The sequence below is a fragment of the Billgrantia lactosivorans genome (genome assembly GCF_003254665.1).
GTDB classification, from domain to species: domain Bacteria; phylum Pseudomonadota; class Gammaproteobacteria; order Pseudomonadales; family Halomonadaceae; genus Halomonas; species Halomonas lactosivorans.
Genome location: NZ_QHGY01000001.1, coordinates 461,374 through 572,154, shown reverse-complemented (window position 1 = coordinate 572,154; position 110,781 = coordinate 461,374). Strand labels below are relative to the sequence as shown.

Annotated in this window: 110 protein-coding genes and 2 tRNA genes (1 of these 112 only partly in view); 72 read left to right on the top strand and 40 right to left on the bottom strand. The window is 66.6% G+C overall.

What is annotated here, in order from left to right; all coding sequences use genetic code 11:
• From DIS04_RS02545 to DIS04_RS02520, 6 genes are all read left to right on the top strand, one after another.
• A protein-coding gene (locus DIS04_RS02545; RefSeq protein ID WP_111412144.1) for a coiled-coil domain-containing protein crosses the window boundary here: on the top strand, positions 1–212 show its 3' end. Its footprint begins 4,702 nt before the window's first position; 212 of the gene's 4,914 nt are visible here — the last part of the coding sequence; its start codon lies beyond the left edge, outside the window; it ends in the stop codon at positions 210–212.
• Positions 213–215: 3 nt separating this feature from the next.
• The gene (locus DIS04_RS02540) at positions 216–1,325 is read left to right on the top strand and encodes a Wadjet anti-phage system protein JetD domain-containing protein (protein ID WP_111412143.1); all 1,110 of its coding nucleotides are present in this window, start codon (positions 216–218) and stop codon (positions 1,323–1,325) included.
• A gap of 76 nt (positions 1,326–1,401) precedes the next feature.
• Positions 1,402–1,641, top strand: a complete 240-nt coding sequence (locus DIS04_RS20700) for a L,D-transpeptidase family protein (RefSeq protein ID WP_340148163.1) — start codon at positions 1,402–1,404, stop codon at positions 1,639–1,641.
• A gap of 185 nt (positions 1,642–1,826) precedes the next feature.
• Positions 1,827–2,261 carry an antitoxin Xre/MbcA/ParS toxin-binding domain-containing protein gene (locus DIS04_RS02530; protein ID WP_111412142.1) on the top strand — a complete coding sequence of 145 codons (435 nt, stop codon included), beginning with the start codon at positions 1,827–1,829 and terminating at the stop codon, positions 2,259–2,261.
• Positions 2,258–2,716 (top strand): RES family NAD+ phosphorylase, encoded by a 459-nt coding sequence (locus DIS04_RS02525; protein WP_111412141.1) that lies wholly within the window; start codon positions 2,258–2,260, stop codon positions 2,714–2,716. Before DIS04_RS02530 ends, DIS04_RS02525 begins: the two co-directional genes overlap by 4 nt.
• A gap of 70 nt (positions 2,717–2,786) precedes the next feature.
• Entirely contained in the window at positions 2,787–3,092 is a 306-nt protein-coding gene (locus DIS04_RS02520) for an MTH1187 family thiamine-binding protein (protein WP_111412140.1), read from the top strand.
• Between the two features lie 21 nt (positions 3,093–3,113).
• Here DIS04_RS02520 and DIS04_RS02515 read toward each other — a convergent pair whose 3' ends face one another.
• Entirely contained in the window at positions 3,114–4,046 is a 933-nt protein-coding gene (locus DIS04_RS02515) for a LysR family transcriptional regulator ArgP (RefSeq protein WP_111412139.1), read from the bottom strand.
• A 95-nt stretch (positions 4,047–4,141) separates the two neighbouring features.
• Here DIS04_RS02515 and DIS04_RS02510 point away from each other — a divergent pair, with 95 nt between their 5' ends.
• The 4 genes from DIS04_RS02510 to DIS04_RS02495 all read left to right on the top strand — a co-directional run bounded on the left by DIS04_RS02510 (position 4,142) and on the right by DIS04_RS02495 (position 8,357).
• Positions 4,142–4,750 carry a LysE/ArgO family amino acid transporter gene (locus DIS04_RS02510; RefSeq protein ID WP_111412138.1) on the top strand — a complete coding sequence of 203 codons (609 nt, stop codon included), beginning with the start codon at positions 4,142–4,144 and terminating at the stop codon, positions 4,748–4,750.
• Between the two features lie 249 nt (positions 4,751–4,999).
• Positions 5,000–6,091: a 4-hydroxyphenylpyruvate dioxygenase gene (gene hppD, locus DIS04_RS02505; RefSeq protein WP_111412137.1), complete on the top strand. Its 1,092-nt coding sequence runs from the start codon at positions 5,000–5,002 to the stop codon at positions 6,089–6,091.
• Between the two features lie 296 nt (positions 6,092–6,387).
• Positions 6,388–7,848, top strand: coding sequence for a sodium-dependent transporter (locus DIS04_RS02500; RefSeq protein WP_111412136.1), 1,461 nt, complete (start codon positions 6,388–6,390; stop codon positions 7,846–7,848).
• A gap of 74 nt (positions 7,849–7,922) precedes the next feature.
• A complete protein-coding gene (locus DIS04_RS02495) occupies positions 7,923–8,357 on the top strand; it encodes a septal ring lytic transglycosylase RlpA family protein (RefSeq protein WP_245904459.1) in 435 nt (144 codons plus the stop codon).
• 9 nt (positions 8,358–8,366) lie between these two features.
• On the opposite strand, the gene DIS04_RS02490 is transcribed toward DIS04_RS02495, so the two are convergent.
• The 4 genes from DIS04_RS02490 to DIS04_RS02475 are packed head-to-tail and all read right to left on the bottom strand — an operon-like array spanning position 8,367 to position 12,068.
• Positions 8,367–9,440 carry an ABC transporter substrate-binding protein gene (locus tag DIS04_RS02490; protein WP_111412134.1) on the bottom strand — a complete coding sequence of 358 codons (1,074 nt, stop codon included), beginning with the start codon at positions 9,438–9,440 and terminating at the stop codon, positions 8,367–8,369.
• Complete coding sequence (locus DIS04_RS02485) at positions 9,437–10,810, bottom strand: sensor histidine kinase (protein WP_111412133.1); 1,374 nt, start codon at positions 10,808–10,810, stop codon at positions 9,437–9,439. The genes DIS04_RS02490 and DIS04_RS02485 overlap by 4 nt, the downstream gene beginning before the upstream one ends.
• Positions 10,807–11,469, bottom strand: coding sequence for a response regulator transcription factor (locus DIS04_RS02480; protein WP_111412132.1), 663 nt, complete (start codon positions 11,467–11,469; stop codon positions 10,807–10,809). Before DIS04_RS02480 ends, DIS04_RS02485 begins: the two co-directional genes overlap by 4 nt.
• Positions 11,466–12,068, bottom strand: coding sequence for an IclR family transcriptional regulator (locus DIS04_RS02475; protein WP_111412131.1), 603 nt, complete (start codon positions 12,066–12,068; stop codon positions 11,466–11,468). The genes DIS04_RS02480 and DIS04_RS02475 overlap by 4 nt, the downstream gene beginning before the upstream one ends.
• 189 nt (positions 12,069–12,257) lie before the next feature.
• On the opposite strand from DIS04_RS02475, the gene DIS04_RS02470 reads away from it, so the two are divergent.
• The 17 genes from DIS04_RS02470 to DIS04_RS02390 all read left to right on the top strand — a co-directional run bounded on the left by DIS04_RS02470 (position 12,258) and on the right by DIS04_RS02390 (position 28,173).
• Positions 12,258–13,238 carry a Bug family tripartite tricarboxylate transporter substrate binding protein gene (locus tag DIS04_RS02470; RefSeq protein WP_111412130.1) on the top strand — a complete coding sequence of 327 codons (981 nt, stop codon included), beginning with the start codon at positions 12,258–12,260 and terminating at the stop codon, positions 13,236–13,238.
• Positions 13,239–13,351: 113 nt separating this feature from the next.
• Positions 13,352–13,837 carry a tripartite tricarboxylate transporter TctB family protein gene (locus DIS04_RS02465; protein WP_111412129.1) on the top strand — a complete coding sequence of 162 codons (486 nt, stop codon included), beginning with the start codon at positions 13,352–13,354 and terminating at the stop codon, positions 13,835–13,837.
• Between the two features lie 37 nt (positions 13,838–13,874).
• Positions 13,875–15,374, top strand: coding sequence for a tripartite tricarboxylate transporter permease (locus tag DIS04_RS02460; protein WP_111412128.1), 1,500 nt, complete (start codon positions 13,875–13,877; stop codon positions 15,372–15,374).
• A gap of 322 nt (positions 15,375–15,696) precedes the next feature.
• Positions 15,697–17,028, top strand: a complete 1,332-nt coding sequence (gene urtA / locus DIS04_RS02455) for an urea ABC transporter substrate-binding protein (RefSeq protein ID WP_111412127.1) — start codon at positions 15,697–15,699, stop codon at positions 17,026–17,028.
• Between the two features lie 70 nt (positions 17,029–17,098).
• Entirely contained in the window at positions 17,099–18,799 is a 1,701-nt protein-coding gene (gene urtB / locus DIS04_RS02450) for an urea ABC transporter permease subunit UrtB (protein ID WP_245904458.1), read from the top strand.
• Positions 18,800–18,802: 3 nt separating this feature from the next.
• Positions 18,803–19,945 (top strand): urea ABC transporter permease subunit UrtC, encoded by a 1,143-nt coding sequence (gene urtC / locus DIS04_RS02445; protein WP_111412126.1) that lies wholly within the window; start codon positions 18,803–18,805, stop codon positions 19,943–19,945.
• The gene (gene urtD, locus DIS04_RS02440) at positions 19,942–20,781 is read left to right on the top strand and encodes an urea ABC transporter ATP-binding protein UrtD (RefSeq protein ID WP_111412125.1); all 840 of its coding nucleotides are present in this window, start codon (positions 19,942–19,944) and stop codon (positions 20,779–20,781) included. The genes urtC and urtD overlap by 4 nt, the downstream gene beginning before the upstream one ends.
• Positions 20,781–21,479, top strand: a complete 699-nt coding sequence (urtE, locus tag DIS04_RS02435) for an urea ABC transporter ATP-binding subunit UrtE (protein ID WP_111412124.1) — start codon at positions 20,781–20,783, stop codon at positions 21,477–21,479. The genes urtD and urtE overlap by 1 nt, the downstream gene beginning before the upstream one ends.
• 221 nt (positions 21,480–21,700) lie before the next feature.
• Entirely contained in the window at positions 21,701–22,624 is a 924-nt protein-coding gene (locus DIS04_RS02430; protein ID WP_111412123.1) for an urease accessory protein UreD, read from the top strand.
• 17 nt (positions 22,625–22,641) lie between these two features.
• Positions 22,642–22,944, top strand: coding sequence for an urease subunit gamma (ureA, locus tag DIS04_RS02425; protein WP_111412122.1), 303 nt, complete (start codon positions 22,642–22,644; stop codon positions 22,942–22,944).
• A 149-nt stretch (positions 22,945–23,093) separates the two neighbouring features.
• A complete protein-coding gene (locus tag DIS04_RS02420) occupies positions 23,094–23,414 on the top strand; it encodes an urease subunit beta (protein WP_111412121.1) in 321 nt (106 codons plus the stop codon).
• Entirely contained in the window at positions 23,411–25,156 is a 1,746-nt protein-coding gene (gene ureC, locus DIS04_RS02415; RefSeq protein WP_111412120.1) for an urease subunit alpha, read from the top strand. Before DIS04_RS02420 ends, ureC begins: the two co-directional genes overlap by 4 nt.
• 162 nt (positions 25,157–25,318) lie before the next feature.
• Positions 25,319–25,849 carry an urease accessory protein UreE gene (gene ureE / locus DIS04_RS02410; protein ID WP_111412119.1) on the top strand — a complete coding sequence of 177 codons (531 nt, stop codon included), beginning with the start codon at positions 25,319–25,321 and terminating at the stop codon, positions 25,847–25,849.
• Positions 25,839–26,543 (top strand): urease accessory protein UreF, encoded by a 705-nt coding sequence (locus tag DIS04_RS02405; RefSeq protein WP_111412745.1) that lies wholly within the window; start codon positions 25,839–25,841, stop codon positions 26,541–26,543. The genes ureE and DIS04_RS02405 overlap by 11 nt, the downstream gene beginning before the upstream one ends.
• 9 nt (positions 26,544–26,552) lie before the next feature.
• Positions 26,553–27,191: an urease accessory protein UreG gene (gene ureG, locus DIS04_RS02400; RefSeq protein WP_111412118.1), complete on the top strand. Its 639-nt coding sequence runs from the start codon at positions 26,553–26,555 to the stop codon at positions 27,189–27,191.
• 46 nt (positions 27,192–27,237) lie between these two features.
• A complete protein-coding gene (locus DIS04_RS02395) occupies positions 27,238–27,840 on the top strand; it encodes a HupE/UreJ family protein (protein WP_111412117.1) in 603 nt (200 codons plus the stop codon).
• A gap of 114 nt (positions 27,841–27,954) precedes the next feature.
• Entirely contained in the window at positions 27,955–28,173 is a 219-nt protein-coding gene (locus tag DIS04_RS02390; protein ID WP_111412116.1) for a lipopolysaccharide assembly protein LapA domain-containing protein, read from the top strand.
• Positions 28,174–28,181: 8 nt separating this feature from the next.
• Here the strand turns inward: DIS04_RS02390 and DIS04_RS02385 are convergent, their stop codons facing one another.
• Positions 28,182–29,105 (bottom strand): YihY/virulence factor BrkB family protein, encoded by a 924-nt coding sequence (locus DIS04_RS02385; protein WP_111412115.1) that lies wholly within the window; start codon positions 29,103–29,105, stop codon positions 28,182–28,184.
• A gap of 410 nt (positions 29,106–29,515) precedes the next feature.
• Here DIS04_RS02385 and DIS04_RS02380 point away from each other — a divergent pair, with 410 nt between their 5' ends.
• The 4 genes from DIS04_RS02380 (at position 29,516) to dcd (ending at position 33,025) form a co-directional block, all read left to right on the top strand.
• Positions 29,516–30,115 carry a hypothetical protein gene (locus DIS04_RS02380; protein WP_111412114.1) on the top strand — a complete coding sequence of 200 codons (600 nt, stop codon included), beginning with the start codon at positions 29,516–29,518 and terminating at the stop codon, positions 30,113–30,115.
• Between the two features lie 175 nt (positions 30,116–30,290).
• Positions 30,291–31,394: a coiled-coil domain-containing protein gene (locus tag DIS04_RS02375; protein ID WP_111412113.1), complete on the top strand. Its 1,104-nt coding sequence runs from the start codon at positions 30,291–30,293 to the stop codon at positions 31,392–31,394.
• A 156-nt stretch (positions 31,395–31,550) separates the two neighbouring features.
• Positions 31,551–32,354, top strand: coding sequence for an iron-sulfur cluster carrier protein ApbC (gene apbC / locus DIS04_RS02370; RefSeq protein WP_179951224.1), 804 nt, complete (start codon positions 31,551–31,553; stop codon positions 32,352–32,354).
• Between the two features lie 104 nt (positions 32,355–32,458).
• Positions 32,459–33,025 (top strand): dCTP deaminase, encoded by a 567-nt coding sequence (dcd, locus tag DIS04_RS02365; protein ID WP_111412111.1) that lies wholly within the window; start codon positions 32,459–32,461, stop codon positions 33,023–33,025.
• Between the two features lie 3 nt (positions 33,026–33,028).
• Here the strand turns inward: dcd and purN are convergent, their stop codons facing one another.
• Both purN and purM read right to left on the bottom strand, forming a co-directional pair.
• Positions 33,029–33,757: a phosphoribosylglycinamide formyltransferase gene (gene purN, locus DIS04_RS02360; RefSeq protein WP_111412110.1), complete on the bottom strand. Its 729-nt coding sequence runs from the start codon at positions 33,755–33,757 to the stop codon at positions 33,029–33,031.
• Positions 33,754–34,830, bottom strand: a complete 1,077-nt coding sequence (gene purM / locus DIS04_RS02355) for a phosphoribosylformylglycinamidine cyclo-ligase (protein ID WP_111412109.1) — start codon at positions 34,828–34,830, stop codon at positions 33,754–33,756. The genes purN and purM overlap by 4 nt, the downstream gene beginning before the upstream one ends.
• Before the next feature lie 156 nt (positions 34,831–34,986).
• Here purM and DIS04_RS02350 point away from each other — a divergent pair, with 156 nt between their 5' ends.
• Positions 34,987–36,063 (top strand): AI-2E family transporter, encoded by a 1,077-nt coding sequence (locus DIS04_RS02350; RefSeq protein WP_111412108.1) that lies wholly within the window; start codon positions 34,987–34,989, stop codon positions 36,061–36,063.
• The gene (gene hda / locus DIS04_RS02345) at positions 36,060–36,761 is read left to right on the top strand and encodes a DnaA regulatory inactivator Hda (RefSeq protein WP_111412107.1); all 702 of its coding nucleotides are present in this window, start codon (positions 36,060–36,062) and stop codon (positions 36,759–36,761) included. The genes DIS04_RS02350 and hda overlap by 4 nt, the downstream gene beginning before the upstream one ends.
• Before the next feature lie 6 nt (positions 36,762–36,767).
• Here the strand turns inward: hda and DIS04_RS02340 are convergent, their stop codons facing one another.
• The 3 genes from DIS04_RS02340 to DIS04_RS02330 form a co-directional block, all read right to left on the bottom strand.
• Positions 36,768–37,319 (bottom strand): carboxypeptidase-like regulatory domain-containing protein, encoded by a 552-nt coding sequence (locus DIS04_RS02340; protein WP_111412106.1) that lies wholly within the window; start codon positions 37,317–37,319, stop codon positions 36,768–36,770.
• A gap of 137 nt (positions 37,320–37,456) precedes the next feature.
• A complete protein-coding gene (locus DIS04_RS02335) occupies positions 37,457–37,819 on the bottom strand; it encodes a phasin family protein (RefSeq protein ID WP_111412105.1) in 363 nt (120 codons plus the stop codon).
• A gap of 111 nt (positions 37,820–37,930) precedes the next feature.
• Positions 37,931–38,932, bottom strand: coding sequence for a sensor domain-containing diguanylate cyclase (locus DIS04_RS02330; protein WP_111412104.1), 1,002 nt, complete (start codon positions 38,930–38,932; stop codon positions 37,931–37,933).
• Positions 38,933–39,162: 230 nt separating this feature from the next.
• On the opposite strand from DIS04_RS02330, the gene DIS04_RS02325 reads away from it, so the two are divergent.
• Positions 39,163–39,912 (top strand): helix-turn-helix domain-containing protein, encoded by a 750-nt coding sequence (locus DIS04_RS02325; RefSeq protein ID WP_111412103.1) that lies wholly within the window; start codon positions 39,163–39,165, stop codon positions 39,910–39,912.
• Between the two features lie 10 nt (positions 39,913–39,922).
• Here the strand turns inward: DIS04_RS02325 and DIS04_RS02320 are convergent, their stop codons facing one another.
• Positions 39,923–40,408, bottom strand: a complete 486-nt coding sequence (locus tag DIS04_RS02320) for a hypothetical protein (RefSeq protein ID WP_245904457.1) — start codon at positions 40,406–40,408, stop codon at positions 39,923–39,925.
• A 279-nt stretch (positions 40,409–40,687) separates the two neighbouring features.
• On the opposite strand from DIS04_RS02320, the gene DIS04_RS02315 reads away from it, so the two are divergent.
• Positions 40,688–42,067, top strand: coding sequence for a class II fumarate hydratase (locus tag DIS04_RS02315; RefSeq protein WP_111412101.1), 1,380 nt, complete (start codon positions 40,688–40,690; stop codon positions 42,065–42,067).
• A 9-nt stretch (positions 42,068–42,076) separates the two neighbouring features.
• On the opposite strand, the gene DIS04_RS02310 is transcribed toward DIS04_RS02315, so the two are convergent.
• The 3 genes from DIS04_RS02310 to DIS04_RS02300 all read right to left on the bottom strand — a co-directional run bounded on the left by DIS04_RS02310 (position 42,077) and on the right by DIS04_RS02300 (position 45,636).
• Positions 42,077–43,147, bottom strand: coding sequence for an endonuclease/exonuclease/phosphatase family protein (locus tag DIS04_RS02310; protein ID WP_111412100.1), 1,071 nt, complete (start codon positions 43,145–43,147; stop codon positions 42,077–42,079).
• A 68-nt stretch (positions 43,148–43,215) separates the two neighbouring features.
• A complete protein-coding gene (gene glpD, locus DIS04_RS02305) occupies positions 43,216–44,718 on the bottom strand; it encodes a glycerol-3-phosphate dehydrogenase (RefSeq protein ID WP_111412099.1) in 1,503 nt (500 codons plus the stop codon).
• A gap of 159 nt (positions 44,719–44,877) precedes the next feature.
• Positions 44,878–45,636 (bottom strand): DeoR/GlpR family transcriptional regulator, encoded by a 759-nt coding sequence (locus DIS04_RS02300; RefSeq protein ID WP_111412098.1) that lies wholly within the window; start codon positions 45,634–45,636, stop codon positions 44,878–44,880.
• Between the two features lie 150 nt (positions 45,637–45,786).
• On the opposite strand from DIS04_RS02300, the gene glpK reads away from it, so the two are divergent.
• From glpK to DIS04_RS02285, 3 genes are all read left to right on the top strand, one after another.
• Entirely contained in the window at positions 45,787–47,274 is a 1,488-nt protein-coding gene (gene glpK / locus DIS04_RS02295) for a glycerol kinase GlpK (protein WP_111412097.1), read from the top strand.
• A gap of 115 nt (positions 47,275–47,389) precedes the next feature.
• Positions 47,390–47,466 (top strand) — tRNA-Val (locus DIS04_RS02290).
• Between the two features lie 18 nt (positions 47,467–47,484).
• A tRNA-Val gene (locus DIS04_RS02285) sits at positions 47,485–47,561 on the top strand.
• Between the two features lie 61 nt (positions 47,562–47,622).
• Here the strand turns inward: DIS04_RS02285 and DIS04_RS02280 are convergent.
• Entirely contained in the window at positions 47,623–48,141 is a 519-nt protein-coding gene (locus DIS04_RS02280) for a GAF domain-containing protein (RefSeq protein ID WP_111412096.1), read from the bottom strand.
• Positions 48,142–48,227: 86 nt separating this feature from the next.
• Between DIS04_RS02280 and DIS04_RS02275 the strand changes: the two genes are divergently transcribed.
• Positions 48,228–48,527 (top strand): MTH1187 family thiamine-binding protein, encoded by a 300-nt coding sequence (locus DIS04_RS02275; RefSeq protein ID WP_111412095.1) that lies wholly within the window; start codon positions 48,228–48,230, stop codon positions 48,525–48,527.
• A gap of 78 nt (positions 48,528–48,605) precedes the next feature.
• Here the strand turns inward: DIS04_RS02275 and DIS04_RS02270 are convergent, their stop codons facing one another.
• Genes DIS04_RS02270 through DIS04_RS02260 form a run of 3 tightly spaced genes read right to left on the bottom strand, consistent with a single transcriptional unit; the run spans position 48,606 to position 51,181 of the window.
• Positions 48,606–49,430: a MetQ/NlpA family ABC transporter substrate-binding protein gene (locus DIS04_RS02270; protein WP_111412094.1), complete on the bottom strand. Its 825-nt coding sequence runs from the start codon at positions 49,428–49,430 to the stop codon at positions 48,606–48,608.
• 25 nt (positions 49,431–49,455) lie between these two features.
• Positions 49,456–50,109, bottom strand: coding sequence for a methionine ABC transporter permease (locus DIS04_RS02265; RefSeq protein WP_111412093.1), 654 nt, complete (start codon positions 50,107–50,109; stop codon positions 49,456–49,458).
• Entirely contained in the window at positions 50,090–51,181 is a 1,092-nt protein-coding gene (locus DIS04_RS02260; protein WP_111412092.1) for a methionine ABC transporter ATP-binding protein, read from the bottom strand. The genes DIS04_RS02265 and DIS04_RS02260 overlap by 20 nt, the downstream gene beginning before the upstream one ends.
• 433 nt (positions 51,182–51,614) lie before the next feature.
• Here DIS04_RS02260 and DIS04_RS02255 point away from each other — a divergent pair, with 433 nt between their 5' ends.
• From DIS04_RS02255 to DIS04_RS02225, 7 genes are all read left to right on the top strand, one after another.
• Positions 51,615–52,244 (top strand): riboflavin synthase subunit alpha, encoded by a 630-nt coding sequence (locus DIS04_RS02255; protein ID WP_111412091.1) that lies wholly within the window; start codon positions 51,615–51,617, stop codon positions 52,242–52,244.
• 211 nt (positions 52,245–52,455) lie between these two features.
• On the top strand, positions 52,456–53,748 hold the full coding sequence (locus DIS04_RS02250) for a solute carrier family 23 protein (RefSeq protein WP_111412744.1): 1,293 nt from the start codon (positions 52,456–52,458) through the stop codon (positions 53,746–53,748).
• Positions 53,749–53,770: 22 nt separating this feature from the next.
• The gene (locus tag DIS04_RS02245) at positions 53,771–54,316 is read left to right on the top strand and encodes an adenine phosphoribosyltransferase (RefSeq protein WP_111412090.1); all 546 of its coding nucleotides are present in this window, start codon (positions 53,771–53,773) and stop codon (positions 54,314–54,316) included.
• 7 nt (positions 54,317–54,323) lie between these two features.
• The gene (gpt, locus tag DIS04_RS02240) at positions 54,324–54,803 is read left to right on the top strand and encodes a xanthine phosphoribosyltransferase (protein ID WP_111412089.1); all 480 of its coding nucleotides are present in this window, start codon (positions 54,324–54,326) and stop codon (positions 54,801–54,803) included.
• Positions 54,804–54,818: 15 nt separating this feature from the next.
• On the top strand, positions 54,819–55,502 hold the full coding sequence (gene ung / locus DIS04_RS02235) for a uracil-DNA glycosylase (RefSeq protein ID WP_111412088.1): 684 nt from the start codon (positions 54,819–54,821) through the stop codon (positions 55,500–55,502).
• A gap of 117 nt (positions 55,503–55,619) precedes the next feature.
• Positions 55,620–56,249, top strand: a complete 630-nt coding sequence (gene upp, locus DIS04_RS02230; RefSeq protein ID WP_111412087.1) for a uracil phosphoribosyltransferase — start codon at positions 55,620–55,622, stop codon at positions 56,247–56,249.
• Between the two features lie 106 nt (positions 56,250–56,355).
• Positions 56,356–57,597 carry a uracil-xanthine permease family protein gene (locus tag DIS04_RS02225; protein ID WP_111412086.1) on the top strand — a complete coding sequence of 414 codons (1,242 nt, stop codon included), beginning with the start codon at positions 56,356–56,358 and terminating at the stop codon, positions 57,595–57,597.
• A gap of 63 nt (positions 57,598–57,660) precedes the next feature.
• On the opposite strand, the gene DIS04_RS02220 is transcribed toward DIS04_RS02225, so the two are convergent.
• A complete protein-coding gene (locus DIS04_RS02220; RefSeq protein WP_111412085.1) occupies positions 57,661–58,242 on the bottom strand; it encodes a cupin domain-containing protein in 582 nt (193 codons plus the stop codon).
• 140 nt (positions 58,243–58,382) lie between these two features.
• Between DIS04_RS02220 and mobA the strand changes: the two genes are divergently transcribed.
• The 6 genes from mobA to DIS04_RS02190 all read left to right on the top strand — a co-directional run bounded on the left by mobA (position 58,383) and on the right by DIS04_RS02190 (position 62,372).
• Positions 58,383–59,012 (top strand): molybdenum cofactor guanylyltransferase MobA, encoded by a 630-nt coding sequence (gene mobA, locus DIS04_RS02215; RefSeq protein ID WP_111412084.1) that lies wholly within the window; start codon positions 58,383–58,385, stop codon positions 59,010–59,012.
• On the top strand, positions 59,012–59,596 hold the full coding sequence (mobB, locus tag DIS04_RS02210) for a molybdopterin-guanine dinucleotide biosynthesis protein B (protein ID WP_111412083.1): 585 nt from the start codon (positions 59,012–59,014) through the stop codon (positions 59,594–59,596). Before mobA ends, mobB begins: the two co-directional genes overlap by 1 nt.
• Positions 59,597–59,648: 52 nt before the next feature.
• The gene (gene moaC, locus DIS04_RS02205) at positions 59,649–60,458 is read left to right on the top strand and encodes a cyclic pyranopterin monophosphate synthase MoaC (RefSeq protein WP_111412082.1); all 810 of its coding nucleotides are present in this window, start codon (positions 59,649–59,651) and stop codon (positions 60,456–60,458) included.
• A gap of 5 nt (positions 60,459–60,463) precedes the next feature.
• Positions 60,464–60,922 (top strand): molybdopterin synthase catalytic subunit MoaE, encoded by a 459-nt coding sequence (gene moaE / locus DIS04_RS02200; RefSeq protein ID WP_111412081.1) that lies wholly within the window; start codon positions 60,464–60,466, stop codon positions 60,920–60,922.
• Positions 60,915–61,928, top strand: coding sequence for a GTP 3',8-cyclase MoaA (gene moaA / locus DIS04_RS02195; protein WP_245904456.1), 1,014 nt, complete (start codon positions 60,915–60,917; stop codon positions 61,926–61,928). The genes moaE and moaA overlap by 8 nt, the downstream gene beginning before the upstream one ends.
• Before the next feature lie 153 nt (positions 61,929–62,081).
• Complete coding sequence (locus tag DIS04_RS02190) at positions 62,082–62,372, top strand: H-NS family histone-like protein (protein ID WP_111412080.1); 291 nt, start codon at positions 62,082–62,084, stop codon at positions 62,370–62,372.
• A 120-nt stretch (positions 62,373–62,492) separates the two neighbouring features.
• Here the strand turns inward: DIS04_RS02190 and DIS04_RS02185 are convergent, their stop codons facing one another.
• Entirely contained in the window at positions 62,493–64,076 is a 1,584-nt protein-coding gene (locus tag DIS04_RS02185; RefSeq protein WP_111412079.1) for a ribonuclease J, read from the bottom strand.
• Positions 64,077–64,320: 244 nt separating this feature from the next.
• On the opposite strand from DIS04_RS02185, the gene purU reads away from it, so the two are divergent.
• Both purU and DIS04_RS02175 read left to right on the top strand, forming a co-directional pair.
• Positions 64,321–65,175, top strand: a complete 855-nt coding sequence (gene purU, locus DIS04_RS02180) for a formyltetrahydrofolate deformylase (protein WP_111412078.1) — start codon at positions 64,321–64,323, stop codon at positions 65,173–65,175.
• A 20-nt stretch (positions 65,176–65,195) separates the two neighbouring features.
• Complete coding sequence (locus DIS04_RS02175) at positions 65,196–65,867, top strand: energy-coupling factor ABC transporter permease (protein WP_111412077.1); 672 nt, start codon at positions 65,196–65,198, stop codon at positions 65,865–65,867.
• Positions 65,868–65,869: 2 nt separating this feature from the next.
• Here DIS04_RS02175 and dinB read toward each other — a convergent pair whose 3' ends face one another.
• Both dinB and lexA read right to left on the bottom strand, forming a co-directional pair.
• Positions 65,870–66,919, bottom strand: coding sequence for a DNA polymerase IV (dinB, locus tag DIS04_RS02170; protein WP_111412076.1), 1,050 nt, complete (start codon positions 66,917–66,919; stop codon positions 65,870–65,872).
• 16 nt (positions 66,920–66,935) lie between these two features.
• On the bottom strand, positions 66,936–67,583 hold the full coding sequence (gene lexA / locus DIS04_RS02165) for a transcriptional repressor LexA (protein ID WP_111412075.1): 648 nt from the start codon (positions 67,581–67,583) through the stop codon (positions 66,936–66,938).
• Between the two features lie 198 nt (positions 67,584–67,781).
• Between lexA and DIS04_RS02160 the strand changes: the two genes are divergently transcribed.
• The 4 genes from DIS04_RS02160 to DIS04_RS02145 all read left to right on the top strand — a co-directional run bounded on the left by DIS04_RS02160 (position 67,782) and on the right by DIS04_RS02145 (position 70,724).
• Positions 67,782–68,450, top strand: a complete 669-nt coding sequence (locus DIS04_RS02160) for a TetR/AcrR family transcriptional regulator (protein ID WP_111412074.1) — start codon at positions 67,782–67,784, stop codon at positions 68,448–68,450.
• Between the two features lies 1 nt (position 68,451).
• Positions 68,452–68,970 carry a L,D-transpeptidase gene (locus DIS04_RS02155; RefSeq protein WP_111412073.1) on the top strand — a complete coding sequence of 173 codons (519 nt, stop codon included), beginning with the start codon at positions 68,452–68,454 and terminating at the stop codon, positions 68,968–68,970.
• A gap of 111 nt (positions 68,971–69,081) precedes the next feature.
• Positions 69,082–70,095: a beta-N-acetylhexosaminidase gene (nagZ, locus tag DIS04_RS02150; RefSeq protein ID WP_111412072.1), complete on the top strand. Its 1,014-nt coding sequence runs from the start codon at positions 69,082–69,084 to the stop codon at positions 70,093–70,095.
• 50 nt (positions 70,096–70,145) lie between these two features.
• A complete protein-coding gene (locus DIS04_RS02145; protein WP_111412071.1) occupies positions 70,146–70,724 on the top strand; it encodes a hypoxanthine-guanine phosphoribosyltransferase in 579 nt (192 codons plus the stop codon).
• Between the two features lie 141 nt (positions 70,725–70,865).
• Here the strand turns inward: DIS04_RS02145 and aptA are convergent, their stop codons facing one another.
• Entirely contained in the window at positions 70,866–72,206 is a 1,341-nt protein-coding gene (aptA, locus tag DIS04_RS02140) for an omega-aminotransferase AptA (RefSeq protein ID WP_111412070.1), read from the bottom strand.
• A 167-nt stretch (positions 72,207–72,373) separates the two neighbouring features.
• Between aptA and DIS04_RS02135 the strand changes: the two genes are divergently transcribed.
• Complete coding sequence (locus DIS04_RS02135; RefSeq protein ID WP_111412069.1) at positions 72,374–73,294, top strand: LysR family transcriptional regulator; 921 nt, start codon at positions 72,374–72,376, stop codon at positions 73,292–73,294.
• Positions 73,295–73,362: 68 nt separating this feature from the next.
• Here DIS04_RS02135 and nhaC read toward each other — a convergent pair whose 3' ends face one another.
• On the bottom strand, positions 73,363–74,886 hold the full coding sequence (gene nhaC / locus DIS04_RS02130; RefSeq protein WP_111412068.1) for a Na+/H+ antiporter NhaC: 1,524 nt from the start codon (positions 74,884–74,886) through the stop codon (positions 73,363–73,365).
• A gap of 269 nt (positions 74,887–75,155) precedes the next feature.
• Between nhaC and DIS04_RS02125 the strand changes: the two genes are divergently transcribed.
• A complete protein-coding gene (locus DIS04_RS02125) occupies positions 75,156–75,638 on the top strand; it encodes an Lrp/AsnC family transcriptional regulator (protein ID WP_111412067.1) in 483 nt (160 codons plus the stop codon).
• A gap of 181 nt (positions 75,639–75,819) precedes the next feature.
• Here the strand turns inward: DIS04_RS02125 and DIS04_RS02120 are convergent, their stop codons facing one another.
• Both DIS04_RS02120 and DIS04_RS02115 read right to left on the bottom strand, forming a co-directional pair.
• Positions 75,820–77,523: an AMP-binding protein gene (locus tag DIS04_RS02120; RefSeq protein ID WP_111412066.1), complete on the bottom strand. Its 1,704-nt coding sequence runs from the start codon at positions 77,521–77,523 to the stop codon at positions 75,820–75,822.
• A 115-nt stretch (positions 77,524–77,638) separates the two neighbouring features.
• On the bottom strand, positions 77,639–78,082 hold the full coding sequence (locus tag DIS04_RS02115; protein WP_111412065.1) for a MerR family transcriptional regulator: 444 nt from the start codon (positions 78,080–78,082) through the stop codon (positions 77,639–77,641).
• Between the two features lie 225 nt (positions 78,083–78,307).
• Here DIS04_RS02115 and DIS04_RS02110 point away from each other — a divergent pair, with 225 nt between their 5' ends.
• The 6 genes from DIS04_RS02110 to DIS04_RS02085 all read left to right on the top strand — a co-directional run bounded on the left by DIS04_RS02110 (position 78,308) and on the right by DIS04_RS02085 (position 85,724).
• Entirely contained in the window at positions 78,308–79,480 is a 1,173-nt protein-coding gene (locus DIS04_RS02110) for an acyl-CoA dehydrogenase family protein (RefSeq protein ID WP_111412064.1), read from the top strand.
• Positions 79,481–79,493: 13 nt separating this feature from the next.
• On the top strand, positions 79,494–80,648 hold the full coding sequence (locus DIS04_RS02105; RefSeq protein ID WP_111412063.1) for an enoyl-CoA hydratase/isomerase family protein: 1,155 nt from the start codon (positions 79,494–79,496) through the stop codon (positions 80,646–80,648).
• Between the two features lie 77 nt (positions 80,649–80,725).
• Complete coding sequence (mmsB, locus tag DIS04_RS02100) at positions 80,726–81,622, top strand: 3-hydroxyisobutyrate dehydrogenase (RefSeq protein ID WP_111412062.1); 897 nt, start codon at positions 80,726–80,728, stop codon at positions 81,620–81,622.
• A gap of 71 nt (positions 81,623–81,693) precedes the next feature.
• Entirely contained in the window at positions 81,694–83,085 is a 1,392-nt protein-coding gene (locus DIS04_RS02095) for an MATE family efflux transporter (RefSeq protein ID WP_245904455.1), read from the top strand.
• Between the two features lie 83 nt (positions 83,086–83,168).
• Positions 83,169–84,350, top strand: a complete 1,182-nt coding sequence (locus tag DIS04_RS02090) for an acyl-CoA dehydrogenase (RefSeq protein WP_111412060.1) — start codon at positions 83,169–83,171, stop codon at positions 84,348–84,350.
• A gap of 168 nt (positions 84,351–84,518) precedes the next feature.
• On the top strand, positions 84,519–85,724 hold the full coding sequence (locus DIS04_RS02085) for a CaiB/BaiF CoA transferase family protein (RefSeq protein WP_111412059.1): 1,206 nt from the start codon (positions 84,519–84,521) through the stop codon (positions 85,722–85,724).
• On the opposite strand, the gene DIS04_RS02080 is transcribed toward DIS04_RS02085, so the two are convergent.
• Together DIS04_RS02080 and ppsR are read right to left on the bottom strand one after the other, a co-directional pair.
• On the bottom strand, positions 85,721–86,530 hold the full coding sequence (locus DIS04_RS02080) for a DUF3750 domain-containing protein (protein ID WP_111412058.1): 810 nt from the start codon (positions 86,528–86,530) through the stop codon (positions 85,721–85,723). The genes DIS04_RS02085 and DIS04_RS02080 overlap by 4 nt on opposite strands.
• A 15-nt stretch (positions 86,531–86,545) precedes the next feature.
• Positions 86,546–87,379 (bottom strand): posphoenolpyruvate synthetase regulatory kinase/phosphorylase PpsR, encoded by an 834-nt coding sequence (gene ppsR, locus DIS04_RS02075; RefSeq protein WP_111412742.1) that lies wholly within the window; start codon positions 87,377–87,379, stop codon positions 86,546–86,548.
• Between the two features lie 247 nt (positions 87,380–87,626).
• On the opposite strand from ppsR, the gene ppsA reads away from it, so the two are divergent.
• On the top strand, positions 87,627–89,999 hold the full coding sequence (gene ppsA / locus DIS04_RS02070) for a phosphoenolpyruvate synthase (protein WP_111412057.1): 2,373 nt from the start codon (positions 87,627–87,629) through the stop codon (positions 89,997–89,999).
• Between the two features lie 106 nt (positions 90,000–90,105).
• On the top strand, positions 90,106–91,935 hold the full coding sequence (gene ggt / locus DIS04_RS02065; protein ID WP_111412056.1) for a gamma-glutamyltransferase: 1,830 nt from the start codon (positions 90,106–90,108) through the stop codon (positions 91,933–91,935).
• 34 nt (positions 91,936–91,969) lie between these two features.
• Here ggt and DIS04_RS02060 read toward each other — a convergent pair whose 3' ends face one another.
• The 4 genes from DIS04_RS02060 to acnB form a co-directional block, all read right to left on the bottom strand.
• Positions 91,970–93,841, bottom strand: a complete 1,872-nt coding sequence (locus DIS04_RS02060) for a glycerophosphodiester phosphodiesterase family protein (protein ID WP_111412055.1) — start codon at positions 93,839–93,841, stop codon at positions 91,970–91,972.
• A gap of 88 nt (positions 93,842–93,929) precedes the next feature.
• Positions 93,930–94,418 carry a ribonuclease E activity regulator RraA gene (gene rraA / locus DIS04_RS02055; RefSeq protein WP_111412054.1) on the bottom strand — a complete coding sequence of 163 codons (489 nt, stop codon included), beginning with the start codon at positions 94,416–94,418 and terminating at the stop codon, positions 93,930–93,932.
• Positions 94,419–94,557: 139 nt separating this feature from the next.
• Complete coding sequence (locus DIS04_RS02050) at positions 94,558–95,166, bottom strand: porin family protein (protein ID WP_111412053.1); 609 nt, start codon at positions 95,164–95,166, stop codon at positions 94,558–94,560.
• 336 nt (positions 95,167–95,502) lie between these two features.
• Complete coding sequence (gene acnB / locus DIS04_RS02045; protein WP_111412052.1) at positions 95,503–98,106, bottom strand: bifunctional aconitate hydratase 2/2-methylisocitrate dehydratase; 2,604 nt, start codon at positions 98,104–98,106, stop codon at positions 95,503–95,505.
• A gap of 254 nt (positions 98,107–98,360) precedes the next feature.
• On the opposite strand from acnB, the gene DIS04_RS02040 reads away from it, so the two are divergent.
• The 3 genes from DIS04_RS02040 to DIS04_RS02030 are packed head-to-tail and all read left to right on the top strand — an operon-like array spanning position 98,361 to position 103,447.
• Entirely contained in the window at positions 98,361–98,813 is a 453-nt protein-coding gene (locus DIS04_RS02040) for a DUF1289 domain-containing protein (protein WP_111412051.1), read from the top strand.
• Positions 98,814–98,843: 30 nt separating this feature from the next.
• Complete coding sequence (locus tag DIS04_RS02035) at positions 98,844–99,479, top strand: MiaE family protein (RefSeq protein ID WP_111412050.1); 636 nt, start codon at positions 98,844–98,846, stop codon at positions 99,477–99,479.
• A 29-nt stretch (positions 99,480–99,508) separates the two neighbouring features.
• Positions 99,509–103,447: an ATP-binding protein gene (locus tag DIS04_RS02030; protein WP_111412049.1), complete on the top strand. Its 3,939-nt coding sequence runs from the start codon at positions 99,509–99,511 to the stop codon at positions 103,445–103,447.
• Between the two features lie 5 nt (positions 103,448–103,452).
• On the opposite strand, the gene DIS04_RS02025 is transcribed toward DIS04_RS02030, so the two are convergent.
• The 4 genes from DIS04_RS02025 to queC are packed head-to-tail and all read right to left on the bottom strand — an operon-like array spanning position 103,453 to position 105,960.
• A complete protein-coding gene (locus tag DIS04_RS02025; RefSeq protein WP_111412048.1) occupies positions 103,453–103,761 on the bottom strand; it encodes a YkgJ family cysteine cluster protein in 309 nt (102 codons plus the stop codon).
• Positions 103,758–104,603 (bottom strand): 6-carboxytetrahydropterin synthase, encoded by an 846-nt coding sequence (locus tag DIS04_RS02020; RefSeq protein WP_111412047.1) that lies wholly within the window; start codon positions 104,601–104,603, stop codon positions 103,758–103,760. Before DIS04_RS02020 ends, DIS04_RS02025 begins: the two co-directional genes overlap by 4 nt.
• Positions 104,603–105,247, bottom strand: a complete 645-nt coding sequence (gene queE / locus DIS04_RS02015) for a 7-carboxy-7-deazaguanine synthase (RefSeq protein ID WP_111412046.1) — start codon at positions 105,245–105,247, stop codon at positions 104,603–104,605. The genes DIS04_RS02020 and queE overlap by 1 nt, the downstream gene beginning before the upstream one ends.
• Entirely contained in the window at positions 105,247–105,960 is a 714-nt protein-coding gene (gene queC, locus DIS04_RS02010) for a 7-cyano-7-deazaguanine synthase QueC (protein ID WP_111412045.1), read from the bottom strand. Before queC ends, queE begins: the two co-directional genes overlap by 1 nt.
• 334 nt (positions 105,961–106,294) lie before the next feature.
• On the opposite strand from queC, the gene trhP reads away from it, so the two are divergent.
• Positions 106,295–107,710, top strand: a complete 1,416-nt coding sequence (gene trhP, locus DIS04_RS02005) for a prephenate-dependent tRNA uridine(34) hydroxylase TrhP (protein ID WP_111412044.1) — start codon at positions 106,295–106,297, stop codon at positions 107,708–107,710.
• A gap of 5 nt (positions 107,711–107,715) precedes the next feature.
• Here the strand turns inward: trhP and DIS04_RS02000 are convergent, their stop codons facing one another.
• The 3 genes from DIS04_RS02000 to DIS04_RS01990 form a co-directional block, all read right to left on the bottom strand.
• Positions 107,716–109,206, bottom strand: coding sequence for a sensor domain-containing diguanylate cyclase (locus tag DIS04_RS02000; RefSeq protein WP_162623004.1), 1,491 nt, complete (start codon positions 109,204–109,206; stop codon positions 107,716–107,718).
• Positions 109,207–109,350: 144 nt separating this feature from the next.
• A complete protein-coding gene (locus tag DIS04_RS01995; protein WP_111412042.1) occupies positions 109,351–109,587 on the bottom strand; it encodes a DUF2789 domain-containing protein in 237 nt (78 codons plus the stop codon).
• A gap of 102 nt (positions 109,588–109,689) precedes the next feature.
• Positions 109,690–110,742, bottom strand: coding sequence for an asparaginase (locus DIS04_RS01990; RefSeq protein ID WP_111412041.1), 1,053 nt, complete (start codon positions 110,740–110,742; stop codon positions 109,690–109,692).
• Between the last annotated feature and the right edge of the window lie 39 nt (positions 110,743–110,781).

Below are 110,781 nucleotides of genomic sequence, written 5' to 3'. Positions count from 1 at the left end.
TGATCGGCCTGATCCACAACCCCAACTACGAGAACGACCCCGACATCTTCCCCACCTACCTGGTGGGCAGCGTGATCGGCGGCGCCCAGGGGCAGGGCGGCCACGTGATGGTGCGCGACGGCCGCATCGCCGCGCCGGAATCGCTGGGCCGCAGCGCCGGCGAGGCCAGCCTGTTCGGCATTCACGTCAGCGAGCCGGCGACTCAGGAGTAAGCGATGCGCGATGCCACTCTTATACTGGGCGAGTCGGCCAGGGAGTCCCTGGCCTGGCTCGAAGAAGAGTGGCAGCGCGTCTACTCACGAGCCGGAAAAGGTAAAGGGTGGCGCTCATTTACCCTGATCAGGCTACTTCAGCAAAAGGGCATCTGCCAGACGGAACTGCACGCCTGGCAGGTACTGGAGGAGTTGGGGCGAGCCGAGCTCATCGCTCTTCCGGCGGGTGTCCTGCTCTCGCCTCGTGCGAAGTTGCCGGTGAAAGTCGAGTTGTCGGTTGCGCGCAGGGAAGCCCTGATGTCGGCGTCTCCCGCATTGGACCCTCGGCTTGGTTTGGAGTCTGGGCAGCACTCGGTGTGGCGGCGGGCGCAGGAAGGGCCGCTCGGTGACTGGAGCATCGAGGATCAACTGGCCTTGGCCGATGGCCTCAGGCGGTTGGCCGACGATCTGCCGGGCGCTTATCAACTGAGCCCCTACGTAGCCAGCGCGCGCTACCTGCTGGGAAGCAGCAAGCTGCTCGAGACGCTGCCCACCGAGCTGGTACGCTCGTTCGGTATCGAGCCGGACAGCTTCCAGGCGGCCGAGACCTGGCTGCTGGCCAGCGTGCCCGAGCAGCCCGAGGGACTCTTGCTGATCGAGAACGCGCAGAGTTTCAGTCAGGCCTGCCGCGTGGGGTGTGGCAAGCGCCTGGCCTTGATCTGCACGTTCGGTTACGGCCTCTCACTGGCTAACGCCTTGAATAATAATGAAGACAGGGTGCAGTTGGTCGGTCAGGGAACGGCCGGTGTCACCCTGGCTGACCTGCTGCGCCTACCTTGCCCCACTTACTGGGGCGATCTCGACCCTGAAGGGCTGCGTATCTATCGGCGATTGCGTCACTTCCTGCCTGAGCTGGCGCTTTCCGCACTGTTCGGTCCCATGCTCGCTGCCCTGGAATCGGGTACTTGTCATCCCCTCGATGCCTTGACGGGAAAGGCAGGGCAGCGCACCGCTGGAGATTGGCAACATGGGCTCGATCAGGAGTGGCTCGCTGACGACGAGGTTCAGGCATTGGCTGGCAAAGCGCTTGCACCATCAGTGCAGGGCGAACTCATGGAGCGCATCTCACAGTAAACCGATGGCATCCCTTGCACCTTCTGGCAATAATTGATGTCCGGGCTCCTCTTATGTAGGGAGCAACCCACGTTCGATTGGACACCTCTCACTGCATGTCTCCTATCCCAATGAACATGACCGAGCGGTAGCGCGCGAGCTTGATGTCGACCCCGGCGGCAACATCATGATTCACGGCATACTCAACGGCTGGGGTTGGCTGGGAAGGCTGCACCGCTACTGGGATTGGACGGATGGCTGCATAGCGGTTACCAATCAGGAGATGCGGGAAATATGGTCACTCGTCCCCAATGGTACTCCGATAAGCATAAAGTGAAGCGCTCCGGCAACTGGAAGAGCTCTTGGTTCGAATTCTAAGGAGACGCTGAACAAATCGGCGAGCGAGATGAAGAGGCTAGGTTCGTTCCCGACGAACCAACGCACTTCCACATCCCGGCAGTTCGCCTGCATAGGCATTTTGCCGTACACTGAAGGCACATTGCCGCATCGGGAGGGCTGATCATGCAGGCGCTGACAAAAGAACGCGAGCACGAGCGCGACATTGAAGAGGAGGTCCTGGAACTCCTTGGAGGGCACGAAGGTGACACTCTGGACGCGCTGATCCGGTCTGGCATCCCTCTCTCGGTTCTGGATAAGCTTGCCCAACATGGCATCGATGCCGGCCGGCTGGGCATCATCAACCCTCGTACACTGCGTCACCGCCGGCAGAAGTCTGAACCGTTGAACAGCGATGAAGGCGATCGGCTTTATCGCGTGAGCCGCATCGTCGTGCTGGCTGAGGATGTTTTCGGTAACCAGGAAAAAGCGGCCACCTGGCTGAACAAGCCGCGCAGAGCCCTTGGCGGGCGAAATGCTTTCGAGGCCGCCAAGACGACCCCTGGCTACCTGGCAGTAGAGGAGCTACTGGAGCAGCTGCGCCATGGGTACGTCGCATGACCAAGGAAAGTCTCTGGCGGATCTCACAGTTTCAGGATCTCTCGGGTGTTGGCGGTACCAAGGTGGCTGGGCGTTGGCACAACAAGGGCAGACCCATCGTCTACCTCGGCGATTGCCCGGCCATCTGCCTGCTGGAAATCCTGGTGCATATGGAAGGGGAGCCAGACGAACTTCCCGAGGCATTCACCCTGCTACGAGTGGAGCTTCCTTCCGAGGCCGTGAGTCGCGCACCCACGGTCGACCTGGATGCGACATGGCGTGATGACCTGAACATCACACGGCGCCTTGGGGACGCTTGGCTTGAAGCGGGAGAGTCGCTTCTGCTGCGAGTGCCCTCCGCCATCGTTCCCCACAACATGAACTTTCTCCTCAACCCTCTTCATCCAGATGCAAGCAAGGCAGCATTGACTAGTGAGTCATTCCCGGCTGACCGACGGCTTTATCCTCAGGTTTGACGGCGATTGGCGTGCTCTGCGTTACCATGGATGTCGTTTTGTCTGATGCTGTCGAAGGGGGGTAACCATCATGCACGTCATCATCGATCTCTGCGTCGTCCCGCTGGGGGTGGGGGTATCGGTCTCGCCGCAGATCGCCGCCTGCCAGCGGGTGATCGAGGCCTCGGGCCTCGAGTACCGGATGCACGCCTACGGAACCAATATCGAGGGGCCATGGGACGAGGTGATGGCGGTGGTCAAGCGCTGCCACGAGGTGGTCCACGAGATGGGCGCGCCGCGCATTACCACCACCATCAAGCTGGGCACGCGCACCGACCGCGAACAGTCCATGGCCGACAAGGTCACGAGCGTGCAGGACAAACTGCGCAACACTTGATCCGCCGCAGCGCAACGCCGTTCAAGTCGGCAGCGGCGCCAGCCAGGCATCGCCCAGGCGCAGCAGGTGGTCGGTGAGGGCGTCGAGCACCTTGCCGCCCTGGCGCCAGTGGTGCCAGTAGAGCGATACGTCGATGACACGGCCCGGCGAGAGATCGACCAGCCGGCCTTCGGCCAGGTGAGGGCCGGCGTCGATCTCCAGCAGGCGTCCTTCGCTCAATTCCCTCTCGGCCTGGCGCTCCGGCACCATGCCATAGCCGAGCCCGGCTAGCGCCAGGCCGACGAAGCCTTCCGAGGAAGGGCAGAGGTGGTGGGGGAAGGGCGGTTCGACCCCGTGCATGGCCAGGTAGCGATGTTGCAGCCGATCGTCGGGACCGAAGACGATGGCCGGTGCCCGGCGCAGCGCCTCCGGCGTCACGCCCTCGGCAAAATGACGTGCCACGAAGGCGGGGCTGGCCAGGGCGCGATAGCGCATGCTGCCCAGCGGATAACTGCGTGCGCCCTGAACCGGCGTCGGCGAGTCGCAGATGCAGCCGGCCACGTCACCGTCGCGCATGCGCTTGAGCGCCACCTCCTGATCCTCCACCACCAGCTCGAACAGTACGGTGTGGCGTTCGCAGAAGCGGCCGATCGCCTCCGGCCACCACGTCGCCAGGCTATCGGCGTTGATCGCCAGGCGCAGGCGCTGCTCGCCGCTGCCCAGTGCCGGGATGTCGTCCAGCAGGTCGCTCTCGAGCAGGCGAACCTGCTGGGCGTGGTTGAGCAGCTTGCGCCCCAGCGGCGTGGGCGTAAGACGTGGGCTACGCACCAGCACCGGCTGGCCCAGGCGCGCCTCGAGCAGCTTGATGCGTTGGGATACCGCCGATTGTGTCAGGCCCAGATGGCGAGCGGCGCGCTCGAAGCCGCCCTGATCGGTGACCGCCACCAGCGCTTCGAGCAGCTTGTAATCGAGCATTAGCTTAGCTTATCCCCTAGTCGATCAATTCATTTCTCTTATTGTTGCGCCGAGCTTAGCCTTGTCTGCATCGATTCGCCAAGGAGAAGTCCCCCATGTGGTTGTCCTGGTTCAATGGGCTGCTGGTTTGCGCCGGTCTGATCGTCGCTATCGGTGCGCAGAACGCCTTCGTACTGCAGCAGGGGCTGCGGCGCCAGCATGCCTGGCTGGTGGCCGCGGTCTGTGCGCTGTGTGACTGGTTGCTAGTGGGGCTGGGGGTGCTGGGTCTGGGCGCGCTGATCGCCGAGCAAGGGACGCTGATGGAGGTGGCGCGATGGGCCGGCACTGCCTTTCTCGCCTGGCAATCGTGGCTGGCGCTGCGCCGGGCATCCACATGCAATGCACTGGTGGCCGAGGAGCGCGCCCAGGCGTCGTGGCGCGGCGCCCTGGCCGCGACCTTGGCCGTGACGCTGTTCAATCCCCAGGTCTATCTGGAAACCGTGGTGCTGCTTGGCGCCATCGGTGCGGTACAGCCAAGCCCGTGGGGCTTCTTCATCGGCGCGGCAATGGCCTCGTTCGGCTGGTTCTTCGGCCTGGTGGCGGCGGCGGGCTGGCTGGCGCCGCGGCTGGCGAGCGAGCGGGTGTGGCGCGCCATCGACCTGATGATTGCCGCTATTCTGGCCTGGGTGGCGTGGAGGTTGGCCAGTGGCGCCATGATGCCGTAATGGGGACGAGAGTCGTAAAGCATTCTTTACGCCGTGTCAGGGTTTTGAGCCACAACAAAGGCCGATCTTATGGAGTTCGAAGGGCTGTAAGGTTTTTCTTACGATAAGGGAGAGGGCGGAGCTCCGCCGCCCACGCTCCAGGCCGTAAAGGGGCGTTTCGAGGGGGAAGCGTGGGCACTAGGCTGGGGGCACCAGTTCGGCATCCATGACTGCACGAAATAACAACGGCAAATCCCCCTGGAGGTCAGCATGAACGCACCCGCCAAGACCGTGTCACCGATCAGCCAAGAGAACCCCATCGGTACCAACGGCTTCGAGTTCGTCGAGTACAGCGCACCCACGGCCGAGGGCATCGAGGCGCTGCGTGCCCTTTTCAGCCGCATGGGCTTCACCGAGACGCGCAGGCACCGCTCCAAGCAGGTGTTCCTGTTCCAGCAGGAGAACGTCAACTTCGTGCTCAACGCCGAGCCCGGCAGCCACGCCGCCAAGTTCGCCGAAGTGCACGGCCCCTGCGCCTGCGCCATGGCCTGGAAGGTGGCCGACGCCAAACAGGCCTTCGACTATGCCCTGGCCCACGGTGCCGAGGCGGTGGAGAACCCGGTGGGCCCTGGCGAGGTGGGCATCCCCGCAGTGCGTGGCATCGGCGGCTCGCTGCTCTACTTCGTCGACGAGAAGGTCGACAGCGACGGACGCACCATCTATGACATCGACTTCGAGCCGATCCCCGGCCGTTCGCGCAACGACAACAGCGTGGGGCTCAAGGTGCTCGACCACCTGACCCACAACGTCGACCGCGGCCAGATGGACAAGTGGGCGGACTTCTACACCGAGATCGCCAACTTCCGCGAGAACCGCTACTTCGACATCAAGGGCAAGAAGACCGGCCTGCACTCCCGTGCCATGACCGCGCCGTGCGGCAAGATGCACATCCCTATCAACGAGTCGGCCGACGACGCCTCGCAGATCGCCGAATTCCTGCGCGAGTACAACGGCGAGGGCATCCAGCACCTGGCCATGGCCACCGACGACATCTACGCCACGGTGCGGGCGCTGCGCGACAACGGCGTGACGTTCCTCTCCACGCCGGATACCTATTACGAGAAGGTCGACGCGCGCGTGCCCAACCACGAGGAGAACGTCGAGGAGCTGCGCGAGCTGAACCTGCTGATCGACGGCGGGCCCGATGAAGGGGTGCTGCTGCAGATCTTCACCGAGACCGTGATCGGCCCGATCTTCTTCGAGATCATCCAGCGCAAGGGCAACGACGGCTTCGGCGAGGGCAACTTCAAGGCCCTGTTCGAATCGATCGAGGAAGATCAGATGCGCCGCGGCGTACTCTAGGAAAGCATGATGTATTGCTGCGCTCGCGCACTTGATGAAAATAGCTGGCCGCCGGCGGTGCCGATGCGTCGGACCGTCGCTGTCCTCATGCAGCAGGCTACACTCCGGCAGCTCCGCTCCGGCGGCGGCCAGCCTATCTTCGCTCGCGACATAAATCATGGCTTTCCTACTGTCATGTAGGAACCATTAGAATAAAAAGTCGCTTCGCTCCCATTTTCCAGCAAATTCCTTCACAATACTCCTATTTTCCTGGGTATTGTGAAGGTGGATAACAATTCCATTCCTCTGGTGACCTAATGACGACCGAGCAACAACCTCGCGTCCAGTGGCTCAGCCGCTGGGGCTTCGTGCTGGCGGCGACGGGTTCCGCCGTCGGCCTGGGCAATATCTGGAAGTTCCCCTACATGACCGGCGAGCACGGCGGGGGCGCCTTCGTGCTGGTCTACCTGGTGTGCATCCTGGCGGTGGGTGTGCCGGTCATGATGACCGAGATCGCCTTCGGCCGGCGCGGCCGCGGCAGCCCCATCGATGCGGTGCGCCGCGTGGTCCGCGAATCTGGGCGCTCCTCGGCGTGGTCGCTGCTGGGCTGGATGGCGATGCTGTGCGGCTTCATGATCCTGTGCTTCTACGTGGTGGTGGCGGGCTGGTCGTTCGCCTACCTGGGGAAGATGCTGACCGGTGGCCTGGCCGGGTCGGGTGTCGATGACATGGCGGCGATCTTCGTCGCCAACAACGAGAACCCGTTCAACCTCGGCTTCTGGAGCACCCTGGTGACGCTCGCCACCATGCTGATCGTCGGCAAGGGCGTGCAGGCGGGCATCGAGAAGAGCGTGAGCTGGATGATGCCGGGCATGGTCATCATGCTGCTGATCCTGATCGGTTACGGCGTGTTCTCGGGCGGCTTCGGCGAGGCGTGGCGCTTTCTGTTCTCGTTCAACGCCGGCAGCCTCTCCAGCGAGGGCATGCTGGCCGCGCTGGGCCACGCCTTCTTCACTCTGTCGCTGGCTTCCGGTGCCATTCTCACCTACGGCAGCTACCTGCCGGCGGGCGCTTCCATCGCCCGTACCACCCTCGGCGTGGCGGCGGCCGATACGCTGGTGGCGTTGATGGCCGGCCTGGCGATCTTCCCGGTGATCTTCGCCAACGGCATGAGCCCCGAGGGGGGGCCGGGGTTGCTGTTCATGAGCCTGCCGCTGGCGTTCCAGGCGATGCCGCTGGGCACGCTGTTCGGCATCCTGTTCTTCGTCATGCTCTCGATGGCAGCGCTGACCTCGTCGATCTCCATGGTCGAGGCCACCGTCTCCTGGCTGGTCGACAACAAGGGCATCACCCGGCGCACCGCGGCGTGGGGTACCGGGATCGTGCTGTGGCTGGTGAGCACCCTGGCGATGCTGTCATTCAACGTCGGCGCCGACTGGACCCTGGCCGGCCGGCACTTCTTCGATTGGCTCGACTATCTCACCTCGCGCTGGATGATGCCGCTGGGCGGCCTGGGCATGGTGCTGCTGGCCGGCTTCGTGCTGAAGAGCGAGACTTTCCGCGAGGAGCTGGGCCTGGCACCGTCCTGGCACGCGCTGTGGCTGTTCATGGTGCGCTACGTGAGCCCGCTGGGCATCCTGGTGATATTCGTCGATGCGCTGGGCATCGCACGGCTCGAATTCGGCGTGCACTGGCCGTGGTTGCTGGGCGTGTTGGTCCTGGTCACCCTGATCGGCGAACTGGCCAGCCCGAGGCTGCGACGCACGCTGGCGGGCTGAACGCTTGCCTGCCGCAAGGCTTGGCGCTAATGTCGGGCCGGTCCGATGGGGACGCCTACATCGAGGTGACAGGGATGAGCGTTCGTTGCATGTTCGGTGCCGGAACTTCCGCCCCGCGCTCGGCGCGGGCAATGCTGGTCCTGCTGCTGCTCGCATTGACGGTTGGCTGTGCTGGACGCGACGGCCGGCAGGTCGAGCGTGCCTCGACGCCATCCGGCTGGCATGGCGAGCAGGGGCAGGCCTCGTTCTATGCCGACCGTTACCATGGCCGGCGCACCGCCAGTGGCGAAGCCCACGATCGCAACGCGCTCACGGCGGCGCACCGCAGCTTGCCATTCGGCACCCGGGTCCGGGTGACGCGGCTGGACAACGGCCGCGAGACGGTGGTGCGCATCAACGACCGTGGGCCCTTCGTACGCGGCCGTGTCATCGATCTCTCGCGTCGTGCGGCCGAAGAGCTCGGGATGCTCGGGCAGGGCGTGACGGAGGTGCGGCTGTCGCCTGAATGAAGCGACCTCCTAGCGCTGCGAAGGCACCTCGCGCTGGAACTCGCGTCGCCAGCGCGCCAGTAGGGCTTCGCGCTTGAGCCGGTCGAGCGTCGCCAACAGGCCCGGGCCGATCGCGATCGGGCGCAGCGCGTCACCGACTTCCTCGCGCAGGGCATCGGCGGTACCCGGGCCGGACAGGGTGGGGTGCATGGCGCCGAGATGGGTCTGCTCGGCAATTACCCGCTGGCCCTCTTCGCTGAGCAGGAATTCCATGAACAGCGCGCCCGCTTCAGGATGCGGCGCCTGGCGCGGGATGAAGGCAAGACGCTGGGTGACCAGCGCGTAGTCGTCGGGAACCACCATTATCAGGTCCGACTTGTCGGCCACCGCGTCGCGGACGTAGCTGCCGAGCAGGTTGTAGCCCAGCAGGTAGCGTCCCTGTTCGAGCCCTTCGAGCATCTCCCCGGTGGTGTCGACGAGCACCGTGCGTGCGCGTCCCAGGGCCGAGACCAGATCCCAGTAGCGCGGCGAGAGTCGCGACTCCTCGATGGCGTAGGTGTATCCGGCGCCGCTGCGTACCGGATCGTAGGTGACGATGCGGCCGGCCAACGCCTCGGCGTGATCGTCCAGCAGCGCGAGCAGGTCGCCGTGGCTGCGTACCTCGCCGAAGCGCTCGATCAGCTCGCGATGCACCACCATCACGATGGGCTCGAAGGTGAAGGCGAACAGCTCGCCGCGCCACTGCGCCCAGGCCGGCCAGCGTCGCGCGGCGTCGCTCTCGAGGGGCAGGGCGTGGCCGTCGTTGGCCAGGTGATACTGCCAGGGCATGGCGGAAGAGAGCACCACGTCGGCATCATCCGGGGCATCGAGGAAGCGCTGGTGCAGCTCGAGGGTCGTCAGGTTGCGGTAGGACAGCTCGAGCCGCGGGTGACGGCGATGGAACGCCTCGAGCAGCGGGCGTGCCTGCGGCAGGTCCAGGGCGGCGTGGATCACCAGCTGCTGAGGCGTCCCGGCCTCGGGGTCGGCAGGGTAGTGCAGGGTCTCCTCGGCCGTGGCGGCCAGGCTCCACAGGCCAAGCAGCAACCAGGACAGGGGCCGTATCATGGGTTCTCCTCGCTGAAGCGCAGGCGCACGACAAGGCCGTGACCGTTCGCTCCCTGGCTCAGCTCGAGCCGGGCGCCATGGGCGCGGGCGATGCTGTCGACGATGGCCAGGCCGAGCCCGGAGCCTTCGCCCCCCTCCTCGCCGCGGTGGAAGGGGCGCAGCACCAGCAGGCGGCGCGACTCGGGAATGCCGGGACCGTCGTCCTCGACTTCGAGGAGGGGTGGCCGCGCCTGGGTGCGCAACGTGATGTGCCGGCCGCCGTAGCGACAGGCGTTGTCGATCAGGTTGCTCAGCGCTTCCTGCAGCTGCCAGTCGATGCCCTGGGCCCGGACGGGGTGCGGGGCACACTCCACGCCGAGATCGATGCCGCGACGGTGACAGCTCGCCCAGTGGTCGCGCACCGCCTGGCGAGCGATATCGTTGAGGTCCAGTGGTGCCGGTTCGGGGCGGTACTCGGGGTTGTCGAGCCGCGTCAGCGAGAGCAGCTGCATGGCCAGCCGCGCGGTGCGCGCGCTGGTTGCCTGCATGGCGCTGAGGGCGTCGCGCCAGCGCGCCGGATCGTCCTGGCGCAGGGCCAGCTCGGCCCGCGCCGAGAGTCCCGCCAGCGGCGTGCGTAGCTGGTGCGAGGCGTCGCCGATGAAGCGCTCCTGATTGGCGCGTACCCGCCTCATGCGCGCCAGCAGTTCGTTGAGGGTCTCGCGCAGTTCGGCCAGTTCCCGCGGCAATGGCAGGTCGAGGGGGGCCAGGGTGCGCGGGTCACGAGCGCGAATGGCGCGCCGCAGCCGGGTGAGCGGTGCCAGGGCGGAGCGAATCGCCACCACCAGGACCGCGATGGCGACCAGGGCCATCGCCAGGATGTAGGCGAGATTGGCGCGCAGCAGTTCGTAGGTCAGCGTATCGCGCCCCTCGCGGCTATGGGCCACGCGAACCTCGAAGCGCTCCCGCAGGCGCCAGTCCTCCAGGCGTGAGCGGCGTACGCCCTGGCGCAGCGTCATGCCGTGCCAGTCGACATCGCGAAACAGCAGCGTATCGCCGGCTTCGGCATCGGCGCGTTCGTCGCCGGGGAGTTCGGCATTGCCGGTGATGAAGCGCCCTTCGCGGTCGACCAGGCTGTAGAACACGCGCTCATCGGCATCGGTGGCGAGCATGTCCAGCGCCGCCGGGGGGAGGTCGAGCCACAGTCGGTCGTCCTGCCACTGGACCTGCTCGGCGATCGCCAGGCTGGCCGCCTCGAGCAGCCGGTCGAAGGCGCGATCGGCGGTACGCCGCGCATCCACCCAGGCCTGGAGCACCATCAGGCCGCCCAGGGCCAGCAGCGGGATCAGCAGCCAGGCCAGCAGCCGGCGGTAGAGGCTGTCGCCGCGCTTCACGTCGCCTCCAGCAGGTAGCCGAGCCCACGCACCGTGCGCAGGGCGACGTCGCTACCGTCCAGCCGCTTGCGCAGCCGATGCACGTAGACCTCGATGGCGTTGTCGCCCATGGCTTCTCCCTGGAAGGCCTCTTCGGCGAGGCGTGCCTTGTCGACGGGCTGGCCGGCGTGGCGCATCAGGCAGCCGAGCAGGCGCTGCTCCCGGGGTGGCAGCGGCAAGGTCTCGCCGTCCAGCGTGAACCGCTGTGCCAGGCCGTCGAAGTGCAGGGCGCCGACGCGAAGCTCCTGGCCGCGCACGCGTCGTCTCAGCAGCGCGCGCACGCGGGCCTCGAGCTCCTCGAGCGAGAAGGGCTTGGCCAGGTAGTCGTCGGCGCCCAGGTCGAGGCCTCGCACGCGATCCTCCACCGCGCCACGGGCGGTGAGGATCAGCACCGGCGTGTCGCGGTCATGGCGGCGCAGCGTCTCCAGTACCTCGAGCCCGCCGGCACCGGGAAGGTTGAGGTCGAGCAGGATCAGCGCGTGATCGTGATGAGGGGACTCCAGGTGGCGGCGGGCGATCTCGCCGTCGGCCAGGTGCGTCACGCCGTAGCCCTCGAGCGCCAGGGCGTCCTGGAGGGTCTCGGCCAGCAGGTGATCGTCCTCGACGAGCAGCAGGTTCATGTCGTGGCCTCCGCCTCCCCCACGGCGGTCAACTCCTGTCGCGCCGCTTCGAGCGCGGCCTCGCTTCGCGCATCGAGGCGGCTCGACGGACCGGAGAGGCTCAACCAGCGCCTGGGCTCGCCGGGAACGCCGGGCAGGGCCTGCAACAGCATCTTGCCGCCAGGCAGCTCGGGACGGGGGTCGTCGGCAGTGGCCAGCGGCCACTGGCTACCCGGCCGCAGCTCGTGGCGCAACGCCACGCTGGGCATGGCCGATAGCCGGCATTCGACCTGGCGCCCGTGGTTCTCGAGCAGGGCAGCGGTCTCGCCGGTTGCGGCGGCCAGTCGCTCGAGCAGCGGCTGGATACGAGCGGTCAGCTGACGGCTTGGGGGGTGGCGCCGGGCTAGGCGAAGGGGAGCGCTGCCCAGGCTCCAGCGACCGTCGTGGGCGCGCTGCACGTAGTCATAGCGGGCCAGCGACCCCAGCAGGCGCAGCAGGGTGCTCTTGTAGAAGCCGGTTGCCTGGGCGAGTTCGGCGAGCGAAAGGGCTTCCCGATCGACATCGAACGCTTCCAGTACGGTGAGCGCCCGCTCGACGGCCTCGACGCGATCCTGGGCCATGCGTGATCTCCTGAGCCTGGATGCATGCAACTTTGGTCGCAATTGCGACCGCGTGCATTGACGCTGCCTGCCGGCGCGCCTAGTTTCTATTCTGAAGAACGTTGTTCTACCTTACAGAATTGTAAGGTAGCCAACGACACACCGCAACCCGCTTTTGCGCCATTCGCCAATATCGGAGGGACAACAACAATGTCCACCAAGACGCCGCTCAAACTTATCGCCGTCGCCGCTGTTACCTTGAGCGCCGGCAGCGCCATGGCCTTCGAGCCGTCCAAGTCCGTCGAGTTTATCGCTCCGGCCAACCCCGGCGGTGGCTGGGATACGCTCGTGCGCACCGTGTCCCGCGTGCTTCAGGAGGAAGAGCTGGCCGAGCAGAACTTCGCGCCCATCAACACCCCGGGCGGCGGCGGTGCCGTGGCGTGGGCGGAGGTCGCCAAGGACGAGGGTAACGATCACATGCTCTTCGCCACCAGTCCGCCCATCATCCTGGTCCCGCTGACCGGCTCGTCGCGCTATGACCACAGCGACTTCACCCCGGTGGCCCGGCTGAGCACCGACTACATCACCCTGCTGGTCGACGCCGACTCCGACTATGAAGACATCGACGACCTGATGGAGGCGATTCGCGAAAATCCCGGGCTCAGCATCGGCGGTGGCAGCGCCCCGGGTTCCATGGACCATATCGCCGTGGCCGGCCTGGCGGGCGAGGCCGGCATCGAGCCGGGCAGCATCAACTACGTGGCCTTCTCCGGTGGCGGCGAGGCCATGACGAACCTGATGGGTGGTCATATCGAGGCCGTGGTCAGCGGCGCGAGCGAGGCCGTGGGCCTGATCCAGGAGGAGGAGGGGGAACTGCGTGCCCTGGGCGTCTCCTCAACCGAGCGCCTCGGCGGCGAGCTTGCCAATGTGCCCACCTTCGAGGAACAGGGGCTGGACTATACCTTCGATATCTGGCGCGGCGTGATGGGCCCCCCGGGGATGTCCGACGAGGCCGTGGCCTACTACGAGTCGCTGTTCGAGGAGATGCTCGAGACCGACGGCTGGGCCGATGCCCGCGACCGCCTCGGCTGGATCGACGCCTATCAGGGCAGCGAGGAGTTCGGCGAATTCCTCGATGCCCAGGCCGATGAGTTCAGCGACATCCTGCGCGAACTCGGCATGGTCGAGTGAAACCCCGGCCCCGCGCCGCCGGATGGCGGCGTGGGGCTGCCACGCTCGACCCTGACGTCCGCCGCTTCCTTCATCCTCACGACTTGAGCGAAATGCGCTCAGGATTGATTCCCATGACCCGACTCAACGTCAATCAAGTGCTGGGCCTGGTGCTGGCGACCTTTGCGGTCCTGTACCTGGTACTGGCCTTCCAGATTCCCCAGTTCGCCTTGCCGCGGCCGATCGACTCCGACCACTTCCCCAAGGTGCTGGGCACCTCGCTGCTGGTGCTGTCGCTGATGCTGTTCTTGGAGAAGCCCCAGGCGCGCGACATTCCCGACCCGGTCCAATCCAGGGAGGAGGCCGCACTGCCCGCCTGGCAGCGGCCCTGGGCGCGCGTGATCATCACCTTCCTGGCCATCGCCGCCTATGCCGCGCTGCTGGTACCGCTGGGCTTCGTGCTCGCCTCCATGCTGTTGGCCGTGGGGCTGACCGTCTACTACGGCTACCGGCGTCACGGTATCACCCTGATTGCCACCCTGGGGGTGGTGCTGGGGCTCTACCTGATCATGACTCGAGTGATGGACGTCTATCTGCCCACCGGGCTGCTGCCGCTGTGAGGCGGCCACGTCATCTCCGTTCCCCAGCGAGGCTGCCATGGAATCCCTCAACAACCTGATCTACGGCTTCGGCATCGCGCTGAGCCCGATGAACATCCTCTACGTCTTCACCGGCGTGTTCGCCGGTACCATCATTGGCATGCTGCCGGGCCTGGGGCCGATCAGCGCCCTGGCGCTGATGATCCCCATCACCTTCGCCATGGATCCTTCTTCGGGCCTGATCCTGATGGCGGGTGTCTATTACGGCGCCATCTTCGGCGGCTCGACCTCCTCGATCCTGCTCAACGCCCCCGGGGTTGCCGGCACCGTGGCGACCTCATTCGACGGCTATCCGATGGCCAAGAAGGGCCAGGCCGGCAAGGCCCTGGCCATCGCCGCCTATTCCTCGTTCGTCGGTGGCACCCTGTCGGTGGTCGGTCTCATGCTGGTGGCGCCGCTGTTGTCCAAGGTCGCGGTGAGCTTCGGCCCCGCCGAGTACTTCTCGCTGATGGTGCTGGGCCTGACCGCCGTGGTCAGCCTCTCCGACAAGTCGCTGATCAAGGGGCTGATCGCCGCGGTGGTGGGCATCATGGTGTCGATCATCGGCATCGACCGCCAGACCGGCACCGAGCGCTTCACCTTCGGCTCGGCCCACCTGCTCGACGGGGTCGACTTCCTGGTCATGGCGCTGGGCATCTTCGCCCTGGCCGAGGTCTTCTACATGCTGCTGCGCGGCGGCGGCGGCAAGGAGCAGCCGCGCAACGCCATCGGCTCGCTGAAGCTCACCCGCGGCGAGGTCAAGGAGATCGCCGGGCCGATGACCCGGGGCTCGATCCTCGGATTCTTCACCGGGGTACTGCCCGGGGCCGGTGCGACCATCGGCTCGTTTCTCGGCTACAGCATGGAGAAGCGCCTGGCCAAGGACGGCGATACCTTCGGCCAGGGCAACATCAAGGGCGTTGCCGCGCCGGAGTCGGCCAACAATGCCGCCTGTACCGGCTCCTTCGTGCCGCTGCTGACCCTCGGCGTGCCCGGCTCCGGCACCACTGCGGTGCTGCTCGGTGCCCTGCTGGTGATGGGGGTGACCCCCGGGCCGGCGATGCTCCAGGATCGCCCGGACGTGTTCTGGGGCGTGATCGCCAGCATGTACATCGGCAACATCTTCCTGCTGGTACTGAACCTGCCGCTGATTCCGCTGATCGCCAAGATCCTCGACATGCCGCGCGCGCTGTTGCTGTCGATGATCCTGATCTTCTGCATGATCGGCGTCTACGGGCTCAACTTCAGCGTCATCGACCTCTACCTGCTGCTGGCGTTTGGCCTGTTGGGGCTGGCGATGCGGCTGTTCGGCTTCCCGGCGGCGCCAATGATCCTGGGCATGATCCTTGGCGGGGTGATGGAGGAGTCGATGCGCCGCGCCTTGCAGATTGCCGGCGGCGACTGGTCGGTGTTCGTCGACAAGCCGATCTCCCTCTGGCTGCTGGTGATCGCGGCGCTCTCGGTATTCCTGCCGCTGATCAAGAAAGCCATCAAGGGGCTGCGCCTCAGGCACGCGTGAGCCTAACCGGCGCCATACCCACGGGGGGAGCCAATCGGCTCCCCCCGTGCGTCGAGGGTCGCGTGCCTTATGCGGGTGCCTGGCGCTGGTGCAAGCACGCGCCGGGTTGCCTTGCCATGGTGCAACAGGCCCGTGGCGATGAACCAGATCGAGGCATCGGGGCGTGAATCGCCTCGTACGAGCCTCTGCACGCTTCTGAATTGCAATGAAAAGTTTCGATTGAACAGGTACTGGTACATCCCTTGCTCAGGCTTTGTGCTCGGTCCGGTGACGACGCTACCGCCGGCTGACGACATAACAACGCACACCGCAAGGAGATCCCATGTCCCCGTTCCGCTCGTCCCGAACCTCCCACTGGCTGGCTGCCTCCCTGCTTGGCCTGGCCGTCGTCACACCCGCGCTGGCCCAGGAAGAGCCCATCAAGGTGGGCATCCTGCACTCGCTGTCCGGCACCATGGCGATCAGCGAATCGACCCTCAAGGACACCGTCGAGATGCTGATCGAGCAGCAGAACGAGCAGGGCGGCCTGCTGGGGCGACAGCTCGAGGCGGTGGTGGTCGACCCGGCGTCCAACTGGCCGCTGTTCGCCGAGCGCGCCCGCGAACTGCTCGAGCAGGAAGAGGTCGACGTGGTCTTCGGCAACTGGACCTCGGTCTCGCGCAAGGCGGTGCTGCCGGTATTCGAGGAGCTCAACGGCCTGCTCTTCTATCCGGTGCAGTACGAGGGCGAGGAGTCCTCGGAGAACGTCTTCTACACCGGGGCGGCGCCCAATCAGCAGGCGATCCCGGCGGTGGAGTACCTGATCAACGAAGTGGGCGTGGAGCGCTTCGCCCTGCTCGGCACCGACTATGTCTATCCGCGTACCACCAACCGCATCCTCGAGGCCTTCCTCAAGGAGGAGCACGGCGTCGCCGACGAGGACATATTGATCGACTACACCCCCTTCGGTCACGCCGACTGGCAGAACATCGTTGCCGAGGTGCGCCGCTTCGGCAGCGAGGGCAAGAAGACGGCGGTGGTCTCGACCATCAATGGCGACGCCAACGTTCCGTTCTACCGCGAGCTGGCCAACCAGGGCATCGATGCCGCCGACATCCCGGTCATCGCCTTCTCGGTGGGCGAACAGGAACTCTCCGGCATCGACACCGGGCCGCTGGTCGGCCACCTGGCGGCGTGGAACTACTTCATGAGCGTCGATACCGACGCCAACTACGACTTCATCGACGCCTGGATCGACTATAACGGCGACGAGGAGGCCGTCACCAACGATCCCATGGAAGCGCACTACATCGGCTTCAACATGTGGGCGGAAGCCGTGCGCAAGGCGGGCACCACCGAGGTGGACGCGGTCAAGGACGCGATCATCGGGGTGACCGTGCCCAATCTCTCCGGCGGCTATGCAGCGATGATGCCCAATCACCACATCACCAAGCCGGTGCTGATCGGCGAGGTTCAGGACAACGGCCAGTTCGACATCGTCTGGCAGACTCCCTCGACCGTGGCCGGCGATGCCTGGTCCGACTATCTCTCGGGTTCGCGCGATCTGATCGCCGACTGGCAGGCGCCGATGCGCTGCGGCAACTTCAACGTGGCCAACGGTCGCTGTGGCGGCAGCACCGCCGCGGAAGAGGCCGAAGCGGCACTGGCCGAGTAAGTCCCACACCCGCCCCGCTGCGGTGCAGCGGGGAAGCACGCCTTCTCCACCGTCAGCAAGGACATTCGCCATGAGATATCCCCCCATGCGCGGGCCGACGTCGGCCCGAGCGAGGGCCGGAGCTGCCGCCGGGGGCGATCGTGCCTCCACCACCCGAGGCGCCTGGCTGCGGCTTCTCGTACTGGCCCTCGCGCTGGCACTCGGCCTCTCCGTGGCGACCCCCGGCGCCGCGCAGGATGGCGACCCCGGCGGCGAGGCGGCGGCAACGGCGCTGCTCGAGGCGCTCGATGTGTCCTCCTTTCCCGCCAAGGGCGAGGCCATCGAGGCGATCGTGCGCAGCGACGATCCGCGCGCCCGCGACTGGCTGCAGGCGCTGCTCGACGGCCGCCTGCAGCGTACCGACGAGGGCCGCTTCGTGGTGGTGCTCGACAATGCCGGCCGGGAGTGGCCGGTCGAGGACGCCCTGAACGGCGAGGCGCTGGGCGAGATGTCGCGCCGCGACCTGGACCGTATCGGCATCAACAACGCACTGCGCAGCCAGCTGCGCAGTGCGATTGCCGTTGTCGATCTCTATGCCGCCGACGTCGACCTGAGGCGCGCCTCGGCCGAGCGTCTGCTGGGCGAGGTCGACGGCGAGCTGGCCGAACCGCTGGTCGAGGTGATCGAAGCGGAACAGGATGCCCGGGTCCGCCAACGCCTGGTCCAGGCGCTGGCCATTCATCGGCTCGAACAGGGCGAGATCGAGGCGATAGCCGACCTGCGCGGCAGCCTGCATCCCCGCGTGCGGGTCGCTCTCAACCGCGCCATGAGCGGCGATGATCCGTTGGTGGCCGATGCCGCCCGCGAGGCGTTGAACAGTATCGAGCAGATGCTCAAGGTCAACCGCGCCGTGGAGACGCTCTACTTTGGCCTGTCGCTGGGGTCGGTGCTGGTGCTGGCCGCCATCGGCCTGGCCATCACCTTTGGTGTGATGGGCGTGATCAACATGGCCCATGGCGAGCTGATCATGCTCGGTGCCTACACTGCCTGGGCCATGCAGCAGCTACTGCCCGGCCAGCCGGGCCTGGCGCTGATGCTGGCGATTCCCGCTGGCTTCCTGGTGGCGGCACTGGTAGGGGTTGCCATCGAGCGCGGCGTGATCCAGTTCCTCAAGGGGCGCCCGCTGGAGACGCTGCTGGCTACCTTCGGCATCAGCCTGATTCTCCAGCAACTGGTGCGTACCGTGATCTCGCCGCTCAACCGTACTGTGGTCACGCCGGAGTGGATGAGCGGCTCCATTGCCATCAACGATGCGCTCTCTCTCACCCTTAATCGGATGTACGTACTCGGCTTCGCCCTGGTGGTGTTCGCCGTACTGATGCTGATCATGCGCCGCACCCGGCTAGGGCTCGAGGTGCGGGCGGTGACCCAGAACCGTGCCATGGCGCGCTCCATGGGCATTCGCGCCACCCGAGTCGACATCATGACCTTTGCCCTGGGCTCCGGGGTGGCGGGGCTGGCCGGCGTGGCCCTCAGCCAGCTCACCAACGTCGGCCCCAACCTGGGCCAGAACTACATCATCGACTCCTTCATGGTGGTGGTGTTCGGCGGTGTGGGCAACCTGTGGGGCACCTTGGTGGCGGGCCTCTCGCTGGGTGTGATCAATCAGGTGCTGGAGCCCTGGGCCGGTGCCGTGATGGCCAAGATCATCGTGCTGGTGTTCATCATCCTGTTCATTCAAAAGCGCCCCCGCGGACTCTTCCCGCAGAAGGGCCGGGCGGCGGAGGGCTGATCCATGGATTCATCTCGACTCTGGCTGCTGCGGCCGTTCGGTGAGCGCTCGACGCTGATCTTTCTCGGCGTGTTGCTTGCCGCCATGGCGTTGGTAACGCTGCTGCACGTGGCGGTACCGCCTGGTCACCCGCTCTACGTCAGTGCTTATACCGTTAACTTGTTCGGCAAGTACCTGAGCTATGCGCTGCTGGCGGTGGCGGTGGATCTGGTATGGGGCTATCTCGGTATCCTCAGCTTGGGCCATGGCGCCTTCTTCGCCCTGGGCGGCTATGCCATGGGCATGTACCTGATGCGCCAGATCGGTGACCGTGGCGTTTATGGCCACCCGGTGCTGCCCGACTTCATGGTGTTCCTCAACTGGGACAGCCTGCCGTGGTACTGGCATGGCTTCGACATGGCCGGGTTCGCCTTCCTGATGGTGCTGCTGGCACCAGGGGCACTGGCGCTGGTGTTCGGCTTCCTGGCGTTCCGCTCGCGGGTCACCGGGGTGTATCTGTCGATCATCACCCAGGCGCTCACCTTCGCCCTGATGCTGGCCTTCTTCCGCAACGAGATGGGCTTCGGCGGCAACAACGGGCTGACCGATTTCCGCGAGATCCTCGGCTTCAACCTGCGCAGCAGCGAGACCCGGCTGGGCCTCTTCCTGGCCACCGGCGTGGCCCTGGCGCTGGGTTACGTGCTGTGCCGGGCCATCGTTACCAGCAAGCTGGGCCGGGTGTGCGTGGCCACCCGCGACGCCGAGGCGCGCACGCGCTTCCTCGGCTATCGGGTCGAGCGCTTCCAACTGTTCGTGTTCACGGTCTCGGCCATGCTGGCGGGGCTCGCGGGCGCACTCTACGTGCCCCAGGTCGGCATCATCAACCCCAGCGAATTCTCGCCGCTGTTCTCCATCGAGATCGTGCTGTGGGTGGCGCTGGGCGGCCGCGCGACGCTCTATGGAGCGGTGATCGGGGCGATACTGGTCAATTACGCCAAGACGGTGTTCACCGGTGTCATGCCCGACGCCTGGCTGTTCGCCCTGGGCGGGCTCTTCGTGCTGGTCACGGTCTTCCTGCCCAAGGGGGTCGCCGGCCTGTTGGCACTGAGATACCGGCGTCGTGCCGTGGGCTCGGGTGCATTCTCCGGCAAGGAGGCATCGGCATGAGCATTTTGAGTTCATTGGCCAATCGTGACCGGGTCTTCGATTTCCTGGTGCCGGCCGAGTCGCCGGTCGACGTGCGCCACGGGCCGATTCTCTACCTCGAAGATGTCACGGTCAGCTTCGACGGCTTCAAGGCGATCAACGACCTGAACCTGACCATCGACGACGGCGAGCTGCGCTGCATCATCGGACCCAACGGCGCCGGCAAGACCACCATGATGGATATCATCACCGGCAAGACCCGACCCGACAGCGGCAAGGTATGGTTCGGCAGTCGCCACGACCTGCTGACCATGAACGAGCCGCAGATCGCCAGCCTCGGCATCGGCCGCAAGTTCCAGAAGCCCACGGTGTTCGAGGCGCTCACGGTATTCGAGAACCTGGAGCTGGCGATGGCCGCCGACAAGCGCATCCTGCCCACGCTGACGGCACGCATGAACGGCGAGATTCGCGACCGCATCGACGAGGTGCTGCTGACCATCGGCCTGGCCGAGCTGCGTGAGCGCCCGGCGGGCATCCTCTCCCACGGCCAGAAGCAGTGGCTGGAGATCGGCATGCTGCTGATGCAGCGGCCGCGGCTTCTGCTGGTGGACGAGCCGGTGGCCGGCATGACCGAGCAGGAGATGGAGCGCACCGCCGAATTGCTCACCGGCCTTGCCGGCAAGCAGTCGGTCGTGGTGGTGGAGCACGACATGGGCTTCGTGCGTTCCATCGCGCGCAAGGTGACGGTGCTGCATCAGGGTAGTGTGCTGGCGGAGGGCAGCATGGACCAGGTGTCGTGCGACCCGCGGGTGGTCGAGGTCTACCTGGGCGCCGAAGCCGAGGAGGAGGCGGTTTGATGCTCGAAATCGACAAACTCAATCAGTTCTATGGCGAGAGCCACACCCTGTGGGACCTCGACCTGAGCGTGCCGTCGGGCCAGTGCACCTGCGTGATGGGACGAAACGGGGTGGGCAAGACCACCCTGATGAAAGCGATCATGGGTGAGGTGGCGGTGGCCTCCGGCAGCATTCGCTATGCCGACGATGTCGAGTTGACCCGGCGGCGGGTGGAGGATCGTTCGCGGCTGGGGATCGGCTACGTGCCCCAGGGGCGGCAGATCTTTCCGCTGCTCACCGTGGAGGAGAACCTGCGTACCGGCCTGGCGGCTCGCGGCGACGGTCGGCGCACCATTCCGGAGCGCATCTTTGAACTCTTCCCGGTGCTCGATGAGATGAAGCAGCGCCGGGGTGGCGATCTCTCGGGCGGCCAGCAGCAGCAGCTGGCCATCGGTCGGGCGCTGGTGATCGAGCCACGCCTGCTGATCCTCGACGAGCCGGGGGAGGGGATCCAGCCCAATATCGTCACCCTGATCGGCGAGGTGATTCGCAAGCTGATCGCCGAGGATGGCCTGACGGTACTGCTGGTGGAGCAGAAACTGCCCTTCGCACGACGCTTTGCCGACCGCTTCGCGATCATGGATCGTGGCCGATCGGTGGCCAGGGGGGCGATCGGCGAACTGTCCGATGGGCTGATCAAGGAGCACCTGACGGTGTAGGGCGCGCAGGCGCCGCACCGGAAGGGTGCCGACAGGACCCGAGGTGCACAGGACAGGTGCGTACTCCCTGGTCGGAGGCACCAGAATGAGTCGGCGGGCCGTGATCACCGACTCGCCGATTTTTTGATAAGGCACTGTTTGCCAATGCCTGTGTGGGCGATTCACCAAGCTGGTACGGCTCTTGCTCAAGGATTGTTCAGACATGCTTCCACGAGCCGCCCATGACCTATTTCGAGTCAGCTTCTTTCGCGACAGCCACCCTCGATACGGCCGCCTTCGCCGAGCCGTCGCCGGATTCCGGCCATCGCTTCGACGTTGAGCGCCGCTGGGCGGCGTCGCTCGAACTCGGCTTCGGCGTGCGTGACGGTGCCACGCGCATGCAGCAGGCTCGCCACCGCGGCCCGCTGCGGGTACAGCGGCCCTTCTATCCGGAGGGCCGTCAAGGCGCCTGCCACGTCTACCTGCTGCATCCCCCGGGTGGTCTGGTCAGTGGCGATGCGCTGAGCATCTCGGCACGGGCCGAAGCGGGCGCGCGGGTACTGCTCACGACTCCGGCGGCCAACAAGCTCTACCGCGCCGACAGCCACGGCGTGGCCTGGTCGCAGCGGACCAGACTGTCGGTGGCTCCGGGGGGGCTGCTCGAATGGTTGCCCCAGGAGACCCTCGCCTTCGATGGCTCCCGTGGCGAGCAGGGCACCGAGATCAGCCTGGCCGGCGACGCTCGCTGCCTGGGCTGGGAAGTGCTGGCGCTGGGCCGCCCGGCGAGCAGGCTGCCCTACGTGTCGGGCCGCATCGAGCAGCGCTTTCGGCTGCTGCGCGACGGCCAGCCGCTGTGGCTGGAGCGCCAGCCGCTGGACCCGGCGCACCCGCGCTTCACCGGTCGCTGGGGGCAGGGCGGCGCCAGCGTTCAGGCCACCCTGTGGGCCGTGGGGCTTGGCGAGGAAATCGCCGCTATCGAGGCGCTGCGTGGGGCGATCCCGCCGAGCCCGCGCTGGGCGGTGACCGTTCGTCATGGCGTGCTGCTGCTGCGCTACCTGGGGCATGAGCGTAACGAAGCCTGGGAGATCTGCCGTCAGGCCTGGGCTTGCCTGAGGCCCCGGCTTGCCGGTGTGCCGGCCCATCCTCCCCGAATCTGGTTCACCTGACTTGCCAGGAGACACGCATGGAACTGACCCCGCGAGACAAGGACAAGCTGCTGTTGTTCTCCGCCGCGCAGCTGGCCGAGCGACGCCGGGCACGCGGCCTCAAGCTCAACTATCCCGAGGCCGTGGCGCTGATCAGCTTCGAGATCATGGAAGGGGCGAGAGACGGTCGCAGCGTGGCCGAGCTGATGAGCTACGGGCGCGCGATTCTCGGTCGCGACGAGGTCATGGAGGGAGTGGCCGAAATGGTGCACGAGGTGCAGGTGGAGGCCACCTTTCCCGATGGCACCAAGCTGGTCACGGTCCACACGCCCATCGTCTAGCGGAGGTCGAAATGGCTGCGCTCGGCCATACCGCGTTGAACATCGGCTCGCCGTGCTCATTGAGCACCCAGTCAACTCCGCTGGCTCGCCTCTGTTCGCCTTGTCTGGCCGTCGCTCGCTCATTTCCGCAACGTTGTTAAGGAGGCGTCATGATTCCTGGTGAGTACCAATTGCAGGACGGCGAGATCGAGCTCTGCGCCGGACGTGAGCGGATCACGATCGAGGTGGCCAATACCGGCGACCGGCCGATCCAGGTCGGCTCTCACTATCACTTCGCCGAAACCAATCCGGCGCTGGTCTTCGACCGCGCCAGGGCGCGTGGCTTTCGCCTCGATGTGGCGGCGGGCACGGCGATTCGCTTCGAGCCGGGCCAGACCCGTGAAGTCACGCTGATCGCCTATGCCGGCAGCCGACACATCTACGGTTTCCGCGGCGACGTGATGGGAAAGCTGGAAGGAGGTAGCGCATGAGCACCCGCTCTCATAACAGCTCTCCCAATACCTCTCCCAACAAGATCGGCCGGCAGACCTATGCCGACATGTTCGGCCCCACCGTGGGCGACCGGGTGCGCCTGGGCGACACCGAACTGTGGATCGAGGTGGAGCGCGACGCCACCCACTACGGCGAGGAGGTTAAATTCGGCGGCGGCAAGGTGATCCGCGACGGCATGGGCCAGAGTCAGCGCGCCGACAGCACGGTGATGGATACCGTGATCACCAATGCCCTGATCCTCGACTGGTGGGGCATCGTCAAGGCCGACGTGGGCATCCAGGCGGGACGCATCGCGGCCATCGGCAAGGCGGGTAACCCCGATACACAGCCCGACGTCGAGATCGTCATCGGCCCGGGCACCGAGGTGATCGCCGGCGAGGGCAAGATTCTCACCGCCGGCGGCATCGATGCCCACATCCACTTCATCTGCCCCCAGCAGGTGGAGGAGGCGCTGATGAGCGGCATCACCACCATGCTCGGCGGCGGCACGGGACCTGCCACCGGCAGCAACGCCACCACCTGCACGCCGGGCGCCTGGCACATCGGCAGGATGCTGCAGGCGGTGGACGCGCTGCCGATGAATATCGGCCTGCTCGGCAAGGGCAACGCCAGCCTGCCCGAGGCGTTGGAAGCCCAGCTCGAGGCGGGGGCCATGGGGCTCAAGCTGCACGAGGACTGGGGCACCACGCCGGCGTCGATCGACACCTGCCTGAGCGTGGCCGAGCGCTACGACGTGCAGATCGCCATCCACACCGACACGCTCAACGAATCGGGCTTCGTCGAGGACACCCTGGCCGCCTTCAAGGAGCGCGGCATCCACACCTACCACACCGAGGGCGCCGGGGGCGGCCACGCGCCGGATATCCTCACCGCCTGCTCGAAGCCCTACGTGCTGCCGTCCTCGACCAACCCGACGCGCCCCTACACGGTCAACACCATCGACGAGCACCTCGACATGCTGATGGTGTGCCACCACCTCGACCCCAATATTGCCGAGGACGTGGCCTTCGCCGATTCGCGCATTCGCCGCGAGACCATTGCCGCCGAGGACATCCTGCAGGACCTGGGGGTGATCTCGATGATCGCCTCGGACTCCCAGGCCATGGGCCGGGTCGGCGAGGTGGTGTGCCGCACCTGGCAGACCGCCCACAAGATGAAGGTCCAGCGCGGCCTGCTGCCGCAGGACGAGGCGCTCGGCGCCGACAACTTCCGCGCCCGGCGCTACATCGCCAAGTACACCATCAACCCGGCGATCACCCACGGCATCGGTCATGAGGTGGGTTCCATCGAGGTGGGCAAGTTGGCCGACCTGGTGCTGTGGAGTCCGGCCTTCTTCGGCGTGAAGCCGGCGCTGATCCTCAAGGCGGGGATGATCGCGGCGGCGCCCATGGGCGACCCCAACGCCTCGATCCCCACGCCGCAGCCGGTGCACTACCGCCCCATGTTCGGCGCCTTCGGCCGCGCGGCGAGCGCCACGCGGCTGACCTTCGTCAGCCAGGCGGCGCTGGACGCCGGCATCAGGGAGCGGCTGGGCCTGCAGAGCGGGCTGGCGGCATGCAGGAACGTGCGCGAGGTGCGCAAGAGCGACATGAAGCTCAACGATGCCTGCCCCGAGCTCAGCGTCGACCCGCAGACCTATGAGGTGCACTGCGACGGGGAGCTGCTGAGCTGTGAGCCGGCCACCGAGCTGCCATTGGCGCAGCGCTACCACCTGTTCTGAAGCCTTCGAGGATGGCGCCATGCTCGCAACCCCGCGCTCACCACGCCACGCGCCCGAAACCCTGGCATTCCGGTCGGACTCCTGCGGTCGCGCGAGGTGGTTCGGCGGGGTGCGGCCTGGCGCTGGCCTGGCCCAGGACCTGAATTCAACGAGGCAATAGCGATGCTGAAACTGATCGAACGCCTGGGCCCCATCGAGGGGCGCCAGGCCGGCGATACCCTGACCCTGGCCTATGAGCTGCGCATTCGCGGTCGGCTCAAGGCGGTGAGCGACGCCGGTCGCGAGCTGGGCCTGTTCCTCGACCGCGGCCCGGTGCTGCGCGACGGCGAGGGCCTGCGCGCCGAGGGTGGCGAGATCGTGCGGGTCAGGGCGGCCATCGAACCCGTCGTCACGGCCCGTGTGGCTACCGGTCTGCCGCTGGCGCGGCTCGCCTATCACCTGGGAAACCGTCATGTACAGCTGGCGCTGGGCGAGGACGCCAAGGGCGGCTACGTGCGCTTCCCGCCGGACCACGTTCTGGAAGAGCTGGCCGAGCTGCTGGGGGCGAGCCTGGAGCGGCACGAGGCGCCCTTCGACCCCGAGCCGGGCGCCTACCACCAGCTCGGCCATTCGCCTGCGCATGACCACGAGCATGACCGTGCGCACGGCCACGATCACAGTCACCACGGCCAAGGCCATCACCATGCCCATTGAGGCGACCCAGGGGATGGCGCAGGGCGACGACCTGGCGCTGCTGGGCTTGCTGCAGCTGGTCAGCCCGGCGCTGCCGATCGGGGCCTTCGCCTTCTCCCAGGGGCTCGAGAGCGCCTTCGAGCTGGGCTGGGTAAAAGACGAGACGAGCCTCGGCGACTGGCTTGCCGGCGTGCTCGAGGACGGCCCGACGCGCTGCGAGCTGCCGGCGCTGGCGCGCCTGCAGCAGGCCTGGACCGCCGGCGATGGTGCGGCGGTGGCTCAGTGGGACCGTTGGCTCGCCGCCAACCGCGAGACCGCCGAGCTGGCCGCCGAGGATACTCGCCTGGGCGCATCGCTGGCCCGGTTGCTGGGTAGCCTCGACCTGCTTCCCGCCGGCGAGTCCGCGCTGCCGATGGGGGCGGGCTACGTGACCGTCTTCGCCTGGGCCGCCCGAGTGCGCGGCGTCGCCCCGCGCCAGGCCATGCTCGGCTTCGCCTGGGCGTGGCTCGAGAACCAGCTGGCTGTGGCCTGCAAGGCCCTGCCGCTGGGGCATACCGCCGCCCAGCGCCTGGTCGAACGGCTGCGCCCGGCGCTGGTGGCCGCGGTGGATGAAGCGCTCGCGCTGGAAGACGACGAACTCGGCCCGGCGCTGCCTGGCCTGGCCCTGGCCAGCGCGCTGCACGAGACCCAGTATTCACGGCTTTTCAGGAGTTAGGAGAACGACATGACAGATTGCCTACGCGTCGGCGTCGGCGGCCCGGTGGGTTCCGGCAAGACGGCCCTGCTCAAGCAGCTCTGCCTGGCGCTGCGCGACCATTACGACATCGCCGTGGTCACCAACGATATCTATACCCGCGAGGATGCCGACTTCCTGCTGCGCCACGAGGCGCTGCCGGCCGACCGCATCCTCGGCGTGGAAACCGGCGGCTGCCCGCACACGGCGATCCGCGAGGACGCCTCGATGAACCTGGCCGCCATCGACGAGCTGCAGGGGCGCCACCCGGGCCTCGAGCTGGTGCTGGTGGAGTCGGGCGGCGACAACCTCTCGGCCACCTTCAGCCCCGAGCTCTCCGATCTCACCCTCTACGTGATCGACGTTTCCGCCGGCGACAAGATCCCGCGCAAGGGCGGGCCCGGCATCACCAAGTCGGACCTGCTGATCATCAACAAGATCGACATCGCCGAGCAGGTGCATGCCTCGCTCGAGGTGATGGAGCGCGACTCGAAGAAGATGCGCGGCGAGCGTCCGTTTGTCTTCACCAATCTCTACGACGGCGTCGGCCTCGAGGCGATCATCCGCTTCATTCTCGACCGCGGCATGCTACCGGAGCGCCGGCCCCAGGCCCAGCCGGCCAGCGCCTGAGCCCAACCCCAACCCCGTTTCCCTCATCGGCAAGGAGATCGCCAACATGACAACGACCGTACCGACATCCTCGCGACTGGCCCTTCTGACGGTGCCGGTGATGCTGCTGCTTTCCGGACTCGCCGTGGCCCACCCGGGGCATGCGCCTGACCATGGCGCCGGTCTTGTTGCCGGCCTGTCCCACCCGCTGCTGGGACTCGACCACCTGCTGGCGATGCTGGCCGTCGGGCTGTGGGGGTTGCGCCAGGGACACGCCTTCGGCCGCGTTGCGCCGATACTGGCCGCGGTCGGCATGCTGCTGGGGGCGGGCCTGGCCTGGGCCGGCGTGGCACTGCCGGGCGTGGAACTCGGCATCGCCCTGTCGGTGCTGCTGGCGGGAGTGCTGGTCGCCGCACTGGTCAGGGTCCCGGCCGGCATCGGGGCAGGCGTGCTGGTGCTGTTCATGCTCCTCCACGGCCAGGCCCACGGCAGCGAAATGCCCCCCGGGGCGTCGATGTTCGCCTACCTGGCCGGCTTCACCCTGGCCACGCTGGCGATCGGCTATGCGGGCCGGCAGGCGGGCCATTACCTCCTCGTGCGCGAGAAGCGCCTCGTGCGGGCGCTCGGCCTGATGATCGCCGCCGCCGGTGCGTTGTTCGCCATGGGCTGATTTCCCCTCTAGCTGACCCTGCGCCCGGTTTCGGTCGGGCGTGGCGTATTAGCAAAAGTTGACAAGGCCAGCCCCGCCACCCAGCTTGAAGGCATACGGTTTTGGGAGGGGTGCATGGATACGTTACTGCTGGCCGTCAAGATCCTGGTCACGCTGCTGGTCGCGATTCTCTTCGTGCAGAATATCGCGTTGGTGGAGGTGCGCTTCCTCACCTGGAGCATGCAGTTGCCGCTGGCGCTGCTGCTGCTGGTGATCTACGTGCTGGGCATGGTCAGCGGCAAGGCGTTGTTGCATTTGCTGAGTCGATTGCGCGGCCGAGGTTCCCGTCGCTGAGCGCCGCCTCAATCAACATGAGTCACCGCTTCACGCCGAGGGTCGACATACCACGGCAGGCCACGGCGGGCGTTGTACTCCAGCTCGGCGATCACCTGGGCGCCGAGCAGCACGATCATGGCGCCGACCTCGAGGGTGAGCAGGACCACGATCAGCGTGGCGAACGAGCCGTAGACGACGTTCACCAGCGAGACGTTGAGGAAATAGAACATCAGCAGGGAACGCACCCCTTCCCATAGCAGCGCCGCGACGAAACCGCCCACCAATGCTCTCTTCAGCGCGATTCGCACCACCGGCAGGACCTTGTAGATGGCGCTGAAGAGCAGGAAGACGCCGAGGAAGCTGAACAGGTTGAGCAGGGGGTCGGAGAGCCCGGCCAACGGCATGTCGCGCCCGGCTATCGCCTGCCACAGGCTGCCGATCGCCTCGGCCAGCGCCACCATCAGCGTCAGCGCCAGGAGCCCGGCGCCCAGTACCAGCATGAACAGGTAGGGCAAAAGCACCGAGACCCAGACGCTGCGCTTGGGGTGGACCTCCGGCGTATGGAAGATGATGGCCAGCGCATCTTCCAGCATGCGAAAGGCGAAGGAACTGAATACCAGCAGCACGAGAATGCCGAACAGCCCGATCACGTCGCGGGAGGCGAGCAGGGTGCGCACGGCTTCCATCAGCACCTCGGCATGGGCGGGCGCGAGATGGGCGGCCTGGACGCTGAGCACGTCTAGCAACACGACTTCATCGACGACCTGGGTCAACAGTACCGCAAGCAGGGCGAAGAGGGGCACGATGGAGAGCAGGATGTTGTAGCCCACACCGCCCGCCAGCAGAATGCCTCGGTTGCGCAGGAAGGCGGCCAGCACTCGCCATAGAAAAGCACCGCTGCGAGGGATCAGCACGACCATGGCCCACTGCGACCTGTGATCTCGAGACATGGCAAGGTCGCTCCTTGTGCCGTTATCGGGGTCCTGCCCGTTAAGGTATTCGCGCCGGTCGCTGGCGACAAGCATGCCGCTCCACTGGATGCCTGGCTCAGGTCCGCTACACTGGGGCTGACGGTGCCCGGTGGCTGGCGTGCCGTTCCTCCGAATCGAACAGCAAGGAGAGCTGTATGCGCAATATCATCTATATCATCGGCCTGATCGTGGTGGTGCTGTTTATCCTGTCGCTGCTCGGGTTGCGCTAGCCCGGCCGCACACGCCGGCAATCCGTATCGCCTGGCGTGCATGGGCGCACCCTGGCAGGGACGTGGTCGTCGAATGGCGGCGCACTCCTGTCGGGGCCTCGGAACGGCCACTCCACCGGACCTTCGACGGCTGCCTCAGTCAACCCGAACGAGGCGGACATGCGGCATCCTGGCTATCTGCGGTGCTGGTTGGTTACCCTCCTGTGCGCGCTGACGCTGACCGGCTGCGTCGGTCGTGTGCTGCCGCCAGAAGCCGATTCGATCGCCCGCCCCGTCGATGTCTACCTGCTCGATCATGGTCGTCACTCGAGCCTTGTGCTGCCGCGCGAGGAGGGGGGCGTCACTCGCTACAGCTATGGCGAATGGCGCTGGTACGTCGAAGGTCGACGCCATCTGGCGGCCGGCGCTGCCGCCATGCTGTGGCCGACGGCGTCCGGGTTGGGGCGCGCCGAGCATCCCGGGATTACGTCACCGCAACAGTTCCATCGGCTGGCCCCGGAGGGCCTCGTCAAGGCCTATCGGCTTCGCGTCGACGCGTGGCGCGTCCAGGCCCTGCGGCGACGTCTCGACGCGCACTTCGAGGACGCCGCGGTCGAGCCGGTGGCGAGTGAAGAGTTCGGGCTGGCCTTCGTCCCTTATCCGCGGAAATATTCCGCTGTCCACCAGTCGAACCTGGTCGTGGCACGTTGGCTGCGTGCCCTCGACGTCGAAGTCCGAGGGACACCCTGGCTTTCCCGTTGGCGCGTGGCTTCGCCTTGAGCATGGGCCGGCTTCGCGTGACATCGCCGGAGTCGCGAGCGGTAGTGGCGGATGGCTTCCTTTCGCCGGTGGCCATGGCTATGTATGCTGAGGAAGGAGCGGTTGTCAGCATTCCCGAGACACAGCTGTCGCCGGCCGGCGGCGGCAAATACGGACCATCTGGAGGGTCTAGCCAATGTCGGAGACACCCGAAAGCCCACTCTACAAGGACAGGCGCGTCATGGCCCTGGTCGCCGTGGCCGTACTCGCCATCATCTGGGCAATCATGGCTCACAACAGTGCCAGCGGACATCGAGAGCGCAGCCAAGCGCTGGAGGAGCAGCTGGAGACCGTCGAAGGTGAGCATCAGGAGCTGCTTGCGGAGCTCAACGAGCGCAATCAGGCCGGAGAAGATATCGAGACGCAGCAGCAGCGGCTGGCCGAGCTCGAGGAGGAGCGCCAATCGGTAGAGGCTGCCATGGGCGAGGAGCAGCAGGCCGCACGTGGCGAGATCGAGCGAATCGAGGAACAGGCCGCTGAGGCCCGGTCCCGCCTCGAAGCGCTGCAGGAGGAACTGGCGGCGCAGGAGAGCGAGCTGGAGGCGCGCCGCGGCGAGCAGGCCGAGGTGGAGGAGAGCCTCACCGCATTGCGCGAGGACTATGAGAGTGTGGACCAGGCGCGCGCCGATGCCGAAGCGGCACGTCAGGACGCCGAAAACGCGCGCCAGGAGGCGGAAGAGTCACGCCAGGCCGCCGAGGATGAGCGTCAGCAGGCGGAGGAGGCGCGCCAGGAGGCGGAAACCGAGCTCGAGCAGCTTGCCGACAAGCTCAGCCAGTCGCGCGAAGAGGCCGAGAGCGCCGAAGAGCGACTCGCCAAGCTCAACGAGGCGATTGAGGAGCGCCAGCAGAGCCTCGACACGCTGGAGAGCGATATCGAGGCCCTAGAGGAACGGCGTGGCGAGCTCGAGAGCGAGGTGGGCGACATGCGTGAGCAGCGTGACGAAGCCGGTTCCGAGCTCGAGTCGATGCGTGAGGAGCGTGACCGGCTGAGCGAAGAGATCGAATCCGGTCGCAGCGACCTCGACGAGACCGAGGCCCAGTTGGAGCGGCGGCAGCGGCAGCTGCAGCAGCTCGAAGCCGAGCTGGCGCAGTGGCGCGACACCCTGGCCGGCTTCGAACTCGATAGTGAACCGAGCCAGGACCAGGACACGGGCCAGGACCAGGAAGAGCAACAGGAAGAGCAACAGGAAGACCAACAGCAAGACCAACAGGAAAAGCCTGCCGATGCCGAGCGCGGTTGAGCGCCTGGACATCTGACGATGCGGCGGGCCTCGGCTCGCCGCAAATCGTTCCGCGGCGTGTCGTCACGCTCATGCCAGCCAGCGGGATCGGCGCGTATACTGTCGGAACAGACTGAGACGTGCTGCCGTGTGCAACCAAGCAAGGAGTGAGTCGTGATCGAAGGGGTCAAGCATATCGTGGCCGTGGCATCCGGCAAGGGCGGAGTGGGTAAGTCCACCGTCACCGTCAACCTGGCGCTGGCGATGGTGGCCGAAGGCTATCGGGTGGGCATCCTCGATGCCGACATCCATGGCCCGAGTCAGGCCCAGATGCTGGGCGTGCCGGAAGGCGTCAGGCCCCAGCAGGCCGGCGAAAACAGGTTCCGGCCGTTGGAAACGCACGGCGTGCAGGCCATGTCGATGGCCTTCATGGTGGATACGCGGGAGCCCATGGTGTGGCGCGGGCCGATGGTGGCCGGGGCCTTCCAGCAGCTGCTGACCCAGACCGCCTGGCAGGACCTCGACGTGCTGTTCATCGACATGCCGCCGGGTACCGGCGACATCCAGTTGACGCTGGCGCAGAAGGTGCCGGTGGACGGCGCGGTGATCGTGACCACGCCCCAGGACATCGCCCTGCTGGACGCCCGCAAGGGGATCGAGATGTTCCGCAAGGTCAACGTGCCAGTGCTCGGCGTGGTGGAGAACATGAGCCTTCACGTGTGTTCCCGGTGCGGCCATGCCGAACCGATCTTCGGCGAGGGGGGCGGCGAGCGTATCGCCACTGAGTACCAGACCCGCGTGCTGGGCAGGCTGCCGCTGGCGCTGTCGATCCGCGAGCAGGTGGATGGTGGGCGACCGACGGTGGTCGCCGAGCCGGAGGGGGAGGTGACCGCCACCTTCCGCGCCATGGCGCGCGACATCGCGGAGGCGCTCCAGGGGCACGCGCCGGACGAAGGGCCGAGCATTTCGTTCAGCGACTGAGGTCGCGCTGCGCCGGGGTGTTGACCCCGGGTCGTGACGCCTGCTGTCAGGGCCGCTATGATAGCGGCCCTACTTCATGTTCCGGCACAACATCAGGACGTCCCATGAGCATCAAGCCCGACAGTTGGATCCGCCGCATGGCCGAGCGGGAAGGCATGATCGAACCCTTCGAAGCCGACCAGGTACGTTACGTGAACGATCAGCGGGTGATCTCGTTCGGGACTTCCAGCTACGGCTACGATGTGCGCTGTGCCGACGAGTTCAAGGTGTTCACCAACATCCACTCGGCCGTGGTCGATCCCAAGGCCTTCGACGAGAAGAGCTTCGTCGACATCAAGGGCGACGTCTGCATCATCCCGCCCAACTCCTTTGCCCTGGCGCGGACCGTGGAGTACTTTCGCATTCCGCGCAGCGTGCTAACCATCTGTCTGGGCAAGTCGACCTACGCCCGCTGCGGCATCATCGTCAATGTCACACCGCTGGAGCCGGAGTGGGAGGGACACGTGACCCTGGAGTTCTCCAACACCACCAACCTGCCGGCCAAGATCTACGCCAACGAGGGCGTGGCGCAGATGCTGTTCCTGGAGTCGGACGAGGTGTGCGACACCTCCTACAAGGATCGGGGCGGCAAGTACATGGGGCAGAGGGGGGTCACCTTGCCCCGTACTTGATGGCTACTCTTCATCCAATTCTTCGGCGGCGTCGGCGTGGGAGAGGCGTAGCCCTTGGGGCGGCAGCGGAGTGCCATCGAGCACGGCGGTGTCGCCCTCGAGGCGCAGTCGGCCTTCCAGAAACCACTTCACCGCGATGGGGTAGATCAGGTGCTCGCGGGCATGCACCTTCTCCTTGAGGCTGGCCTCGGTCTCACCCTCGCTCACCGCCACCACGGCCTGGATCGCTACCGGTCCGCCGTCGAGCTCCTCGGTGACGAAGTGCACGCTGCAGCCGTGCTCGGCCACACCGTCGGCCAGCGCCTTGGCGTGGGTGTCGAGGCCGCGGTAGGCGGGCAGCAGTGAGGGGTGGATGTTGAGCATGCGGCCGTGGAAGCGCTGCACGAAGCGCGAGCTGAGGATGCGCATGAAGCCGGCGAGCACCACCAGGTCGGGTTCGTGGCGCTCGATCACCTTGATCAGCGCGCCGTCGTAGGCCTCACGGCTGTCGTACTCGCCGTGCGGCAGTACCACGGCATCGATGCCGGCGTCGCGCGCGCGCTGCAGGCCGTAGGCGTCCGCCACGTTGGAGATCACGGCGACGATCTCGCCGCCCAGCCGGTCGTGGGTCTGCTCGTCGATCAGCGCCTGCAGGTTGCTGCCGTTGCCGGAGATCAGCACCACCACGCGGCGTGCGCCGGTCGGCTCGGGCGTCAGGTCGTTGAGGGTATCGCCGGGATAGGTCTCGCTCATGCCTCGAGGTTCTCCAGTTGCACGGCCGACCCGCCTTCGTCGCGGGCGACGATTTCGCCGATGCGATAGACCGTCTCGCCCTGGGCCTGCAGGTGGGCGCGGGCCTGGTCGGCCTGGTCGGCGGGCACCACGATGACCATGCCGATGCCGCAGTTGAGCACGCGGTACATTTCTTCCTCCGCCACGTTGCCCTGTTCCTGCAGCCAGTCGAACAGCGCCGGACGGCTCCAGCTCTTGACGTCGATACGAGCGCCCAGCGTCTCCGGCAGCACGCGCGGCACGTTCTCCAGCAGGCCGCCGCCGGTGATGTGCGACAGGGCGTGCACCGTGACGCCGCTCTCCTTGATCAGCGAGAGCAGCGGCTTGACGTAGATGCGCGTCGGCGCGAGCAGGGCATCGCCCAGCGACTGACCGTCGACGGCGGTATCCAGCGATGCGCCGCTGACCTCGAGGATCTTGCGAATCAGCGAATAGCCATTGGAGTGTGCGCCGCTGGAGGCCATGCCCAGCAGCACGTCGCCCTCGCCGACCTTGCTGCCGTCGAGAATCTCGGATTTCTCCACCACGCCGACGCAGAAGCCGGCCAGATCGTAGTCGCTGCCCTCGTACATGCCCGGCATCTCGGCGGTCTCGCCGCCGACCAGCGCACAGCCGGCGCGCTCGCAGCCTTCGCCGATGCCGGCGACGACGTCGGCGGCGATGTCCACCTCGAGCCTGCCCGTGGCATAGTAGTCGAGGAAGAACAGCGGTTCGGCGCCGGCCACCACCAGGTCGTTGACGCACATGGCGACCAGGTCGATGCCGATGGTGTCGTGGCGACCCAGGTCCATGGCCAGGCGCAGCTTGGTACCCACGCCGTCGGTCCCGGAGACCAGTACCGGTTCGCGATAGCCGGAGGGCAGCTGGCACAGGGCGCCGAAGCCTCCCAGCCCACCCATCACCTCGGGGCGCATGGTGCGCTTCGCGACGCCCTTGATGCGATCGACCAGGGCATTGCCGGCATCGATGTCCACGCCGGCATCCTTGTAGCTCAGCGAAGCCTTGGCGTTGTCGTGAGAGGTGGAGTCGGTCATGGCCTGTCCTGTAGGAAGAATCGCGGTTGATGGTCCGTTGGCTGCACCAGGCGAAGCGTTGCCTGATGGCCAAAGCAGTGGGCAAGATCGGGCCGGAATTGTAGCATCACGAAACACGGCTCGCATCGCCGTGAACGACTAACGCAGGGAGGTGTGATGCGCAGAGAATGGTGGATTCTGCTCGGCGTAGTAGCGCTGGTCTGGCTGCTGTTCCAGCTGGAAACGATGCTCATGCCGTTCATCGCCGGCATGATCCTGGCCTACCTGAGCGATCCCCTGGCCGATCGTCTCGAGCGCCTGGGCCTGTCGCGCATGCTGGCGGTGTGTGCGGTATTTCTCATCATGTCGATCCTGCTGGCGGTCGCCCTGCTGATCCTGATTCCGCTGATCATGCAGCAGATCCGCCAGTTCAACCAGATGATCCCGGGAATCTTCGCCTGGGTACAGACCGTGCTGGCCCCGCAGCTGCAGGACTGGGTCGGGCTCGACGTGACCGCCGATCTCGATGCCATCCAGCAGACGCTGGCGGAGAACTGGCAGAATGCCGGAGAGTACGCCGCCCAGCTGCTGGGCCAGGTGGGTCGCTCGGGCATGGCCTTCCTCTCCTGGGTCACCTACGTGGCGCTGATCCCGGTGGTGACCTTCTACCTGTTGCTCGACTGGGACAGGATGATTGCCAACCTGCATGACATGCTCCCGCGTCGCTGGGAGCCCGACGTGGTGCGCCTGAGCCGCCGCTGCGACGAGGTGCTCTCGGCTTTCCTGCGTGGGCAGCTGCTGGTCATGCTGTCGCTGGGCGTCATCTATGCGCTCGGCCTGACGCTCGTCGGTGTACGCTTCGGCCTGTTGATCGGCATGATCGCGGGGCTGGCCAGCATCGTGCCGTTCCTGGGGTTCATCCTCGGCATCAGCGTGGCGCTGCTGGTGGCGTTCTTCCAGTTCGGTACCTGGCTCGCCCTGGTCGGGGTGGTGGTGGTCTTCTCCATCGGCCAGGTCCTGGAGAGCACGCTGCTGCAGCCCAAGCTGCTGGGGGATCGCATCGGCCTGCATCCGGTGGCGGTCATCTTCGCCGTGCTGGCGGGAGGCAACCTGTTCGGCTTCACCGGGGTACTGCTGGCGCTGCCGGTGGCCGCGGTGATCATGGTACTCTTGCGTGAGCTCCACGAGCGTTACAAGCGAAGCACCCTGTACGATGTCGACAGACCGGAGCATCGCAACGAGGATTCACCATGAGCCGAGTGCCTGCGCAGCTGCCATTGGGGGTGGGGCTGCGCGACGATGCGACCTTCGACAGCTTCCTGCCGGCAGCCAATGCCAGCCTGGTGGAGCACCTCTCGCGGCAGCTCGATGATGGCGGTGAGCCGTTCCTCTACGTGTGGGGAGCGTCCGGCAGCGGCCGCAGCCACTTGCTCCAGGCGGCCTGCCATGCGGCCTCGGATCGTGACCTGCGCGCCCTCTACCTGCCGCTTCAGGACCTCGGCCACTTTCCCCCCTTGATGCTCGAGGATGCCGAGCGCCTCGACCTGGTGGCCATCGACGACGTGGATAGCGTCATCGGCCGGCGGCGCTGGGAAGAGGGGCTGTTCCATGCCTTCAATCGCCTGCGCGATGCCGGCAAGCGGCTGGTGGTGTCGGCCGCCGTGGCGCCCCGGCAGCTGCCGGTGAAGCTCCCCGACCTGGCCTCGCGGCTTACCTGGGGGGTGACCTTTCATCTCCAGCGGCTGGACGACGGCGAACGGCTGCAGGCTCTGCAGCTGCGTGCCCGCGTGCGGGGCATGCAGCTGCCGGACGAGGTGGCGCGCTATATTCTGCATCGTGGCCCCAGGCGCCTGGACGAGCTGTTCGAGGCGCTGTCTCTCCTCGATCGTGCTTCGCTTTCCGCCCAGCGCAAGCTGACCATTCCTTTCGTCAAGCAGGCACTGGGCTGGTAGCACTCGTCAGCGGCTCAGGTTGACCTCGAGGCGCTGACCGTCACGTAGCGACACCTGGCGCAGCATGACCTGGCGCCGTCCGTTGGCGGGGTTGACCGCGCTACCCGAGACGTAGAACTCGCCGGCGGGAAGGCCTTGCAGGGTAAAGTTGCCGTTGCCGTCGGTGCGGGTCGTGTGGGTGTACTCGCGCGCCCTAGGGTCGGCCGGCTCGACCGCTCGCCCGGCCAGCGCATGTTCCGCGGCTTCGGCCGAATAGGTGGTCACGGGGGCGACGGAAACGGTCTCGCCGGCACCCGGGCTGCCGTTGAGGCTGAGCCGGCCGGAGATGGAGGCGGTACCTGATTTCGGCAGTGCGGCGTACTCGTCGGCGGGGAAGGCCACCTGGCGTGCAACGCGGGAAGGTGCCGTGGGGCGTTGCTCGTCGCGACGCTCGGCATCGGGACGCTGGGGCTCGCCGATCTCGATGATTTCGACACGCTCGGGGGGCGGGCCCGGCTCCATCATCTGGCAACCGGCAAGAATCAGGCCCACCAGGGCCAGGGGAATCCAGGCTTTCATTCGTTCGCTTCCTCCCTGCCATGCCCATGGGTATCGAGCATATACGATGAGGGGAGGCGGGGGACAGCTCCACAGACGAGTGAAAGGCCCATCGAAGCGGGTTCGATGAGCCTTCGGGTCGTGAGCCTACGGCAATATCACGACTTCGCGGATGCGGCCTGCTGTGTCTGCTTGAGGCTGCTCTCGGCGAGTTTCTGGCTCTGCTGCAGGAAATCCTGGTTCAGGGAGACGACCTTCTCGGCATCGCCCTTGAAGCGCTCGGCCATGTTCTTGGCGAACTGCTGCTGACCTTCGATATAGCTGCGCAGGCCATCGGCATCGCGCACGTCAAGCAGTTCGCGGGCCTGGGCCAGGCCGGTATCGGTGTAGGCCTTGGCGGTGTCCAGTTGAGCGGCGAGCAGCTTCTCGGTGTAGTCGATGCTCAGGGCGGCATAGGCGCGGGCCGGGCCGATAAGCATGGCTTCGAACGGCTTGGTATCGAAGCTGAATGTCTTCATCATTTCCTGTGAACCTCCGGGTTCGCGATGGATAACGAACGAGTATTCGTCCTGCTGCACTGCAGCATAACAGGATTGCTTGTGCATCGCAATATACGCTTCGGCAATCCTCTTTCAGCCGGCGCACTCGATGCGATTGCGGCCGTTGCGCTTGGCCTGCAACAGCATGGTGTCGGCGCGATGAATCAGGTCGACGACGAATTGATCGTCCGGTTCCAGGCTGGCAATACCGACGCTGATCGTGAACCGAGTCGACTGGGACAGCGTGCGGCACAGGCGCTCGGCGATCTCCCGCGCGCCGTCGGCCGTGGTTTCCGGCATCAGGATCAGGAACTCGTCGCCGCCGTAGCGACCGACGAGGTCACACTCCCTGACCGTGGCCAGTATCGTGCGGGCGACGCTGCGCAGGGCCTCGTCGCCGACGAGGTGCCCCTCGAGGTCGTTGATTCCCTTGAAATGATCGATGTCGAGCATCATCAGACAGAGCGATTGGTCATAGCGAGAGACGCGGCGAAGCTCGAGTTCGGCGAGTTCCATCAGGTAGCGTCGATTGTAGAGGTCGGTGAGGTAGTCGTGCGTTGCCAGGTGGGTCAACTGCTCGTTGGCAGCGACGAGTTCGGCCGTTCGCTCGTGTACCCGCCGTTCGAACTCCTTGCTCTCGGGGCTGGCGCCGAGAGGCTGCTCGGGCAGCAACGACATGTCGCGGGACACGCCGAACAGGTGGGTGACGGCCCCTTCCTGGTTGGTGATCGGCACCAGCAGAGTCTGCCAGTGCCCTTGCTGACGAATCCCGTTGCGGTCGATGTAGCCCCCTTTCTCTTCGTAGCGGATCGGGCTGCCGCACTCGACGCAGCGGCTCAGGTTGGCGATCACCCCGTGGCACATGGGGTGAGGCAGTAACTGTTCGATGCGCTTGCCGACGAAGGAGGACTCATCCCCCAGCATGGCGCGACGGGTCGGGTTCATCGCTTCGATCACGAACTCGGCGGGGCCCTCGACGCGAACGATGAACATGTGCTCGGGGCAGTAATCCCAGAGGCTGCGCACCAGTAGCATGCCTGCGTTGGCGTTGAGCCGGCTGAGAATGTCAGACGTCATCCAGGATGTCTTGTACATGACTTAGTTCCCTCGAGGCGCGTTCCTCTTTGTCCCAGAGGTAACGCTGTGCCTGCGGCGTTGCAGCATTAACACTAGGTCGCGGTCACTCTTCGTGCAGCATGGATTTTTTCATCCCATGCCTGAGGCATGTCACAAGCCTGTCCGTCGATGGCATGAGGGAACTCAAACTGCAGAGCGCAGGCGGGCTCCTATACTTATTCCTGTGTCCAAAGGACGAGGGCTGCCGCATGTCGAACCAGGGCAACAAGGTTCATGATTCATTGGCATCTCAGTGCCTATCCTGCTACTTGAAGGCGCTTTGCCTGCCTCCTGACCTGACGCCCGAGCAATTTGACAGCATCATTCCGATTCTCGACGCCCCGATCAGGCTTGATAAGCGCGATCACCTGGTACAGCAAGGGGTCGCCTTTCGATACCTGTTTGCAGTGCGAACCGGCAGCCTCAAGCAGGTCACCGCCGATACCAATAGCGACACTCTCCTGACCGCAGTCTACCTCCCGGGAGACCTCATCGGTTTCGATGCCATCGGTCCCGGGCACTATCCCGGCTCGATCGTTGCCCTGGAACTGTCGTCGGTGTGCCGCTTGCCCTTTGAGCGCCTGGATGAGCTGGGCACGCGAATGCCGATCCTGCGCCGGCATCTGCAACGCAACATCAGCCGCACGATGCAGGAAGAGCGGCTGCGGCTTCATCAACTGTTGTCACGCACAGCGGAAGCCCGCCTGGCCTATTTTCTGATGTCCTTATCGGAATGCTTCCGTCGGCGCGGCTACTCCTCGCGGCATTTTCGCCTTGCCATGTCGCGCAGCGACATCGGCAGCTATCTGGGGCTGACCCACGAAACGGTGGGCAGGACCCTGGCTACCTTCCAGGCCCAGCAGCTGCTTGATGTGAAAGCGCGTGATTATCACTTGCTCGACATGGCCGGCCTGGAACGCTTGGCCTCTTCCACCGGCAGGCGGCAGAAGAGGGCATGAACCGCGCAGCCTAGGCATGGCGCAAGACAGCCGGAGCCGTCTGGTGCTCTCGAAACTCGAGCAGCACGTGGCACTCGGCCTCCTTTTCCCTGACGAAGTCGACAAACGTCCGGTGGAGTTCCGGCGTGGCATTGGTCTCCAGCAGCCAGGCAAAGAAGCGCTTCGTCTCCACCGCTATGTGTATGGCCTGGTCGAGCAGTTGAACGGCCATGCCATCCTCCTCGACAAAGAAGTGCCGGGGCGCCGATGCGAAGCTAGCAGTGATCGCGGCGGGGCTGGTGACGCAGGCCTCCAGCTCCAGCCTGCTGGCGACCCCGCGCAAGGTGTCGAGTCGCTTCTCGCACTGCAAGCCCAGGCAGGACATCAGTCGGCTGACCTGGGGGGCCCTGGGCAGGAAGCTGAGAGACAGCCGACGATAGCGCTGGAGTTCCGCCACTTCATGGGTACTGGCGAGGGTCAACTGCTCCTGGGGAAGCAGCAGCAGGGAAGCTTGCATGTCCAACATGTCATCTGGCTCCACGAGATCTTTCGCTGTTTACGAGTCGTTGTTTTGTGCCTTCCATTTGGCTGGCGAAGTCATCTTAGGGAGGAGGGGGAAGGCGAAACAACGATAACTGTCATAAAAGCGAGCGATACTGCAGCGATCAAAAGCGTTCTCGAGACTGTCAGTTCGCCAGGGCCGGACGGCCACTCGCCGCGCCCGTCTTCCCACGCCTTGCATGCGGCTGCTCGTGGACCCATGGTGAAGGAAGGATTCGACCAGCGAGGGAGTGACATGAGCGAGCATCGTATCGAGCGCGACAGCATGGGCGAGCTGCGGGTGCCGGCAGCAGCGCTCTATGGCGCCCAGACCCAGCGCGCGGTGGAAAACTTTCCCGTCTCTGGCCAGGCGCTGCCGGTGGCGTTCATCCATGCCATCGCCCGCATCAAGCTGGCCGCGGCCAGGGTGAACCGGGAACTGGGGCTGCTCGACGGCGAGCGGGCCGAGGCCATCGTGGCGGCGGCCCAGGCGGTCGTCGACGGCCGCCACGACGATCAGTTTCCGGTGGATGTGTTCCAGACCGGTTCGGGCACCTCCAGCAACATGAACGTCAACGAGGTCATCGCCCATCTCGCCAGACGCGATGGCCTTGAGATTGGCCCCAACGACCACGTCAACATGGGCCAGTCGAGCAACGACGTGATTCCCACCGCCATCCACCTCTCCGCGGCGCTGGAGGTGGCCTCGCGGCTGCGCCCCGCGCTGGTGCAGCTGCGCGCGACCATCGACGACCGGGCCCGGGAACTGGATGGCGTGGTCAAGACAGGACGCACCCACCTGATGGATGCCATGCCGCTGCGCCTGGGTCAGGAGCTGGGCGGCTGGTCGAGCCAGGTCGGCCAGGCGATCGAGCGGATCGACAGCGCCATGCTGCGGCTGTCGCGCCTGGCCCAGGGAGGCACGGCGGTGGGTACCGGCATCAATGCGCATCCGGAGTTCGCCGAACGCATGGCACGCGAGCTCAGCGCACAGACCGGCCTGTCGCTGAGCCCCAACGATAGCTTCTTTGCCAGCCTGGGCTCCCAGGATGCCGCCGTGGAGCTTTCCGGACAGCTCAGGGGCCTGGCCTGCGTGGTCATGAAGATCGCCAACGACCTGCGCTGGATGAACTCCGGCCCCCTGGCGGGGCTCGGCGAGATCGAGCTCGAGGCGCTGCAACCCGGCAGCTCGATCATGCCGGGCAAGGTCAATCCGGTTATTCCCGAATCCGCCGCCCAGGCCGCCGCCCAGGTGATCGGCCTGGATACCGCCGTGACGGTGGCGGGGCAGAGCGGCAACTTCCAGCTCAACGTGATGATGCCCTTGATCGCCAACAACCTGCTGACCTCGATCGGCTTGATGAGCAACACGGCGCGGCTGCTCGGCGAACGCGCCATCGCGACCTTCCGCGTGCGCGAGGATCGGCTGGCCGAGCCGCTGGCGCGCAATCCCATCCTGGTGACGGCGCTGAACGGGGTGATCGGCTACGATGCCGCCGCGGCCATTGCCAAGCAGGCTTACCAGGCGGGGCGGCCGATTATCGAGGTGGCGGCGGAGCAGACCGACCTGAGCCGCGAGGAGCTCGAGCGCCTGCTCGATCCGGCCCGGCTGACCCAGGGCGGCATTCCGGAATGAGGGGCTCCATCATGTCTCCTGTTCGCGCGACAGGGCCTCGCGGATCGTCTGGCGCGCCCATTCGCGTTCGTCGCCATCGGCGTCGGGGTTGTCGTGTTCGCCACTTCGGTCAGGGCGAAAGCAGAGCGTGGCCAGGATGGGGAAGTGATCCGAACCAAAGGCCGGCAGTACCTTGAGCGACTTGAGGGTGAAGTGCTCGCTGGTGAAGACATGGTCGAGGGGCCAGCGCAGCAGGGGGTAGCGGGCGTGGAAGGTGCTGTACCTCCCTCGCCCTCGGCGGGGGTCGAGCATGCCGCTGATGCGGCAGAACAGGCGGGTGGTGCGCGACCAGGCCACGTCGTTGAGGTCGCCGGCAACGATGGTGGGAACGGGATGGCGATGGATCTTGCGCCCGACCAGGAGCAGCTCGGCATCGCGCCACAGGGATTCCTCGCTCTCGTTGGGCGCCGGTGGGCGGGGATGCAGTGCATGAAAGATCAGCCTGTCGCCGCTTTCGAGCGTCACCTGGGTATGAATCGAGGGGATATCGTCCTGGATCAGCCACTCCACGCGGGGGGAGTCCAGCGGCAGGCGTGAATAGAGGTGCATGCCGTAGAGATTGTCCAGCGGGACCTTGACGGCATGGGGCCAGTGCGGCTCGAGGGACTCGTCTAGCCGCTCCTGCCACCAGGCGTCGGATTCCAGCGTGAGGATGAGGTCCGGGTCGTGCTGGCGAACGATCTCGACGAAACGCGCGGCCTGGCGGTTGGGAGTCAGCACATTGGCGATCAGCAGCGTGATGCAGCGTTTTGCCTGGCCCGGTTCGGCGGCCTGGACCTGGACCGGCCACAGGCGGGTCCAGGGCAGGATGAAGCGGGCCTGGAGGGCGACCACGAGCAGGCTCGATGCGAGCAGGCTCCAGCGCCACGGCGGCTCCAGCGGCAGCGATAGCAGCGCCGTGATCACCGCCAGGAAGGCGAGCTGCATGCGCGGGAATTCGCAGGCCCGTATCCACCACCAGCGAAGGGGCAGCTTGGCGACGACGGTGGCCGCGAGCAGCAGCGCCACCACCGCGGCGAGCGCGGCTGTAGGAAGGGTCATAGGCTCCTGCCCGGGTGAAGTGAGACGAGGGAAGCGCTTCCTCCTTCAGAGCCTAAGCGATGGGGGCCTCATGCGGCCAGCCCGTGGCGGTGCTTTTCGATGTGACGCTTCAGTACGTCCACCTGCCTCGGCGTGAGGCGCAGGCCCAGTTTCGTCCGTCGCCACAGGATGTCCTCGACGTTGAGCGCCCACTCATGATCGACGAGGTAGTCGGCTTCGGCGGCGGTCAAGCCGGCGCCGAAGTGCTCGCCCAGCTCCTCCTCGCTCCTGGCGCCCTGGAGAAAGCGCAGGCAGAGGCTGCCGTAGCTGCGCGCGAAGCGCCGTGCACGCGTCTCGCCGAGCCAGGGATAATCATGAAGCAGCTGGGCCATGAAGTCCGCCTGGCTGTCGATGTCGCCCCCCGGCAGCGTGGCTGTTGCGGTCCAGCTCGCTCCCATGCCGGGCAGGGCGGGGGCCAGCAGCTTCAGGGCGGCCTCCGCCAGCTTGCGGTAGGTGGTGATCTTGCCGCCGAAGACCGAGAGCAGCGGGGCGCCATTGTCGTCCAGGGCCAGGGTGTAGTCGCGGGTCATGGCCGAGGGGTCGGCCGACTCGTCGTCGCAGAGCGGGCGCACGCCCGAAAAGCTGGAAATCACGTCGCGTCGGTCGAGCTGGCGACGGAAGTGCTCGTTGACCACGCCGAGCAGGTAGTCGGTCTCCTGCTCGCTGATGGCGGCCTGGGCCGGATCGCCATGAAAGCGCTGATCGGTGGTGCCGACCAGGCTGAAGTCGTCCTCGTAGGGCAGCACGAAGACGATGCGCCGGTCGCTGTTCTGCAGGATGTAGGCGCGGTCGTCGGTGTTGAGGCGAGGCACGACGATGTGGCTTCCCTGGATCATGCGGATACAGTAGCGCGAGGGGCGCGCCGCCTGTTCACGCACCACTCGCTCGACCCAGGGGCCGGCGGCGTTGACCAGTGTTCGCGCATGGCGCTCGAAACGCTCCCCGCTGTGCATGTCTTCCAGCTCGATGCGCCAGATCCCGTTCTCCTCCCGAGCCCCCGTGCAGCGCGTGCGCACCAGGATTTCGGCACCGCCTTCCCGCGCCTGGAGGGCGTTGAGCACCACGAGCCGGGCATCATCTACCCAGCAATCCGAATATTCGAAACCGCGCATTATTTCCGGTTTCAGCGGGGAATCGGTGTGGAAGCGAATGCCGCGGGAGCCAGGCAGCCGCTTGCGCCTTCCCAGGTGATCGTAGAGGAACAGCCCGGCACGGATCATCCACGCCGGGCGCAGGTGGGAGCGGTGGGGCAGAATGAAGCGCAGCGGCCAGATGATATGGGGAGCCTTGTGCAGCAGGACCTCACGCTCGCGCAGGGCCTCTCCGACCAGACGGAACTCGTGATGTTCGAGATAGCGCAGGCCACCGTGAATCAGCTTGCTGCTGGCCGAGGAGGTGGCGCCGGCCAGGTCGCCCTGTTCGCACAGGGCGACCGCCAGCCCGCGGCCGGCCGCGTCGTTGGCGATGCCGGTACCGTTGATGCCGCCGCCGATGATGAACATGTCGAGTGGCTTGCGAGGCGTCTGCGTCATGGGAGGGAGGGCTCCGAGCTTGGGCCCGCGGGAGCGGTGCCGTTTCCACAGTCTATGTTTGAAAGCGAACATAGAACAATCGAAAGCGAACATCAAGGGGGCAGGCAACGCTGTGCCGACACCTGGATGCCGGCGAGGCGTCTGCTGGGCGGGCCGGGGTCAGGCGATATGCAGGGCGACGTCGTTGACCTGCATGAGGTGGACGATGCGCTCGGGGGGCTGGCGGTCGGTGAAGAGGGCGTCCAGCTGGGCAATGTTGCCTTGGCGCACCACGGGGTTGCGATGAAACTTCGAATGGTCGGCGGTCAGGTAGACCTGGCGGGAGTTGAGGATGATGGCCTGGGCGACGCGTGCCTCCTGATAGTCGAACTCCAGCAGCGAACCGTCTTCGTCGATGCCGCTGATGCCGATGATGCCGAAGTCCACCTTGAACTGATTGATGAAGTCGATCGTCGCCTCGCCGATGATGCCGCCGTCCCGCGAGCGCACCTGGCCACCGGCGATGATCACGTTGAAGTCCTCCTTGTGCTGGAGGATGGCCGCCACGTTGAGATTGTTGGTAATCACCTCGAGCCCCTGGTGATCGAGCAGGGCTTCCGCTACCACTTCGTTGCTGGTGCCGATGTTGATGAACAGCGAGGCGTGGTCGGGAATGTGCCGCGCCAGCAGGTCGGCGATGCGCCGCTTGGCGTCGAGATTGAGGTTCTTGCGCGTGCTGTAGGCGGTATTGACGGTGCTCGATTCGAGCCCCGCCCCGCCATGCACGCGGCGAATCATGCCTTCCTCCGCCAGCGCATTGAGGTCGCGACGTATGGTCTGGGGGGTGACGGAGAAGTGCTCGGTAAGCTGCTCGATGCTGGCGTAGCCCTGGCGGCGCACCAGGTCAACGATGGCGTCTTGTCGTTGTTGCTGGTTCATGTCGGCTCCCTTTCGATCACGCGAGTGTAAGCGATTCGGCACGCTGCCGGCAGGCGATCACTGCATTATTCTACGAAAGTCGTAAAGCATTGCGAACATTCTCCAGTACTCTTGATGATCATAAACGAACATACAACGACGGGACGTAACATGGCCGACTATCTCCTCGCCATCGACCAGGGCACCACCAGTTCACGAGCCATCCTCTTCGACCGTGGCGCCCATGTAGTGCGTGTGGCACAACGGGAATTTCCTCAGCATTTCCCCCATGACGGCTGGGTCGAGCACGATCCGCAGGATATCTGGGACACGGTGCTGGCCACCTGCCGGGAGGTGGTGAAGGAGTCGGGCGTGGCGCTGGACGCCATCGCCGGGATCGGCATCACCAACCAGCGCGAGACCACCCTGCTGTGGGACCGGGCCACGGGGCGCCCGCTCTACAATGCCATCGTCTGGCAGGACCGGCGAACCGCCGACATGTGCCAGCGATTGCGCGATGCGGGCCACGGCGACCTCGTCCAGGCGCGCACCGGGCTGCTGATCGACCCCTACTTCTCCGCCACCAAGCTGGGCTGGCTGCTGGATAATGTGGAAGGGGCCCGGGAGCGCGCCGAGCGCGGCGAACTCGCCTTCGGCACGGTGGACAGCTACCTGCTATGGCAATTGACCGGTGGCCGCGTCCACGCCACCGACGCCACCAACGCCTCGCGCACGATGCTGTTCAACATCCATACCCAGCAGTGGGACGAGGAGCTGCTCGCGCTGTTCGGCATCCCCCGGGGACTGATGCCACAGGTGCGCGACAGCAGTGACGACTTCGGTACCGCCCAGGCCCAGTGGCTGGGCACCGAACTGCCCATCGGCGGAGTGGTCGGCGACCAGCAGGCCGCGCTGGTGGGGCAGGCCTGCTTCGAGCCGGGCATGGGCAAGAGCACCTACGGCACCGGCTGCTTCATGATCGTCAACACCGGCGACAAGCCGGCGACCTCGCGCAACCGGCTGTTGACCACCGTGGCCTACCGCCTTGGCGGCACGCCCACCTACGCCATGGAGGGGAGCATCTTCGTCGCCGGTGCGGCCGTGCAGTGGCTGCGTGATGGGCTCAAGCTGTTCAAGGATGCCGCCGAGACCGAGGCCCTGGCCAAGCAGACCCGTGACGGCCACAGCGTTTACCTGGTACCCGCCTTCACCGGGCTGGGCGCGCCGCACTGGGACCCCAAGGCCCGAGGTGCGATCCTCGGCCTGACCCGGGATACCGGCATCGCCGAGATCGTCGCCGCGGGGCTGCAGGCGGTCTGCTACCAGACCCGCGACCTGCAGGCCTGCATGAGCGACGACATGGGAGTCCCGCCGGGCACGCTGCGCGTCGATGGCGGCATGGCGGCCAATTCCTGGCTGGTGCAGTTCCTGGCCGACATGCTGGGGGTGCAGGTCGACCGGCCCACGGTACTCGAGACGACGGCGCTGGGGGCGGCCTACATGGCGGGGCTGCGCTTCGCCTGGTACCGCGACCTGGAGGAGATCGCCGAACTCTGGCGCTGCGAACGCAGCTTTACGCCGAGCATGCCGGAAGCCGAGCGTGAGCGGCTTTATAGTGGCTGGCTCGAGGCGGTGCGGCGTGTAAAAAGCACTGCCTGAAGCTTGCAAAAGGCAGCGATATCGGTAAGATATGCATCCGTTGCCGCAGCGAAGATAGGGCGGTGACGCGCGGTTCGTCTCCTCGAGCAGGTGGCAGCCGCAGAAAGCCGGAAGCAGGACCATAGCTCAGTTGGTTAGAGCGCCACGTTGACATCGTGGAGGTCGGCGGTTCAAATCCGCCTGGTCCTACCAGCTTTCCCCATCGACTTCAGGACCATAGCTCAGTTGGTTAGAGCGCCACGTTGACATCGTGGAGGTCAGCGGTTCAAATCCGCTTGGTCCTACCAGACTTCCGCAACGCCTCGTGGCCAGTGCCACGGGGCGTTGCTGCTGTTGCGCTGTCCCACGCTACCGCTCTCCTCGCTGCCAGCCGTCGCTTGGTGACGGCGAAGCGAGGAACTCCGGCAACCGGGTGCGGGCGACGAATACCGCGACCAGCCGCTCGATGCCGGCCTGATCCTCGGCGCTGAAGCGGGCCTCGCGCGGGCTGTCCAGATCGAGCACGCCCCATAGCGTTCCCTGCCGCACGATCGGTATCACCAGTTCCGCCCTCGACGCCGCGTCGCACGCGATATGGTCGGCGATGGCGTGCACGTCGTCGATGCGCTGGACCTTGAGGCTGCGGGCAGCAGCGCCGCACACGCCCTTGGCGAACGGAATCGGGTTGCAGGCGGGCTTGCCCTGGAAGGGGCCGAGGGTAAGCAGCCCAGGCTGCCGCTGCAGATAGAATCCCGCCCAGTTGAGTTCCGGCAGCTCCTGCCAGAGGAAGGCACAGAACTGGGCGCTGTTGACCAGCCAGTCGTCACCGTCGAGCAGCGCCTCGAGCTGGCGGGCGAGTCGGACATAGTCGGTTGCGGCGATCGCCATGGAATCTCCTCTCAGGTTTGAAGTATGCGGATGGCGCCACTAGGTTGCGGGTAAGGATACCCGATGGTCGATCAGGAGGATTGAGTATGCATGTGGTTGCCGATGTCAGCGTGACCCCGATCGGGGCCGGAGCCTCGCTGTCGTCCCATATCGCCGCCTGCGAGGAGGTGATCGAGGAGGCCGGGCTCAAGTATCGCCTGCATGCCCATGGCACCAACCTGGAGGGGTCGTGGGAGAACGTGATGCGCGTCGTGCAGCGTTGCCACGAGGTGCTGCACGAGCGTGGCGCGCCGCGGGTGGACAGTGCGATCCGCATTGCCACCGCGAGCGACAAGGATCAGAGCCTCGAGGGGCGGATCGAAAAGGTCGAGCGCAAGGTCGGCTGAACGCCAGGCGACTGCACGCTGCCAACGGGCCGACGCCATGCGTCGGCCCGTTGCCGTCGGCACCTCGTGCCGGCGCGATCACTCCCAGCCGGGCACGGCGCCGCCGTCGAACAGCTCCAGCGCCTTGTCGGCAACTTCCTCGCTCTGGTAGGCCGAGACCAGTTGCTGGATCTCCTCGCGCTCCTCGTCGCCGGCGCGCACCGCGATCAGGTTGACGTAGGGCGATTCGGGCCCCTCCTTGAGCAGCGCGTCATCCAGGTGCAGGCCGGCCGGCTGGGCGAAGGTGTTGTTGATGAACGCCAAGTCGACGTCCTCCAGGACGCGCGGCAGCTGGGCCGCCTCGATCTCGCGGAACTGGAAATCGTGCGGGTTCTCGACCACGTCGACCGGTGTCGCCTCGAGGTTCTCGGGATCGTCGAGTTCCACCAGGCCGGCATTGTGCATCAGGATCATCGCGCGGCCACCGTTGGTGGGGTCGTTGGGCAGGGCGATGGTGGCGCCGTCGGGCAGCTCGTCGAGGCTCTCGTGCTTCTCGGAGTAGGCGCCGATGGGATAGACGAAGGTGTGCCCGGCCACGGCCAGGTCGTAGCCGCGATCGTCGATCATGCTCTGCAGGTAGGGTTCGTGCTGGAAGGCGTTGGCGTCGAGGCTGCCGTCGGCCAGCGCGGCGTTGGGCGAGACGTAGTCGGTGAACTCGACGATCTCGACCTCGAGATCGTAGCGCTCCTTGGCGATCTGGACCGCCACCTCCATCACTTCCGACTCGGGGCCGGACATGGTGCCGACCTTGATCGAGCGCGTCTCGGCGTCGTCGCCGTTGCCGCAGCCGGCGATCAGGCTGGCAGTGGCGAGAGTGCCGACGAGGGTGGCGGCGCCGAGCAGGCGGGGCAGGCTTGCTTGCATTGGGTCATTCTCCTTGGGTGTGGCGTCACTTGCGATCCGACTTGCGTACCAGATAATCCCCCAGGCTCTGGAAGCCCTGTACCATGACCACCAGGATGGCCACGGTGACCAGCATGATGGTGGGGTTGAAGCGGTTGTAGCCGTAGCGGATGCCCAGGTCGCCCAGGCCGCCGCCGCCTACCGCGCCGGCCATCGCCGAGTAGCTCACCAGGGTGACCACGGTAATGGTGAGCCCTGTGATGATGCCGCCGCGGGCCTCGGGCAGGAGCACCTTGGTGATGATCTGGTGCGGCGTGGCCCCCATCGACTGGGCGGCCTCGACGAGGCCCGGCGGTATCTCGTTGAGCGCGCCTTCCACCAGCCGCGCGACGAAAGGGATGGCGGCGAGGGTCAGTGGCACGACGGCCGCGTTGGTGCCGATCGAAGTGCCGACGATCATCCGCGTGAAAGGGATAATCGCCACCATCAGGATGATGAAGGGTATCGAGCGGCCGACGTTGGTCACCATGCCCAGTGCCTGGTTGAGTGCCGGGCGCGCGAGGATCTGGCGCGGGCGCGTGACGTAGAGCAGCACGCCCAGCGGGACACCGAACAGGGCAGAGATCACGCCGGACACGGCGACCATGTAGAGGGTGTCGAGGGTCGCCTGGAGGATCAGGTCAATCATCGCGCTGGACATGGCCGAGCACCTCCACGTGAAGATCATGGGTTTCGAGGTAGTCGATGGCGCGGCGGGTCTGCGCCGGCGAGCCGAGCAGCTCGGCGATCATCAGCCCCAGGGTGCGCTCCTGGATCGACTCGACCTTGGCCTGCAGGATGCTCACGTCGACACCGCACTCCCGCGCCAGGCGCGAGATGAGCGGCGTGGAGACCGCATCGCCCGAGAACGCCAGGCGCACTACCGGGTGGGTGCGCTCGCCCGGCGCCTCCTCGAGCCTCTCGACCAGCGCCTTGGGTGGCTCGAGCTGGAGAAAGTCGTTGAGGAACTCACGGCCGAGGCGTGTCCGCGGGGCGGTGAAGAAGTCGCCGACCTCGGCTTCCTCGACCAGTTCGCCGTCGGAGATCAGGCCGACCCGGTGGCAGATCGACTTGACCACCTCCATCTCGTGAGTGATCAGCAGGATGGTCAGGCCGAGCTTCTGGTTGATCTCGCGCAGCAGGGCGAGGATCGAGCCGGTGGTCTGCGGGTCCAGCGCCGAGGTTGCCTCGTCGCACAGCAGCACGCGGGGTTCGCTGGCCAGCGCCCGGGCGATGGCCACGCGCTGCTTCTGGCCGCCGGAGAGCTGGGCCGGGTACTGGCGCGCCTTGTCGGTCAAGCCGGTCAGCTCGAGCAGCGGCCGCACGCGCTCGCGGATGGCGCTGCGCCTCATGCCCATCAGCTCCAGCGGCAGGGCGACGTTGTCGAACACGCTGCGCGTGGTCAGCAGGTTGAAGTGCTGAAAGATCATGCCGATACGGTGGCGTGCCTGGTTGAGCTCGGCGGCCGAGAGGTCGGTCATCTCTTGCCCGTCGACCACGACGCTGCCACTGGAGGGGCGCTCGAGCAGGTTGACGCAGCGAATCAGGGTCGACTTGCCGGCGCCGGAGAGGCCGATGACGCCGTGGATGCTGCCCTGGGGGACGTGCAGGTCGACATTCTTCAGCGCCTCGATCGTCCTGGGCGGCTGGTCGCGCCGACGCGCAGCGAACGGCAGCCGGCCTGATGGGCTGGTGAGATGGTAGGTCTTGGAGACGTTGCGTAGCGTGATCATCTGGCTTCCTGAGAGGCCGTCCCGGAGGGGCGGGCGCAGCGGTCGCCGGGGCGGATGGCCGAAACGAAAAAAAGGCCACCCTGACGGGTGGCCATCAACGCTGGACACACCCTTTTAGCTGCACTTCACGTCGCGGGGCATGGAGTGTTCCATTTCCCATCGGCGTGGGCGCCCGCAATCCGGGTACAAATCGGCGCCTGAAATGTGATGGCGAATACTAGGACCAAAGCAGCATGCTGTCAATCCGCTGGTGTATGTTTGCATCCTTCGCGCCAGTTATCAGCAAGATTTCCTGAATTCTCTGTGCCGTGCATGGCTTCGTTCTGTCCAGCTGGCGCCACGCACTGCGCTGCCGATGGACGTTGCGGCCGCGTATTCTTACACTGCGAGCCCAATCCTTTCTCACCGCTGTCGCAACGGCCCAGGAGGCGTGATGTTCACAGGCATCGTACAGGGGACGGCCGAGGTCGTCGCCATCCAGGAAGCGGAGGCCTTCCGCACCCATGTGGTGAGCCTGCCCGAGCACTTGCGCGAAGGGCTCGCGCCCGGGGCCTCGGTGGCGCACAACGGCGTCTGCCTGACCGTCACCGCCATCGACGGCGAACGGGTCAGCTTCGACCTGATGCGCGAGACGCTGCGGGTGACCAATCTCGGTGCGCTGCGCGAGGGCGATCGCGTCAATATCGAGCGGGCGGCGCGTTTCGGTGACGAGATCGGCGGGCATGCCATGTCCGGGCACATCATGGCCATGGCCGAGCTGGTGGAGCTGGATCAGGCGCCCAACAACCGCCGGCTCTGGTTCGAGGTGCCCCATGCGCTGGGGCGCTTCCTGTTCGACAAGGGCTACATCGGGGTCGACGGTATCAGCCTGACCATCGGCGAGGTGCGGCGGGCCACGGCCGACCATGGCCCGCGCTTCTGCGTGGACCTCATACCCGAGACGCTGGAGCGCACCATTCTGGTCGATCGCGTGCCGGGCGAGCGGGTCAACATCGAAATCGATCCGCAGACCCAGGCCATCGTCGAGACGGTCGAGCGCGTGCTCGCCGCGCGCGGCGCTTGAGTCGCGGTTCAAATGACCGTTTCGTCAAGCCTGCGTTGGCGGCCGCGCTGGCGCTTGGCGCAGAGTTTGCTTATACAGAGCGAACCGTGCCGCGGCATGGCGTTCAGGGGCGGCCTCGCATCGTCGGCGGCCTTTGGGTACCATGTGCGGCTTTTCTCGCTCCCTGGCCGAATACCAGCCCTTGTGCGCAGGAATGCCAAAAATGAAGAACATGCTCGATAGACACTTCAAGCTGACCGAACACCACACCAGCGTGAAGACCGAGGTCATTGCCGGGATCACCACCTTCCTGACCATGGCCTACATCATCTTCGTCAACCCCAGCATTCTCTCCGAGGCGGGCATGGATTACGGCGCGGTATTCGTCGCCACCTGCCTGGCGGCCGCCATCGGCTGTCTGGTCATGGGCCTGTGGGCCAACTATCCGATCGCCCAGGCGCCCGGCATGGGGCTCAACGCCTTCTTCACCTATGGCGTGGTGCTCGGCATGGGCTATAGCTGGGAGGCGGCGCTGGGGGCGGTGTTCTTCTCCGGCCTGTGCTTCTTCCTGCTCAGCATCTTCAAGGTGCGCGAGTGGATCATCCACTCCATCCCGCTCTCCCTGCGCCTGGGCATCGCCGCCGGCATCGGCCTGTTCCTGGCCATGATCGCACTCAAGAACGCCGGCATCGTGGTGTCGGATCCGGCCACCTACGTGGCGTTGGGCGACCTCTCCGAACCCGCCGCGATCTACGCGCTGCTGGGCTTCTTTGCCATCACCGCGATGGCCTACCTCAACGTCACCGGCGCGGTGATGATCGGTATCCTCGGGGTCACGGTGGTCGCCATTATCCTGGGCCACAACGAGTACGGCGGGCTGATGTCGATGCCGCCCTCCATCGCCCCGACGTTCATGGCGCTCGACCTGGCCGGTGCGCTCGACGTGGCCATGCTCAGCGTGATATTCGCCTTTCTCTTCGTCGACCTGTTCGACACCTCCGGCACCCTGGTGGGCGTGGCGCACAAGGGCGGGCTGCTCGACAAGGAGGGCAAGCTGCCGCGCCTCGGCCGCGCCATGATGGCCGACAGCGGCGCCTCGATGGCCGGCGCCGTGCTGGGGACCTCGACCACGACCAGCTACATCGAGTCGACCGCGGGCATCGCCTCGGGCGGCCGTACCGGCCTCACCGCCGTGGTGGTGGCCGTGCTGTTCCTGGTCAGCCTGTTCTTCGCCCCGCTGGCCGGCTCGATCCCGGCCTATGCCACCGCCGGTGCATTGCTCTACGTCGCGGTGCTGATGGCCGGCAGCCTGTCCCACGCCAACTGGGACGACCCGACCGATGCCGCCCCCGTGCTGATCGCCGCGCTGGCCATGCCGCTGACCTTCTCCATCGCCGAGGGCATTGCGCTGGGCTTCATCAGCTACGCTGCTATCAAGACCCTCTCCGGCCGTTTCCGCGACCTCAACCCGGCGGTGGTCATACTGGCGATCCTGTTCGTATTGAAGTTCCTGTTCCTTGACTGACACTTCCGCACCGAGACCCGCGATGAGCATATACGGCGACTACATCAAGTCCGTGATCCGAACCGTCCCCGACTGGCCGCAGCAGGGGGTCAACTTTCGCGATATCACGCCGCTGCTGCAGAACAGCTCGGCCTTTCGCAAGCTGATCGACAGCTTCGTGCATCGCTACCAGGACATGGAGCTCGATGCGATCGCCGCCATCGACGCGCGCGGCTTCATCATCGGTGCGCCCGTCGCCTACGAGCTGGGCTGCAGCTTCGTGCCGGTGCGCAAGAAGGGCAAGCTGCCGTTTCGCACCATCAGCGAGACCTACACGCTGGAGTACGGACAGGCCGAGGTGGAACTGCACTCCGATGCGTTCCGCCAGGGCGACCGGATCCTGATCATGGACGACCTGATCGCCACCGGCGGCACCATGCTGGCCGCCGCCAAGCTCATCACGCGTACCGGCGGGCAGGTGGTGGAGACCGCCACCATCATCGACCTGCCGGAAATCGGCGGCTCGGCCAGGATTCGCGAGGCCGGCTTCGGGGTCTTCGCGGTCTGCTCCTTCAATGAGGACGAGTGACACCACCATGAGCAACGCCCGCTATCACCAGCACTTCACCGTCTCCTGGGACCAGTTGCATCGCGACGTGCGCGAACTCTGTCACCGTCTCGTCGAGCGCGACTTCAAGGGCATCGTCGCGATTACCCGCGGCGGCCTGATCCCGGCGGCGCTGATCGCCCGCGAGCTGAACGTGCGCCTGATCGACACCGTATGCATCAAGAGCTACGACCACATGGACCAGGGCGGGCTGGATGTCATGAAGGGAGTCGATCACGATGGCGACGGCTGGCTGCTGGTCGACGACCTGGTCGATACCGGCAAGACCGCGCGCAAGGTGCGCGAGATGCTGCCCAGGGCGCATTTCGTCACCGTGTATGCCAAGCCGGAAGGGCGGCCGCTGGTGGACCAGTACCTGACCGAGGTGGCACAGGACTGCTGGATCCAGTTCCCTTGGGACATGGGCGTGGCCTACGTCGAGCCACTGGTCGACCAGGTCAAGCGATAAGCGGGGCGGCTGCGCATGAGCTGTCCATTGACGGAGAGCTGGCAGCGCTGGCTGGGGAGCGAGTTCGACGCCCCCTACATGCGCGAGCTGCGCAATTTCCTGGCCGCCGAGAAGGCCGCCAGGAAGGTGATCTACCCGCACTCATCCAACTGGTTCCGGGCGTTCGACCTGACCCCGCTGGAGCGGGTCAAGGTGGTGATACTGGGGCAGGACCCCTACCACGGCCCCGACCAGGCCCATGGCCTGTGCTTCTCGGTGCGTCCCGGCGTGCCGACGCCGCCGTCGCTGGTCAACATCTACAAGGAGCTGGCCGCCGACGTCGGCTGCCAGCCGGTCGCCCATGGCAACCTGGAGTATTGGGCGCGGCAGGGCGTGCTGCTGCTCAACACCTCGCTCACGGTGGAGCAGGGCAATGCCGGCTCGCACCGCGGCAGGGGCTGGGAGGCCTTCACCGATCGCGCCATCGAGGTCGTCAGCGCCCACGCCGAACCCTCGGTGTTCCTGCTCTGGGGCAGCCATGCCCGGCAGAAGAAGGCGCTGATCGACACGGCGCGACATCGAGTGCTGGAATCCCCGCACCCGTCGCCGCTCTCGGCGCATCGCGGCTTCTTCGGCAATCGGCATTTCTCGCAGGCCAATGCCTTCCTCGTGGCAAACGGTCGCGAGCCGATCGACTGGCAACTGCCCGCCAGCCCTTGAGTCGTCGTGGCCAAGTGGCGGACATGCCTTAACCTGATCGCGGGTTGCAGGTAAAATGCGCGCGACTCGTCCATGCGACCAGGGTCGCCACTTTCATCCCACGCCGAGAGGTCCGTCATGAGCGTCCATGCCATTCAACATCCGCTGGTCCAGCACAAGCTGGGTCTGATGCGCGAAGCCGGCATCAGCACCAAGAGCTTTCGCGAGCTGGCCGGTGAGCTGGCCAAGCTGCTCACCTACGAGGCGACCAAGGACCTGGAGCTCGAGGAGCAGGATATCGACGGCTGGAGCGGCAAGCCGATTCCGGTGAAGCTGCTCAAGGGCAAGAAAGTGACCATCGTGCCGATCCTGCGTGCCGGCCTCGGCATGCTCGACGGGGTGACCGACCTGATACCGAGCGCCCGGATCAGCGTGGTGGGGCTCTATCGTGACGAGGAGACGCTGCAGCCGGTCCCCTATTTCGCCAAGTTCGCGGGCGACCTCGACGAGCGCCTGGCGATCGTCATCGATCCGATGCTGGCCACCGGGGGCACCATGGTGGCTACGCTGGACATGCTGCGTGAGCGGGGCTGCCAGCAGATGAAGGTGATCGTGCTGGTGGCGGCTCCCGAGGGCATCAAGCGAGTGCAGGACGCCTACCCCGACATCGAGATCTATACCGCCGCCATCGATGACCACCTGGACGAAAATGGCTACATCGTCCCTGGCCTCGGTGATGCGGGGGACAAGATCTTCGGCACCCGGTAGGCCGCAGGATACGGACGAGACGCCCCTGAGATTGCGATCCAGGGGCGTTTTTCTGGGCAGGATGCCTTCATTCGCACTTAACGACACAAGAGAAGGATGGCTTCCCATGAGCGAACACGTGGCGGCTGCGCAGGCGCCGACCGAATCCCTTGCCAGGGTGATCCTGACCGGGGCGCAGATGCTCTTCGTCGCCTTCGGTGCCCTGGTGCTGGTACCGCTGCTGACCGGGCTCGACCCCAGCGTGGCGCTGTTTACCGCCGGGCTCGGCACGCTGGTGTTTCACGGCGTGACCCGGGTGACCGTACCGGTCTTCCTGGCGTCGTCGTTTGCCTTCATCGCGCCGATCCAGGGCTCGGTGGCCAACTTCGGCGTACCCGCCACCATGGGCGGCCTGATGGCCGCTGGGCTGGTCTACGTGGCGATCTCGCAGGCGGTGCGCATGCAGGGCACCGCCTGGCTGCATCGCCTGCTTCCGCCGGTGGTGGTGGGGCCGGTCATCATGGTGATCGGCCTGGCGCTGGCGCCGGTGGCAGTGAGCATGGCCAGCGGCGAGACCAGCGACCACATCGACTACGGGCCGGCGATACTGCTGTCCATGGCCAGCCTGCTGGTGACGCTGGTGCTGGCGGTATTCGGCCGTGGCCTGCTGCGGCTGGTGCCGATCATGGGCGGCATCCTGGTGGGCTATGGCATGGCGTTGATGATGGGCCTGGTCGACTTCACGCCGGTGCGCGAAGCGGACTGGCTGGCCATGCCCTCGTTCACCGCGCCGAGCTTCCACTGGGCGGCGATCCTGTTCATGATCCCGGTGGCCATCGCGCCGGCCGTCGAGCATATCGGCGACATGATCGCCATCGGTTCGGTCACGCGCCGTAACTACCTGGAAAAGCCGGGGCTACATCGCACCCTGCTGGGCGACGGCCTGGCGACCTCCGCCGCGGCGCTGTTCGGTGGGCCGCCCAACACCACCTATTCGGAGGTGACCGGGGCGGTGACGCTGACCCGGGCGTTCAACCCGAAGATCATGGTGGTGGCCGCCTGCTTCGCCATCGGACTGGCCTTCGTGGCCAAGCTCGGGGCACTGCTGCAGACCATTCCCGGCCCGGTGATGGGCGGCATCATGACGTTGCTGTTCGGCTCCATCGCGGTGGTCGGCATGAACACCCTGGTGCGCGCCGGCCACTCGCTGACCGCACCGCGCAACCTCGTTGTCGTTTCGCTGATCCTGGTGTTCGGCATCGGCGGCATGCAGTTCGGCGGCGGCCAGTTCACCCTGCAGGGCGTGAGCCTGGCGGCCCTGGTGGGCATCGTGCTGAACTGGGTATTGCCCACCGCCGATGAGGAGTGACGTGACGCATAGCCTTGAGGGTTGTTTGAAACATCGGCAAGCGCAGCCAGTTTGCGGGCAAGCTCAGGCGTGATGCAGCTCCCTGCCGCCCTCGGAAAAGGTCGGCGGGGAGTTGGCGCTGACGATCACGCACTCCGCGTCGCTCACGTTGCGAAAGCGGTGGGGCAGGCGGGAGTCGAAGTAGTAGGCATCGCCGCTGCGCAGCAGCCGCGCTTCGCCGGCCACGGTGAGCTCGATCTCGCCGGCGACCACCACGCCGCCTTCCTCGCCGTCGTGCTCGAGCATCTCCTCGCCGGTATCGGCCCCGGGCGGGTAGCGCTCATGGATGATCGACATGCTGCGATCGGGGCGGCGTGCCGCCACCAGGCGCCACGACAGGTGGCCGTCGCCGATCTCGGTGAGCTCCTCGGCAGGGTAGAAGGCGCGTGGCGGGGAGGGTTCGTCGCCGGCGAAGAAGGCGCTGATCGATACCGGCAAGGCATCGAGGATCTTTTTCAGCGAACTCACCGAAGGACTGACGCTGTTCTGCTCGATCAGCGAGATGGTGCTGTTGGTGACGCCGGCTCGCTTGGCCAGTTCGCGTTGGGACAGCTTGCGTGTCTTGCGCAGCTCGCGCAGACGCGTCCCCACATCAAATCCTTCCATTGTCAGGTCCAGGTCGTTCGATTTGTTTGACGCATGATACCCGCTGCGGCCGTCATGCATAAGGTGACCCGGATCACGACAGCGGGCGATGGGCTCGCGGGCAATGGCACCGGCGTGCCGGCTGAGGCATCATGGAGGCTATGTCCGTTTCCCCCCTCAGCCGCGTTCCAAACCCGGCAACCGAGATCACCGGCCTGATCCTGGCCGGCGGGCGAGGTCGTCGCATGGGCGGGCGCGACAAGGGCCTGGAGCGGCTGGGCGGGCTGGCGCTGGTGGAGCACGTCCGGGCGCGTCTGGCGGGCAGGGTGGGCGAAGTGCTGGTCAGTGCCAATCGTCACCTCGAGAGCTATCGCCGCCTTGGCGATCGTGTCGTGAGCGATGCCGAGAGTGGCTTTCAGGGCCCGCTGATGGGCATCTACAGCGGGCTCCGTGCGGCCACCACTCCCTGGGTGCTGGTCGTGCCCTGCGACACGCCGGCGCTGCCAGCGGACCTGGTGGTTCGGATGGCGGCCGGCATCGACGATTGCCGCATCGCCGTGGCCCATGACGGCGAGCGCCTGCATCCGGTGGTGATGCTGCTGGAGCGTGCGCTGGCGGACGACCTGCGCGCCGCCCTCGCGGAGGGGGAGCGCAAGGTCGGGCGCTGGCTCGAGCGCCATGCCTGGGCCAGCGTGGACTTCAGCGATTGCCCCGCCGCCTTCGGCAATCTCAACACCGTACAGGACAAGCAGCGCCTGGAGAGGCGCCTGAACGAGGAGAGTCGACCCTGATGCCATCACCGCAGCATGCCCCGCTGACCCTTGACGAGGCGCTGCCGCTGCTCGGCATCGCCGCCTGGAGCGGGACCGGCAAGACAACGCTGCTCGAGGGGCTGTTACCGCGGCTGGCGGCGCGTGGGCTGCGTACGGCCGTGATCAAGCACGCGCATCACGCTTTCGACGTCGATCAGCCGGGCAAGGACAGCCACCGCCTGCGCCAGGCAGGAGCCGCGCCGATGCTGGTTGCCTCGCGGGCCAGGTGGGCCATGATGAGGGAAACGCCCGACCAGGAGGAGGCCGACCTGGCTCAGCTGATCGAGGTGCTGCGGCCGCAGCGTCCGGACCTGGTGCTGGTGGAGGGCTTCAAGGCCTGGCCCCTGCCCAAGCTCGAGCTGTACCGCGAGGCGTTGGGCAAGACGCTGCGCGTGGCCGAGGACCCGTGGATCCGGGCAGTGGCCAGCCAGCCCCCGGTGGCGGTGCCGGACGATGTCGATTGGCTCGACCTGGACGACGTGGAAGCCATCGCCGACTGGGTCGCCGCCTGGCCGTCGCGGTGGCCGGCCGAACGCGCACCCCGGGGCCCGTTCCCGACATGACCTTTCCTGACCACAGGACGCCGTGGCTCAACCGATTTCGAGGCTGCTTCACATGAATCTGACCCATCTCAACCAGCGCGGCGAGGCCCATATGGTCGACGTCGCCGACAAGGCCGAAACTCGCCGTGAGGCGACCGCTTCCGGTCATATCTTGATGAAGCCGGACACGCTGGCACTGCTGATCGATGGCGGCCTGCCCAAGGGTGACGTGCTGGCCACAGCGCGTATTGCCGGCATCCAGGCCGCCAAGCGCACCCATGAGCTGATTCCGCTGTGCCATGCGTTGCCGCTGTCGAAGGTGACGGTCGACTTTCATCTGGACGAGCAGAACTCCCGGGTCGAAGTGATCGCGACCTGCCGCCTCAAGGGGCGAACCGGCGTGGAGATGGAGGCATTGACGGCGGTCTCGGTGGCGTGCCTGACGCTCTATGACATGTGCAAGGCGGTGGACAAGGACATGGAGATCGGTGCCATCCACCTCGATGCCAAGCGTGGCGGTAAATCCGGTGACTACCAGCGCCAGCCAGGCGCCGCGATGACGCCGATCGTCACCGGCGAGGGTGCGGCGGGCCAGGTTTCGGTGGGCACTCGATGCGACATCGATTCACCCTGCGTCAGGGTCAAGTTTCTCGCCGAATTGCGTGAGCGGCTCGGGGTCAGCGACCTCACCCTGCCGCTGGACACCTTGCCGAGCACCGATGTCGGGGGGTTGAAGAGCGCCCTGGCAAAACGCGATGCTCGCTTTACGCGACTCGGCGAGGGGCGGGTGCTGTGCGCGGTGAATCAGGTCATGGCGCTGGACGCGACGCCGATCACCAACGACGATGAAGTGGCGTTCTTCCCACCGGTAACGGGAGGCTGAGCGGCATGATCCGGGTACAGGAGAGCGCCTTCGACCCAGGCAGCGAACAGCGGCAGCTGCTGGAGGGGCGTTCCGACATCGGGGCGGTGGTCAGTTTCACCGGGCTGGTGCGCGACTTCAACGAACGCCCCGACGTCAGCGCGCTGACGCTCGAACACTATCCAGGCATGACGGAAACCGCGCTGGGCGAGATCGTGGCGGAGGCGCAGGCGCGTTGGCCACTCCAGGGGGTTCGCCTCATTCACCGGGTTGGACGCCTCTCTCCGGGGGATCCTATCGTGTTGGTGGTGGTCGCCAGTGCGCACCGTCGCGCGGCCTTCGAGGCGTGCGACTTCATCATGGACTACCTCAAGACCCGCGCACCTTTCTGGAAAAAGGAGCATAGCAACACCGGGGACTACTGGGTTGCCGAACGGGAATCGGACCACCGGGATGCCAGCCGCTGGGAGAGCGAAAATGACTAAATCCCCTGAGACCCTGCCCACTGAATTGATCGATGGCTTCGGCAGGCGTGTACGCTATGTGCGGATCTCCGTGACCGATCGCTGCGATTTTCGCTGCGTCTACTGCATGAGCGAGGAGATGACCTTCCTGCCGCGGGCGCAGATCCTTACGCTCGAGGAATTGGGCATGGTGGCGCGTGCGTTCGTCGAGATGGGCGTGGAGAAGATTCGCCTGACCGGCGGGGAGCCTCTGGTTAGGCGTGGCATCGAGCAACTGGTCGAGCAGACCAGCGCGCTGCCCGGGCTGCGCGACCTGGCCATGACCACCAATGGGGCAGGGTTGGTCAAGCACGCCAGGCGCCTGCGCGAGGCAGGCCTGGGGCGACTCAACATCAGCCTGGACACGCTCGACGCCGAGCGCTTTCGCCAGCTGACGCGAACCGGCAGCCTTGACAAGGTGCTCGACGGGCTGCGGGCAGCACGCGAAGCCGGCTTCGAGCGGATCAAGCTCAACGCGGTGATCCTCAAGGGACGCAACGACGACGAGGTGCTCGACCTGGTCGACTTTGCGCGCTCCGAGGGCGTCGACCTGAGCTTCATCGAGGAGATGCCGCTGGGTGACGTTTCCGATCACTCTCGCGCCGAGACCTTCTGCTCGAGCGATGACGTGAAGGGCATCATCGAGCGGCGCCACGCGTTGATACCCACCGCCGAATCGACCCTCGGGCCTTCGCGCTATTACCGCATGAGCGACAGCGACAGTCGCATCGGTTTCATTTCGCCTCACAGCCATAACTTCTGCGCCAGCTGCAATCGCGTACGGGTCACGGCGGAAGGACGGCTATTGCTCTGCCTCGGCAACGAACACTCCGTCGATTTGCGCGCCGTGCTGCGGCAGCATCCGGGCGACCTCGAGGCTTTGAAGCGTGCCATCGTCGCTGCCTTGCCGCTCAAGCCCGAGCGCCACCATTTCACGACCGATGGCGATGTCCAGATCGTCCGCTTCATGAACATGACCGGCGGTTGATCGCCAACGAATAGGCCGCTATTGGTCGTACACTTCCTCGTAAAACGCCCTTGCGTTGATACGGACTTTTCTTGCCAATTCGGCAAATCGGCATATACTTTCGACGAGTGAGCCTCAAGGCTGACTCGTCGTTTTCTTGCATGGAGGAGGCCAATGTCCAGCGAAACCCTGGAGCGCATCGCCCGTAACAAGAACGTGGCCCGTGCCGCGGCTCGCCAGCTGAGCATGGAGCAGCTGCACAAGCTGTCCGATGTGATCGGCGAGGTTATCGAGCAGAAAAACGAAGAGGAGAAGCTCCGCAAACAGGAAGAAGCGGACAAGGAAAAGAAGCTGGCAGAGATCCGCGAGGCCATGAGTGATGCCGGCCTTTCCGTGGAAGATCTCGTGGGAGAACAGCCTCGCCGTCGGCGTGGTCGTCCGCCCAAGAATGCCAGCGGTTCGTGATCCCGCAGGGCACGAATCGTCTGCTCGCGCAACTCGGGTCGGGGCTGATGCACGATGTGTCACCCCCGACTCGCTAATGCCGGTTTTCCCGATATCGCTCCGGTGATGCTCATTGGGGCCTCAGCGGAAGGCCGGCACTTCCACGGCAATCAGCTGGAGATGAACGTCAGGTAATTGGCGCAGATGCTGCCCCAGCCAGGAAGTGATGAGGGGCTGCAGGGCGGTACGAAGCTCGGCCAGGGTTTCCGCCTCGACTTCCTCCAGACGCTCGTCGAGCCACTCGGTGAAGCTGTCTTCATCCATGGCGCTGACCCGATGCGCATCCATCATCAGGCGTCCGATGCGCGTCCAGCCGGTTCCTGTCGAGGCTACCGACAGGGCGAGATGCAGGATGCCATGGCGCGGCGATCCGCGCTCCGCGGTTAGCCCCGGCAGTGGCGTGACGGCGTCCTGACTGACGATGCAGGGTCGCTGAGGATGGCGCGACTCCAGCGTCAGCCCCTCACCATCGAGGCGAATCAGGTCGCCATTGACCGGCGCCAGCGGCGCCTCGATGCCCATCGACTCCGCCAGCTCCCGATGGGCCTGCTGGTGTCGCCGTTCGCCGTGGACCGGCAGCAGCTGACGCGGCCTGATCCAGCCATAGAAGGTGCGCAGCTCGTCCTGGGCGGGGTGGCCGGAGGCATGGAGTTCGGGGTGGTTGAATTCGTCCCATACCGCAACGTCGAGACGCCTCAGGGCATGCTTGAGGCGCTCGATCTGGTGCTCATTGCCGGGAATTGCCTTGGCCGAGAAGAGCACGGTGTCGCCGGCCATCAGCTCGAAACTGTGGTGCCTGCCATTGGCCAGGCGCGTCAGCGCCGCGCGTGGTTCGCCCTGGCTGCCGGTGGCAATCACCAGGACCTCCGCCGGTGGCAGGTAGCCGAGATCGCTGACCGGTACCAGCGCCGGCATGTCGTCCAGATACCCCAGGCCCCGGGCTACGGCGACCATGCGCTCCATGGCCCGTCCCATCAGGCTGACCCGTCGACCGCAGCGTTCGGCGGCGCGGGCCACGGCCAGGACCCGCGCCAGGTTGCTGGCGAAGCAGGTCACCACGACCCGACCCTCGCACTGGGCGAGGCGCTGCTCGAGCGCCCGGGCTACATCCCCTTCGCTGCGCGAGTGGCCCGGCATGGGGGCGTTGGTGGAGTCGCCGACCACCAGGTCCACCGGGGCCAGGGCACGAAACAGCGAACTCTGGACCGGCGGGCCTATCAGGGGCTCCGGATCGAGCTTCCAGTCGCCGGTATGCAGCACGCGGAAGTCGCCGACGGCAATCAGCAGGGCGCAGCTCTCCGGTATGGAGTGCGTCAGCGGCAGGTAGCGCAGGGTAAAAGGGCCGCTCTCCAGCGCTTCGCCAGGCTCGATCACGCGGATGGCGCCATCGGCGAGGCCACGTTCGAGGAACTTGGCCCGCAGCAGGCCGGCGGCCAGCGGCGTGGCGTACACCGGACATTGCCACCTCGGCCATAACCAGGCGACGGCGCCGATGTGGTCCTCGTGGCCGTGGGTGATGACCAGCGCCTGGGGGCGGATGCCAAGCGCCTCGGGGGTCTCGAGGCTGGGCACCTGCAGTGGCGCGTCGGGCAGGTCCTGGCGAATCATCATGCCGCAGTCGACGGCTATCCATGCATCCTCGTGCCCGTAGAGCCCCAGATTCATGCCGATCTCGCCGCACCCCCCCAGAGGCAGGAAGTGAAGCGGGGGGCGGCGGCGGGGGCGTATGGTGGCGTGAGTCGAATGCATCGGCAAATCATGACCAGACAATGGAAACTTCACTATACGGGAACGTCGCGACCCTTAACAACGCGATGCCGGCCGCGAGGGCGTGGGCGGGCGTGTCCCGGCTCGGCCGAGTTCGCTACAATGCGTGCTTCGCGTACACCGTTCCGCACCAGGTTGGCACATGTCCCACTATTATCGTCTCGTCGTTTCCTGCCCCGACCGCCGGGGCATCGTGGCCCGCGTTTCCGGCTTCATCGCCGGCCATGGCGGTTCCATCACCGAAGCCAGCCAGCACTCCGATCTCGAGGCCGGGCGCTTCTTCATGCGTTACGAGATCCTGGCCGACTCGATCGGCATGACCGCCGCCGAGCTGAAGGAATCCTTCGAGCCCGTGGCCCGCGAGTTCGACATGGACTGGGCGCTGCGCGACACCCGCCGCAGGCCACGCGTGGTGATTCTGGTCTCGCGCGAGTCGCACTGCCTGGTCGACCTGCTGTATCGCTGGACCGCCGGCGAACTGGAGGGCGACGTCGTCGGGGTGATCTCGAATCACGACGACATGCGCAGCATGGTCGAATGGCATGGTCTTCCCTACCACCACGTGCCCGTCGCCGCTGACGACAAGGGTGCGGCATTCGACGAGGTCGAGCGGCATGTCGAGGCGCTGGGGGCCGATACCGTGGTGCTGGCCCGCTACATGCAGATCCTGCCGCCGCGGCTGTGCCAGCGCTATGCGGGCAGGGTGATCAATATCCACCACAGCTTCCTGCCGTCGTTCGCCGGCGCGCGTCCCTATCATCAGGCCCATTCGCGGGGCGTCAAGCTGATCGGTGCCACCTGTCACTACGTGACCGAGGAACTGGATGCCGGGCCGATCATCGAACAGGACATACACCGCGTGAGCCACTGCCATACCCCGCAGGATCTGGTCCGCTTCGGGCGTGACGTGGAGAAGGCGGTCCTGGCGCGCGGCTTGCGCTGGCATCTCGAGGACCGGGTGCTGATCCATGGCAACAAGACCGTTGTCTTTGCCTGACTTCTCAGGGTAGGGCGGTAATGAGCTTCTCCGAGCCGATCCTGGCGCCTTGGCTGCTGGTCGTCTGCGGGCTCATCTCGCTGACGGTAATGGCGCTGGCGCTGGCGCAACGCCCCTGGCGGCCCCTGTTGGCCGACACGGGCTTGCAGCACCGCTGGCTGGCGGCGAGCTTGGCGGTCGTGCTGCTGTGGCAACTCCGGGCCCAGTCGGTCGACTGGTTGACCCTGCATCTGATGCTGACGGCATTGATGACGCTGATCTTCAAGGCGCCGCTGGCCCTGTTGACCAACCTGCTGGCCAATCTCTCGCTGGTCGTCCTGGGCAAGGCAGGCTGGCCTCTGCTCGGTGTCAATGTGTTGATCACCGGGCTGGTGCCGGTGATGGTCATGGTGGCGATATGGCGCATCGTCGATCGTTACCTGCCCGACAACCTGATGATCTTCCTCTTCGTGTGCGGTTTCTTCGGTGCGGCGCTGGCGACCCTGGGGACGGGGCTTGCAGGCCTGGGGCTGGTCATCATGGCGGCCACCGATCCCGAGGCAGTCTACCTGGCCAAGGAGTACGCCCTGTTCCTGCCGTTGCTGATGCCCTCGGAAGCCTTCATCACCGGCATGCTGCTCAGCGTGCTGATGGTCTACCACCCGGGCTGGGTCGCGACCTTCAACGACCACCGCTACATCGATACCAAGTGAGGCTAGAGGGGCAGGCTGAGCTGTCGCCTGGCGTCGTCCGGCACCAGGCGAACCCCGACCCCCAGCAGGCGCACCGGCCGCCGGCGCCTGGCCCAGGCCTGCCCCAACAGTGAGGTGAAGGTGGCGAGCGTGGGCAAGCCGCCACGGGCGTCGAGGGTGGTGAGAGAGAAGTCGTCGAAGCGCACCTTGACGAAGGTGCCGGCGACGGGCGGCTGGCCATGGCGGGACAGGCGTGCCTCGAGGCGCTCGCACAGCGGCGCCAACTGGGTATGGCAGTGGGCGATATCGGGCAGGTCGCTGGCGAAAGTGGTCTCCACGCTCACCGACTTGCGCTCGCGCTCGATGCGAACGGGGCGGTCGTCGATGCCGCGCGCCAGCTCGTACAGGCGCTTGCCGAACTTGCCGAACTCCTGCAGCAAACGCTCCAGTGGCAGACGCTGCAGGTCATCGCAGGTGGCGATCTCAAGTGCCTGCAGGCGCTTGGCCGTGGCCGGCCCGACCCCGTGCAGCTTGGTCACCGGGAGTGCGCGCAGGAAGGCGTCCACCTGGGAGGGGGCGATGACGGTGAGGCCGTCGGGCTTCTCCCAGTCGCTGGCAATCTTGGCCAGGAACTTCGCCGGGGCAGCGCCCACCGAGACGGTGATGCCCACGCGCTTGAGGCTCTCCTCCTTGAGCCAGCGCGCCATCCAGGTGGCGCTGCCGGAGAAGCGGCTCACGTCGGTGACGTCGAGAAAAGCTTCGTCCAGCGACAGCGGCTCCACCAGCGGCGTCAGTTCGTGGAAGATGGCGAGCAGCTGCCGCGAGGCCTCGCGATAGCGGTCGAAGTCGCCGGGCAGCAGGGTGAGGTGGGGGCACAGGCGCAGCGCCCGTGCCGTCGGCATGGCGGAGTGTATGCCGTAGGCGCGGGCCGGGTAGTTGCAGGTGGCGATGACGCCGCGGCCCTCGGCGCTGCCGCCTATCGCCAGCGGCACCTCGCGAAGCGCCGGGTTGTCGCGCATCTCCACCGCGGCGTAGAAACAATCGCAATCGGCATGCAGAATCTTGCGGCTCATGGTGAAACGCCAGCTGTTATCCCAAAGCCTGGCCGTTGCCGCCACGTATGACACCCACTCCGATCCCCTCGATCTCGAGCGCCTGGTGGCGGAGGTCCACCTCGATCGGGGCGAAGTCGATATTCTCGGCCTCCAGCACCACGCGATGCCCCTGGCGGTGGAAGCGCTTGACCGTGACATCGTCCTCGAGCCGTGCCACCACGATCTGTCCGTCGCGCACGCGATCGGTGCGATGCACGGCCAGCAGGTCGCCCTCGAGGATGCCGGCATCCTTCATCGACAGGCCGCGAACCTTGAGCAGGTAATCGGCGCGCGGAGTGAAGAAGTCCGGGGGCAGGGGACAGTAGCGGTCGATATGCTCGGCGGCGAGGATGGGGCTGCCGGCGGCCACTTCGCCGATGATGGGCAAGCCTTCGGCGCTCGGCTCGCTGACGACGCTGTCGGCTTCCTGGGCCGGCAGTCGAATGCCGCGCGAAGTACCGCGAATCACCCGTATCACGCCCTTGCGCTCCAGCGCGCGCAGGTGTTCCTCGGCGGCATTGGGCGAGCGGAAGCCCAGCGCCCGGGCGATCTCGGCACGCGTGGGCGGGTAGCCGAGTTCGTGCATGGTCTTGACGATGAAGTCGAAAACGTTCTGCTGTCGCGAGGTGAGGGGGCGTGTCATGACGAACTCCAGTGGCGAGACGGCCGTATTGGTCAAGTATACAGCATGGAAGCCCATACAGTAAAAGCGTGACCTGCAGCACCCGCGTCGCCCTGCATGCCGTTTAAAACGCTCTCAGGTTGCATTACGTTGTGGGATGAAGCGTAATAGCGTAGACTTTTGTAATGTTTTAAACAGATGTTTTCAGTGGATCCGATCATGGCCCAGACCGATACCGTCACGCGTATCCTCGATACCGCCGAGGTGCTGTTCGCCGAGCGCGGCTTCGCCGAGACCTCGCTGCGCACCATCACCAGCAAGGCGCGCGTCAACCTCGCCGCGGTCAACTACCACTTCGGCTCGAAGAAGGCGCTGATCCAGGCGGTATTCTCGCGCTACCTCGATCCCTTCACCGTACGTTTCCATCATGCCCTCGACGAACTCGAGGCGCGTCACGCCGGGGGCGTCATTCCCCTGGAGGAACTGCTCGAGACCATGGCGCGCACCGTGCTCGAGGTGCCCGCCGAGAAGCACAGCCTGAAGGTCTTCATGAAGCTGCTGGGGCTGGCCTACAGCCAGGCCCAGGGGCACCTGAGGCGACACATCCAGGAAGAGTACGGCAGCGTCTTCACCCGTTTCACCGAGCTGGTGCGGCGGGCCACCCCGGAGCTGCCCGATGCCGAACGGTTCTGGCGGCTGCATTTCGTCCTCGGCACGGTGATCTTCACCCTGTCCGGGCTCGATGCGCTGCGCGACATCGCCGAGAAGGACTACCACGAGCACGTCTCGGTGCGCGACCTGATCCGGCGCCTACGCCCCGTGGTGGTCGCCGCCATGAACGCGCCTCTGCCGCCGCCTCCTGCCGTGCAGGCGGCCAGGGCGAGCTGAGATGCGCACCCCTCGATTGGAGACGTTACCGCCCCGCGACGGATGCTGGTTCGAAGTTGACATCGGGCGCCAGTGCCTGGCCCAGTGGCAGGGTGACAGACGCCTGCTGGAGTGGCCCGTATCGACGGCCCTGGCGGGAACCGGCCAGCGAGAGGGGAGCGGCCGTACGCCGCTGGGCTGGCACTATGTGCGGGCGGCGATCGGCGCCGGGCAGCCAAGCGGTGCCGTGTTTCGCGGTCGTCGCCCCACCGGCGAGGTCTACAGCGAGGCGCTGGCCGAGGCCCATCCGGGGCGCGACTGGATCCTGACCCGCATCCTGTGGCTGTGTGGACTCGAGCGCGACGTCAATCGTGGCGGCGACGTCGATTCCCAAAGACGCTATATCTATGTACACGGCACGCCGCCGGATCAGCCGATGGGCGAGCCTCGTTCACACGGCTGCATTCGCATGCGCGACGCGGCGCTGCTCGAAGTCTTCGCGCTGGCGCCGCCGGGAACTCCCGTCTGGCTGCACGAATGACGCCGTAGGGCGCATACGACGCGAGTAGAATGCGCTGTGACATGGGTGGCTGTTGCCGTAGGCGGCTTTGGTCTAGAATCAGCTCCCTTTCATGCCCCAAGGACACCGACCATGACCCAGACCCTCGGCCCGGTGATGCTCGATCTGGAAGGCACCGCGTTACGTAAGGAAGAGCGCGCGCTGCTCGAGCGCCCCGAAGTGGGGGGCGTCATCCTGTTTGGCCGCAACGTCGAGCATGCCCGACAGGTGCGCGAGCTTTGCGACGCCATTCGGCGCGTTCGCCCCGAGCTGCTGCTGGCCATCGATCAGGAAGGCGGTCGTGTACAGCGGCTGCGCCAAGGGGTGACACGCCTGCCCGCCATGGGGCGGATCGGCCGCGACTACGCAGCCACGCCGGAAGTGACCCTGAGGCTGTGCCTGGATGCCGGCTGGCTACTCGGCATGGAGATGGCCGCCTGCGGGCTTGATCTCAGCTTCGCCCCGGTGCTCGATGTCGATACCGGCATCTCCAGCGTGATCGGAGACCGCAGCTTCTCCTCCGACCCGCGCGCGGTGGCGGCCATGGCCGGTGCCTTCATCAGCGGCCTGCACGAGGCCGGCATGGCAGCGGTGGGCAAGCACTTCCCCGGCCACGGCAGCGTGGCGGCGGATTCCCACCTGGAGCTGCCGATCGACGAGCGTCCCCTCGAGGCGTTGCGCCAGCACGACCTGATACCCTTCGCCGAACTCGCCTCCCGGCTCGACGGGGTGATGCCGGCCCACGTCATCTATTCCGCCTTCGATTCGCGCCCGGCGGGTTTCTCCGGTAGCTGGCTGGGCCTGCTGCGTGAATCGCTGGGCTTCAAGGGGACCATCTTCTCCGACGATCTCGGCATGGCGGGTGCCGGCTTTGCCGGTGCCCCGGGGGAGCGTGCGCTGGCGGCGCTGAATGCCGGCTGCGACATGGTGCTGGTGTGCAACGACCGCGCCGCCGCGCTCGAGGCGCTGGAGGCCTGCCAGGGTCGGAGCACACGCCCGACGGCGCGCCTGCGCTATGGTCGGGCACGCCCCGACATCGATGCGCTCGAGGCACTGGGGCGTTGGCGGCGTGTGCACGCACGGCTCGAAGCCATGGCTTCGCTCTGACCTGTCTGTCGATTTCCCTTTTCTTTTACCTGCGTTGACACGAGTCCTTCATGCCCAAACTCGAAGCCGATTTCCACGACTCCCTGGCCACCATGCGCGACGTCATGGAGAGCGCCGACTGCCTGATCAGCCACGCCGAGGTCGAACGCGCACTGGACCGCATGGCCGAGCAGATCACCGCCGACCTGGGTGACAAGCTGCCGGTGTTCTACTGCGTGATGAACGGCGGTCTGATCACCACCGGCCATCTGTTGACCCGCCTGGGCTTTCCGTTGGAGGTCGACTACCTCCACGCGACCCGTTACCGTGGCGGCCTGCGCGGCGGGGAGCTGTTCTGGCGGGTGTCGCCCGAGATACCCATGGCCGACCGCCACGTGGTGATCGTCGACGACATTCTCGACGAGGGCGCGACGCTCGCCGCCATTCTCGCTTACTGCCGCGAGGCGGGAGCGGCGAGCATCTCCACCGCGGTACTGGTGGACAAGCGCCACGACCGCAAGGCGGTACCCGGCCTCAAGGCCGACTACTGCAGCCTCGAAGTGGTCGACCGCTACGTGTTCGGCTTCGGCATGGACTACAAGGGCTACTGGCGCAATGCGCCGGGGATATTCGCGCCCAAGGGCCTCTAGGAACCCTGATGCCTGCGCGAGCGTATCGCTGCGCCTCGCGCTTCAGCCCGCACGACGATTCGTGCAGCTTCGCGCCGACGGCTGGATGGCCTCGAGTGAACGCGCCAGGCGCCCAGCGCCTGGCGCGTTGCCCGGCGGCGCTCAGTCGAGCTCGGCAATGGCTTCGCCGAGCACGTTGACGAGCCGATCGATCTCGTCGCGCTCGACGATGAAGGGCAGGCCGAGCTGGATGGTGTCGCCCCCGTAGCGCACGTAGAAGCCCTTCTCCCAGCACTTCATGGCGATCTCGAAGGGACGCCGCGCCGGTTCGCCCGGATAGCTTTCGATCTGCAGAGCCCCGGCGAGTCCGTAATTTCGGATATCGCTGATATAGCGGGTGCCCCCGAGGCCGTGCAGCGATGCCTCGAAGACCGGACTTATCTCGCGTACGCGGTCGATCAGGCGGTCGTTCTCGAGCACGTCCAGGGCCGCCAGCGCCGCGGCACAGGCCACCGGGTGTCCCGAGTAGGTGTAGCCGTGGGGCAGCTCGAGCATGTAGTCGGGCCCGCCCTGTTCCATGAAGGTCTGGTAGATCTCGCCCTGCACGATCACAGCACCCATCGGCACGGCACCGTTGGTCAGCTGCTTGGCCACGTTCATGATGTCCGGCACCACGCCGAAGGCCTCGGCGCCGGTCATGGCGCCCATGCGGCCGAAACCGGTGATGACCTCGTCGAAGATCAGCAGGATGTCGTGCGCATCGCAGATCTGGCGCAGCCGTTGCAGGTAGCCTTTGGGCGGCGGGATCACGCCGGCCGAGCCGGCCAGGGGCTCGACGATCACCGCGGCGATGTTGGAGGCATCGTGCAGGGCGATCAGGTCAAGCAGCTCCTCGGCACGCTCGGCACCACGCTCGGGCATGCCCCTGGTGAAGGCATTCTCCGCGAGCAGGGTATGGGGGAGGTGGTCGGCATCGACGCCCTGGCCGAACAGGACACGGTTGGCGCCGATGCCGCCCAGGCTGATGCCACCGAAGTTGACGCCATGATAGCCCTTGGCCCGGCCGATCAGCTTGGTCTTGGTCGGCTGGCCCTTCTTGCGCCAGTAGGCGCGTGCGATCTTCAACGCAGTGTCGGCGCTCTCCGACCCGGAGCCGGTGAAGAACACGTAGTCGAGCCCCTGGGGAGTCAGGCCGCGTATGCGATGGGCCAGCTCGAAGGCCTTGGGGTGGCCGAACTGGAACGCCGGGGCGTAGTCCAGCTCGGCTAGCTGGCGGGTCACCGCCTCGCTGATCTCGGGGCGACAGTGACCGGCCCCGCAGGTCCAGAGCCCCGATAGACCGTCGAAGACGCGACGACCCTCGGCGTCGGTGAAGTAGCTGCCCTCGGCGCCCACGATGATGCGTGGGTCGCGCTTGAACTGGCGGTTGCCGGTGTAGGGCATCCAGTAGGCGTCCAACTGCGCCTGGCTCAGGCCAGCGTGCAGGGTCTCTCGAGCTGTCATCTCAGCACCCTCTGTCGGCGTTGAAGTCAAGGCCATGAGAGCAGGCTAGCCCGGCTCGCTGCTAAGTTACATCTCGATTTTTTGAATCTCATGCAAGTGATTGCTTAACTTTCTTTCTGGACGGCGCTACCCTCGAAGCCGAACGCACTGCTGCAAGGAACACGCCCATGTCCCGCCGCAAGGAGGGGCTGTCGGCCCCGCCCGGCGACGCCGATCTGCGCCTGCTGAAGATCTACCGCAAGGTGGTGGAGTGCGGCGGCTTTTCCGCCGCCGAGGTGGAGCTGAACATCAGCCGCGCCGCCATCAGCATGGCGATGAACGATCTCGAGACCCGCCTCGGCCTGCGACTCTGTCAGCGCGGGCGCAGCGGCTTCTCGCTGACCGACGAGGGCGCCGAGGTCTACCAGGCCACGCTTCAGCTGCTGGCCGCGGTGGAGGGGTTTCGCACTCGCGTCAACGGGCTGCATGCCTGGCTCAAGGGCGAACTCAACATCGGCATCACCGACAACCTGGTGACCATGCCGCAGATGCACATCACCAACGCCCTCAGCGCACTCAAGGAGCGCGGCCCCGACGTGCGCATCAACATCCGCATGGTGCCGCCCAGCGACATCGAGCTGGCGGTGCTCGACGGCCGCCTGCATACCGGGGTGATTCCTGCGCTCAAGACCTTGCTGGGGCTAGACTACCTGGCGCTCTACGGGGAGACGTCGCGGCTCTACTGTGCCTCCGGCCATGCCCTGTTCGATAGCGTCGCGGTGTCCGAGCGGCAGCTGGCTGACTGCGACGCCGTGGTGCCGGCCTATGCCCAGACACCCGAGGTCAAGGCGCTGCATGAACCCCTCCGGGCCGCTGCCTCGGCCACCGACCGCGAAGGCATCGCCTTTCTCATCCTCTCCAACCGCTACATCGGCTACCTGCCGACTCACTATGCCGAACGCTGGGTGGCCAGCGGCCGGATGCGGGCGCTCGACCCCGAGCGCTGGCACTACGTCACTCGCTACAGTGCCATCACCCGCAAGGGGGCCCCGCCCAACCTGGTGCTGGAAACCTATCTCGAGGAGCTGCGGCGGCTGGTCGGTCGTTGAGACCTGACCCGGCAGGCATGGTCCGCCGGGTCGAGGGGGAGTGGCCCCGGCGACGCCGGGGCTCTGAGTCAGCTCGCCCGAGGCGCAGGAGTGGTGCCTGCTGCCGCCTCGCCGGCGGCGCCCAGGTCGGTCGCGATGGCCTCGCCCTGCTCCTGCCAGAGCTGGCGCTCCTCGTCGCTGGCGCGCGGTGAGAACAGGCCGGTCTGTGCATAGACCAGGCCGATCACCGGCGACAGCCAGCAGGCGAAGGCCAGCGGGATGTAGAGCAGGTTCTCGACGTTGCCGTCGCTGATGCCGAGGGCCAGGGCGCTGATCACGAAGGCGCCGCCGGCATTCCAGGGTATCAGGGGCGAGATGAGGGTGCCGCCTTCCTCGATGGCGCGCGACAGGTTCAGGGTCGAATAGCCCATGCCGCGATAGGTGGGGGCGTACATGCGGCCGGGCAAGGCGATCGAGAGGTAGGGGTCGCCGGCGACCAGGTTGGTGGAAACCGAGGTCAGCACCGCCGAGGTCTGCAGGCCGGCAAAGCTGCGCACCTTGGTCATGATGGCGCGGATGATCGCCTCCAGGCAGCCGGTCTTTTCCAGCGCGCCGCCGAAACCCAGCGCGATGAGCACCAGCGAGATGGTCCACATCATCGACTGGATGCCGCCGCGGTTGAGCAGGCTGTCGATAGCGGAGACGCCGGTGTCGATCGAATAGCCGCTGTTGGCATAGGTCAGCACGTCGTGCACGCCGACTCCCTGCACGACGATGGCGGTGACCGCACCGGCCAGGGCGCCGGCGAAGAGCGACGGAATGGGCGGCATGCGCTTGACCGCCAGCACGATGACCAGCACCGCCGGCAGCAGCAGCCAGGCAGAGATGGTGAAGTTCGCCTGCAGCGCAGAAGTGATGGCATCGATCCGCTCGAAGGAGGCGGAACCATCGTCGATCAGAGTGAAGCCGGCGCCGAGGTAGATGGCGAAGGCGATCAGCATGGCGGGGATCGTCGTCGGCATCATGTTCCGGATGTGGGAGAAGAGATCCGTGCCGGTGACCGCCGGGGCGAGGTTGGTGGTATCCGACAGCGGCGAGACCTTGTCGCCGAAGAAGGCACCCGAGACCACCGCACCGGCGGTCCAGTACATGGGGATGTCGAAACCGGCGCCGATGCCCATCAGGGCCAGGCCCACCGTGCCGACGGTACCCCAGGAGGTGCCCAGCGCTAGCGACACGATCGAACACAGCAGCATGGCGGCGGCCAGGAAGATGGTCGGCGAGAGGATCGTCAAGCCGTAGTAGATGAGGGTCGGCACGGTGCCGCTGGCGATCCATACGCCGATGATCATGCCGACGCAGATCAGTACCGAGACGGAGGGCAGGGAGACGTGGATGACGTGGAAGACGCCCTCCTCGATCTGTTTCCAGCGGAAGCCGAGCTTGACGCCGACGAGCGCCGTGATGGCCAGGCCGATAGCGAGGGGGATATGCGGGGTGAAGTCACCGAAATAGAACAGTTGCACCGCCAATACCAGCAGTGTCAGGACGACGGGAGTCAGTGCCAGCGGCAAGCTTGGCTGCTGGTACTCGATGGAGGTTGGACTTTTCATGTCAGTTTTACCTTGGGACGAATTGGCATTGTTCTTGGTTGGCTTGAGGATCAAGCACTGCAGTGACCGACGCTGGTTGTCATGCTCTGGACGTCGGGATACCGGTTTCGCTACGGGACTCGAGTCTCCTCCTCTCGGTTGATCGTCGCGGGTCATCCAGGAAGCACCTGGCTACAAGCCTCATTGTTGGCCAGATTCGATAGGAATTGGCTCTAAATAACGCTAGATTGGTTTACCTTTGTCCTTGATAAAGAAAAAAGGTAGGCAAAATGGCTAACAAGCTGGATCGTATCGATCGCCGTATCCTCAACCAGCTGCAGGAGAACGGGCGGCTTTCCATCGTCGAGCTGGCCAGCCGGGTCAACCTGACCAAGACGCCTTGCGCGCAGCGCGTGCGCCGGCTGGAGCAGGCCGGCATCATCCGCGGCTACCGCGCCGACCTCGACCCGCAGCAGTTGGGGGCAGGGCATGTGCTGGTGGTGCTGGTGACCATGGAGAAGACCAGCGAAGACGCCCTGGATCGTTTCAACGAAGCCGTGCGTCTCATTCCGGAAGTGCAGGGTTGTTACATGGTGGCGGGAAATTTCGACTACCTGCTCAAGGTGAGAACCCACGATATTGCCCATTACCGGGCCGTGCTGGTCCAGCAGATCGGCCGCTTGCCGAATGTCCACCAGACGCATTCCTTCGTCGTGATGGAGCTGGTGAAGGACGAAGTGACGGTACCGGTACCGGTGGATTTCGGCGCCTGAACGGAGACCCGCGGTGTCGCCATGCTCCCCGTCCGCTCAGGGCCCGGCCTTGGCGGACCCCGACGCCGGTGGTCAGGGTAGCTGGTCGGCTTCTTGTACAGGCTGCCGAGGTCGAAACGATAGCGCCCCTGGCGAAGCAGGGGCGCAGTGACGGCGAGGCCGGTCGGAAGTCGATGGGCGTTCAGGCCAGGCCCAGCTCGTGGGTGGCTTCCTCGCGCATCTTGAACTTCTGGATCTTGCCGGTGACGGTCATCGGGAACTCGTCGACGAACTTCACGTAGCGCGGGATCTTGTAGTGGGCGATCTTGCCCTTGCAGAACTCCTTGAGCTCGTCGGCGGTGAGCTGCTGGCCGTCGCCCAGCTTGACCCAGGCCATCACCTCCTCGCCGTACTTCTCGTCGGGCACGCCGATCACCTGCACGTCGGAGATGGCGGGGTGGGTGTAGAGGAAGTCCTCGATCTCGCGCGGGTAGATGTTCTCGCCGCCGCGGATGATCATGTCCTTGATGCGCCCGACGATGGCCACATAACCTTCCTCGTCCATGGTCGCCAGGTCGCCGGTGTGCATCCAGCCGGCGCCGTCGATCGACTTGGCGGTGGCTTCCTCGTTGTTCCAGTAGCCGAGCATCACGCTGTAGCCGCGGGTGCACAGCTCGCCGGTCTCGCCGCGCGGTACCACGGCGCCGGTCTCGGGGCTGACCAGCTTCACCTCGAGGTGGGGGTGGATCGTGCCCACGGTGGTCACGCGTTTCTCCAGCGGGGCGTCGGTCTGGGTCTGGAAGCTGACCGGGCTGGTCTCGGTCATGCCGTAGCAGATGGTGACGTCCTGCATGTTCATCTTGTCGATGACCTTGCGCATCACCTCGATCGGGCAGATCGAGCCCGCCATGATGCCGGTGCGCAGGCTGGAGAGGTCGTACCGGGCGAAGTCGGGATGCTCCAGTTCGGCGATGAACATGGTCGGCACGCCGTAGAGCGCCGTGGCCTTCTCGTCCGAGACCGCCCTGAGGGTGGCCTCCGGGTCGAAGCCGTCGCCCGGGTAGATCATGGTGGCGCCGTGGGTCATGCAGCCGAGGTTGCCCATCACCATGCCGAAGCAGTGATAGAGCGGTACCGGGATCACCAGACGATCCTTCTCGCTGAAGCCCATGGTGCGGGCGACGAAGAAGCCGTTGTTGAGGATGTTGTGGTGGGACAGGGTGGCGCCCTTGGGCGCCCCGGTGGTGCCCGAGGTGTACTGGATGTTGATCGGCTCGTCGAACTGCAGCGTGGCCTGGATCTCGGCCAGGTGCGCGGCGGAAACCTCGTCGGCATGGGCCAGCATGCTCTGCCAGCTGAACATGCCGGTCAGGGCGCGATCGGCGTCGAGGCAGACCACGCGCTTGAGGTCGGGCAGCCGGGCACTGGCGAAGGTGGAGGGGGCGCCGTCGCGCAGTTCCGGTGCCAGCTCGGCCAGGGTGGCCACGTAGTCGGAAGTCTTGAACTTGCCCTGCAGGATGAGCGTGGACGTGCCGGACTGCTTTAGCGCGTACTCCAGCTCGTGGGTGCGATAGCTGGGGTTGATGTTGACCAGGATGGCGCCGATCTTGGCCGTGGCGAACTGGGTGATGGTCCACTCGGCGCAGTTGGGCGACCAGATGCCCACGCGGTCGCCTTTCTTGACCCCCAGGGCGAGCATGGCCCGGGCGGCCTGGTCGACCGCCTGCTGCAGCTCCTTCCAGGTGTAGCGCAGCCCCTGGTGCAGGCTGAGCAGGGCCTCGCCATCGGCGAAGCGCGCCACGGTCGCATCGAAGCAGTCGCCGATGGTCTCGCCCTTCAAGGGCGTATCGCTGATGCCGCTGACGTAGCTGTTCGTGACGCGTTCTTGAAGTGCTTGGCGTGTCATCGTGATACCCGTCTTGTTGTGCAGTTGGCTGCGGTAGTCGATTGCCGATGGGCGCCGTGACCGGGCCCACCCGTTGTGCGGCGTGGCAAGGACGTCGCGTCGCCTTGGTGGGACGCTAGGGCTGGCCGAGGCGTTCGAGCACCTCGCGGGCGCGCATCTCCACGTCATCGAGCTCGCGCTGCATCAGGCGGATGTCCTCCAACTGGCGCTCCATGTTGCTGCGCTTGTCGGCGAGGATCTCCAGCAGCCGCTTGAGCTGTCGCGCATTGCCGTCGGGCATGGCGTCGTACATCTCGATGACCTCGCGGATCTCGGCCAGCGAGAAGCCCAGCCGCTTGCCGCGCAGGGTCAGCTTGAGGCGAACGCGGTCCTTCTCGTGGTAGATGCGGGTCTGGCCTCGGCGCTCCGGTGCCAGCAGGCCCTCCTGCTCATAGAAACGGATGGTGCGCGGCGTGACCTCGAACATTCGGGCCAACTCGCCTATGGAATAGGTACGACGTTGCCGAGGCAGGCTGCTGCCGTTGACCGAGTCGGTGGCTTCCGCTTTGGATATGCGCATCGCTGAATTGTCCTATGAGTTGGGCGGGGCCGTCTGGCGGTGTCCCTCCACTAACCGCAACACTAGACGACGTTGACGTTAACGTAAAGTAGTTGTCGACCAAGGGAGGTATGCGATAAAACCTAGCAAGTGCTAGGTTGGTTGGCGATGGGGCGCGGCCTCGCCGAACCTGCCGGCCCGATTCTGCCGGACGAACGGTCCGCCAAATTTCTTGAGGACAGCGCAATGGATTTCTCCCTGACCGATGACCAGAAGGCGCTCGTGCAGGCCGCCGCAGACTTCTCGCGGGCGGAGCTGGCCGATCATGCCGCCGAATGGGACGCCACCTCGCACTTTCCGGTCGACGTCATCCGTCGCGCCGGGGAGGCGGGCTTCCTCGGCATCTACATTCCCGAGGAGCGTGGTGGCCTGGGGCTGTCGCGGCTCGACGCCTCGTTGATCTTTGAGCAGCTCTCGCAGGGCTGCATCGCGACGACCGCCTATCTTACCATCCACAACATGGTGGCCTGGATGGTGGCCAGCTGGGGCAGCGAGGCGCTGCGACGGACCTGGGTCGAGCGGCTGATCGGCGGCGAGTGCCTGGGCTGCTACTGCCTGACCGAGCCGGGCTCCGGTTCGGATGCCGCCAGCCTGCGGACCAGGGCCGTGCGCGAAGGGGACGAGTATGTCATCAGCGGCTCCAAGATGTTCATCTCCGGCGCCGGCGCCAACGACGTGATGGTGGTGATGGCGCGCACCGGGGCGCCCGACAGCGGCGCGGGCGGCGTCTCGGCGATCCTGGTGCCGGCCGATGCCGCGGGCATCGAATACGGCAAGAACGAGGAGAAGATGGGCTGGAAGAGCCAGCCCACCCGGCTTGTCAGCTTCGACGGCGTGCGGGTGCCGGTGGCCAACCGCCTGGGCGAGGAGGGCGAAGGCTTCAAGCTGGCGATGAAGGGCCTCGACGGGGGCCGACTGAACATCGCCAGCTGCTCGCTGGGGGCCGCCCAGCATGCGCTGACCCTGGCGCGCAACTACCTCGGCGAGCGCAAGCAGTTCGGCCGCGAGCTGGCGCAGTTCCAGGCGCTGCAGTTCAAGCTGGCCGACATGGCCACCGAGCTGACCGCGGCCCGGCTGATGGTGCGCCATGCCGCCTGGCGGCTCGATCACGACGACCCGGAGGCGACTGCCTACTGCGCCATGGCCAAGCGCCATGCCACCGACATGGGCTTCAACGTCTGCAACGAGGCGCTGCAGCTGCACGGCGGTTATGGTTACCTGAGGGAGTTCCCCCTCGAGCGCATGGTGCGCGATACGCGGGTGCACCAGATCCTCGAGGGAACCAACGAGATCATGCGCGTGATCGTGGCCCGCCGCCTGCTGGCGGACGGCGTGATCGAAGCGCTGCAATCATCATGAGGAGAACAGTGGCATGACGGAACTTGCGGTCATCTTCGATGAGCTGCCGACCCGCGACGGCGGCAGGATCGGCGTCGCCACGCTCAACGCACCGAAGTCGCTCAATGCGCTGTCGCTTGAGATGGCGCGACAGCTCGACGCCAAGCTCGAGGCCTGGGCGGTGGATCGCAGTGTCGTCGCGGTGTGGCTGGAGGGGGCCGGGGAGAAGGCCTTCTGCGCCGGTGGCGACGTGGTGGCGCTGTACCGCTCCATGACCGAGGAGGGCGACGATCCCGGCGCCGGGCGCGACAGCCTCTTCGCCGAGGCCTATTTCACCACGGAATACCGCCTCGACTACCGCATTCACACCTACCCCAAGCCCATCCTGGTATGGGGCGACGGCATCGTCATGGGCGGCGGCCTGGGCCTGCTGGCCGGGGCGTCGCGTCGCCTGGTCACCGAGACCACGCTGATCGCCATGCCCGAGATCACCATCGGCCTCTACCCCGACATCGGCGCCAGCTGGTTCCTCAACCGCATGCCACCGGGGGTTGGCGCCTACCTCGGCATCACCGGGGCCCAGCTCAACGCCCGCGATGCGCTCGACCTGGGGCTGGCGGACCACTTCGTGCCGCGCGAGCGCCGCGACGCGCTGCTCACGGCCCTGGGCGGAGCCGACTACGGCTCGCGCACCCCTCGCGAGCTGCAGGCCGGCGTGCAGCGGGTCCTCGACGAGCTCGAGGCTCGCAGCGAGGCGCCCTCGGCGCGGGTCTGGCCGCTGCTCGACCATCTCCAGGCGCTCGTCGGCCAGGTCGATGCCGCCGCGGCGGTCGGGCGTATCCTGAAGGACGACCGCGACGATGCCTGGCTGGTCGCCAACCGCAAGCGGCTCGCGGCCGGCAGTCCGCTGAGCGCGCACCTGGTCTGGCGCATGCTCGAGCGGCATCGCTGCACCAGCCTGGCGGATGCCTTCCGCGACGAGCTCAATCTCTCGGTGCAGTGCTGCCGCCAGGGCGACATCGCCGAGGGGGTTCGGGCATTGTTGATCGACAAGGACAAGAACCCCAGGTGGCGGCATGCGAGCGTCGAGAGCGTGCCCGAGGCGGACCTGCAGGCGCTGCTGGCCCCCCTCTGGAGCGCGGAGGAGCACCCGCTGCGCGATCTCGGCGCCGGGCACCGCGTCGGCTGAGCCGGGAGGCGACCGGCGTTGCGCCGTGGCGACGCCAACAACACACACAATTCAAGCAACGATCAGGAGCTGCTCGCATGAAAATCGCCTTCATCGGACTCGGCAACATGGGCGCCCCGATGGCCCTCAATCTGGTCAAGGCCGGCCACGAGGTGAGCGTCTTCGACCTCGTCGACGCCGCCATGCAACGCCTCGCGGAGGCGGGCGCCCAGGCCTGCGCCAGCGCCCAGAGCGCGGCCAGCGGGGCCGAAGTGGTCATCTCGATGCTGCCGGCCGGCCAGCACGTGCGCCGGCTCTATCTCGGTCGCGACGACTCCCCGGGGCTGTTCGAGGCGCTGAACGACAAGCCGTTGATCATCGATGCTTCGACGATCTCGCCGGAGGATGCCCGGGTGTTCGGCGAAGCCGCCCGGACGCGCGGCCTGACCTATCTCGATGCGCCGGTTTCCGGTGGCGTGGGCGGTGCCCAGGCCGGCACCCTGACCTTCATCGTCGGGGGCAGCCAGGCCGGCTTCGAGCAGGCCAGGCCGGTGCTCGAGGGCATGGGCAAGAACATCTTCCATGCCGGCGAGGTGGGGGCCGGCCAGGTCGCCAAGATCTGCAACAACATGCTGCTCGGCATTCTCATGAGCGGCACCGCCGAGGCCCTGGCGCTGGGGGTCAAGAACGGGCTCGACCCGGCCGTGCTGTCCGAGATCATAAAGCAGAGCAGCGGCGGCAACTGGGCACTCAACGTCTACAACCCCTGGCCCGGCGTGATGGAGAACTCCGCCGCCTCGCGCGACTACCAGGGTGGCTTCTTGACCGACCTGATGGCCAAGGACCTGGGGCTGGCCTGGGAACTGGCGCTGGGGTGCAAGGCCACGGTGCCGATGGGCTCCCAGGCGCGCAACCTGTTCGCCCTGCACGCGGCCCAGGGCAACGGCGGGCTGGATTTCTCCAGCATCCAGAAGCTCTATCGCGCCGGAGAATGACGCCTCGTCCGCTTTGGCGATTTGCCGTGGAACGGGCACAATCCTGTGCCCGTTCCCCGTAGCGAGATGTCATGTCCCCGCCACCCTCTCCCGCAGCGCGCCCCATGCGCCGTGAGCTGCTCGAAGGGCCCATCGCCCTGACCCTGCTGCGCAAGTGCCTGCCCGTGGTGGGCGGCATGATCGCCATGATGAGCTTCAACCTGGTCGACACCTGGTTCGTCTCGCGGCTGGGGCCGCAGCCGCTGGCGGCGGTGTCGTTCACCTTCCCGGTGGTGTTCGCGGTGATCAGTCTGGCCATCGGGCTGGGCATCGGCACCTCGGCGGTCGTGGCGCGTAGGCTGGGGCAGGGCGACTTCGCGACGGTCAGGCGACGCGCCACCGATGCCGCGCTGCTGGCACTGGCGGTCGGCGTGCTGCTGAGCGTGCTGGGCCTGGCCACCCTCGAACCGCTGTTTGGCCTGCTGGGGGCCGATGCCGCTCTGCTGCCGCACATCCGTGACTACATGGGCACCTGGTACCTCGGGGCGGCCGCGGTGATCGTGCCGCGCGTCCTCAACAGCGTGCTGCGCGCTCAGGGCAACACGCTGGTACCCGGCTTGATGATGGCGCTGGCCGCGCTGCTCAACGGATTGCTCGACTGGCTGCTGATCTTCGGCGTGGGACCGCTGCCGGCACTCGGCGTACAGGGGGCCGCGCTGGCCACGGTGCTGAGCTGGGCCGCCATGACCGCGGCGCTGTTCTGGCAGCGTGAACTGCGCGACTGCCTCGACCTGCGCCGGCTCACGCCGAGCGGCCTGATGGCGTCGTGGCGCGAGCTCTCGCGGATTGCCGTGCCGGCGGCGATCACCAGCGTCTTCACGCCGCTGGCGCTGGCTCTCGTCACGCGTATCGTCGCCGGTCACGGGCATCAGGCCGTGGCCGGCTACGGCGTCGGCACCCGGATCGAGGCCATCGCCCAGATCGGCGTGCTGGCGCTCTCCATGACGCTGCCGCCCATGGTCAGCCAGAACGCCGGGGCCGGACAGCACGACCGCGTGCGTCGCGCCATCCTCGGCTGCTTCGCCTTCGTGCTGGCGTGGCAGCTCGGCGTCTGGCTGCTGCTGCAACTGCTCGCCCCCTGGCTGATGGCCAGCTATGCCACAAGCGCCGAGATGGCCGAGGTACTGCGCAGCTTCCTGTGGTGGGTGCCGCTGGGCCTCGGCGCCCAGGGCGTTGTGATTCTCGCGGTATCCTCGTTCAACGCCCTGCACGAACCCACCCGCGCCATGCGCCTCTCGGTGATCCGGCTGTTCCTGCTCACGGTGCCGCTGGCCTGGCTGGGCGGTGTGGTGGCCGGTACCCAGGGCATCTTCATCGGGCTGTTCCTGGCCAATGCGCTGGTGGGGCTGGTGGCGTGGCGCAGCCTGAGCCGACGGCTGGATGTCGCGCGCGCGGATACGCCGAGTGCGGCCCCCATGCACTGAGAAAAAAGCACGGCGGGGGTTGGCAGTGCGTCCTGTTTGGTCTACATTTGTATAAAATGTAGAAATTTCTTCAGGAGTCCGCCATGAGCCAGATTACCCCCGTGACGTGGGAAGACCCGTTCCGTCTGATCGACCAGCTCGACGAAGACGAGCGCATGGTCCTGCAGACCGCTCACGACTACTGCCAGGACAAGCTGATGCCGCGGGTGCTCGAGGCCAACCGCCACGAGCGCTTCGACCGTGAGATCATGAGCGAGATGGGCGAGCTGGGCCTGCTCGGCGCCACCATCGACGGTTACGGCTGCGCCGGCATGAACTACGTCAGCTACGGCCTGATCGCCCGCGAGGTGGAGCGGGTCGACTCCGGCTACCGCAGCGCCATGAGCGTGCAGTCGAGCCTGGTGATGTACCCCATCCATGCCTTCGGCAGTGAAGCCCAGCGCGAGAAGTACCTGCCCAAGCTGGCCAGTGGCGAATGGGTGGGCTGCTTCGGCCTCACCGAGCCCGACCACGGCTCCGACCCGGGCGGCATGTCGACCCGCGCCGTGCGCACCGAGAACGGCTGGCGCCTCAACGGCACCAAGACCTGGATCACCAACTCGCCCATCGCCGACGTGTTCGTGGTGTGGGCGCGTGACGAGGAGGGCGTGGTCAACGGCTTCATCCTCGAGCAGGGGATGAAGGGGCTCTCGGCGCCCAAGATCGAGGGCAAGTTCAGCCTGCGTGCTTCCATCACCGGGCAGATCGCCATCCAGGACGTGGAAGTCTCCGATGAGCAGCGCCTGCCGGGCGTGACCGGTCTCAAGGGGCCGTTCTCGTGCCTGAACCGCGCTCGCTACGGCATCGCCTGGGGCAGCATGGGCGCCGCCGAGGCGTGCTGGCACGCCGCCCGCCAGTACACCCTGGACCGCAAGCAGTTCGGCCGCCCGCTGGCCGCCAACCAGCTCATCCAGAAGAAGCTCGCCGACATGCAGACCGAGATCGCCCTGGGCCTGCAGGCGGCGCTGCGCGTGGGCCGCATGATCGATGCCGGCCAGCTGGTGCCGGAGGCGATCTCGCTGATCAAGCGCAACAACTGCGGCAAGGCGCTCGACATCGCCCGGGTGGCCCGCGACATGCACGGCGGCAACGGCATCGCCGACGAATACCACGTGATTCGCCACGTGATGAACCTCGAGGCGGTCAATACCTACGAGGGCACTCACGATGTCCACGCGCTGATCCTGGGGCGCGCTCAGACAGGCATCCAAGCCTTCGCCAACTAATTCGCCAAGCTCCAAACGCTACCTCTGACGAGGAGCGCCGGGGGGAAGTCGAAGAGGAGGTCCGATGGATGGCATCGGTAGCGTACAGGGAAGTATTCACAGCGCCTCCTCGATGGTCCGACACTTCGGGGCTTGCCCACCGCAGCGACGAGTGTGGAAGGAGTCAAGATGAGTCGACCGCTGGAAGGCATCACGGTGCTCGACATGTCGCGTGTGTTGGCCGGCCCATGGGCCGGCCAACTGCTCGCCGACCTCGGGGCGCGCGTGATCAAGATCGAGCACCCCGAGCGCGGCGACGACACCCGCGGCTGGGGGCCTCCTTGGCTGGCCGCCGAGGATGAGGTCGAGCGCATGGCGGCCTATTTCCTGTGCGCCAACCGCGGCAAGCAGTCGCTGGCGGTGGATATCGCTAGCGACAGGGGCCAGGCGCTGGTTCGCCGGCTCGCGGTGGGCGCCGACATCGTGCTGGAGAACTTCAAGGTCGGCGGCCTGGCCAAGTACGGCCTCGACTACGCCAGCCTCAAGGCGCTCAACCCGCGGCTGATCGGCTGCTCGATCACCGGCTTCGGCCAGGACGGCCCCTATGCCCATCGTGCCGGCTACGACTTCATGATCCAGGCCATGGGCGGGCTGATGAGCATCGGCGGCGAGCCCGATGGCATGCCGATGAAGACCGGCGTGGCGATCACCGACGTGATGACCGGGCTCTACGCCACCATCGGCGTGCTTTCCGCGCTGCACGAGCGCGAGCGCACCGGGGAGGGGCGGCACGTCGACGTGGCGCTGCTCGACGTGCAGGTGGCCGCGCTCGCCAACCAGGCGCTCAACGCCCTGGTCAGCGGTGTCTCGCCCGAGCGCCACGGCAACGCCCATCCCAACATCGTGCCGTACCAGGCCTTCGCCTGTGCCGACGGTCACCTGGTGCTCACCGTGGGCAACGACGGCCAGTTCGCCCGCCTGGCCGAACTGCTGGGCCATCCCGAGTGGGCCGATGAGCCAGCCTATGCCACCAATGCCGCGCGGGTGGGCAGCCGCGAGGAACTGGTGCCGCGCATCCAGGCGATCCTGATGACCCGCGGCCGCGATGCGTGGCTGGCCCAGTTCGAGGCGCGCGGCATTCCCGCCGGGCCGATCAACACCATCGCCGAGGTCTTCGACGACCCGCAGGTGAAGCACCGTGGCATGCGGCGAACGCTCAGGCGCGGCCAGCTCGAGGTGCCCCAGGTGGCCTGTCCGCTGCGCTTCGACGGCGAGTCCGTCGTCAGCGAAATGGCGCCGCCCCGGCTGGGCCAGGACAGCGACGCGATACTCGCCGAGATGGGCCTGACCGAGGACGACATCGCGCGGCTGCGGCGCGAGGGCATCGTGCGCTAGCCTACCGGCACGTGCGCTAGGCTCATTCGGCCGCGGGGGGGCGGGCACTGCTCCGTGCCCAGGCCGTGGGCGGAAGACAGCAGGCCCAGGGTACCGACACCGGGCAGCTTGACACCGAGTGCCGCAGGTTCGAGGCCCACTACCAGGCCGGCGAGATTGAGCTCGACCCCCTCTCGCCAACCGATGGCAGCACCCAGCACGCCGGCCAGCGAAAACTGGACTCCCGTGCCGCTCGGGGTAGGGGCGAAAACTCCCTCGGCCAGGTAGTCCTTGCCGATGGCGCTGGAAGGCAGGGCCACGTCCAGCTCGGGCACCTCGCGGATCAGCCAGGCCACGAAGGTGTTGCTGTTGGGTCCTGGCCAGGCGCGGTAACGGTCGCGATAGGGGTAGTCCGGCAGCAGGGTTTCGATGCGCGCGATGGCGCGCTCGGCCGTGCTGCCGCAGAGTGTGGCATGCAGGGTGGGCGAGCTGCCGAACCAGGCGCGGTCGGGCGTGCCGCGGCGCGAGGAGAGCGCGGGACGTCCCCAGCCCGTCACCTGATGCAGCGTATAGCTTGCGGCTCCTTCCGGCTTGGTGGCCACCCAGGCGTGGACGGCAAAGATACCGCGCCAGTTGAAGGCCCGGGCCGAGTAGACCTGGACCACCGCTTCCTGGGTCCGGCTCGGGTCGGGCGCCAGTCCCATACTGCTGCGGTCGGCGCTGCGCCAGTCGCCGTGGATGTCGATACCCCCGAAACCCCACATGTAGAGAGGCCCGCCGGCCAGCAGCGATACCAGGATCAGCACGCCCGCGAGCCGCTTGAGCATGGCGTGGCTCTCTCGTCAGCGCGGCGAGAAACGCCGCGTCAGCCCCGTCTCGGCGATCATGCGGGTCGAGATCTCCTCGATCGAGAAGCGCGTGGTGTCGATGTAGGGGATATGCATCTGGCGGTAGAGCCCCTCGGCCTGCTCGACTTCCTGGGTGCACTGGTCCAGCGAGCTGTAGCGGCTGTTGGGCCGCCGCTCGTGGCGAATGGCCGCCAGCCGGCGCGGGTCGATGGTCAGGCCGAACAGCTTGTGGCGGTGCTGGGCCAGGGCGCGCGGCAGCTTGAGGCTGCCGTCCTCGTCGAGGTCGTCCTCGGTGAGCGGGTAGTTGGCGGCGCGGATGCCGAACTGCAGCGCCAGGTAGAGCGAGGTCGGCGTCTTGCCGCAGCGCGACACCCCGACCAGGATCACGTCGGCCTGATGGTACTGGTGGGTGCGCGCACCGTCATCGTTGTCCAGGGCGAAATGCACCGAGTGGATGCGGTCCATGTAGACCTCGTCCTGGCCGATCGAGTGGGTGCGGCCGACGGTATAGCTCGAGTGGGTGCCGAGCTCCTTTTCCAGCGGCTTGAGGAAGGTCGAGAAGATGTCGATCTTGAAGCCCGGGGCACTGCGTATCACTTCGCGAATCGACTCGTCGACGATGGTGTCGATGATGATCGGTTCCTCGCCATCGCGTGCCGCGCTGTCCGTGATGATCTCGACCAGGGTGCGTGCCTTGTCGATGGTGTCGATGTAGGGCTTGGTCAGCATGCGCAAGTCGACGTTCTCGAACTGCGCCAGCAGGCTGCGGCCCAGGCTTTCGGCGGTGATGCCGGTGCCGTCGGAAATGAAGAAGGCGGTGCGGGACATGGCGTCGGCGGTATCCGTGGGGGTTCGGAGCCCCATTGTCGGGGCTCGTGGCGCCGGCGGCAAGGCATCGTTCCGCCTGCCTCCGGCGCACCCTGACTACAGGAAGGGCGAAAATCGCCGCGTTGTTGTAAAAAACCTCCAGTGACTTCGATGTTAGACCAATGGCGAATATGGCCGCTTCTGTTTAAGGTGGGCAGCATTGCGATTTTCGCCTGAAGCCTAGGCAACGAAGACATAAGGGGGTTATGTGGAAGACTACATCCTGTGGTTCGATCAGCTCGGCATGGATGACGTGGAGCGGGTAGGCGGCAAGAACGCCTCGCTCGGCGAGATGATCTCCAACCTGTCGGGCGCCGGCGTCACCGTCCCCGGCGGTTTTGCCACCACTGCCCATGCCTACCGCGAATTCCTGGCCCACGAGGGTCTCAACGAGCGCATCAACCAGGCGCTGGCACGGCTCGATGTCGACGATGTCGCCGAGCTCTCTCGCGTCGGCGCCGAAATTCGCCAGTGGGTGATCGACACCCCGTTGCCGCCGACCTTCGAGGCGCACCTGCGCACGGCCTACGACGAACTCGCCAGCCGGCACCCCAGCCTCAAGGTGGCGGTGCGCAGCTCGGCCACCGCCGAGGACCTGCCCGACGCCTCCTTCGCCGGCCAGCAGGAGACCTTTCTCAACATCGAGGGCTTCGACAACGTCAAGCGTGCCGTGCACGAGGTATTCGCCTCGCTGTTCAACGACCGTGCCATCTCCTATCGCGTGCATCGCGGCTACGCCCACGAGAACGTTGCGCTGTCGGCGGGTATCCAGAAGATGGTGCGCTCCGAGACCGGCGCCTCGGGGGTGATGTTCACCCTCGATACCGAATCGGGCTATCGCGAGGCGGTGTTCGTCACCGCCTCCTGGGGCCTCGGCGAGACGGTGGTCCAGGGTTCGGTCAACCCCGACGAGTTCTATGTCCACAAGCCCACCCTGGCGGCCGGCCGGCCGGCGGTGCTGCGTCGCAACCTCGGTTCCAAGCTGATCAAGATGGTCTACGGCGACGACGCCAGCGCCGGCAAGTCGGTCGCCACCGTCGACGTACCGCTCAAGGATCGTGCGCGGTTCTGCATCGGCGACGACCAGGTCATGGCGCTGGCACGCCAGGCGGTCACCATCGAGCAGCACTACGGCCGACCGATGGACATCGAGTGGGCGCTGGACGGCGACGACGGCGAGCTCTACATCGTCCAGGCCCGCCCGGAGACGGTGGTCTCCCAGCAGGAGGGCGGCAAGCTCGAGCGTTTCCACCTGCGGGAGAAGGGGCGCACCCTGGTGAGCGGCCGCGCCATCGGCCAGCGCATCGGCCGCGGCGCGGTGAAGATCGTCTTCACTCCCGAGGAGATGGACAAGGTCAACGCCGGCGACGTGCTGGTCACCGACATGACCGACCCCGACTGGGAGCCGATCATGAAGCGCGCCTCGGCGATCGTCACCAACCGCGGCGGCCGTACCTGCCACGCGGCGATCATCGCCCGCGAGCTGGGCATTCCCGCCGTGGTCGGCTGCGGCGATGCCACCGAGATCCTCGAGGAAGGCCGCGACGTCACCGTCTCCTGCGCCGAGGGCGATACCGGCCACGTCTACGAGGGCCTGCTGGACTACGACCGTCGCGTCACCAGCGTCGACGCGATGCCCGAGATCCCGTTCAAGATCATGATGAACGTGGGCAACCCGGATCGCGCCTTCAGCTTCGCCAGCCTGCCGCATGCCGGCGTCGGCCTGGCGCGCCTGGAATTCATCATCAACCGCATGATCGGCGTGCACCCCAAGGCCCTGCTCGAGTACGACACCCTGCCGCTGGAGCTGCAACAGACCATCAACCTGCGTACCGCCGGCTATGCCAGCCCCGTGGACTTCTACGTCGACAAGCTGGTCGAGGGCATCTCCACCCTGGCGGCGGCGTTTCATCCGCAGCGGGTGATCGTGCGCCTCTCCGACTTCAAGTCGAACGAATATGAGAACCTGATCGGCGGCAAGCTCTACGAGCCGGGCGAGGAGAACCCCATGCTCGGCTTCCGCGGCGCCTCGCGCTACATCTCGGATGCCTTCCGCCCCTGCTTCGAGCTGGAGTGCAAGGCGCTCAAGCGCGTGCGCGACGAGATGGGGCTCGACAACGTCGAGATCATGGTGCCCTTCGTGCGCACCACCGAGGAGGCCCGCGAGGTGGTGGAACTGATGGCCGCCAATGGGCTCAAGCGGGGCGACAACGGGCTCAAGGTGATCATGATGTGCGAGCTGCCGGCCAACGCGCTGCTCGCCGATGAGTTCCTCGAGCACTTCGACGGCTTCTCGATCGGTTCCAACGACCTGACCCAGTTGACGCTGGGCCTGGATCGCGACTCGGGCATCGTGGCGCACCTCTTCGACGAGCGTAACCCGGCGGTCAAGCGCCTGCTGGCCATGGCCATCCAGGCGTGCAAGGCCAAGGGCAAGTACGTCGGCATCTGTGGCCAGGGGCCGTCCGACCACCCCGACCTGGCCAAATGGCTAATGGAGCAGGGCATCGATTCCGTGTCGCTCAACCCAGACGCGGTGCTCGAGACCTGGTTCATGCTGGCGGGGGAGACCCTGGGGTAGTTAATTCCGCTTAACATTACAAACTTGCCCGATTGATGACTCTCAATCGGGCTTTTTTTCGCCTATGCTGTACAGCTCTTACATGGAGTTACCGAGGGGCCTCTCAATGGACTTCCGATCAGTTTCCTTGGGTCGATACTGGTTAGTCACCGTTACCTCAGCTTGCCTGCTGGGCACGCCGCTGCTGGCGACTTCCGAGGCGGCCTTTCAGTACGAAGCCCCGGCCATCGAGCCGGAGGCGGCGTCCGGCTACAACGAAAAGCCGGGCTGGAGCACCGAGAGCTTCGCCGTGGCGGCGGCCAACCCGCTGGCCACCGATGCCGGCTACCAGGTCCTCCAGGCGGGCGGTTCGGCAGTCGATGCCGCCATTGCCGTGCAGATGGTCCTGACGCTGGTGGAACCCCAGTCGAGCGGGATCGGCGGCGGTGCCTTCCTGGTGCACTACGACGGCAGCGAGGTGAAGGCCTATGACGGCCGCGAGACCGCGCCGCGTGCCTCCAGCGAGTCGCTGTTCCTCAACGGCGAAGGCGAGCCCCTCGAGTTCATGGACGCGGCGGCCAGTGGCCTCTCGGTCGGCGTGCCGGGGACCGTGCGCATGCTGGAAATGGCTCACGAAAAGCATGGCAAGCTGCCCTGGGCGCAGCTGTTCGCGCCCGCCATCAGCCTGGCGGAGGAGGGGTTCGAGGTCAGCCCGCGCCTGCACGCCAGCCTCGCCGCCGAGGAAAGACTGCGCGACGACCCGCTGGCCAGCACCTTCTACTACACCGAGGAGGGCGAACCGCTGCCGCAAGGCCACCACCTGAAGAATCCCGCCCTCGGGGCGATCCTGCGGGAGATCGCCGAGAACGGCAGCAAGGCGCTGCACACCGGATCGGTTGCCGAGGACCTGGTGTTCCGGGTTCAGGATCATCCGGTTCGCCCCGGGGCGATCAGCCTGGAAGACATGGCCACCTACGTGGCCAAGGAGCGCGACCCGCTGTGCACCGCCTGGCAGGAGTACCGGGTATGCGGTTTTCCCCCGCCGTCGTCGGGTCACCTCACCATCATGCAGATGCTCGGCATCATGGAGCAGTTGCCCGCGCTGGACGAGCCGCTGGAGGAGGATCGTCCCGGCACCGAGTGGCTGCACCGCTTCCTCGAGGCGTCGCGGCTGGCCTTCGCCGATCGTGACAAGTTCATCGCCGACCCCGATTTCGTCAACCCCCCGGGCGGCGACTGGAACAGCATGCTCGACGAAGAGTACCTGGCCGAGCGCGCCGAGCTGATCGGCGAGCAGAGCGTGGGGGCCGACGGCGCCGAGCCGGGCAACCCCGGCGAAGTGGAAACGGCGTGGGCCATCCAGCCACTCCAGCCCGAATACGGCACCAGCCACATCAGCATCATCGACGAGGAGGGCAATGCGGTGGCCATGACCACGACCATCGAGTCCGCCTTCGGCTCTCGTATCATGGCCAATGGCGGCACCGGCCTGCCGGGCGGCTACCTGCTCAACAACGAGCTGACCGACTTCTCGTTCCGGCCGCTGGACTCCGACGGTTCGCCGATCGCCAACCGCGTCGAGGCCGGCAAGCGGCCGCGCTCCAGCATGAGCCCGACGCTGGTGTTCGACCGCGACAGCGGCGAGCTGCTCGCCAGTCTCGGCTCGCCGGGCGGCGCCGCCATCATCCACTACACCGCCAAGGCGCTGGTGGCGATGTTCGACTGGGGACTGGATGCCCAGGAGGCGCTCAACCTGCCGCATGCGATTACCCTGGGCGGCGCGGCCTACCTGGAGGAAGGACGCTTCCCGGCCGAGGTGATCGACGCCCTCAACGAACTCGGCCACGAGGCCAGCGAGCGCGAACTGGTCAGCGGTCTGCAGGCGATCCAGCGTACCGAGGAGGGCTTCTTCGGCGGCGCCGACCCGCGTCGTGAAGGCGTGGTGATGGGAGACTGAAGCGCTCCGGGCGGCGAGCGTCAAGACGCCGCCATCAACGCCTTAGCCAGTTGCGCATCTTGACCAGCAGGATCGCACCGTCGCTCAGTTCACGTCGGTCCCGAATGAGTTCGGCGAGGCGGTCCGGGTGGTCGGTGATGATGGCGTCCACCCCCAGGTCGATCATCTGCGACATGCGCGCCCGGTCGTTGACCGTCCAGGCGTGAACCTCGTAGCCCAGCTCGCGCGCCAGCCGGATCTCGTTGTCGGTGATGCGGTTGTGGCGCAGCCCCAGGGCATCGAAACTGCGCCGGTCGAGGGTGCCCGGCATCACCAGCTGGGCCAGCAGGGTGACGCGCAGGTCCGGCTCCCGCTCCTTGATCATCTCCAGTACGTTGGCGGACATCACCGCCAGCCTCGTCTCTCCGTTGACGTCCGGGTTGCCGCAGCGCGCGGCCTGGGCCGGCGTCACGTGGGCCAGACATTCGCGTCGCGCCTCGGTTTCCTGTTGCAGCGCGTCGAGCACGGCATCGACCAGGGGAGCTTCCTCCCCCGGGTCCGGCTTCATGTCGATCATCAGGGCGCTCTTGCCGCGCACCGCGGCGAAGGCTTCGGCGAGGGTGGGGATGCGCTCGCCGACGAAGGCGTCGCCGAACCAGCTGCCGACGTCGAAGCGGCGCAGTTCCTCGAGGGTCATCTCGTTCAGGATGCGCGGATCGCCGGCCAGCCGTTGCAGGCTGCGATCATGGAACAGCACGACTTCGCCGTCGGCCGTCAGGCGCACGTCGATCTCGACGTAGTTGGCGCGATCCTCGTTCGCCCGCTCGATGGCCGAGAGGGTATTCTCGGGCGCGGCCACCGAGCTGCCGCGGTGGGCGATGATGGCGACATCGTCGCGCAGCTCGAAGCTGTTGACGATCCACCAGGCCTGGACCAGGGCGAACAGCAGCACGGCCAGCTCCACGCCCCAGGCGAGCCGCCCCGGGTGAGCGTCGGGCGGGGGTGGGGCGGGGCGGGGTTCACGGTGGGCCAGGCGCAGGTAGAGGCAGGCCGAGAGCAGCGAGTTCGCCGCGATGCCGATGAAGGTGATGGCCAGCGTCGTCAGCACGTAGCCGGTGACGTAGGCCAGCATGGCGGGGATCAGTATCGCATTGCGCTCCGGCAGCCACCACAGCAAGGGGGTGAACACATGGTCGAACAGCGCGCTGGCCATGAAGGGCAGGGCAACGATGACCAGCAGTACGGCGATCACGACCACGGCGACCTTGCCGCGATGGCCCCGGGTCAGTTCACGGCTGCGCCTGAGGGTGGCGAGCGGCGACAGGTTCTCCAGCGTGGCGATAGGCAGCGCCAGGATCCAGCGCACGTAGAGCCAGGCCGCGACGATGGCCCAGGCGAACGCCAGCGGCGCGGCGGTCGCCAGGAAGTGCCACAGAGCGGGCGGGCGCATGCGCAGCACGTAGTAGGGGTCGAGCCCGCCGATGATCGTCTCGTAGAGCCAGCCGAGCAGCAGCGCGACGGGGACCAGCAGGAGCAGGTGAGTGCCCACCTGCAGCACCACCAGTCCGGCCAGGGTGGGCAGCCGGCGCAGGGTCTGCCACAGGGCGATGAAGGCCAGCTGGTAGTGGTTGTCGCGGCGCTTGACCGCCACCAGGATCATGCCCGCCTGCTGCAGGTAGAGCACCAGGAAGGTGAGGCCGATGGCCGCCAGCAGCCACAGCATGCCGCCCGGGCTGAGCAACAGGTCGAGCAGGGCGGCATTGGTGACGACCGGCCGGTCGAAGCGCCGCAGCAGCGCGGTGAGGCTCCAGGCCACGCCCGGCAGCAGCAGGCTGGAGGCGAGCACGGTGAAGAAGAGATGGTACGCCACCAGCGGCCGCAGGTGCTCTCGCAGGCTGCGCAGCACATCCACGCCGAGTGACGTCATCGATGCACGGGCTCTCGGGGCAGGTTCATGTCCCTAGCGTGACACCGCGGCAGGCGTCTGGGCAAGTGCCGCCGCGAGGTCGCCGGGCTCAGGTGTCGAGAGGCAGGCGCGCTTCGGCCACCACGATGCCGTTGTTGTCGGCATACAGCCACTGGCCCGGGTGCAGGGTGACGCCGGCGAAGGTCACCGGAATGTCGCGGCTGCCCTCGCCGCGCTTCTCGCTCCTGCGCGGGTGCGCGCCGAGCGCCTGGACGCCCAGGTCGGTCTCGGCCAGGACGTCGACATCGCGTACGCAGCCATACATGACGACGCCCGCCCAGCCGTTGTCCACGGCCTGCTCGGCGAGCATGTCGCCAAGCATGGCGCAACGGTGTGATCCACCCGCATCGACCACCAGCACGGCGCCATCGCCGGCTTCGCCGACGGCCTGCTTGACCAGCGAGTTGTCCTCGAAGCACTTGACCGTGCGCACCGGCCCGCAGAAGGCCTCGCGGCCGCCGAAGCTGACGAAGATCGGATCGAGTACCTGCACCTCCGGGTGGGCATCGCAGATGTCGGGCGTGATGATTGCGCTCATCGAGGTTTCCTTGCCTGGCGGGGAGTGATGCACCGGATGATGCCATGGTTCGCGGGAGGCGGCCCTCGTCGATTCGTCGCAGCCTGGAGCGGCACCGGGCGCCGGCCCGGTACCGCTGGTCGAGGCAGGGAGGGGCGGGCTAGAAGCGCAAACCAACCGAGGCGGTGAAGGTGTCGAGGGTGTAGTCGCTGTCGAAATCGTAGCGTTCGTATTCGGCGCGGATCAGCACCGGGTTGAAGTTGAACTGGGCGCCGAGACCGTAGACCGGGTCGAAGCCGTCGTTGTCCTCCAGGTCGACGCTGGCATCGCCGAGGTTGCCGTCGACATCGGTCTCCCAGCTGGCCGCCCCGACCTTGGCATAGGGGGTGAACCAGCTCGTGATCGGCAGCTGACCGACCAGGCTGGCGCCGTAGGCGCTGGACTCCAGGTCGGTGTTGGCGCCGTCGTTGCCCCTCAGGCGAACGCGGCCGAGATCGGTATAGAAGGCCTCGGCGGCCAGGTAGCGGTTGAACTGGTAGCCGGCGAAGCCCTTCCAGACGTTGTCGTCGTCGTCGAGGTCGAAATCGCTGGTGCCGCTCTCGACGAAGTTGTCCACGTCGTCGCGATCGTTCTCCAGCGAGCTGAAGCCGGTGCCGAGGCCCAGATAGGCGTACTGCTCGTGGGGCTGGCCGGCCTGGGCCTGGGCCCCGGTGGCGGCGAGCAACGACGTGGAAGCGAGTGCAATGGTGAGGAGCGTTCTGTTCGGCATGTTCTTTCTCCTTGGATCCCTTGGGCTTTGCCCGACGTCTCGAACAAGACCTGGCCTGCTATTCCCTCTTTTTTCTGTACGCCGAGACGCCAGCGCGTGGAGGCTGGTATCGGCGTCTACAGGCTTATTAAACGTAGTCTCGGGCCTGACCGCGCTCAAGGCGAGCAGGGTAAAGAAACGTAGCGAGGCGTCGCTTCTAGGCGACATGAAAGGCAACGAGTTCAAATACCTAAAAAAAGCGCCCCTGGTGGGGCGCTTCGTTCATCGGCTCAGGTACCGGGTACCGTCGATGTTGCGAGCATCGGAGTCGAGCCTGATGCTGTTCCGAACCGGGTATCAGGCTTCCTGGGCGACCGGAATCACGTTGGAAGCGGCGTTCTGATACTCCTCGATCTCATGGAAGTTCATGTAACGATAGATCTCGCCGGCCATGGCGTCGAATTCGCCCATGTAGCGCTGGTACTCCTCGACGCTGGGCAGGCGTCCTTCCACCGCGGCGACCGCCGCCAGTTCCGCCGAGGCCAGGTAGACATTGGCGCCGTCGCCCAGGCGATTGGGGAAGTTGCGGGTGGAGGTGGAAACCACCGTGCTCCTGGCCGCCACGCGGGCCTGGTTGCCCATGCACAGCGAACAGCCCGGCATCTCCATGCGTGCGCCGGCGCGGCCGTAGATGCCGTAGTAGCCCTCTTCGGTGAGCTGGTGCTGGTCCATCTTGGTCGGCGGGGCCAGCCACAGGCGGGTCTTCAGGCTGCCGGCGGGCTGCTTCTCGAGCAGCTTGCCGGCGGCACGGAAGTGGCCGATGTTGGTCATGCACGAGCCGATGAAGACCTCGTCGATCTTCTCGCCGGCGACCTCGGAGAGCAGGCGGGCGTCGTCCGGGTCGTTCGGCGCGCACAGCACCGGTTCCTTGAGTTCGGCCAGGTCGATCTCGATCACCGCGGTGTACTCGGCGTCCTTGTCGGCGCGCATCAGGCTCGGGTTGGCCAGCCACTCCTCCATCGCCAGGATGCGGCGCTCGATGGTGCGCCTGTCACCGTAGCCGTTGGCGATCATCCACTTGAGCAGGGTGATGTTGGACTTCAGGTACTCGGTGACGCTTTCCTCGCCCAGGGTGATGGTGCAGCCGGCGGCGGAGCGCTCGGCGGAGGCGTCGGAGAGTTCGAAGGCCTGCTCGACGGTGAGATCCTCGAGGCCCTCGATCTCCAGCACGCGGCCGGAGAAGATGTTCTTCTTGCCCGACTTCTCGACGGTCAGCAGCCCTTCCTGGATGGCGTAGTAGGGGATGGCGTGGACCAGGTCGCGCAGGGTGACGCCGGGCTGGCGCTTGCCCTTGAAGCGCACCAGCACCGATTCCGGCATGTCCAGCGGCATCACGCCGGTAGCGGCGGCGAAGGCGACCAGGCCCGAGCCGGCCGGGAACGAGATGCCCAGCGGGAAACGGGTGTGCGAGTCGCCGCCGGTGCCTACGGTGTCGGGCAGCAGCATGCGGTTGAGCCAGCTGTGGATGATGCCGTCGCCCGGGCGCAGCGAGACGCCGCCGCGGTTCATGATGAAGTCGGGCAGGGTGTGGTGGGTCTCGACGTCGACCGGCTTCGGATAGGCGGCGGTGTGGCAGAAGGACTGCATCACCAGGTCGGCCTGGAAGCCGAGGCAGGCGAGGTCCTTGAGCTCGTCGCGGGTCATCGGGCCGGTGGTGTCCTGGGAGCCCACGGTGGTCATCTTCGGCTCGCAGTACATGCCCGGGCGCACGCCCTCCATGCCACAGGCCTTGCCGACCATCTTCTGCGCCAGGGTGAAGCCCTTGCCGGTGTCCCTGGGCTGCTCGGGCAGGCGGAACACGTCGGACTGGGGCAGGCCCAGCGACTCGCGCGCCTTGCCGGTCAGGCCGCGGCCGATGATCAGCGGAATGCGGCCGCCGGCACGCACCTCGTCGAGGATCACCTGGGTCTTGAGCTCGAAGGTCGAGACCACTTCATCGGTGCCGTGCCTGCACACCTTGCCCTCGTAGGGGTAGACGTCGATGACGTCGCCCATGCCGAGCTTGGAGACGTCCATCTCGACCGGCAGGGCACCGGCGTCTTCCATGGTGTTGAAGAAGATGGGGGCGATCTTGCCGCCGAAGCAGAAGCCACCGGCGCGCTTGTTGGGCACGTTGGGAATGTCGTCGCCGAAGAACCACAGCACCGAGTTGGTGGCCGACTTGCGCGAGGAGCCGGTGCCGACCACGTCGCCGACGTAGGCGACCGGGAAGCCCTTGGCCTTCACTTCCTCGATCTGCTTGAGCGGGCCGATGGTGCCGGGTACTTCCGGCACGATGCCTTCGCGCTCGTTCTTGAGCATGGCGTTGGCGTGCAGCGGGATGTCGGGACGCGACCAGGCATCCGGGGCGGGGGAGAGATCGTCGGTATTGGTCTCGCCCGGCACCTTGAACACGGTGAGGGTGATCTTCTCGGCCAGCGCCGGCTTGGACAGGAACCACTCGGCATCGGCCCATGACTGCAGCACGTCCTTGGCTACGGCGTTGCCATTCTTGGCGCGCTCTTCCACGTCATGGAAGGCATCGAACATCAGCAGGGTGTGCTTGAGCTGCTCGCCGGCTTCCTTGGCCAGCTCGCCGTCGTCCAGCAATTCGACCAGGGTGGCGATGTTGTAGCCGCCCTGCATGGTCCCCAGCAGCTTGACGGCGTGCACCTTGTCGACCAGCGGCGACTGCGCCTCGCCCTTGACGATGGCGGTGAGGAAGCCGGCCTTGACGTAGGCGGCCTCGTCGACCCCCGGCGGAACGCGATGGGTCAGCAGGTCGAGGATGAACTCTTCTTCGCCAGCGGGCGGGTTCTTCAGCAGCTCGACCAGCGCGGCAACCTGCTCGGCATTCAGGGGCTTCGGCGGGACGCCCTCGGCGGCGCGTTCTTCGACATGGTGGCGATAGGCTTCAAGCACGTTGGGGCCCTCATCTGGTGTGTTGCCCAAGGCAGTCCGACACGGCGATGAAGATCGGCGAAATGACTGCCCTGGCGGGAGAAACAACCGTAGTCACTGGGTGGCGCGATTCTACGGGAAACTGTCGACAATGTTAAGTTGGCCCGGCCGGGCGGGGCCTAGACTTTGGTCGTCGCGATGTTTGCCGAACTACAGCGTGCCAGCCACGGCGGGGGTGCGTTACCATTGACCGAACGACCAGAGGGGAGAGTGGGATGTGCGCTCGTATCGCCTCGCCCTGCGTGGGGCTCTGTTCGACGACGCTGGGCGATCCGGTGTGCCGGGGCTGTCAGCGAACGGACGACGAGATCTGCGCGTGGATGGCCCTTTCCACCGAACAACGGAGTCATCGCATCGCGCAGCTGGATGCCCTGCGCGAGCGGGTCGCCGCGCGCTTTCTGCGTGTCACTGACGAAGCCCGCCTCGAAGCGCAGTTGCGTCATCACCGTATTCGCTTTCGCCCCGAGCAGCCGCCGTTGTCACGCGCGGTGGAGCTGCTGCGGGTCGGTCGCGACCGTATCCGCGAGCTGCCTCGCTACGGCCTGGCACCGCAGGAGGGTGTGGCGGGGCTCGGCGCTGCCGAGCTGCATGCGCGACTCAGCGAGCAGCTGCTGGCGGCGGCGAGTGAACGTCGACACACGGACCCTCTGCCGCTCCCCGGCCGTTGACTGCACGATACCGAATGCCGAGCCTGAACCATGCCTGAAACCATCGAAGCGACCCGCCACGACGTCGAGCTGCCCCCAGACCTGCTCGCCTTTCTCGCCTGCCCCACGCCCGACGCCTGGGTCGAATGGGCCCTGGACAACCCCGAACTGCTGTTGATCGATCACGCCCAGTGCGAGAAGAAGGCCGCCTCGACCGCCATGAGCCTGCTCTATCGCTACGTCGACCAGCCGCTGCTGTTGACCAAGATGTCGCAGCTGGCGCGCGAGGAGCTGCTGCACTTCGAACAGGTGGTCAAGCTGATGGAGGCGAGGGGCATCGAATACCGCCACCTAACCGCCTCGCGCTATGCCGAAGGGCTTCGCCGCCACCTTCGCCCTCAAGATCCCGAGCGACTTGTCGATATTCTCATCATAGGGGCCTTCATCGAGGCGAGAAGCTGCGAACGCTTCGCCAGGCTGATTCCGCACCTGGACGCCGAACTGGCCCGCTTCTATCGCTCGCTGGTGAAGTCGGAAGGCCGGCACTACGAAGACTACCTCATGCTGGCGCGGTATCTTTCGTCGGAAGCCATTGACAAGCGAGTGGATTTCTTTGCCGAATGCGAAGCACAACTAATAGTCACGCCGGACACGGCGTTTCGTTTCCATAGTGGCGTGCCAGCCTGACGCCGCCACTTGCCATGCAGGGTTCCGTCATGCAGGACGCTTCAGTAACCGAGCATAACAGTGACGAAGGGGATCACCTGGCGCTGTTCGGCCAGTTTTCGCTGGCTCTGGGCGATGATGTACTGACCCAGTTCAGCTATGACAAGGTCAAGGCGCTGCTGGTCTACCTGCTGTTGCATCATCAGCCGGTCAACCGAGCGAGTCTCGCCGAGCTGCTCTGGCCCGACCAGGGGCTCTCCTCGGGGCGCACCAACCTGCGCCATGCGCTTCACTGCCTGCGCCAGTCGCTGGGCGAGGAGGCCGAGCGCGTGCTGGTCGTGTCACGCCAGACCATCGCCTTCCGCCGCCCCGAGCGCTGGCGCTTCGACCTGCACGAGCTCCAGCAACTGCTGGAGGGCACACAGGACGTCACGACGCTCGAACAGCTGCTGCGACGCTATCGAGGCGACCTGGTGGAGGAGCTGCAGCTGCCCGCCTGCACCGAATTCCAGCGCTGGCTGGTACAGCTGCGCAATGAATGGCGCCAGCGGGTGATCCGCTTCGCCGAGGGCGTCCTGGAACGCAACGAGGACGTGCCCGACACGCTGCTGCAGACCCTGGTCAGCCGCTTCTCGGGCTACGGGCCGTTCCACGAGCGGCTGGTGCGCCAGCTCGCCGAGCAGGGCCAGCTGGCCGCCGCCCACGAGCAGTACAACGCCTACCTGCAGCTGCTGGCGCTCTCGGGCCAGCAGCCCGAGCCGAACTTCCTGCAACTGGCACGCTACTGGTCGGACGGTGCGCCCGATCTGCAGAGCCTGTCGCCCCAGGGGGCTTTCTCGCGCACGCTGGCGGCGGGCAGCTCGCCGCTGCGCGAGGACGAGATCGAGCAGCGCCAGCTTTCGGTGATGGCGATCCGTCTGCGCGTCAAGGGGGAGTTCTCGGCCCGCGACGAGATCCGCGCCTGCCTGGCCCTGCAGATCGAGCTGATGCGCTGGCTGGAGCAGCAGTGCCATCACCTGGGCGGTTTCTGGCTACCCGGGGCCACCGGTGGCCTGGGCCTGGCCTGCTTCGGCACCCACGGCCCGGCCCATCAGCTGGCCGAGCTGGTGGCGCTGTACGAACACTGCCGGCGCGTGCTCCCCGACGAGGTGGCGCGGCACTGGAGCGGCGAGGAGGAAGCGCCGAGCATCGAGCTGGCAGCGGGCCTCAACAGCGGCCGGGTGGTCTATCTGCCCGAGCGCCAGTTGGTCGACCCGCTGGGCCAGGTGACCCAGGGCGCGCTTGACCTGATGAGTGCCGCCGAAGGCAGCGAGCTGGTCATCTCGCAGGAGGCCAGCCAGCACATGCCGCCGGCGCTGGACCTGCAGCCGCGGCTCTCCTCGCGGCTGGTGGCGAGCGACGGCCGGGTGCGGCTGCGCGCCCTGGTGCTGGGCCACAACGAGGGCGGTCGAGACGCCATGCCGCCGAGCCTGGTCGGCCGCGAGGCGTCGCTGCGTGTACTCCGCGACGCGCTGGCGCGAGCCGGCATCGGCCTGCGCCAGAGCGTGCTGGTCAGGGGCGCCTCGGGCATGGGCAAGTCGGCGCTGATGGTCGGCTTCCGCCAGCTCGAGCTGAGCCGAGACGCCGCCATCTGCTGGCAGCCCACCACGCGGTTGTCGGTACTGGAGCCCTACGGGGTCGCCCGCACGCTGCTGCGCTGGCGGCTCGACGGCAAGCTAGACAAGCCGGGCCTCGAGGAGCTGCTCAAGCGCTGTGAGCTCGCGCTGAGCCCGGAGCAGCTGGGGCTGCTGGAGGAGGCGCTGGGCGTCAGGGAATCGCCCGAGGTGGCGCAGCTGGCCAAGAGCGGCGAGGCGGTCGACCTGGTCGTGGCGCTGCTGTGTCGTGCCATCGAGCGCCAGGCCGTCGAGCGTACCCAGGTGCTGATGATCGACGACCTGCAGTGGCTCGACGAGCCGTCTTTCCGGGTGCTGGCGGGACTTCAGGCGCGCCTGCCGATCAACTGCGCCTTCCTGCTGGTGGCCAGCCACCATGGCCGCGAGACCCTGCCCACGCGCCTGCACTGGGACCAGCAGGTCACCCTGAGCCATCTCGATGCGATGCAGTCGTCACGGCTGCTGTCGCAGCTTGCCAGGCGCTACCGGCTGCACCTCAGCCCGCGCCTGCGGGGCCAGATCATCGAGCGCTGCGATGGCGTACCGCTCTACATGCAGGAGATCTGCCGGCGTCTGGAGATGGATCGGCGCGAAGGGCGCAGCGTTCACCTTGATGAGTTGCCCCGTGGCCTGCTCGGCCTGCTCGCCGGACGCATCGACCAGCTCGACGGCGATCGCGAGGTCGCGCACGTGGCGGCCGTGCTGGGGCGTCGCTTCCGCCTCGACTTCCTCGCCGAGTGCAGCGGCTGGGAGATGGCCCAGCTCAACCGTGCCCTGGAGCAGATGCGCCGTCTCGAGATCATCGAGACCGCCGGAGGCGAGGGGGGCTGTCGCGAGTACCAGTTCAGCCATCAGCTGCTGCAGGAGGCTGCCTATCTTTCCTGTCCCCGCGACGTGCGCGTGCGCATCCATCGTCAGGTCGTCAGCCTGATCGAGGAGCGCTTCCCGATGTGGATCGGCCGGCATCCGGGCGATTTCGCCACCCACCTGCGGCGCAGCGGCCACTACGCTCGCGGGGCGCGCTACTTCGAACTGGCGGCGCGCGAGGCGCTGAAGGTCAGCGCCAACCGTACCGCACTGAAGATGGCCGACTTCGGCCTGGCCAGCCTGCGCCACGTGGAAGGCCAGGAGGAGCGCGAGATCAGCCTGCTGACCGTGCGCGGCCAGGCCGCCTTCGCGCTCGAGGGCCACGGTTCGCCGACCGCCCACGAGAGCTTCGTGCGCGCCCGCGAGCTACTGGTGGAGCATGGTGGCTGCCATGCCGAGGACGCCGAGGACCTCGAACAGGCCTTCCTGGTCAAGTGGGGGCTGTGGGTAGGCTGCAGCCAGCGCCACGCCCATGCCGACGCCTTCTCGCTCGCCGCCAGCCTGGCTTCCATCGCCGGGCGCCTCGAGGACCCGCGCTATCAGCGCCTCGCCGACTATGCCAGGGCCAACTGCGAGTACTGGGCGGGGCGTATCCGGCAGGCATTCGAGCACCTCGACGAGATCGCGCCGCTGGAGCAGCCGATGCTCATCGAGTGGCTGCCGTTCTCCGAGCACCCCCAGGTGGCCGCGGCCTGCTTCCAGGGCTGGGCGATCTGCCTGCGCGGCGACTATCGCCGTGCCGAGCAGCAGGTCGAGGCGGCGATTCGCCTCGCCGAGCGTATCGGTCATCCCAGTTCGCTGGCCATGGCGCTGCTGTTCGCCGCGGCGCTCTACCGTCAGCTCGGCCACGTGCACCTGGCGGCGCGCCGAGCCGAACAGGCGGTGGCCATGACCGAGACGCCCGACCTGCACCTGTGGCAGGTGTCGGCACAGGCCATCCTGGGTTGGCGCCAGGCGCTGTCAGGCGATCGGGACGGCCTGACGAAGATGGAACTGGCCCAGGAGGAGCTGGGCGAGATCACCGGCCGTGACCGCTACCATCGCCCCACCCTGTGGTACAGCGACGCCTGCCTGGCACTGGACGAACTGCCGCGTGCCGAGGATTACCTGGACCAGTGCCTGATGATCGCCCGCGAGCGCAGCACCCTGTTCGTCTCCGAGCTGGCGGTGCAGCTGGCACGCGTGCGCCATCGCCTCGGGCGCCCGGCAGGCGAGGTTCGGCTGCTGGTCGAGCAGTCGCTGGAGTGCGCCCGCCTGCACGAGAACCGTCATCAGGAACTGGGCGCCCTCGAGGCCTGGCTGACGCTGGTCGACCCCCAGGACGAGAGCGTGCGCGACCAGTTCCGTATTCTGCTCGACAGCGTGAGCCACAGCGACGCCCCGGTGCTGATCCGCTGGCGCATGCTGCTCGATCGCCAGCTGACGGTGGTGAGCACGGCGACAGGCCGCATCGCCGTCGGCAACGGCTGAGCCGCTCAGGCGCAGGTGCCGCGCTCGAGGAGCGCGATGCGCTCCAGCGCCTGGCGGCGGTCCTCGCCGCACAGTTCGCGGTCGAAGGCGAAGCGCTCGCAAACCGCGGGACGGCGGGGGTCGCCGAACAGGCGGCAGAGGTTGTTCCCATCGAGCTGTACGCAGCGGACGCCGGCCGGCTTGCCGCGAGGCATGCCGGGGATCGGCGAGCTGATCGAAGGGGCGATGCAACAGGCGCCGCAGCCGGGGCGGCAGCCTTCCCGCTCGAGCAACGGAGGGCCTGCCTTGCCATCCCGTGCCCCCTTGGGATTCATGGCCGCGCCTCCGCAATCGCCCCCTTGTCGATGCCCTCGAAGGCTTGCACCCGGGTAGGCTTGCCCGTTTCCTCGGCGATGCGCTGTGCCAGCCAGCGGGCGATGTGCTCGACCGTGGTCGGTGAATCGAGCGCGACGCAGCGCTCCAGCGGCAGCCGTAGCTGGAAACGCCCCTGTTCGGCGCGGTAGCGGCTGGTCAGGCTGGGAACGAACTCGGGTTCGGCCTGCTCGACGATGTCGGCCCGGTCGACCAGGTAGCGATCATTCAGGTAGTCGGCCCACTGGGCCTCCAGCGCCGGGCAGCGCTCGCCGCGCTGCCAGATATGCAGGCGCGAGCGATGGCCATGGGCGATGCGCTGGCAGTTGCCGCTGTGGTGCCTGAGGCCGTGGCTGTAGGTGTAGGCGGCACCGTCGATGGCTTCCCGGCGCAGGCGCAGACGAATGTCGCTGACGCGGGGCGGCGGGCGCTTCATCAGCTCGCGGGCCAGGGATTCGGCCAGCCGCTCGGGGGTGATCTCGGCCCAGGGCAGCAGGGTGAAGGCCTGGCGCGGGGCGCGCACCTCGAGAGTGTAGGGCAGCGACGTGCGGACGCAGATCCCCTCGCTGCATTCCGCGACAGAGACGCCGGCAGCCCGCGTCGGGACCAGCAGCGTGTGGTCGGCGCCGGCATCCAGCCGCGACTTGATCCACGGCTTGACCTCGCCGAAGTCGAACAGCATGCCATCCTCACCGAGCTCCCCATCGAGTTCGGCGTCGACCAACCAACTGACGCCGACCAGGCCGCGCTGCGGGCACCAGAGGGAGGCGTCGAGCTGGGTCAGCCGGTTGACGAAAAGGGTCATCAGTCGATTCCCGTGATCTTGTGGGTTTGCAGCGACAGGCGCCAGCGCGGGTGGGCCAGGCAGTAAGCCACGGTCGCTTCCAGGTGTTGGGCGTCATCGGCCAGCGCCGTGGTGTCCATGGGCTGCAGGAAGAAGTAGCGGAAGTCGAGCCCGGTGAAACGCTCCGGCGGCGCCTCCGCCTGCGGATAGACCAGCTTGAGCTCGTCACCGCGGGTCAGCGCCAGCGACGCGGCGGCCTTGGGGCTGACGCACAGCCAGTCGATGCCGGCGGGAGCGGGCAGGGTGCCGTTGGTCTCCACCGCCACCTCGAAGCCCCGTGCGTGCATGGCGTCGATCAGCGCCTCGTCGAGCTGCAGCAGCGGCTCGCCGCCGGTGAACACGACGTAGGGCGCCGCACCGTCACTCTCCCCGGGCCACAGCCCCTCCAGGTGAGCGGCCAGGTCGGCGGCGGCACCGAAGCGTCCGCCGTGCTGCCCGTCGGTGCCGACGAAATCGGTATCGCAGAATCGACAGGCGGCGCTGTCTCGATCCCGTTCGCGGCCCGACCAGAGGTTGCAGCCGCTGAAGCGACAGAAGACGCTGGCGCGTCCGGCCCGCGCGCCTTCGCCCTGCAGCGAGTAGAAGGCTTCCTTGACGTGATACATCACGCCCCTCCACGAGTCGACAGGTCGGGACGCGGGGCATCGTCGGCATAGGCCAGCGGGTCGCACACGCCGTTGGCGGCGAAGGCGGCGAGGCGTTCGCGGCAACTGCCGCAGCGGCCGCAGGCCAGCCGCTCGCCGCGGTAGCAGGTCCAGGTGTCGGCGTAGTCGAGGCCCATGGCGAGGCCGTCGGCGAGGATCTCGGCCTTGCTCGAGCGTAGGTAGGGCGCATGGAGCTCGACCGGCGCGAAGTTGGCGATACCGGCCACCCTGTTCATGGCCTCGACGAACTCGGGGCGACAGTCGGGGTAGAGCACGTGGTCGCCACCGTGGGCGCCGTAGTCGACCCTGCCTGCGCCGATGTTCACCGCCTTGGCGATGGCCAGCGAGAGCAGGATCATGTTGCGGTTGGGCACGACTGTGGCGGCCAGGTTCTCCTCGCCGTAGTTGCCTTCGGGCATGTCGCGGCCGGCGTCGGTCAGCGCCGAGTTGTCGATCAGGCCATGAATGGCGCGGATGTCGGCCACCTGGTGGGTTACGCCGTGCGTGCGGCAGACCCTGGCGGCCACTTCGAGCTCGCGGGCATGGCGCTGGCCGTAGTCGAAGGAGAGGGCGACGACCTCGATCCCCTCGCGCAGGGCGCGGTGAAGGACGGTGTAGGAATCCATGCCGCCGGAGTAGATCACCACGGTGGCAGTGGGAGAAACATTGGACATGTTGGCACTCTGGGTCGGAGAATTTGTCTTTCCCGCCTGGGGCGGGCGCCGGGATCCGGTCCGGCGCGCGCCATTCTACTTGACCGGAAAGACAAGTGCACGTGGCCTGGTGGTGCTGGCGAGGTGCCCGTGCTGTTATAATACGGCCCCATATCAGCGCCCAGGCGCTGTCTGAAACGTCGGCGAGCGACGGCCGGGCAAGGCAAACATCGACGAAAGGACGGAGTTTACGGGACGTAAACGAGTGCCTTGAGTCGATTTTCAACGCCTCATGGCCGAGCACAGCCAGTTTTCAGGCAGTGACTCGCCATCGTCCTGAAAACGGTGACTCCAAATGAAAGCTCCCGAACTGCTCTCCCCGGCGGGGACGTTCAAGAACATGCGCTATGCGTTCGCCTACGGCGCCGACGCGGTCTATGCCGGCCAGCCGCGCTATTCGCTGCGCGTGCGCAACAACGACTTCAAGCTCGATAACCTGCATCGCGGGATCGCCTACGCCCACGAGCGGGGCAGGCAGTTCTACGTGGCCTCCAACATCGCGCCGCACAACAGCAAGCTCAAGACCTACCTGCGCGACATGGAGCCGGTCATCGAGGCCGGCCCCGATGCGCTGATCATGTCGGACCCTGGGCTGATCATGATGATCCGCGAGCGCTGGCCCGAGCAGGTGATCCACCTCTCGGTGCAGTCCAACGTGGTCAACTGGGCGGCGGCGAAGTTCTGGTACAGGCAGGGCATCAGCCGCATCATCCTGTCGCGGGAGTTGTCGCTGGAGGAGATCGCCGAGATCCGCGCCGAGTGCCCCGAGCTGGAGATCGAGACCTTTGTCCACGGCGCGCTGTGCATCGCCTATTCGGGGCGCTGCCTGCTTTCCGGTTACTTCAACCACCGCGATCCCAACCAGGGCACCTGCACCAACGCCTGCCGCTGGCAATACAACACCGTGGCCGCGGCCCGGGACGAGACCGGCGACCTGGTGCCGGCCAACTCGGCGGCGGCCCACGCGGCGAGCGGCGTGTGGACGCCCGGCCAGGGCGGGCTGATCGCGTCGGGTGGCGGCAGTACCACCCACAGCACGGCCACCGCCGGCGGCGTCGAGGGGCAGGACGAGCTCTCTGCGCTGATCGAGGACGCCACCCGGCCGGGCGAGCTGATGCCGATCTTCGAGGACGAGCACGGCACCTACATCATGAACTCCAAGGACCTGCGCGCCGTGCAGCACGTGCCCAGGCTCACCGAAATGGGCGTCACCTCGCTCAAGATCGAGGGGCGCACCAAGTCGCACTACTACGTCGCGCGCACCGCCCAGGTCTATCGCCGTGCCATCGACGACGCCGTGGCCGGACGCCCCTTCGACATGCGCCTGATGGACGAGCTCGACAACCTGGCCAACCGCGGCTACACCGAGGGCTTCTATCGCCGTCACGTGCACGACGAATACCAGAACTACGAGCGCGGCAACTCGGTCGGCGTGCACCAGCAGTTCGTCGGCGAGGTGATCGGCTACGACCCGGATAGCGGCGTGCTGGAAGTGGACGTCAAGAATCGCTTCGAGACCGGCAACGGCATGGAACTGATGCTGCCCGGCGGCAACCGGCGCTTCACCCTCGAGCACATCGAGAACAAGCGCGGCGAGTCGGTATCGGCAGCGCCCGGGTCGGGGCATGTGGTACGGATCCCGGTGCCGGGCGAGAGCATCGCGCCGGAGCGCATCGAGTTTGCGCTGCTGATGCGCGACCTCCACGGCTAGCTCGGCTAGGCGGTGGGGTCCGGCTCCTGGTAGTGCGCCACGCCGTCACGCCCAGCGTGCTTGACGCGGTACATGGCCTGGTCGGCGGCGTCGACCAGGCCGGTGGCATCCGCGAAGTCGCCGTCCTCCAGGTCGGCGATGCCGATGGAGGCGGTCACGTGGAGCGGCTGGCCGTCTGCCTGGGCCAGGGGCTGGGTGGCCAGGTACTCGCGGATGCGATCGGCCAGGATGCCGGCATGCTGACGGCGCGTGTTGGGCATGATCACCAGGAATTCCTCGCCGCCGTAGCGCCCGGCGATATCGCTCTCGCGGACCATGTTGTTGAGGGCGGCGGCGAAGTGGATCAGTACCTCGTCACCGAATCGATGCCCGAAGCGGTCGTTGATCCGCTTGAAATGGTCGAGGTCGATGAACATGACCGACAGCGGCTGCCGGGCGCGCCTGGCACATTCGAAGTGCTGGTCGAGCCGCTTCTCCAGCCAGGGTCGATTGGCCAGCTGGGTGAGGTGGTCGGTGCGGTGCTGCTCGTCCAGCACCACGTGGCTGGCGTGCAGCGCTTCCAGCTCCCGCTGCTGCTCGGCCAGCCGGATTGTCATCTTCAGGTTCTGCTCGAACAGCAGCTCCTTGGCCTCGGCCAGCAGGAGCGTGCTGTTGATCGCCGGCGGGCAGGTGATCTCGAACAGGCGCGCCAGCGAGGGCAGGCGGTGCTGCAGCTCCTGCATCACCGTCATCAGCATGACGATGTCCAGCGAGGCGATCGAGCCGAGCTGGCGCAGCAGGGCGCTGAAGGCGGAGGCCGAGTCGGCGGCGAGCCAGCAGTCGGCGATGCGGCAGGCGAGGCGCAGGCAGAGCTTGCGCGCATCGCCGTCGGCCAGCGGGCCATGGCTGTCGATGATGCCGGCCGCGATGGGGCCCGGCACACCCCAGCTGGCCGCCAGCCAGGCGCCCACCAGGGCGTGGTCGCAGCCGTAGCGCTCGTGCTCGGCCTCGCTCAGCTGCTGGTGGTGGCGAAGGTCGGGGAGATGCGTGGCGTAGGCTTCGCCATCCAGCGCCTCGAAGGCCAGAATGCCGATGTCCTGCAGCAGCGCCGTGGTGAACAGCAGCGGGGCCTCGTGCGGGCAGAGATGCTGGGCCAGCTCCTGGGTGGCGGTGGCGGCGATGATGGCGCGCTGGCACAGGTACTCGTGGTCGAGCACGGCGCTGGCATCGGGACGGGGAAGGCCGAAGCTCAAGGCGATCGCCAGGGTTGCGTCCAGGCCGATGCGCGAGACGCCGTCCAGGCAGGTGGAGACCGGGTTCCCGCCCCGAGAATAGGCGGCGCTGTTGGCCATGGAGAGGAGTCGCAGGGTGAGGGCGGGGTCCTGGCCGATGGTGCGGGCGTAGTCGGCCAGGCACGGGTCGGGGGAGCGCGCGATGGCGATCACGCGCGCCGCGGCGGCCGGCAGGCTGGGCAGCGCGCGGCACTCCGCCAGGCGCATGCGCAGGTTGTCGGGCAAGGGTGGGAGTTCGGTGAGACCGGCGACGCCAGAAGATTCCGCTATCGATATCCTATCGATCGGCATATTTTTTCCCGCCCTTGCTGATTCTTGTTGTCCCCGGCCAAGCCTAGCAGAACGGAATTCAACCAAGCGTTTGAGGCGCTACCGTTTCCTCAACGATGCGTCGAGATGGTCGACGACCTCGGCCCAGTCGGCGTCCTCCTCCAGCGCCTCCTCGAGAAATTTCGCCTGTGCAGGGCTCCAGAAGGGCGCCTCGTGGAGCGCCATGGTGGCGGGCAGCGGGGCGTGCTGCTCGAGGAAGGCCTTGATCGAGGCTTCATCGGCGGGCAGGCCGAGCTGCTCGAAGAGTTCGGTGAAGGGGTGCACGGGGTGCTCCATGTCGCAACTCCTTACGCCTGGGTTGAGCGTCGTTACCGTCAACTTAACCCGGCTGACGCGGGAAGTCAGCCGCCGGCTGGGCATGCGGGCCGTGGATCGCGGTCAGCGCTCGCCCACCAGCGGGGTGAGGAAGCGTCGGCGGCGCTCCTGTTCGTCGAGGGGCTGCGCCAGGAGATGGACCAGCTTGGCCATGGCCGCCTCGGTGGTCATGGTGTCTCCCGACAGGACCCCGGCCTGCAGCAGCCCCTGGCCGGCCGCGTAGTGGCCGGGGGCGATGCCGCCGACGGGGCACTGGCTGATGGCGGCGATCAGCTTGCCCTCGCCGCTCGCCTTGGCCAGCACGCCGATCAGGTCGGGGTCCGGCGGGACGTTGCCTCCGCCCCATACCTCCAGCAGCGCGCCGCGCACCCTTGGGTCGTCGAGCCAGGCTGCCAGTTGCCAGGCCTGGATCCCGGGCCAGAGCGCTACCCGGACCACGCCACCGTCGGCCAGCACCGAATAGTCCGCGAGTTCGAAGCGCGGGGCCCCGCGCTGCCGGGCCTCGAGGCCGCGCCCGGGGAAGAGGATCGCGTCGTCGTCGATGCGCTCCCCCAGTACGGGGTAGTTGAGGCTGGCAAAGGCGTCGCTGGCCTCGCTGTGGGTCTTGCGCGTGCGCACGCCGCGCAGCAGGCGGCCGGCGAAGGCCACCGCAACTTCCTGCAGCGCCGGCATGGCGGCGTAGCGCAGGGCCAGTTCGAGATTGTCGAGCGCGTCGCTGCCTTCCGCTTCGAGGGGCTGCATGGCGCCGGTGACGACCACGGGGCGATCCAGCCCCTGGAGCTGGTAGGCCAGGCTAGAGGCGGTCCACGAGAGCGTGTCGGTGCCATGCAGCACGACCACGCCGGCATGATCGCTCAGGTGTCCGGCGATGGTTGCGCCCAGCCGCTGCCAGTCACGCGGGCTGGCCGCGCTCGAGTCGATGGGGGCGCTTGTCGAAAGCACGCTGAATCGAGGGAGGCGCGCCTGGCGGCTCGGCGGCAGGCTGGCCAGCGCCTGCCGCAGCCGCGGCTCGATATTGCCCCCCGGGGCCAGCCCTTCGGCGCTGGGCACCATGCCCAGGGTGCCGCCGGTGTAGAGCACCAGCACGGGGCGGTCGGCTGAGGGAGACTGGTTCATGGAGGTTCCTGTCTGCGAGGCTTGTGGGGTGACGCCGAG

Excerpts from the sequence above, each read along its gene's own strand:
- DIS04_RS02540 (WP_111412143.1), top strand. The coding sequence starts at position 216 with ATGCGCGATGCCACTCTTATACTGGGCGAGTCGGCCAGGGAGTCCCTG.
- DIS04_RS02530 (WP_111412142.1), top strand. The coding sequence starts at position 1,827 with ATGCAGGCGCTGACAAAAGAACGCGAGCACGAGCGCGACATTGAAGAG.
- DIS04_RS02525 (WP_111412141.1), top strand. The coding sequence starts at position 2,258 with ATGACCAAGGAAAGTCTCTGGCGGATCTCACAGTTTCAGGATCTCTCG.
- DIS04_RS02520 (WP_111412140.1), top strand. The coding sequence starts at position 2,787 with ATGCACGTCATCATCGATCTCTGCGTCGTCCCGCTGGGGGTGGGGGTA.
- DIS04_RS02515 (WP_111412139.1), bottom strand. The coding sequence starts at position 4,046 with ATGCTCGATTACAAGCTGCTCGAAGCGCTGGTGGCGGTCACCGATCAG.
- DIS04_RS02510 (WP_111412138.1), top strand. The coding sequence starts at position 4,142 with ATGTGGTTGTCCTGGTTCAATGGGCTGCTGGTTTGCGCCGGTCTGATC.
- hppD (WP_111412137.1), top strand. The coding sequence starts at position 5,000 with ATGAACGCACCCGCCAAGACCGTGTCACCGATCAGCCAAGAGAACCCC.
- DIS04_RS02500 (WP_111412136.1), top strand. The coding sequence starts at position 6,388 with ATGACGACCGAGCAACAACCTCGCGTCCAGTGGCTCAGCCGCTGGGGC.
- DIS04_RS02495 (WP_245904459.1), top strand. The coding sequence starts at position 7,923 with ATGAGCGTTCGTTGCATGTTCGGTGCCGGAACTTCCGCCCCGCGCTCG.
- DIS04_RS02490 (WP_111412134.1), bottom strand. The coding sequence starts at position 9,440 with ATGATACGGCCCCTGTCCTGGTTGCTGCTTGGCCTGTGGAGCCTGGCC.
- DIS04_RS02480 (WP_111412132.1), bottom strand. The coding sequence starts at position 11,469 with ATGAACCTGCTGCTCGTCGAGGACGATCACCTGCTGGCCGAGACCCTC.
- DIS04_RS02475 (WP_111412131.1), bottom strand. The coding sequence starts at position 12,068 with ATGGCCCAGGATCGCGTCGAGGCCGTCGAGCGGGCGCTCACCGTACTG.
- DIS04_RS02470 (WP_111412130.1), top strand. The coding sequence starts at position 12,258 with ATGTCCACCAAGACGCCGCTCAAACTTATCGCCGTCGCCGCTGTTACC.
- DIS04_RS02465 (WP_111412129.1), top strand. The coding sequence starts at position 13,352 with ATGACCCGACTCAACGTCAATCAAGTGCTGGGCCTGGTGCTGGCGACC.
- DIS04_RS02460 (WP_111412128.1), top strand. The coding sequence starts at position 13,875 with ATGGAATCCCTCAACAACCTGATCTACGGCTTCGGCATCGCGCTGAGC.
- urtA (WP_111412127.1), top strand. The coding sequence starts at position 15,697 with ATGTCCCCGTTCCGCTCGTCCCGAACCTCCCACTGGCTGGCTGCCTCC.
- urtB (WP_245904458.1), top strand. The coding sequence starts at position 17,099 with ATGAGATATCCCCCCATGCGCGGGCCGACGTCGGCCCGAGCGAGGGCC.
- urtC (WP_111412126.1), top strand. The coding sequence starts at position 18,803 with ATGGATTCATCTCGACTCTGGCTGCTGCGGCCGTTCGGTGAGCGCTCG.
- urtD (WP_111412125.1), top strand. The coding sequence starts at position 19,942 with ATGAGCATTTTGAGTTCATTGGCCAATCGTGACCGGGTCTTCGATTTC.
- urtE (WP_111412124.1), top strand. The coding sequence starts at position 20,781 with ATGCTCGAAATCGACAAACTCAATCAGTTCTATGGCGAGAGCCACACC.
- DIS04_RS02430 (WP_111412123.1), top strand. The coding sequence starts at position 21,701 with ATGACCTATTTCGAGTCAGCTTCTTTCGCGACAGCCACCCTCGATACG.
- ureA (WP_111412122.1), top strand. The coding sequence starts at position 22,642 with ATGGAACTGACCCCGCGAGACAAGGACAAGCTGCTGTTGTTCTCCGCC.
- DIS04_RS02420 (WP_111412121.1), top strand. The coding sequence starts at position 23,094 with ATGATTCCTGGTGAGTACCAATTGCAGGACGGCGAGATCGAGCTCTGC.
- ureC (WP_111412120.1), top strand. The coding sequence starts at position 23,411 with ATGAGCACCCGCTCTCATAACAGCTCTCCCAATACCTCTCCCAACAAG.
- ureE (WP_111412119.1), top strand. The coding sequence starts at position 25,319 with ATGCTGAAACTGATCGAACGCCTGGGCCCCATCGAGGGGCGCCAGGCC.
- DIS04_RS02405 (WP_111412745.1), top strand. The coding sequence starts at position 25,839 with ATGCCCATTGAGGCGACCCAGGGGATGGCGCAGGGCGACGACCTGGCG.
- ureG (WP_111412118.1), top strand. The coding sequence starts at position 26,553 with ATGACAGATTGCCTACGCGTCGGCGTCGGCGGCCCGGTGGGTTCCGGC.
- DIS04_RS02395 (WP_111412117.1), top strand. The coding sequence starts at position 27,238 with ATGACAACGACCGTACCGACATCCTCGCGACTGGCCCTTCTGACGGTG.
- DIS04_RS02390 (WP_111412116.1), top strand. The coding sequence starts at position 27,955 with ATGGATACGTTACTGCTGGCCGTCAAGATCCTGGTCACGCTGCTGGTC.
- DIS04_RS02385 (WP_111412115.1), bottom strand. The coding sequence starts at position 29,105 with ATGTCTCGAGATCACAGGTCGCAGTGGGCCATGGTCGTGCTGATCCCT.
- DIS04_RS02380 (WP_111412114.1), top strand. The coding sequence starts at position 29,516 with ATGCGGCATCCTGGCTATCTGCGGTGCTGGTTGGTTACCCTCCTGTGC.
- DIS04_RS02375 (WP_111412113.1), top strand. The coding sequence starts at position 30,291 with ATGTCGGAGACACCCGAAAGCCCACTCTACAAGGACAGGCGCGTCATG.
- dcd (WP_111412111.1), top strand. The coding sequence starts at position 32,459 with ATGAGCATCAAGCCCGACAGTTGGATCCGCCGCATGGCCGAGCGGGAA.
- purN (WP_111412110.1), bottom strand. The coding sequence starts at position 33,757 with ATGAGCGAGACCTATCCCGGCGATACCCTCAACGACCTGACGCCCGAG.
- purM (WP_111412109.1), bottom strand. The coding sequence starts at position 34,830 with ATGACCGACTCCACCTCTCACGACAACGCCAAGGCTTCGCTGAGCTAC.
- DIS04_RS02350 (WP_111412108.1), top strand. The coding sequence starts at position 34,987 with ATGCGCAGAGAATGGTGGATTCTGCTCGGCGTAGTAGCGCTGGTCTGG.
- hda (WP_111412107.1), top strand. The coding sequence starts at position 36,060 with ATGAGCCGAGTGCCTGCGCAGCTGCCATTGGGGGTGGGGCTGCGCGAC.
- DIS04_RS02340 (WP_111412106.1), bottom strand. The coding sequence starts at position 37,319 with ATGAAAGCCTGGATTCCCCTGGCCCTGGTGGGCCTGATTCTTGCCGGT.
- DIS04_RS02335 (WP_111412105.1), bottom strand. The coding sequence starts at position 37,819 with ATGATGAAGACATTCAGCTTCGATACCAAGCCGTTCGAAGCCATGCTT.
- DIS04_RS02330 (WP_111412104.1), bottom strand. The coding sequence starts at position 38,932 with ATGTACAAGACATCCTGGATGACGTCTGACATTCTCAGCCGGCTCAAC.
- DIS04_RS02325 (WP_111412103.1), top strand. The coding sequence starts at position 39,163 with ATGTCGAACCAGGGCAACAAGGTTCATGATTCATTGGCATCTCAGTGC.
- DIS04_RS02320 (WP_245904457.1), bottom strand. The coding sequence starts at position 40,408 with ATGCAAGCTTCCCTGCTGCTGCTTCCCCAGGAGCAGTTGACCCTCGCC.
- DIS04_RS02315 (WP_111412101.1), top strand. The coding sequence starts at position 40,688 with ATGAGCGAGCATCGTATCGAGCGCGACAGCATGGGCGAGCTGCGGGTG.
- DIS04_RS02310 (WP_111412100.1), bottom strand. The coding sequence starts at position 43,147 with ATGACCCTTCCTACAGCCGCGCTCGCCGCGGTGGTGGCGCTGCTGCTC.
- glpD (WP_111412099.1), bottom strand. The coding sequence starts at position 44,718 with ATGACGCAGACGCCTCGCAAGCCACTCGACATGTTCATCATCGGCGGC.
- DIS04_RS02300 (WP_111412098.1), bottom strand. The coding sequence starts at position 45,636 with ATGAACCAGCAACAACGACAAGACGCCATCGTTGACCTGGTGCGCCGC.
- glpK (WP_111412097.1), top strand. The coding sequence starts at position 45,787 with ATGGCCGACTATCTCCTCGCCATCGACCAGGGCACCACCAGTTCACGA.
- DIS04_RS02280 (WP_111412096.1), bottom strand. The coding sequence starts at position 48,141 with ATGGCGATCGCCGCAACCGACTATGTCCGACTCGCCCGCCAGCTCGAG.
- DIS04_RS02275 (WP_111412095.1), top strand. The coding sequence starts at position 48,228 with ATGCATGTGGTTGCCGATGTCAGCGTGACCCCGATCGGGGCCGGAGCC.
- DIS04_RS02270 (WP_111412094.1), bottom strand. The coding sequence starts at position 49,430 with ATGCAAGCAAGCCTGCCCCGCCTGCTCGGCGCCGCCACCCTCGTCGGC.
- DIS04_RS02265 (WP_111412093.1), bottom strand. The coding sequence starts at position 50,109 with ATGTCCAGCGCGATGATTGACCTGATCCTCCAGGCGACCCTCGACACC.
- DIS04_RS02260 (WP_111412092.1), bottom strand. The coding sequence starts at position 51,181 with ATGATCACGCTACGCAACGTCTCCAAGACCTACCATCTCACCAGCCCA.
- DIS04_RS02255 (WP_111412091.1), top strand. The coding sequence starts at position 51,615 with ATGTTCACAGGCATCGTACAGGGGACGGCCGAGGTCGTCGCCATCCAG.
- DIS04_RS02250 (WP_111412744.1), top strand. The coding sequence starts at position 52,456 with ATGCTCGATAGACACTTCAAGCTGACCGAACACCACACCAGCGTGAAG.
- DIS04_RS02245 (WP_111412090.1), top strand. The coding sequence starts at position 53,771 with ATGAGCATATACGGCGACTACATCAAGTCCGTGATCCGAACCGTCCCC.
- gpt (WP_111412089.1), top strand. The coding sequence starts at position 54,324 with ATGAGCAACGCCCGCTATCACCAGCACTTCACCGTCTCCTGGGACCAG.
- ung (WP_111412088.1), top strand. The coding sequence starts at position 54,819 with ATGAGCTGTCCATTGACGGAGAGCTGGCAGCGCTGGCTGGGGAGCGAG.
- upp (WP_111412087.1), top strand. The coding sequence starts at position 55,620 with ATGAGCGTCCATGCCATTCAACATCCGCTGGTCCAGCACAAGCTGGGT.
- DIS04_RS02225 (WP_111412086.1), top strand. The coding sequence starts at position 56,356 with ATGAGCGAACACGTGGCGGCTGCGCAGGCGCCGACCGAATCCCTTGCC.
- DIS04_RS02220 (WP_111412085.1), bottom strand. The coding sequence starts at position 58,242 with ATGGAAGGATTTGATGTGGGGACGCGTCTGCGCGAGCTGCGCAAGACA.
- mobA (WP_111412084.1), top strand. The coding sequence starts at position 58,383 with ATGTCCGTTTCCCCCCTCAGCCGCGTTCCAAACCCGGCAACCGAGATC.
- mobB (WP_111412083.1), top strand. The coding sequence starts at position 59,012 with ATGCCATCACCGCAGCATGCCCCGCTGACCCTTGACGAGGCGCTGCCG.
- moaC (WP_111412082.1), top strand. The coding sequence starts at position 59,649 with ATGAATCTGACCCATCTCAACCAGCGCGGCGAGGCCCATATGGTCGAC.
- moaE (WP_111412081.1), top strand. The coding sequence starts at position 60,464 with ATGATCCGGGTACAGGAGAGCGCCTTCGACCCAGGCAGCGAACAGCGG.
- moaA (WP_245904456.1), top strand. The coding sequence starts at position 60,915 with ATGACTAAATCCCCTGAGACCCTGCCCACTGAATTGATCGATGGCTTC.
- DIS04_RS02190 (WP_111412080.1), top strand. The coding sequence starts at position 62,082 with ATGTCCAGCGAAACCCTGGAGCGCATCGCCCGTAACAAGAACGTGGCC.
- DIS04_RS02185 (WP_111412079.1), bottom strand. The coding sequence starts at position 64,076 with ATGAATCTGGGGCTCTACGGGCACGAGGATGCATGGATAGCCGTCGAC.
- purU (WP_111412078.1), top strand. The coding sequence starts at position 64,321 with ATGTCCCACTATTATCGTCTCGTCGTTTCCTGCCCCGACCGCCGGGGC.
- DIS04_RS02175 (WP_111412077.1), top strand. The coding sequence starts at position 65,196 with ATGAGCTTCTCCGAGCCGATCCTGGCGCCTTGGCTGCTGGTCGTCTGC.
- dinB (WP_111412076.1), bottom strand. The coding sequence starts at position 66,919 with ATGAGCCGCAAGATTCTGCATGCCGATTGCGATTGTTTCTACGCCGCG.
- lexA (WP_111412075.1), bottom strand. The coding sequence starts at position 67,583 with ATGACACGCCCCCTCACCTCGCGACAGCAGAACGTTTTCGACTTCATC.
- DIS04_RS02160 (WP_111412074.1), top strand. The coding sequence starts at position 67,782 with ATGGCCCAGACCGATACCGTCACGCGTATCCTCGATACCGCCGAGGTG.
- DIS04_RS02155 (WP_111412073.1), top strand. The coding sequence starts at position 68,452 with ATGCGCACCCCTCGATTGGAGACGTTACCGCCCCGCGACGGATGCTGG.
- nagZ (WP_111412072.1), top strand. The coding sequence starts at position 69,082 with ATGACCCAGACCCTCGGCCCGGTGATGCTCGATCTGGAAGGCACCGCG.
- DIS04_RS02145 (WP_111412071.1), top strand. The coding sequence starts at position 70,146 with ATGCCCAAACTCGAAGCCGATTTCCACGACTCCCTGGCCACCATGCGC.
- aptA (WP_111412070.1), bottom strand. The coding sequence starts at position 72,206 with ATGACAGCTCGAGAGACCCTGCACGCTGGCCTGAGCCAGGCGCAGTTG.
- DIS04_RS02135 (WP_111412069.1), top strand. The coding sequence starts at position 72,374 with ATGTCCCGCCGCAAGGAGGGGCTGTCGGCCCCGCCCGGCGACGCCGAT.
- nhaC (WP_111412068.1), bottom strand. The coding sequence starts at position 74,886 with ATGAAAAGTCCAACCTCCATCGAGTACCAGCAGCCAAGCTTGCCGCTG.
- DIS04_RS02125 (WP_111412067.1), top strand. The coding sequence starts at position 75,156 with ATGGCTAACAAGCTGGATCGTATCGATCGCCGTATCCTCAACCAGCTG.
- DIS04_RS02120 (WP_111412066.1), bottom strand. The coding sequence starts at position 77,523 with ATGACACGCCAAGCACTTCAAGAACGCGTCACGAACAGCTACGTCAGC.
- DIS04_RS02115 (WP_111412065.1), bottom strand. The coding sequence starts at position 78,082 with ATGCGCATATCCAAAGCGGAAGCCACCGACTCGGTCAACGGCAGCAGC.
- DIS04_RS02110 (WP_111412064.1), top strand. The coding sequence starts at position 78,308 with ATGGATTTCTCCCTGACCGATGACCAGAAGGCGCTCGTGCAGGCCGCC.
- DIS04_RS02105 (WP_111412063.1), top strand. The coding sequence starts at position 79,494 with ATGACGGAACTTGCGGTCATCTTCGATGAGCTGCCGACCCGCGACGGC.
- mmsB (WP_111412062.1), top strand. The coding sequence starts at position 80,726 with ATGAAAATCGCCTTCATCGGACTCGGCAACATGGGCGCCCCGATGGCC.
- DIS04_RS02095 (WP_245904455.1), top strand. The coding sequence starts at position 81,694 with ATGTCCCCGCCACCCTCTCCCGCAGCGCGCCCCATGCGCCGTGAGCTG.
- DIS04_RS02090 (WP_111412060.1), top strand. The coding sequence starts at position 83,169 with ATGAGCCAGATTACCCCCGTGACGTGGGAAGACCCGTTCCGTCTGATC.
- DIS04_RS02085 (WP_111412059.1), top strand. The coding sequence starts at position 84,519 with ATGAGTCGACCGCTGGAAGGCATCACGGTGCTCGACATGTCGCGTGTG.
- DIS04_RS02080 (WP_111412058.1), bottom strand. The coding sequence starts at position 86,530 with ATGCTCAAGCGGCTCGCGGGCGTGCTGATCCTGGTATCGCTGCTGGCC.
- ppsR (WP_111412742.1), bottom strand. The coding sequence starts at position 87,379 with ATGTCCCGCACCGCCTTCTTCATTTCCGACGGCACCGGCATCACCGCC.
- ggt (WP_111412056.1), top strand. The coding sequence starts at position 90,106 with ATGGACTTCCGATCAGTTTCCTTGGGTCGATACTGGTTAGTCACCGTT.
- DIS04_RS02060 (WP_111412055.1), bottom strand. The coding sequence starts at position 93,841 with ATGACGTCACTCGGCGTGGATGTGCTGCGCAGCCTGCGAGAGCACCTG.
- rraA (WP_111412054.1), bottom strand. The coding sequence starts at position 94,418 with ATGAGCGCAATCATCACGCCCGACATCTGCGATGCCCACCCGGAGGTG.
- DIS04_RS02050 (WP_111412053.1), bottom strand. The coding sequence starts at position 95,166 with ATGCCGAACAGAACGCTCCTCACCATTGCACTCGCTTCCACGTCGTTG.
- DIS04_RS02040 (WP_111412051.1), top strand. The coding sequence starts at position 98,361 with ATGTGCGCTCGTATCGCCTCGCCCTGCGTGGGGCTCTGTTCGACGACG.
- DIS04_RS02035 (WP_111412050.1), top strand. The coding sequence starts at position 98,844 with ATGCCTGAAACCATCGAAGCGACCCGCCACGACGTCGAGCTGCCCCCA.
- DIS04_RS02030 (WP_111412049.1), top strand. The coding sequence starts at position 99,509 with ATGCAGGACGCTTCAGTAACCGAGCATAACAGTGACGAAGGGGATCAC.
- DIS04_RS02025 (WP_111412048.1), bottom strand. The coding sequence starts at position 103,761 with ATGAATCCCAAGGGGGCACGGGATGGCAAGGCAGGCCCTCCGTTGCTC.
- DIS04_RS02020 (WP_111412047.1), bottom strand. The coding sequence starts at position 104,603 with ATGACCCTTTTCGTCAACCGGCTGACCCAGCTCGACGCCTCCCTCTGG.
- queE (WP_111412046.1), bottom strand. The coding sequence starts at position 105,247 with ATGTATCACGTCAAGGAAGCCTTCTACTCGCTGCAGGGCGAAGGCGCG.
- queC (WP_111412045.1), bottom strand. The coding sequence starts at position 105,960 with ATGTCCAATGTTTCTCCCACTGCCACCGTGGTGATCTACTCCGGCGGC.
- trhP (WP_111412044.1), top strand. The coding sequence starts at position 106,295 with ATGAAAGCTCCCGAACTGCTCTCCCCGGCGGGGACGTTCAAGAACATG.
- DIS04_RS01995 (WP_111412042.1), bottom strand. The coding sequence starts at position 109,587 with ATGGAGCACCCCGTGCACCCCTTCACCGAACTCTTCGAGCAGCTCGGC.
- DIS04_RS01990 (WP_111412041.1), bottom strand. The coding sequence starts at position 110,742 with ATGAACCAGTCTCCCTCAGCCGACCGCCCCGTGCTGGTGCTCTACACC.